Origin of the sequence: Nostoc sp. MG11 (assembly GCF_014904695.1) — a bacterium.
GTDB lineage: Bacteria > Cyanobacteriota > Cyanobacteriia > Cyanobacteriales > Nostocaceae > Komarekiella.
Genome location: NZ_JACXXN010000016.1, coordinates 1 through 115343, shown reverse-complemented (window position 1 = coordinate 115343; position 115343 = coordinate 1). Strand labels below are relative to the sequence as shown.

Annotated in this window: 103 protein-coding genes (1 of these 103 running past the window's edge); 51 read left to right on the top strand and 52 right to left on the bottom strand. The window is 41.6% G+C overall.

Annotated features, from left to right (window positions below; translation table 11 throughout):
- Window positions 1–599, top strand: partial view of an ATP-dependent DNA helicase RecG gene (gene recG / locus HCR01_RS21670; RefSeq protein WP_193198135.1) — the end only. It extends 1933 nt beyond the left edge of the window; the window shows 599 of its 2532 coding nt (coding positions 1934–2532); its start codon lies off the left edge, out of view; it ends in the stop codon at window positions 597–599.
- Window positions 600–805: 206 nt separating this feature from the next.
- Here the strand turns inward: recG and HCR01_RS21665 are convergent, their stop codons facing one another.
- Both HCR01_RS21665 and HCR01_RS21660 read right to left on the bottom strand, forming a co-directional pair.
- Window positions 806–1858 carry a tellurite resistance TerB family protein gene (locus HCR01_RS21665; RefSeq protein WP_193198134.1) on the bottom strand — a complete coding sequence of 351 codons (1053 nt, stop codon included), beginning with the start codon at window positions 1856–1858 and terminating at the stop codon, window positions 806–808.
- Between the two features lie 164 nt (window positions 1859–2022).
- Entirely contained in the window at window positions 2023–3297 is a 1275-nt protein-coding gene (locus HCR01_RS21660) for a hypothetical protein (protein WP_193198133.1), read from the bottom strand.
- Window positions 3298–3924: 627 nt separating this feature from the next.
- Here HCR01_RS21660 and HCR01_RS21655 point away from each other — a divergent pair.
- Window positions 3925–5853, top strand: a complete 1929-nt coding sequence (locus tag HCR01_RS21655) for an alpha-amylase family glycosyl hydrolase (protein ID WP_193198132.1) — start codon at window positions 3925–3927, stop codon at window positions 5851–5853.
- Between the two features lie 85 nt (window positions 5854–5938).
- On the opposite strand, the gene murJ is transcribed toward HCR01_RS21655, so the two are convergent.
- The 3 genes from murJ to HCR01_RS21640 all read right to left on the bottom strand — a co-directional run bounded on the left by murJ (window position 5939) and on the right by HCR01_RS21640 (window position 9676).
- Window positions 5939–7543: a murein biosynthesis integral membrane protein MurJ gene (gene murJ, locus HCR01_RS21650; RefSeq protein WP_193198131.1), complete on the bottom strand. Its 1605-nt coding sequence runs from the start codon at window positions 7541–7543 to the stop codon at window positions 5939–5941.
- Between the two features lie 50 nt (window positions 7544–7593).
- A complete protein-coding gene (locus HCR01_RS21645) occupies window positions 7594–8100 on the bottom strand; it encodes a pentapeptide repeat-containing protein (protein ID WP_193198130.1) in 507 nt (168 codons plus the stop codon).
- A gap of 64 nt (window positions 8101–8164) precedes the next feature.
- A complete protein-coding gene (locus tag HCR01_RS21640; protein ID WP_193198129.1) occupies window positions 8165–9676 on the bottom strand; it encodes an LCP family protein in 1512 nt (503 codons plus the stop codon).
- 115 nt (window positions 9677–9791) lie between these two features.
- On the opposite strand from HCR01_RS21640, the gene HCR01_RS21635 reads away from it, so the two are divergent.
- The 10 genes from HCR01_RS21635 (at window position 9792) to HCR01_RS21590 (ending at window position 19201) form a co-directional block, all read left to right on the top strand.
- Window positions 9792–10913: a mannose-1-phosphate guanylyltransferase gene (locus HCR01_RS21635; RefSeq protein WP_193198128.1), complete on the top strand. Its 1122-nt coding sequence runs from the start codon at window positions 9792–9794 to the stop codon at window positions 10911–10913.
- An 84-nt stretch (window positions 10914–10997) separates the two neighbouring features.
- Complete coding sequence (gene yidD / locus HCR01_RS21630) at window positions 10998–11294, top strand: membrane protein insertion efficiency factor YidD (RefSeq protein ID WP_193198127.1); 297 nt, start codon at window positions 10998–11000, stop codon at window positions 11292–11294.
- A 31-nt stretch (window positions 11295–11325) separates the two neighbouring features.
- Window positions 11326–12972, top strand: coding sequence for an ABC1 kinase family protein (locus HCR01_RS21625; RefSeq protein WP_193198126.1), 1647 nt, complete (start codon window positions 11326–11328; stop codon window positions 12970–12972).
- A gap of 236 nt (window positions 12973–13208) precedes the next feature.
- The gene (locus tag HCR01_RS21620; RefSeq protein WP_193198125.1) at window positions 13209–14192 is read left to right on the top strand and encodes an ATP-binding cassette domain-containing protein; all 984 of its coding nucleotides are present in this window, start codon (window positions 13209–13211) and stop codon (window positions 14190–14192) included.
- A gap of 639 nt (window positions 14193–14831) precedes the next feature.
- Window positions 14832–15992: a phosphotransferase gene (locus tag HCR01_RS21615; RefSeq protein ID WP_193198124.1), complete on the top strand. Its 1161-nt coding sequence runs from the start codon at window positions 14832–14834 to the stop codon at window positions 15990–15992.
- 26 nt (window positions 15993–16018) lie between these two features.
- Entirely contained in the window at window positions 16019–17140 is a 1122-nt protein-coding gene (locus HCR01_RS21610) for a T3SS effector HopA1 family protein (protein ID WP_193198123.1), read from the top strand.
- 507 nt (window positions 17141–17647) lie between these two features.
- On the top strand, window positions 17648–17815 hold the full coding sequence (locus tag HCR01_RS21605) for a hypothetical protein (RefSeq protein WP_193198122.1): 168 nt from the start codon (window positions 17648–17650) through the stop codon (window positions 17813–17815).
- Window positions 17816–17927: 112 nt separating this feature from the next.
- Window positions 17928–18074 carry a hypothetical protein gene (locus HCR01_RS21600; protein ID WP_193198121.1) on the top strand — a complete coding sequence of 49 codons (147 nt, stop codon included), beginning with the start codon at window positions 17928–17930 and terminating at the stop codon, window positions 18072–18074.
- Window positions 18075–18156: 82 nt separating this feature from the next.
- Window positions 18157–18492 (top strand): lanthionine synthetase LanC family protein, encoded by a 336-nt coding sequence (locus tag HCR01_RS21595; RefSeq protein WP_226889520.1) that lies wholly within the window; start codon window positions 18157–18159, stop codon window positions 18490–18492.
- 76 nt (window positions 18493–18568) lie between these two features.
- On the top strand, window positions 18569–19201 hold the full coding sequence (locus HCR01_RS21590) for a PEP-CTERM sorting domain-containing protein (RefSeq protein WP_193198120.1): 633 nt from the start codon (window positions 18569–18571) through the stop codon (window positions 19199–19201).
- Between the two features lie 132 nt (window positions 19202–19333).
- On the opposite strand, the gene HCR01_RS21585 is transcribed toward HCR01_RS21590, so the two are convergent.
- Window positions 19334–19507, bottom strand: a complete 174-nt coding sequence (locus HCR01_RS21585; RefSeq protein WP_193198166.1) for a hypothetical protein — start codon at window positions 19505–19507, stop codon at window positions 19334–19336.
- 376 nt (window positions 19508–19883) lie between these two features.
- Here HCR01_RS21585 and HCR01_RS21580 point away from each other — a divergent pair, with 376 nt between their 5' ends.
- Window positions 19884–20051: a hypothetical protein gene (locus HCR01_RS21580; protein ID WP_193198119.1), complete on the top strand. Its 168-nt coding sequence runs from the start codon at window positions 19884–19886 to the stop codon at window positions 20049–20051.
- 133 nt (window positions 20052–20184) lie between these two features.
- Here HCR01_RS21580 and HCR01_RS21575 read toward each other — a convergent pair whose 3' ends face one another.
- From HCR01_RS21575 to ppsA, 7 genes are all read right to left on the bottom strand, one after another.
- Entirely contained in the window at window positions 20185–20940 is a 756-nt protein-coding gene (locus HCR01_RS21575) for a peptidylprolyl isomerase (protein ID WP_193198118.1), read from the bottom strand.
- Window positions 20941–21055: 115 nt separating this feature from the next.
- The gene (locus HCR01_RS21570; RefSeq protein ID WP_193198117.1) at window positions 21056–22579 is read right to left on the bottom strand and encodes an HlyD family efflux transporter periplasmic adaptor subunit; all 1524 of its coding nucleotides are present in this window, start codon (window positions 22577–22579) and stop codon (window positions 21056–21058) included.
- A gap of 79 nt (window positions 22580–22658) precedes the next feature.
- The gene (locus tag HCR01_RS21565) at window positions 22659–25376 is read right to left on the bottom strand and encodes a peptidase domain-containing ABC transporter (protein ID WP_193198116.1); all 2718 of its coding nucleotides are present in this window, start codon (window positions 25374–25376) and stop codon (window positions 22659–22661) included.
- Entirely contained in the window at window positions 25270–25995 is a 726-nt protein-coding gene (locus tag HCR01_RS21560) for a helix-turn-helix domain-containing protein (protein ID WP_193198115.1), read from the bottom strand. The genes HCR01_RS21565 and HCR01_RS21560 overlap by 107 nt, the downstream gene beginning before the upstream one ends.
- Window positions 25996–26678: 683 nt before the next feature.
- The gene (locus tag HCR01_RS21555; protein WP_193198114.1) at window positions 26679–28214 is read right to left on the bottom strand and encodes a dolichyl-phosphate-mannose--protein mannosyltransferase; all 1536 of its coding nucleotides are present in this window, start codon (window positions 28212–28214) and stop codon (window positions 26679–26681) included.
- Window positions 28215–28280: 66 nt separating this feature from the next.
- Window positions 28281–28883: a GNAT family N-acetyltransferase gene (locus HCR01_RS21550; RefSeq protein WP_193198113.1), complete on the bottom strand. Its 603-nt coding sequence runs from the start codon at window positions 28881–28883 to the stop codon at window positions 28281–28283.
- 102 nt (window positions 28884–28985) lie between these two features.
- Window positions 28986–31478 (bottom strand): phosphoenolpyruvate synthase, encoded by a 2493-nt coding sequence (gene ppsA / locus HCR01_RS21545; protein WP_193198112.1) that lies wholly within the window; start codon window positions 31476–31478, stop codon window positions 28986–28988.
- Window positions 31479–31667: 189 nt separating this feature from the next.
- On the opposite strand from ppsA, the gene HCR01_RS21540 reads away from it, so the two are divergent.
- The 9 genes from HCR01_RS21540 (at window position 31668) to ychF (ending at window position 37607) form a co-directional block, all read left to right on the top strand.
- Window positions 31668–32072: a hypothetical protein gene (locus HCR01_RS21540; RefSeq protein ID WP_193198111.1), complete on the top strand. Its 405-nt coding sequence runs from the start codon at window positions 31668–31670 to the stop codon at window positions 32070–32072.
- 514 nt (window positions 32073–32586) lie between these two features.
- A complete protein-coding gene (gene ureA / locus HCR01_RS21535; protein WP_193198110.1) occupies window positions 32587–32916 on the top strand; it encodes an urease subunit gamma in 330 nt (109 codons plus the stop codon).
- 26 nt (window positions 32917–32942) lie between these two features.
- On the top strand, window positions 32943–33314 hold the full coding sequence (locus HCR01_RS21530; RefSeq protein ID WP_413773960.1) for an urease subunit beta: 372 nt from the start codon (window positions 32943–32945) through the stop codon (window positions 33312–33314).
- 11 nt (window positions 33315–33325) lie between these two features.
- Window positions 33326–33958, top strand: a complete 633-nt coding sequence (gene ureG / locus HCR01_RS21525) for an urease accessory protein UreG (protein ID WP_193198109.1) — start codon at window positions 33326–33328, stop codon at window positions 33956–33958.
- A 33-nt stretch (window positions 33959–33991) separates the two neighbouring features.
- Window positions 33992–34843 carry an urease accessory protein UreD gene (locus HCR01_RS21520; RefSeq protein ID WP_226889519.1) on the top strand — a complete coding sequence of 284 codons (852 nt, stop codon included), beginning with the start codon at window positions 33992–33994 and terminating at the stop codon, window positions 34841–34843.
- Complete coding sequence (locus HCR01_RS21515) at window positions 34840–35385, top strand: urease accessory protein UreE (RefSeq protein WP_193198108.1); 546 nt, start codon at window positions 34840–34842, stop codon at window positions 35383–35385. The genes HCR01_RS21520 and HCR01_RS21515 overlap by 4 nt, the downstream gene beginning before the upstream one ends.
- A gap of 20 nt (window positions 35386–35405) precedes the next feature.
- Complete coding sequence (locus tag HCR01_RS21510; RefSeq protein WP_193198107.1) at window positions 35406–36152, top strand: urease accessory protein UreF; 747 nt, start codon at window positions 35406–35408, stop codon at window positions 36150–36152.
- 135 nt (window positions 36153–36287) lie between these two features.
- Window positions 36288–36485: a hypothetical protein gene (locus HCR01_RS21505; protein WP_162398384.1), complete on the top strand. Its 198-nt coding sequence runs from the start codon at window positions 36288–36290 to the stop codon at window positions 36483–36485.
- Between the two features lie 30 nt (window positions 36486–36515).
- Window positions 36516–37607: a redox-regulated ATPase YchF gene (gene ychF, locus HCR01_RS21500; RefSeq protein ID WP_162398383.1), complete on the top strand. Its 1092-nt coding sequence runs from the start codon at window positions 36516–36518 to the stop codon at window positions 37605–37607.
- Window positions 37608–37729: 122 nt separating this feature from the next.
- On the opposite strand, the gene HCR01_RS21495 is transcribed toward ychF, so the two are convergent.
- From HCR01_RS21495 to HCR01_RS21480, 4 genes are all read right to left on the bottom strand, one after another.
- The gene (locus HCR01_RS21495) at window positions 37730–38575 is read right to left on the bottom strand and encodes a DUF4351 domain-containing protein (protein WP_193198106.1); all 846 of its coding nucleotides are present in this window, start codon (window positions 38573–38575) and stop codon (window positions 37730–37732) included.
- Between the two features lie 112 nt (window positions 38576–38687).
- Window positions 38688–40946 carry a response regulator gene (locus tag HCR01_RS21490; RefSeq protein ID WP_193198105.1) on the bottom strand — a complete coding sequence of 753 codons (2259 nt, stop codon included), beginning with the start codon at window positions 40944–40946 and terminating at the stop codon, window positions 38688–38690.
- Window positions 40947–40951: 5 nt separating this feature from the next.
- Window positions 40952–41377, bottom strand: coding sequence for a response regulator (locus tag HCR01_RS21485; protein WP_226889525.1), 426 nt, complete (start codon window positions 41375–41377; stop codon window positions 40952–40954).
- Between the two features lie 17 nt (window positions 41378–41394).
- Window positions 41395–43584, bottom strand: coding sequence for a GAF domain-containing protein (locus HCR01_RS21480; RefSeq protein WP_193198103.1), 2190 nt, complete (start codon window positions 43582–43584; stop codon window positions 41395–41397).
- Between the two features lie 428 nt (window positions 43585–44012).
- Between HCR01_RS21480 and HCR01_RS21475 the strand changes: the two genes are divergently transcribed.
- The gene (locus HCR01_RS21475) at window positions 44013–45248 is read left to right on the top strand and encodes a calcium-binding protein (RefSeq protein WP_193198102.1); all 1236 of its coding nucleotides are present in this window, start codon (window positions 44013–44015) and stop codon (window positions 45246–45248) included.
- Between the two features lie 100 nt (window positions 45249–45348).
- Here HCR01_RS21475 and hisG read toward each other — a convergent pair whose 3' ends face one another.
- Window positions 45349–45993, bottom strand: a complete 645-nt coding sequence (hisG, locus tag HCR01_RS21470) for an ATP phosphoribosyltransferase (RefSeq protein ID WP_193198101.1) — start codon at window positions 45991–45993, stop codon at window positions 45349–45351.
- Window positions 45994–46069: 76 nt separating this feature from the next.
- Between hisG and rppA the strand changes: the two genes are divergently transcribed.
- Window positions 46070–46768 (top strand): two-component system response regulator RppA, encoded by a 699-nt coding sequence (rppA, locus tag HCR01_RS21465; protein WP_193198161.1) that lies wholly within the window; start codon window positions 46070–46072, stop codon window positions 46766–46768.
- An 89-nt stretch (window positions 46769–46857) separates the two neighbouring features.
- On the top strand, window positions 46858–47418 hold the full coding sequence (locus HCR01_RS21460; protein ID WP_193198100.1) for a Uma2 family endonuclease: 561 nt from the start codon (window positions 46858–46860) through the stop codon (window positions 47416–47418).
- Here HCR01_RS21460 and HCR01_RS21455 read toward each other — a convergent pair.
- Window positions 47388–48425: a 1-acyl-sn-glycerol-3-phosphate acyltransferase gene (locus HCR01_RS21455; protein ID WP_193198099.1), complete on the bottom strand. Its 1038-nt coding sequence runs from the start codon at window positions 48423–48425 to the stop codon at window positions 47388–47390. The genes HCR01_RS21460 and HCR01_RS21455 overlap by 31 nt on opposite strands.
- A 295-nt stretch (window positions 48426–48720) precedes the next feature.
- Between HCR01_RS21455 and HCR01_RS21450 the strand changes: the two genes are divergently transcribed.
- Both HCR01_RS21450 and HCR01_RS21445 read left to right on the top strand, forming a co-directional pair.
- Entirely contained in the window at window positions 48721–48975 is a 255-nt protein-coding gene (locus HCR01_RS21450) for a helix-turn-helix domain-containing protein (protein ID WP_193198098.1), read from the top strand.
- Window position 48976: 1 nt separating this feature from the next.
- The gene (locus HCR01_RS21445) at window positions 48977–53110 is read left to right on the top strand and encodes a PAS domain S-box protein (protein WP_193198097.1); all 4134 of its coding nucleotides are present in this window, start codon (window positions 48977–48979) and stop codon (window positions 53108–53110) included.
- 137 nt (window positions 53111–53247) lie between these two features.
- Here HCR01_RS21445 and arsC read toward each other — a convergent pair whose 3' ends face one another.
- From arsC to HCR01_RS21385, 12 genes are all read right to left on the bottom strand, one after another.
- On the bottom strand, window positions 53248–53643 hold the full coding sequence (arsC, locus tag HCR01_RS21440; protein WP_193198096.1) for an arsenate reductase, glutathione/glutaredoxin type: 396 nt from the start codon (window positions 53641–53643) through the stop codon (window positions 53248–53250).
- A 93-nt stretch (window positions 53644–53736) separates the two neighbouring features.
- Window positions 53737–54351, bottom strand: a complete 615-nt coding sequence (arsH, locus tag HCR01_RS21435; RefSeq protein WP_193198095.1) for an arsenical resistance protein ArsH — start codon at window positions 54349–54351, stop codon at window positions 53737–53739.
- A 225-nt stretch (window positions 54352–54576) separates the two neighbouring features.
- Entirely contained in the window at window positions 54577–55272 is a 696-nt protein-coding gene (locus tag HCR01_RS21430) for an MIP/aquaporin family protein (RefSeq protein ID WP_193198094.1), read from the bottom strand.
- 3 nt (window positions 55273–55275) lie between these two features.
- Complete coding sequence (locus tag HCR01_RS21425; RefSeq protein WP_193198093.1) at window positions 55276–56334, bottom strand: PstS family phosphate ABC transporter substrate-binding protein; 1059 nt, start codon at window positions 56332–56334, stop codon at window positions 55276–55278.
- A 200-nt stretch (window positions 56335–56534) separates the two neighbouring features.
- Window positions 56535–56858, bottom strand: coding sequence for an ArsR/SmtB family transcription factor (locus tag HCR01_RS21420; protein WP_193198092.1), 324 nt, complete (start codon window positions 56856–56858; stop codon window positions 56535–56537).
- Between the two features lie 160 nt (window positions 56859–57018).
- The gene (locus HCR01_RS38945) at window positions 57019–57213 is read right to left on the bottom strand and encodes a hypothetical protein (RefSeq protein ID WP_226889518.1); all 195 of its coding nucleotides are present in this window, start codon (window positions 57211–57213) and stop codon (window positions 57019–57021) included.
- 197 nt (window positions 57214–57410) lie between these two features.
- Window positions 57411–57695: a hypothetical protein gene (locus HCR01_RS21410; RefSeq protein ID WP_193198091.1), complete on the bottom strand. Its 285-nt coding sequence runs from the start codon at window positions 57693–57695 to the stop codon at window positions 57411–57413.
- A gap of 84 nt (window positions 57696–57779) precedes the next feature.
- The gene (locus tag HCR01_RS21405) at window positions 57780–59012 is read right to left on the bottom strand and encodes an aspartate aminotransferase (RefSeq protein WP_193198090.1); all 1233 of its coding nucleotides are present in this window, start codon (window positions 59010–59012) and stop codon (window positions 57780–57782) included.
- On the bottom strand, window positions 59009–60226 hold the full coding sequence (locus HCR01_RS21400; protein ID WP_193198089.1) for an iron-containing alcohol dehydrogenase family protein: 1218 nt from the start codon (window positions 60224–60226) through the stop codon (window positions 59009–59011). Before HCR01_RS21400 ends, HCR01_RS21405 begins: the two co-directional genes overlap by 4 nt.
- A 730-nt stretch (window positions 60227–60956) precedes the next feature.
- Window positions 60957–61478, bottom strand: a complete 522-nt coding sequence (locus tag HCR01_RS21395) for a Ycf51 family protein (RefSeq protein ID WP_193198088.1) — start codon at window positions 61476–61478, stop codon at window positions 60957–60959.
- 656 nt (window positions 61479–62134) lie between these two features.
- Window positions 62135–63592, bottom strand: coding sequence for an O-antigen ligase family protein (locus HCR01_RS21390; RefSeq protein ID WP_193198087.1), 1458 nt, complete (start codon window positions 63590–63592; stop codon window positions 62135–62137).
- Window positions 63574–64416, bottom strand: coding sequence for a YaaW family protein (locus HCR01_RS21385; protein WP_193198086.1), 843 nt, complete (start codon window positions 64414–64416; stop codon window positions 63574–63576). Before HCR01_RS21385 ends, HCR01_RS21390 begins: the two co-directional genes overlap by 19 nt.
- A gap of 282 nt (window positions 64417–64698) precedes the next feature.
- On the opposite strand from HCR01_RS21385, the gene HCR01_RS21380 reads away from it, so the two are divergent.
- The 3 genes from HCR01_RS21380 to HCR01_RS21370 all read left to right on the top strand — a co-directional run bounded on the left by HCR01_RS21380 (window position 64699) and on the right by HCR01_RS21370 (window position 68494).
- Window positions 64699–65763: an NAD(P)/FAD-dependent oxidoreductase gene (locus tag HCR01_RS21380; protein WP_193198085.1), complete on the top strand. Its 1065-nt coding sequence runs from the start codon at window positions 64699–64701 to the stop codon at window positions 65761–65763.
- Between the two features lie 558 nt (window positions 65764–66321).
- Window positions 66322–66699: a hypothetical protein gene (locus tag HCR01_RS21375; RefSeq protein ID WP_193198084.1), complete on the top strand. Its 378-nt coding sequence runs from the start codon at window positions 66322–66324 to the stop codon at window positions 66697–66699.
- 904 nt (window positions 66700–67603) lie between these two features.
- Complete coding sequence (locus tag HCR01_RS21370) at window positions 67604–68494, top strand: bestrophin family protein (RefSeq protein ID WP_193198083.1); 891 nt, start codon at window positions 67604–67606, stop codon at window positions 68492–68494.
- A gap of 56 nt (window positions 68495–68550) precedes the next feature.
- Here HCR01_RS21370 and HCR01_RS21365 read toward each other — a convergent pair whose 3' ends face one another.
- The gene (locus HCR01_RS21365) at window positions 68551–69399 is read right to left on the bottom strand and encodes a M28 family peptidase (protein ID WP_193198082.1); all 849 of its coding nucleotides are present in this window, start codon (window positions 69397–69399) and stop codon (window positions 68551–68553) included.
- Window positions 69400–69719: 320 nt separating this feature from the next.
- Between HCR01_RS21365 and dnaK the strand changes: the two genes are divergently transcribed.
- Window positions 69720–71831, top strand: coding sequence for a molecular chaperone DnaK (dnaK, locus tag HCR01_RS21360; RefSeq protein WP_193198081.1), 2112 nt, complete (start codon window positions 69720–69722; stop codon window positions 71829–71831).
- Between the two features lie 2 nt (window positions 71832–71833).
- On the opposite strand, the gene HCR01_RS21355 is transcribed toward dnaK, so the two are convergent.
- Window positions 71834–72007 carry a hypothetical protein gene (locus HCR01_RS21355; protein WP_193198080.1) on the bottom strand — a complete coding sequence of 58 codons (174 nt, stop codon included), beginning with the start codon at window positions 72005–72007 and terminating at the stop codon, window positions 71834–71836.
- Window positions 72008–72131: 124 nt separating this feature from the next.
- On the opposite strand from HCR01_RS21355, the gene HCR01_RS21350 reads away from it, so the two are divergent.
- From HCR01_RS21350 to HCR01_RS21335, 4 genes are read left to right on the top strand one after another with little or no spacing between them, the layout of a single operon-like run.
- Window positions 72132–73139: a DnaJ C-terminal domain-containing protein gene (locus HCR01_RS21350; RefSeq protein WP_193198079.1), complete on the top strand. Its 1008-nt coding sequence runs from the start codon at window positions 72132–72134 to the stop codon at window positions 73137–73139.
- Between the two features lie 47 nt (window positions 73140–73186).
- Window positions 73187–73369 (top strand): hypothetical protein, encoded by a 183-nt coding sequence (locus tag HCR01_RS21345; RefSeq protein WP_193198078.1) that lies wholly within the window; start codon window positions 73187–73189, stop codon window positions 73367–73369.
- The gene (locus HCR01_RS21340; protein ID WP_193198077.1) at window positions 73353–73874 is read left to right on the top strand and encodes a J domain-containing protein; all 522 of its coding nucleotides are present in this window, start codon (window positions 73353–73355) and stop codon (window positions 73872–73874) included. Before HCR01_RS21345 ends, HCR01_RS21340 begins: the two co-directional genes overlap by 17 nt.
- Before the next feature lie 51 nt (window positions 73875–73925).
- Window positions 73926–74198 carry a DUF3143 domain-containing protein gene (locus HCR01_RS21335; protein ID WP_193198076.1) on the top strand — a complete coding sequence of 91 codons (273 nt, stop codon included), beginning with the start codon at window positions 73926–73928 and terminating at the stop codon, window positions 74196–74198.
- A 304-nt stretch (window positions 74199–74502) separates the two neighbouring features.
- Here HCR01_RS21335 and HCR01_RS21330 read toward each other — a convergent pair whose 3' ends face one another.
- The 3 genes from HCR01_RS21330 to lysA all read right to left on the bottom strand — a co-directional run bounded on the left by HCR01_RS21330 (window position 74503) and on the right by lysA (window position 77850).
- Window positions 74503–75252, bottom strand: coding sequence for an isoprenyl transferase (locus HCR01_RS21330; protein ID WP_193198075.1), 750 nt, complete (start codon window positions 75250–75252; stop codon window positions 74503–74505).
- Entirely contained in the window at window positions 75249–76172 is a 924-nt protein-coding gene (gene cdaA / locus HCR01_RS21325; RefSeq protein WP_193198074.1) for a diadenylate cyclase CdaA, read from the bottom strand. Before cdaA ends, HCR01_RS21330 begins: the two co-directional genes overlap by 4 nt.
- A 262-nt stretch (window positions 76173–76434) precedes the next feature.
- Window positions 76435–77850 (bottom strand): diaminopimelate decarboxylase, encoded by a 1416-nt coding sequence (gene lysA, locus HCR01_RS21320; RefSeq protein WP_193198073.1) that lies wholly within the window; start codon window positions 77848–77850, stop codon window positions 76435–76437.
- 92 nt (window positions 77851–77942) lie between these two features.
- Between lysA and rimI the strand changes: the two genes are divergently transcribed.
- From rimI to HCR01_RS21300, 5 genes are all read left to right on the top strand, one after another.
- Window positions 77943–78494 carry a ribosomal protein S18-alanine N-acetyltransferase gene (gene rimI, locus HCR01_RS21315; protein ID WP_193198072.1) on the top strand — a complete coding sequence of 184 codons (552 nt, stop codon included), beginning with the start codon at window positions 77943–77945 and terminating at the stop codon, window positions 78492–78494.
- A 561-nt stretch (window positions 78495–79055) separates the two neighbouring features.
- Window positions 79056–81524 (top strand): ATP-dependent Clp protease ATP-binding subunit, encoded by a 2469-nt coding sequence (locus tag HCR01_RS21310; RefSeq protein ID WP_193198160.1) that lies wholly within the window; start codon window positions 79056–79058, stop codon window positions 81522–81524.
- Window positions 81525–82208: 684 nt separating this feature from the next.
- The gene (locus HCR01_RS40830; protein ID WP_413773959.1) at window positions 82209–82400 is read left to right on the top strand and encodes a DUF6972 family protein; all 192 of its coding nucleotides are present in this window, start codon (window positions 82209–82211) and stop codon (window positions 82398–82400) included.
- Window positions 82366–82545 carry a DUF6972 family protein gene (locus tag HCR01_RS38940; RefSeq protein ID WP_226889517.1) on the top strand — a complete coding sequence of 60 codons (180 nt, stop codon included), beginning with the start codon at window positions 82366–82368 and terminating at the stop codon, window positions 82543–82545. The genes HCR01_RS40830 and HCR01_RS38940 overlap by 35 nt, the downstream gene beginning before the upstream one ends.
- Window positions 82493–82762, top strand: a complete 270-nt coding sequence (locus HCR01_RS21300; RefSeq protein WP_193198071.1) for a hypothetical protein — start codon at window positions 82493–82495, stop codon at window positions 82760–82762. Before HCR01_RS38940 ends, HCR01_RS21300 begins: the two co-directional genes overlap by 53 nt.
- A 112-nt stretch (window positions 82763–82874) precedes the next feature.
- Here HCR01_RS21300 and HCR01_RS21295 read toward each other — a convergent pair whose 3' ends face one another.
- Window positions 82875–83018 (bottom strand): hypothetical protein, encoded by a 144-nt coding sequence (locus HCR01_RS21295; RefSeq protein ID WP_193198070.1) that lies wholly within the window; start codon window positions 83016–83018, stop codon window positions 82875–82877.
- A 30-nt stretch (window positions 83019–83048) separates the two neighbouring features.
- Between HCR01_RS21295 and HCR01_RS21290 the strand changes: the two genes are divergently transcribed.
- From HCR01_RS21290 to HCR01_RS21280, 3 genes are all read left to right on the top strand, one after another.
- Entirely contained in the window at window positions 83049–83318 is a 270-nt protein-coding gene (locus HCR01_RS21290; protein WP_193198069.1) for a type II toxin-antitoxin system PemK/MazF family toxin, read from the top strand.
- 329 nt (window positions 83319–83647) lie between these two features.
- Window positions 83648–84220: a signal peptidase I gene (lepB, locus tag HCR01_RS21285; protein ID WP_193198068.1), complete on the top strand. Its 573-nt coding sequence runs from the start codon at window positions 83648–83650 to the stop codon at window positions 84218–84220.
- Window positions 84221–84995: 775 nt separating this feature from the next.
- A complete protein-coding gene (locus HCR01_RS21280) occupies window positions 84996–85823 on the top strand; it encodes a hypothetical protein (protein ID WP_193198067.1) in 828 nt (275 codons plus the stop codon).
- A gap of 534 nt (window positions 85824–86357) precedes the next feature.
- Here the strand turns inward: HCR01_RS21280 and HCR01_RS21275 are convergent.
- From HCR01_RS21275 to HCR01_RS21225, 11 genes are all read right to left on the bottom strand, one after another.
- The gene (locus tag HCR01_RS21275) at window positions 86358–86684 is read right to left on the bottom strand and encodes a hypothetical protein (protein ID WP_193198066.1); all 327 of its coding nucleotides are present in this window, start codon (window positions 86682–86684) and stop codon (window positions 86358–86360) included.
- Window positions 86685–86713: 29 nt separating this feature from the next.
- A complete protein-coding gene (locus tag HCR01_RS21270; RefSeq protein WP_193198065.1) occupies window positions 86714–87031 on the bottom strand; it encodes a TonB-dependent receptor in 318 nt (105 codons plus the stop codon).
- A 373-nt stretch (window positions 87032–87404) separates the two neighbouring features.
- The gene (locus HCR01_RS21265) at window positions 87405–87728 is read right to left on the bottom strand and encodes a hypothetical protein (RefSeq protein WP_193198064.1); all 324 of its coding nucleotides are present in this window, start codon (window positions 87726–87728) and stop codon (window positions 87405–87407) included.
- 402 nt (window positions 87729–88130) lie between these two features.
- Window positions 88131–88898: a peptidylprolyl isomerase gene (locus HCR01_RS21260; RefSeq protein ID WP_193198063.1), complete on the bottom strand. Its 768-nt coding sequence runs from the start codon at window positions 88896–88898 to the stop codon at window positions 88131–88133.
- A 36-nt stretch (window positions 88899–88934) separates the two neighbouring features.
- Complete coding sequence (locus HCR01_RS21255) at window positions 88935–90479, bottom strand: HlyD family efflux transporter periplasmic adaptor subunit (protein ID WP_193198062.1); 1545 nt, start codon at window positions 90477–90479, stop codon at window positions 88935–88937.
- A gap of 103 nt (window positions 90480–90582) precedes the next feature.
- Window positions 90583–93645 carry a peptidase domain-containing ABC transporter gene (locus HCR01_RS21250; protein ID WP_193198061.1) on the bottom strand — a complete coding sequence of 1021 codons (3063 nt, stop codon included), beginning with the start codon at window positions 93643–93645 and terminating at the stop codon, window positions 90583–90585.
- Between the two features lie 1703 nt (window positions 93646–95348).
- The gene (locus HCR01_RS21245; protein WP_193198060.1) at window positions 95349–95651 is read right to left on the bottom strand and encodes a hypothetical protein; all 303 of its coding nucleotides are present in this window, start codon (window positions 95649–95651) and stop codon (window positions 95349–95351) included.
- A gap of 421 nt (window positions 95652–96072) precedes the next feature.
- Window positions 96073–96393: a DUF6464 family protein gene (locus HCR01_RS21240; protein ID WP_193198059.1), complete on the bottom strand. Its 321-nt coding sequence runs from the start codon at window positions 96391–96393 to the stop codon at window positions 96073–96075.
- 236 nt (window positions 96394–96629) lie between these two features.
- Window positions 96630–97112 carry a hypothetical protein gene (locus HCR01_RS21235; RefSeq protein ID WP_193198058.1) on the bottom strand — a complete coding sequence of 161 codons (483 nt, stop codon included), beginning with the start codon at window positions 97110–97112 and terminating at the stop codon, window positions 96630–96632.
- Between the two features lie 315 nt (window positions 97113–97427).
- On the bottom strand, window positions 97428–98009 hold the full coding sequence (locus tag HCR01_RS21230; protein ID WP_193198057.1) for a hypothetical protein: 582 nt from the start codon (window positions 98007–98009) through the stop codon (window positions 97428–97430).
- Window positions 98010–98209: 200 nt separating this feature from the next.
- Window positions 98210–99559, bottom strand: coding sequence for an OB-fold nucleic acid binding domain-containing protein (locus tag HCR01_RS21225; protein WP_193198056.1), 1350 nt, complete (start codon window positions 99557–99559; stop codon window positions 98210–98212).
- Between the two features lie 349 nt (window positions 99560–99908).
- Between HCR01_RS21225 and gatA the strand changes: the two genes are divergently transcribed.
- From gatA to HCR01_RS21210, 3 genes are all read left to right on the top strand, one after another.
- Window positions 99909–101369: an Asp-tRNA(Asn)/Glu-tRNA(Gln) amidotransferase subunit GatA gene (gene gatA, locus HCR01_RS21220; protein WP_193198055.1), complete on the top strand. Its 1461-nt coding sequence runs from the start codon at window positions 99909–99911 to the stop codon at window positions 101367–101369.
- Window positions 101370–102137: 768 nt separating this feature from the next.
- Window positions 102138–104249, top strand: a complete 2112-nt coding sequence (locus HCR01_RS21215; protein WP_226889516.1) for a caspase family protein — start codon at window positions 102138–102140, stop codon at window positions 104247–104249.
- Between the two features lie 156 nt (window positions 104250–104405).
- A complete protein-coding gene (locus HCR01_RS21210; protein WP_193198054.1) occupies window positions 104406–108176 on the top strand; it encodes a tetratricopeptide repeat protein in 3771 nt (1256 codons plus the stop codon).
- A gap of 617 nt (window positions 108177–108793) precedes the next feature.
- On the opposite strand, the gene HCR01_RS21205 is transcribed toward HCR01_RS21210, so the two are convergent.
- A complete protein-coding gene (locus HCR01_RS21205; RefSeq protein ID WP_193198053.1) occupies window positions 108794–109276 on the bottom strand; it encodes a helix-turn-helix domain-containing protein in 483 nt (160 codons plus the stop codon).
- A gap of 197 nt (window positions 109277–109473) precedes the next feature.
- Here HCR01_RS21205 and HCR01_RS21200 point away from each other — a divergent pair, with 197 nt between their 5' ends.
- Window positions 109474–110403, top strand: coding sequence for an alpha/beta hydrolase (locus HCR01_RS21200; protein ID WP_193198052.1), 930 nt, complete (start codon window positions 109474–109476; stop codon window positions 110401–110403).
- A gap of 122 nt (window positions 110404–110525) precedes the next feature.
- Entirely contained in the window at window positions 110526–111149 is a 624-nt protein-coding gene (locus tag HCR01_RS21195; RefSeq protein ID WP_193198051.1) for a PadR family transcriptional regulator, read from the top strand.
- A gap of 8 nt (window positions 111150–111157) precedes the next feature.
- Here the strand turns inward: HCR01_RS21195 and HCR01_RS21190 are convergent, their stop codons facing one another.
- The 3 genes from HCR01_RS21190 to HCR01_RS21180 all read right to left on the bottom strand — a co-directional run bounded on the left by HCR01_RS21190 (window position 111158) and on the right by HCR01_RS21180 (window position 114015).
- A complete protein-coding gene (locus tag HCR01_RS21190) occupies window positions 111158–111844 on the bottom strand; it encodes an HAD family hydrolase (RefSeq protein ID WP_193198050.1) in 687 nt (228 codons plus the stop codon).
- A 223-nt stretch (window positions 111845–112067) separates the two neighbouring features.
- On the bottom strand, window positions 112068–112859 hold the full coding sequence (locus HCR01_RS21185; RefSeq protein ID WP_193198049.1) for a MinD/ParA family protein: 792 nt from the start codon (window positions 112857–112859) through the stop codon (window positions 112068–112070).
- A gap of 91 nt (window positions 112860–112950) precedes the next feature.
- Window positions 112951–114015 (bottom strand): DUF3365 domain-containing protein, encoded by a 1065-nt coding sequence (locus HCR01_RS21180; protein ID WP_193198048.1) that lies wholly within the window; start codon window positions 114013–114015, stop codon window positions 112951–112953.
- A gap of 434 nt (window positions 114016–114449) precedes the next feature.
- Here HCR01_RS21180 and HCR01_RS21175 point away from each other — a divergent pair, with 434 nt between their 5' ends.
- The 3 genes from HCR01_RS21175 (at window position 114450) to HCR01_RS21165 (ending at window position 115246) form a co-directional block, all read left to right on the top strand.
- Entirely contained in the window at window positions 114450–114674 is a 225-nt protein-coding gene (locus HCR01_RS21175; protein ID WP_193198047.1) for a CTB family bacteriocin, read from the top strand.
- Between the two features lie 61 nt (window positions 114675–114735).
- Entirely contained in the window at window positions 114736–114960 is a 225-nt protein-coding gene (locus tag HCR01_RS21170) for a hypothetical protein (RefSeq protein WP_193198046.1), read from the top strand.
- A gap of 61 nt (window positions 114961–115021) precedes the next feature.
- On the top strand, window positions 115022–115246 hold the full coding sequence (locus HCR01_RS21165; protein WP_193198045.1) for a hypothetical protein: 225 nt from the start codon (window positions 115022–115024) through the stop codon (window positions 115244–115246).
- The last annotated feature ends 97 nt before the right edge of the window (window positions 115247–115343 follow it).

Genomic DNA, 115343 nt, shown 5'->3' with positions numbered 1-115343 from the left:
TGCGATCAGCAGTGGATGAGCATCAAAAGTTACAAGAAAGCGTTTTTCCCGACTTTCAAGTGGGGCTGTTGCATGGTCGCATGAGTTCATCTGAGAAGGATGATGCAATTACCAAATTCCGCGACAATCAGACGCAAGTTCTGGTTTCGACTACTGTTGTTGAAGTGGGTGTAGACGTACCTAATGCAACAGTTATGCTCATTGAAAATGCGGAGCGATTTGGCTTATCACAATTGCACCAACTGCGGGGGCGTGTCGGTCGTGGTGCGGCTCAGTCTTACTGTTTGTTGATGAGCAGTTCTAGAAGTCCCGACGCTCAACAAAGGCTGAAGGTATTGGAACAATCTCAAGATGGCTTTTTCATTTCTGAGATGGATATGCGTTTTCGCGGCCCTGGACAAGTGTTGGGAACTCGTCAATCGGGAGTGCCAGATTTTACCTTGGCAAGTTTAGTTGAAGATGAGGAAGTGTTACTTTTAGCGCGACAAGCAGCGGAGAAGGTAATAGAGATAGATGCAACCTTAGAGCGTTGGTATTTGATGAAAGAAGAGTTGAAGTATCGGTATGAGAGATTGATGGGTGGGGCAATTTTGACGTGATTGATGTAAGCGATCGCTTTAATGAAACATTAGCCCTTTCAGAGTGGGTAAAAATCCTAAAAAATTTCCTGAATTTTGGACTTCTCACCTTAATGTCTTAGTGGTTCAACAATTGACTTTTTAACCAGTAAGAAGAAATATTATACCTTTCAAGGGCTAAATGAAACATTTAATATCTGATTATTGTCCAAGCCAGAATTTTGAGATTAAGTGAACTCTATAGTCTCAACAAACTCTAAAATATTCTCCTTGATGTTCTCAGCTTCTTCTTCTAAAGAGCCGGGGGTTTCGCCGTTAAAAAAGCTACGCTGGCTGCTAACTATATACAAAAATTCACCACTGATAAAGGTGATAAGCCCTCGATATGCATCTAACCTGATAGCAGTTCCGTTATTTTCTTGCTTGGAAATTGTCGAACCTTTTGGCATATTAACCAATACATAGTAAGCTCCCTCTAAAGTGTCTTCTAGATATTCAGTAAATTCCACCTGAGCATCTGGTATATTGGCAAAAATTGCCTGAGGTACATATTTGTCTACTAGAATTGATTGGAAATATTCTTCCTGTCCAACAGACTCTAGTTCCTCTATTTGATCTGGCGGTAGAGGATAATAATCGATTCTCAGCAATGTGCCAAAGTCATCGGAAAAGCCAACTACCCCTTCTTGACTCTGAATCTTGCCCCCCTGCTGAGAGTCAACTGGAATAGGGACTGTAAAGTTACCTAATGGCGACTTATAAGCTTGTTGGTTATAGCTTTCTACTGCTATTGTTTCATCTTCGTCATCTGCATATTCTTCATCTTCTGCTTCTTGAAAGGCTGCAATGACTTCCTTAATGATTTCCTCGGCTTCTTCATCTTCAAGTTCCAAAGCCTCTTGGAGTTTTTTAAGATAAGGTTCTTTCTGTTTGGAGATAGTAAGTTCTTCTTCGTCCAAAAGTACTATTACCCCAGCAGCAAAACCATCCAGTACTAGTTCATCTGAGAGAGATCCTTTTGCGGCATTAAACAAGGGGCCGAGTCCTTCGTCTTCTACAATGCCTATGAGCCTATCGACTATTTCTGTAGTTTCATCTTCTGAGTATTCCTCAAAGACCTCGAACTCCCAGAGGATACCTGCTAAGCTTTCTGCATCTACATCTTCAATGGATGAATCTGCAACTGCGGTGACAACTGCGATCGCTGCTACGGCTTCTTCTGGACTCAGTGACTCTTCTGATGTCTTTTGTGATTTAAAAATCTTGTCATATTTGGTCATAATTGCTACCTTAGCCAATGGCTTTCTAGTAATAATAAATTGAAAGTGTCAACGAGCAGTTTAGTTTAGTAATGCATTGAAGTTCCTACATCAGAGTTAGCAAGGCTGACTTAATGTCGCACAGGTGTGAATAAACCGTGTTGAAAGTGTATCTCCAGCGTTAATTAAGCCTTGCTGTAATCCGCTTGCTGTAAAAACTTCTGATTTCCTCCTCCATCTTTATTTGAGGCATACAAGAAGCGATCGGCGATGTTTTCGTAGAAATTTGGATCGATCCAGTAACAAAGGTGTCCTTGGACACCCCAGGATGCCTGATATTTCATTTCAACGTTATCTAGGTTCTCATAGTAATCCAGATGACCGCTGATTGGGTCTTGCAAATGGTAGTAATTGACCCAACGGACTTGCTCAAGTTTGCATTCTACTGGATTGTTGGTCAAGTACGAACTTTGTAGTGCAAATTCTGGTTTCACGCGAAAGGAGTTGAGGTGTTCTAACATCCGCTGTCGAATATATTGTCCTTCTTGTGCTACTTCTCGGAAGAAAAAGGCGATTTTGTCTAGTGGTGAACCAAAAGTAATCAGTCCTTGAATTTTATTCAGCAAGAGACTTTTTGTCTTATCTTGAGAAAGACTGGTTTCAATACAGAGAAGGTTCAATGTGTCGTAGGCAATACAACTACCGAGAGAATGTCCAGTCAGTATTACTTGGTCGTAATTTGCTTGCTTATCCTTGAGAATTGCTTTTAATAATGTTAAGGATTCTGTAACTATTTGTTGGCGAATCTTTTGGTAGGGTGATTTCCGGTCAGTAATGCTGTAAATGGCTATATCACCAACCAAATTAACTAAGGGTGGGGTAACAATTTGTTTACTTAGCTTCCAAGCTGATTGCAGAAAACGACCTCTGAGAAATGGGCCTACAAATGAAAGAATTAACCAAAGTCCCAGTCGCAATCCTGGATAAACAAAGTTAAATAGCCGTAGGAATATCGTGAGCCAGCGTAGGCGATATGTAAATAAGCTTTTCCTATTTTTATTAGCGAGAAGCGCATTTAATAAAGCTTGGTTTTCCTTCCGACTATAAAATTCAATTGTTCCATCAAGCGTCCGTTCTGCCCATTGCAACATCTCAGGTACACTAATTTTATTTTCTGTATTATGTGCCCAGTAGTATTCATGAACATCAATTAGCCAGTCTTGAGTGGTATCTGTTGAACTCAATCTCACAAAGCTTTCTGTCCAAATAGAGCCATTGGATAGTCTGCGCTTAGCAATTAAGTGTTCTAGCTTGAAGGGTAAATTCTGCTTATCAAAGTATTTGAGCAAGTTCTGAGCGAAATAGTCCACAGTTTCAAAAGGATTTTGTTCGCCGACACCGTGAATGAGCAAAAATGCTGTGCGACCCTTGGGAAATCTCATAATAGTTTGATTGGTCATATATGATTACCTTTTTTAGAGAAAATACCTTGGTCTTAATAGTTGACTCTGAGGTTCGAGTTGCCACTACTCTTTTTTCATCACAGCCTTTTCCAAAAGAACAAATGTTACTTGTAGTTACACTAGTCTGAAGATAAATTACTGAATATCATAAAAAATCTGATTATAAATTGTTTTAACACTTTTATAATTTCTCGCCTGCTCCAATGCCAAGAATATATATAGTTAGGATTGCTATTTGACAATATTTGCATCAATTAAATATTGACAATTGACCAGATTTATAGTTTGAAATGGCTAAATAGTAAAAATTGCGATCGCCACACATGATTGATCTACTTGAACTAAGACACAAGATAGCCTTAGTATTTCCCTCATATTACTTTGGCAAGATACTATAAATTTTTATTAAAAATCAAATTCCTCTAAATATCTGCTATATTTATTAATTTTTTTCCTCTAGCCTGTGAATTACGTCTATGGACAGAAATATAAACTAGCTAACGATAGATAGCTACACCGTGGGAAGGATGGCATAATACCGATGTTTGTAGTTACACATATACTCGAAAACCCTGTACTGTATAGTTCTACAGACGTGAATTATAGGAAATCCTGAGTTGTTTTATGGTCAAAACCCCTCCATCCCAGTTTTCACCAGATCAATACAAAGTTGATTCTGCAACAGAAAAAGTAGAAGCTCTTATACAGACCCCACCATCAGACACAGAAATCGCTCTAGAGTTTCTTTACACTAGGGATATTGAGTTTCGTCAGGAAACAATTTACTTTCTTGTAGTAGATCGCTTTCATGACGGCGATCCGAATAATAGCGAAGGTGAAAACTCAGAACTGTACGATCCCACTGGACAAGATTGGGGTAAGTACTGGGGTGGTGACTTGCAAGGTGTCATTGATAAATTGGATTATCTGCAAAACATGGGAGTAACTGCTGTTTGGTTAACTCCTCTGTTTGAGCAGGTTGAAGAGTTATTTGTTGGCAATGCGGCGCTACATGGCTATTGGACAAAAGACTTTAAGCGGCTCAATCCTCGCTACATTGGTGAAGGAGAAAACCCTTCTTTAAACGCGACTCAGGAAGAAAAAAATACAACCTTTGATCGGTTAGTTGCAGAACTCCACAAACGCAATATGAAGTTGGTGCTAGATATAGTCTGCAACCATAGCAGCCCTGATACTAGCGGCAGTAAAGGTGAATTGTATGATGATGGCGTCAAAATTGCTGACTTTAACGATGATGTCAATCACTGGTATCACCACTATGGTGAAGTGCAAAACTGGGAAGACGATTGGCAAGTACAGAATTGTGAACTAGCTGGTCTAGCAACCTTCAACGAAAATAATACTGAATATCGTGAGTATATTAAGTCAGCAATTAAACAATGGCTAGACCGGGGTGTGGATGCACTACGGGTGGATACTGTTAAGCACATGCCCATCTGGTTTTGGCAAGAATTTACTGGTGATATGAGTAATCACAAGCCAGATGTATTTATTTTTGGTGAGTGGATTTACAGTAATCCTAGTGACGATCGCTCTGTTGAATTTGCTAATCACTCTGGCATGACCATGCTAGACTTTGGGCTGTGCGTAGCAATTCGAGCAGCATTAGCACAAGGTTCAGAAAACGGCTTTCAAACAATTCAATACATCTTTGACCAAGACTTTCGCTACAGTGGGGCTACAGAGTTAGTCACCTTTATCGACAACCACGATATGCCTCGCTTCCAATCGCTGAACCCCGATCCAGCGATGCTTAAGGTGGCGATCGCCCTCATTATGACATCTCGCGGCATTCCCTGTATCTATTACGGTACAGAACAGTATCTACACAATGATACTGATGGCGGGAATGATCCTTACAACCGCCCGATGATGGAAAATTGGGACAAGGATAGTGAGGTTTATCGCTGTATCAGGCTACTGTCTGGATTACGGCGACTAAATCCCGCTGTGTCGATGGGTAGCCACTGGCAAAAATACCTGACACCCGATACTTATTGTTACGTGCGTCGCTATCGTGACTCTGTGTGTTTTGTCGCCCTCAATCGGGGAGGAGAAGTCACCCTAGCAGAAGTAGAAACAGAATTACCCGATGGAGAACACACCTGTGTTGTGACTCGCAACAAGTACGAGGTCAAAAACGGTAAGATTTATAACTTGCCACTTGAAGAACGGGGAGTAATTGTTTTCAGCCACGTTGGGGAGCGAATCAAAGGGCAAACTATAGTGCGCGTGCAACTAAATGGAGTGAATACCCAACCTGGCGAAACCATTGTTGTGACTGGAGACTGTCCAGAGCTAGGCAACTGGGATATCAGCAAAGCATATCCTCTAGAGTATATCAACTCAAATACTTGGTCTGCCGAAATTCCCTTTGATGAGAGTGCTGGTAAGCTGATTGCTTACAAATATGCCATGTGGCGGCAAGGGCAATCGCCTCTGCGCGAAAATCTCGTTAACCGCCGCTGGGTGATTGCGAAAGAAGGCACTGTTAAATGGCGTGATACTTGGGCGTCGGGACGAGAATCGTAGAATTTATAGAATAATACGGTTTGGTTAAAGGGGAAAAGTAAAAGGAGAATTTGAATTTCCCCTTACCCTTTTCCCATTCCCTTTGTTATTTCTTCAAAAAACGCTGACGTAGACGAGATATAAAACTATTCACCTCTGGTATTTTCATCCATGAAGCGATCGCTGCAAACACAGCGATCCCCACGAAGCCAGATATACATAACTGCAATAGCAGAATTAGTAAACCTTCTTTATCTAGTAACTGCTGACAAATAACAAGGGTGAGAAAGCTTGCTAACCCAGCGACGACGCTACCCGCAGTTAAACCCAAAATTGGCACACTCCACTCACGCCAGGGTAAACCGTTGAGTTTGCGATCAAGCAAAAATAACAGCATCAACATTGAACTACAATTTACGCCTACTGTTGCTAACACCAAACCGGGAGCACCAAAAGGCCCAACTAGAGCCCAATCTAGTGCGGCGTTGAGGAAAATATTAAAAGTACTAATGCGAAAAGGTGTCTGTCCATCACCCAAAGCATAAAACACCCGCACCAAGACATCACGCCCCAAATAGGCAAACATCCCAATTCCGTAAGCGATTAGCAGCGATGAAACTAATTTTGTGGCATCTTGTGTGAAAGCACCCCGCTCATATACTATTTTCACAATGGGTACAGCTAGCACCACCATCAACGCCCCTAAAGGCAACATAGTAAAAGCAGTCAGTAGTAATCCTTGACGAATACGTAGTTTGAGAGCAGGCCAATGTTCTGGAGCGGCAAGTTTGGCAAATATCGGTAATAAAGGCAGCAAAATGATGTTAGAAATAATGCCTAGGGGAGTCTGCACAAGCAAATTGGCATAGTTAAAGCCCGCAGCAGCACCAGGAATAGGACTAGCAAAATAAAGGACAGTAGCAAAGTTAATCGGCATCATGCCTGAAGAAATAGTCGCCGGAGTCATAATTTTTATGGCTTCTTGGACACCGGGAGATTTAAAATCAAACCGCAGACGTAATGTCCCAAGTCCCAACCGCCACTGCACAACTAGCTGCACCAACCACTGAAGAATTGCCCCAGCTAAGGTTCCCCAAGCCAATACCATGCCACCAATAAAAGCGTATTCTGGCTTGATAATATCTTTGCCATGTTGGATTGACAAGATAGCAATGCCGATAACAACAGTAATACTTGATAATAGAGGACTAATGGAGAGCAGCCAGTACTGATTAGCTGCATTGAGAGTACCGAAGCCAATGCCAATTAAGCCGGAAAATAGCGCCATTGGGGCCATAATCTGGATTTGTTGAACTGCGATCGCTCTGGTTGTCGCATCCAACCCATGACCGACAATATCAATGATCGCATCTGCCAAAAAAATCTGAGCAACTGTCACCAGCAACAGCAATCCAGCCACCAGCGTTGTTACTGTCTCTACCAGGGAAGCGGCTTCTTCTCGCTTGCGCTTGGCTAATACGCTAACAATCGCACTGTGTATTGGCCCATTGACGCCACCTAAGATTGTAAATAGAAAGCCAGGGATAACGTAGGCATAACTATAAGCAGTAGCAGCAGCACCAACACCAAAAGCGGCAGCGATCGCTTGCTGCCGCACTAAACCAAAGATTTTACTAATTAATGTGGCTGCGGCAACAATACCAGCAATTCCAGCAAAAGAACGAGAAGGTTTTTGTTCTTGTTGTGTCACGAATATTAAGTTATCAGTTATCAGTTATTCAGTTATCAATTATCCGTTGACTAGCGACATCCTAAACTTTCTCGCGTGGAAACACCTGTCACTGGATTGATCCCATCAGCTTGTTTGCACATGAGCGATACTTGATAGCGGTCAATCAAAGCATCTGTAAAATCAGCGCCAGTGATATCAGCATCGAAAAAGCGGCTGCGGGTTAAAGTTGCTTCTGTAAAAATGGCATTTTTCAGGTTTGCACCATCCATAGTGACGCGATCGACTAAAGCACCCGTTAGGTTCGCGCCTTCTAAATTTGCTTTTAATAAAACTCCTTTAGTGAGAATTGCGTTTGTTAAATTGGCCCCTTGGAAATTTGTACCCCGCATTTCTGCCGCTACAAAGGTTACGCCTGCCAAATCAGCGTTAGAAAAGTCACGATTCTCTAAATTGATATTGTTATAGTTAATTGTGTTGATTTGAGCAAAAGCTGGTTTTGAACTAAGTAATATCCACAGCCAAGCCAGCATCAAAATCACAATCAAACTGAAGCATCGAACCAAAATCTTTTTCATAACTTTATTTTTTGAGTCAAAAGTCCAGAGTAATTAATTTTGACCCTTGACCCTTGACTCTTAATTATTTCCAATCTTTCCCAATACGGATTGTCAGGTCAGATTCTAAATCCCCGATCGCTGACACCTCTATTTGACCCAAGCCTAAGACTTTTTGCAAGTCAACTCCTACTCGTCGGTTCCCTTTTTGAACAACAATTTGAGTTTGACGTTGGGTATCAGGCCAATCAGGTGCTTTGTAAATATTAGTAAAGCCTTTCTGTTTGAGATAAGCAATAACTTTTTCAGTTAGCTGAGGTTGATTAGAAGCATTTTGAATAGCAATTTTGAGGTTAGGAACCCGGCGCATATCTGGCTTTAGACCAGGTACATTCACCCCAACATAATCATTCAATAGGCTCTGTTGTCCAGTCATGTTTAGCCAATAGCTATTAGGGTCTTTGCTAAAACGGCTAAATGCACCAGGCAACACGGTCATTTGAAAATTATCCCGCTCTAGGTTGAGGCCAAAGTTCACCAACGCCATCATTTCTTCCATCTTCAGGTTGGTGTCAAAGTATTTTCGCATTAAGCGAGTTAATTGAGGCAACCTGGGTAAGACGGTAGGACTGTTGAGACGTTGCAGCAATGCTGCTATTAGTGCTTGTTGTCGCTGCACTCTTGGTAAATCTCCTAACCCTGTTTCGCGGAACCGGGCAAACTGTTCTGCCTGTTCACCGTTTAGAGTTTGCCAGCCACTAACTAAATCAATCGACAGCCGACTGGCGGTGTCTTTATATTCCATTGATTTGGGAACAAACACCTCTACCCCGCCTAACTGATCGACTAACTGCCGTAAGCCACTGGTGGATATACGGATATAGCGATCAATTGGTGCATTATTTAAGGTACGGCTGACTACTCGTGCTGCCAAGACTGGGCCGCCTTGGGCATTGGCATCCGATACTTTAGTTAATCCTTGCTCTCCCTTTTCGGGGATCGCGATCATCGTGTCTTTGGGAATCGAAAGCACACGTACAGATTTATCGCCGGGGTTTAGCCGGACAAGCAGCATAGTATCACTTTTACCAGCAAAGCTTTCTGGTGAACCATCAACAGTACCCCTAACTGGTTCAATCCCCATAATTAAAATATTCATCGGTCGTGATAGCTGGTACTGAGAGAGTTTGCTCCATAACTCCCCAGGTAGTGGCATTTTTTGCTCATCTTTACCAGCAGTCGCTAAATCTTCATCTGTTCGATCTAAGTTGCTCCATAACGGAGTCCATAGCGCTAAAGTCGAAACTAGTAGCCCAGATAAGATGATTCCTAAGACAACCGTCAATATCCACAACAGCCATCGAGGCATGGTCAAGCCCAGTCTCTCAGAAAGCTGGTTGGGAATCGCGCCCACAGATTCGATAACGCTACGGGAACTATTTTCTGGTGGTATTACCTCGGCCTCTGAGTCTGGCGCTGGTGCAGGCGTTACCTGATTTTCCGTCTTTTGAACTTGTTGCGATCGCACCTCATTTTCAAATTCTGCTATTTGCTGAGATGTGACCGGATTTTCCGACCATTTGACTTGTTTGATCACGATTATCTCCCCACTCAACCACTCCCTAAAAGTATGTTAATGCAAGCTACAAATATTGCCAGTGCAAAAGCTCACTGTAAACTTGTAATGTTCTTCGGTACGTGTGTATGACAACATGAATACTTTATTGTTCCCTGTAATACTTGCTGGTGGTAAAGGTGAGCGTTTTTGGCCCCTAAGCCGCAAAGACCGACCCAAGCAATTTTTAAGTCTCGATGGTAGCTCTAGAAGCCTATTACAAGCAACCGCCGATCGATTGATAGATCTCGGTGGCGATGAGTCCAGCGCTGCGAGAGGGTTTCCCTCCGCAGGCGACTGGCGAACCCGAACGGGTTGGGATTCCTTGTGGGTGATAACTTCTAGTCAGATAGCTGAAGGGGTAAGACAACAACTACCCAAACTACCATCTCAAAACTTGCTGATTGAGTCAGAGGGAAGGGACACTGCCGCAGCTGTTGCTTGGACAAGTTTAGAAATCAAACAACGCTATGGAGAAGACGCTGTTATTGGCTTTTTCCCTGCTGACCACTGGATTGCCGACCAAAAGGCGTTTGCACACACATTAAGTGCAGCTACGCAACTGGCGGCAAGCACAGAAGCGATTGTCACATTGGGGATCAAGCCTACTTTTCCATCAACCGGCTACGGTTACATTGAACAAGGTGAAAAAATAGGTAGCTTTAATGAGTTGCCAGCTTATCACGTCAACCGCTTTACTGAAAAGCCCAACCGGGAAACGGCAGAAACTTTTCTATCTTCGGGACGTTTTAGCTGGAATAGTGGCATGTTCGTTTTTCGGGCTGGGGTTGTTCTCAAGGAATTACATGCCCATGCTCCAGAAATTATCGAACCTTTGGAACAACACGGTGCTGATATCTATCCCCAGTTGCCTAAGAAGAGTATAGACTATGCGCTAATGGAAAAGACCACTCTAGCATACGTTTTACCAGTGGAGTTTGGTTGGGATGATTTAGGAGATTGGAATGCGATCGAACGCTTACTTAAGAAAGAAGAGACTCCCAATGTGGAACTCGCTACCCATGTGGGATTAGATACGCAGGGGGCTATTATTTATGCTTCAAATCCAGAAGATGTAGTTGTTACTATTGGTTTAGAGGATGTGGTGATTGTGCGCGATCGCAATGTTACCCTTGTGGTTAAAAAAGACCGGACGCAAGAAATTAAGCAGATCCTCAAAACTCTCCAAAGCGATCCCCGATTTACCGACCTGCTGTAGATGTAAAAGTTAAAACCCTTGGCAGAGGCGAAAAAGTCTGTTTTTCTATTATAACTTGACTGTCTATTGTTTTATCTGACAGTTATGGAAATCATTAGCTTTGAGCCTCTGGCTAAAACAATGGCCATTAATTCTATTGCTACTTATCAAAAGTATATTTCTCCGGTCAAAGGATTCTCTTGTCCTCATCGCCTCTTACATGGCGGTGATTCTTGCTCAAATTATGTCAAACGAATGCTGAGTGAACAGAAGCTTCACGACGCCGTACAATCATCCATACAAAGATTCCAAGACTGTGCCGCATCCAGTAAAACCTTAACAACCGCCGAAACTAGATCCAACTTCCGCTGTATTGTCATCCCCTGCTGTTTACCCCTCTAACTCCTCTGCATCTTTGCAGTTCATTATCACAATGTTCCTCACACAAACTGTTCCCCGTCAACGAGAAATCATTGAAGTATTCCTTCGCAATGGCTGGGACTATATGCGAAGGCTACTGACTGGTGGCAAAGCTGATGAACCCCAGCTACCCACACCTGCTGTTTTAAAAAACATCTTGGTGGATTTGGGGCCAGTTTATGTCAAACTTGGTCAGCTACTCTCTACCCGCCCAGATTTACTTAGCGCTGCCTATATTGAGGAACTATCAACCTTACAAGATGAAGTGCCGGCAGTTCCCTGGCCAGAAGTAGAAGTAGTTATTCGCAAACAGTTAAAGCGATCGCTAGAAGAAACTTTTAGTACGATTAATCCCATCCCAGTAGCGGCGGGATCAATTGCCCAGACACATCGAGCCACACTTGCAGATGGTCGAGAAGTCGCGCTGAAGGTACAACGTCCGGGAATTGATATTACTGTTGCTCAAGATATCGCCTTAATTCAAGGTATTGCTGATTTAGTAGCGCGTACCGATTTTGGACAAACCTACGAAATCAAATCCATTGCTGAAGAATTTACCAAAGCTTTAGAAGCCGAGCTAGATTTCACGCGGGAAGCTGGTTTTACAGACCAATTGCGCCGCAACTTATCCCGTAGTCGCTGGTTTGATCCCACGCAAATAGTAGTTGCGGAAATCTACTGGGATTTGACTACAGAAAAATTACTGGTAATGGAGTGGCTGGACGGAGTACCTTTTCTGTTGGCAGATTTGAACAGTAATAATAACGGTAAAGATCCCGCCATAGAACGTAAAGAAATAACCACTCTGCTATTTCGCGCTTTTTTTCAGCAACTATATATAGATGGCTTTTTTCACGCTGATCCCCATCCAGGAAATTTATTTTATCTTAAAGATGGTCGCGTGGCGCTTTTAGACTGTGGCATGGTGGGACGACTTGATCCCCGTACACAGCAGATATTGACAGAAATGTTGTTAGCAATCGTTGATTTAGATGCTCAAAGGTGCGCTCAGTTAACTTTACAGCTATCAGATTCCGGTCAGCCAGTAATTTTGTCGCGCTTAGAAAATGATTACGATCGCATGTTGCGAAAGTATCACAATGTCAGCCTCACGGAAATAAACTTCAGTCAGATAATTTATGAAGTTTTGCAGGTTGCTCGCAACAATAAAATTCGCTTACCCAGCAACATGGGTTTGTATGCCAAAACCCTAGCTAACTTAGAGGGGGTGGCGCGTACCTTTAACCCGGAGCTTAATTTTTTTGATGAAGTTAAGCCATTAATCACAGACTTGTTTCGCCGTCAGTTACTCGGCGATAATCCAGTGCGATCGCTTCTTAGAGCAGCCTTGGATATTAAAAGTCTCTCTCTACAATCTCCCCGCCAGGTTGAATTGCTACTAGACCGAGTTACCTCGGAAACCTTACAGTGGAATTTATCGCTACGAGGGTTAGATGGCGTACGTCGCACTATGGACGATGCAGCCAATAGACTCTCATTTAGTATTTTGGTGGGTTCGCTGATTATGGGTGCGGCAATTATTTCCACGAAAGCACAGACAACTCAGCTATCTTTTTTAAGCACCATCCTATTTACAGTCGCTAGTCTGTTGGGGTTGTGGTTAATTATTAGTACTTTGCGATCGGGACGTTTACGGTAAACCGATGTTTTAGACTTCTTGCAAAAGTCGTTCTTTTTGCGTTCTTCTTTGCGTCTATGCGTGAGACAAAAAATATTTATGCAAGAGGTCTTCTGTAACTGAGCAATATTCACCATAGGAAATCATGATAGCTGTTGCTTGCAAAAATATGTGTTTGGGTATTTGGAATCACAGATGAACGCTGATAAATACAGATAAATTTATCGGTGTTTATTTGTGGTTTTAATCTAAAATATATGTCAATTATCGTTGCAGAGAAGCTAAGTAAATTTTATCCGGTGGCGGTTAAAGAGCCGGGAATTAAAGGTACAATTAGCCACTTTTTCCGCCGTACCTACCGTTCAATTAAAGCAGTTGAGGATGTTTCCTTTGAAATTGCTCCGGGTGAAGTTGTAGGGTTTTTAGGGCCCAATGGTGCTGGTAAAACTACTACACTCAAAATGCTGACGGGTCTAATTCATCCTTCTGGCGGTACAGTCAGAGTAGCTGGACACGTTCCCTTTCGTCGTGACGAAGCATTTTTGCAAAAAATCACCTTAGTGATGGGACAAAAGCAGCAGTTAATTTGGGATTTACCAGCGTTGGATTCTTTAAAAATTAACGCCGCTGTATACAACATCCCTGATAAAGAGTTTCAGCGGCGGGTGGGAGAATTAACAGAGATGCTTTCCTTAGAAGGGAAGCTTATCCAACCAGTGCGGAAGCTGTCTTTAGGTGAGCGGATGAAGGCCGAACTATTGGCTGCACTTTTGCATCGTCCCCATGTATTATTTCTGGATGAACCGACCCTAGGACTAGATGTCAATGCTCAGGTAGGAGTGCGCGATTTCTTGCGTGAGTACAATCAGCAATATCAGGCGACAGTGCTGTTGACAAGTCATTATATGGCTGACATTACAGCATTGTGTCAACGGGTGTTGTTAATTCACCAAGGAAAACTAATGTATGACGGTAATTTAGATGGACTGTTAGAACGTTTTGCCCCTTACCGGGAAGTTTATGTCGAGTTAGCCCAACCACTATCAGTGGAAAAACTCATGTCTTACGGTGATATCCAATTCTTAGAAGGGCGATCGGTACGCTATATGGTGCCGCGAGAGGCGCTCACCCGTACTGTATCTCAGATTTTGGCGGATTTAGAGGTAGTTGATTTAACCGTCACTGAACCACCTGTAGAAGAAGTAATTGGCCGAGTTTTTCAGGCGGGTGTTGTGTATTAAGAGGGAATAGAGAAATCCCCATAATTCAAATTAGGTAGCCAGTGCTAAATCAGCGCCTTGCATAAGAAGCGCTTGCGTTAGAGCGGCGATTAGCAACTGGCTCGACTTTTCGCTTTTTCTTCCACTGTGCGTCTCAAAAAAAATATTTTCATCAAGAAATTTAGTTGCTCTGTAACCAATATTCAGGACTAAATTTCCCTGCTGTTAACAGTTATACCAATTTAAAAAAAGAATGTGACAGATAGACCATGTAGAGACGTTGCAATGCAACGTCTCTACCAAAGGATTTGTTGCAATCATTAATTGAATCGGTATTATCTATCTCTACAGTGGAAGTCGCCACTTCTAGTAGCGAGTGTTGAGAGGAGCAGAGTTGCTCAAGGGAGAATCAGCGATGAATAAAATAGGTAATTTTTAGCGATAAAAAAATAATTGAGGCTTCCGAATCATCAAAAATTCAGGAGTGACTTGGCATTAAAAATTGCGTATCAATTAGTAATGTTTTAGGGACATAAATGTTTTAGTTAATGCACGAATTTGCCATAATTTTTTATTTTAGTTAGAGCCAAAAGCTTGCAAATATGGTTAAATAATTTTACTATTGCCTAGAATTACAGCTAATTAATACATTCAAGTTTTATGACATTAATCCTGAATTACCATAATGTTTTTGATTATTTAGTTGAACAGGGGTTATGCAATCAGTCTGAGCAATCTCCTAGCAAGATAGAACCAGTTGCAGCTAAAAACTTTAATTTATTATTGACTTTTACAGATGGTTGTAAGCTTCTTGTTAAGCAAGAACGACACAATCAAGATGGAAAAACTGCTGGTGAGTTTTTGAGGGAGTGGCGAATTCAAGATTTCTTACAGCAATTTAACAAATTTAATCACTATCGCTCATTTTTACCAAATGTGGTGCATTTTGATGCAGAAAATTCAATTATTGTCTTAAAATACCTGGATGATTATCAAGATTTAAAAGATTTCTACACAAAGAAAAATAGCTTTTTTATAGAAATTGCAATGGCAATTGGCACTGCCATTGCAACTATCCATAGTGATACTTTTAATCGCAAAGAATATCAGGATTTCTTCTCTGTTAATCAGGATAATCTAATGGCTGATCAAGTATCGGATTTAATTCAGGGATTGGAACGGATTGGGCCAGAGATTTTTGGTTTAGTGCCTGACGATGGGTTAAGATTTTTTGCTCTTTATCAGCGGTATGATAGTTTAGGGCAAGCGATCGCAGAACTGGGTGATGCTGTAATTCCCTCTTGTCTCACCCACAATGATTTAAAACTAAATAATATTCTCCTGTATAAAGATTGGCAGGATTCTAGTAACAATATTGTCCGACTAATTGATTGGGAACGCTCGGCTTGGGGAGATCCAGCCTTTGATTTGGGAACACTCATCGGCAGTTATGTACAAATCTGGCTTGCTAGCTTAGTTATCAGTAATTCTTTGAGTATTGAAGAGTCTCTACGCTTGGCAATAACACCTTTAGAACTACTTCAGCCTTCAATTAGTAGATTAACCCAAGCTTATTTAAACACTTTTCCAGAAATTCTAGAACACCGCCCTGATTTCTTGCAACGAGTGGTGCAATTTACTGGTTTTGCTTTAATTCAACAGATTCAGGCAATGATTCAATATCAAAAATCTTTTGGCAATACGGGGATTGCTATGCTTCAGGTTGCTAAGACGTTATTAAGCCGTCCTGTACAATCGATGCCAACAATTTTTGGTGCTGCTGCTGTTGAATTAACTCACCTAAGTAGTTCTGCTGTTTAAATCATTTTGTTATTACTAAAGTAGTTATGCAATTATTAAATTCTCCTCAAACTCAGCTAGAGACTGGTTTAACAGGGCAATTACTGGATGTTCTGCAAGATATTGTTCAAAAAATTGAGATAAAATCTGATTTTTCCATCCACCATCCAGATTACAAACCTTTGGAATTGCCATCTGAGGCAGTTGAACGTTTTCAGAAGATGCCAACCCAGATGCAACAGAAATACGTGAGTCTGCAATTGCGGAGTTTTCTTTATGGTATTTATTATAATGGCTCGATGCGAAGTCTATTGGCACTCGATGGAGAAGAAAATAATTTACCTTTAGATTTGGAGAATAATACTTTACTGGGGATAGATGTGGGATTTTATGAACGATTGAATAAAAGTAATTGTGGAGAGGGTTATTTTGATTCTGGTTGGTCTGTTATTAAAGAAGAATCTGATGATAGTTTAGTAGTTACTAAGGGTGGTTTAAGGCTGCATATTCAGCGAAATAAACATCTTCAATTTGTTGAAAAAGTCACTCTGATAGGTGATTCAGTAGCTATCCGTTTGCCTAAAAACAGAGTCCAAAATGGCTTTTATATGGCAGTTGGCAATCAGGGATTTGGTCGTATTGAGGATACTAAATATCAGCCAATCACTGTGCGAATATATTTAAATTTAACTCCTGAAGGTGCTGTTGTGGTTATGGAGAGTTTGACACAGCACTTGAATTATTTAGCAATACCTTTTAGTTTTAAGGTTTTGTACAACCCCAAGGAATACGGTCGGCATGATTCAGGGGTATTGTATTTTGATAAAAGGGACTATGAGATAGTTAGGGAAGTTTTCAAAATTGTCTATACAGAACATCAATTGCATTTTAACTCAGAAATTCCTTTATTTACCAAGCAGCTAGCGCCAGGATTAGGGTTAGCTGAAGAACCAGACCATAAGTTTGCTGAACAGGAGAGTTTTGGCATGAATCGCTGTCAGATTGTGGCGAATGGGTTACTGGAAGGTTGGCAGCAAGGGGATGATTCAACTGAGGGGCGGATGCATGCTATTTGTGAGCAATTTTACACTTTGGGGATTGATTTGCAGCGTGTTTATTTGAATGCTAATTCTGAGGATATTTACAGGCAAGTAGAATTGGGCAACTGATACGAATACATTTGTTGATAATGTTTATATTTCAGTCCAAGATTTATCTTGGGCTGATTTTGTTATGTTTTTTGCTCAATTTTAAAGTTTATGGTGACATAAATGTTTCAGTTTTAAATCTTTTTAACAGACTCTAATTCTGTTGTAATTGCCTTTCGTTCTATTCTTGATTGGCGTAGGCGTAGCCCACCGTTCGCGTAGCGTCTCGCAGAGAAGGTATCGCACTACTTTATTGTAGGTTTTCAATATTTGAAAATAATAATCAAATTATTATACTAGTCCGAAAATAAAATTTGCATAAACTAAGTAAATAAAATGCTATCTCTGTTGAGTCAAATGAAATCTCCAAAAGGCTATTAGTGACATAAATGTTTTTATTTGAACACCACTAAACTAAAAAAAAGATAGACATACTCAATTAATTAAAATTATGATTACAATAAGAATCAAAAATTACTAATTGATTCTTAGTCAATAGCACAAATTCATTATTGGAGAAAAACTCAAATGGCTAACATCGTAGTTAATGACATCAAACTAGCTGGGGCAGAATTGTTTGTCGATTATGAAACTTTCATCAACGACCTCGAAGACAACGAACTTGAAATAAGAGGGGGTTTAGTGGTGGCTCTATGTAGTAGTTGTCATGGATGTGGAGCTGTAGCTTACGCTTAATAACTTACTAACCACTATTTGAGGCGCAATGATTCCCCTAGTATATACTTTGTAAATTCGTAGGGGAATCGTTGTAAACAAAATGTAAATGGCAGTAGTATAATTATCACAAATGGCTACTATAGCAACCAACATAATCTTTATTTTAGAATCCTTCAATCGTTCTTTCGATCCAGATTTTAATCCACAAAAGCTTGACCAAAATCTCATTGAAGAACGTCTCAAAAGCAGAATCTATGCTGAATTTATTCAACACTGAACTATCGGGACTTAAACATTTTTGAGGCAGAAACAAGCCTCAAACCCATACAGGGCAGGGAAAATACACCAAAGACTCAAAAATGCTTGAAACCCATATATATCAAGAAACTAAGCAAACCGATGTCGAAGTCTCTCTGTATATACATTTGAGTGTTTTTTCTGGCTATTTTTTGTCTAAGTCCCACTATATTGTTGTCGCTTTCCAAAAACTTGGTAAGCAGGAATGGCTAAAAACTGCTAGGAAGAAGGCAGCATGGGTAGTGGAAAGAGCAAAAGAAAACGGAGGATATACTTTTGATGTATTACCTAACTGGCTTTTTAACCCTAGTTTTTTGCGAGGTACAGCAGGAGTAGGGTATCAGTTGTTACGCTTAGTATCTCCAGAATTGTTGCCTTCAGTGCTTATTTGGGAATAAGGAAATACTTAATTTTGACAGTTATCAAAATTAAGTATTGTTAACAATGTTGCTTTATACGTCTCTCTTTAAGGTCATGAATACTAAAAATATAGGAACGCTCGTTATTAGTGCGGCAGTCAGCAGTCTTCTTTCTTTAGCTCCAGCTGCTGCTGCTATATTAGTCGAACCCGTTTTGACAACCCCTGATCGCAATCTCCCTTCCCGCAATTTCGGAATTGGCGTGAATCCCCCTCGTACGGTTCTTGTATGGAATGCACCTGATATCAGCGGTCAACAAAACTTTCTAAATGAGGGTACAGAACTAGATATCACTACAATAGAGCTGTTTTTATTTCCTGAACTCGATGAAGTTGATGACGAGGTAATCTGGGGAGATGTTAATGGAGATGGGCAAATTGGCATATCTAACCTTTTTGCCAATATTGAAGTTGATAATAACTTTATCTTGGAGGACTCTGGAGAGCTTTTCCGAGCTCCACGCGTTACTTTTACAGGAGGAGTTATTCTCTTGGGGACGCGTTTTGTCGCTCAAACTCTTACTGAACCAGATTTAACGGCTCCGCTAGAGGTGGGAGATGCTGGGCCCCTGCTAGTCGGGGGGCGTTATGATGGTGTCACCGTTCCAGAACCCTCCACCATCCTCAGTTTAGTTTCTGTACTAGGATTTGGAGTCCTGTTCAAAAAGAAATCCTCTCAGAAGACGTGAGAAAGAAGGAAAGGTAATAGACCATTTGACATCGTGACAGCACTCCGTAACAAATTAACTAAAGGTTTTGCCTGGGAGTCTTCATCAATGAGTAGTTTTAGGCTCAAGGGAGGCTCGTTGTTGTTCGAGGCGTTAACGCTCCTCATCTGCTTCCAGTTTCAGAAGTTCTTGGTGACTTTCGCAATAGTAAATAGCTTCCTCGATCGCAGCAAGGAGGAGGTTCCAATTATCTGCTGCCTCTTCTATTGACATCTGGTTAATCATCGTACGTCCCACCTGAGTGAAACAGATTGTAGCGAATAGCATGGGGTTTGCTGCTATTGCCAGAATGAAATAGCCTTAAATTTTTATCTTTAAGTCTAAGAGAATTCTTGGACTAATTTTTTATTGGTTTTTCTAATTTATGTTAATGAAGTAAGCAGTGAAAAAAAAGGTCAGAAATATTTTATATATGCCATCAAATATAATGTTATTTATCTAAATAAATATAAAACTTTTCTTTTCCCAAAAATGGCACACTTGATTTGATAATTAATCAATATATAACTGCATTAATTGTGGCACATTATTTAGTGAGATAAACCTTGAAATAATAGATTGAATAACAGATTATGGTAACGGGATAAGGCAATTCAAAGTCTAATCCCAACCAACACAAATTAACTAAGGAGTACATTTAAAAATGGCTAGTATTACAGTCTGTGACCTAAATCCTTCCGAAAGCTTTCTCTGTGAACTCACAGAGGATGAGCTAGCCTATGTGTTAGGTGGTAGTTTTTTTAGTAAGATTCTTGACTTTATTGAGGCTCACCCTGTTCTAGTAAGTATTGTTATAGCAGTACTCCTGTAGCAACTGAAAATTTTGAATGGAAAGTCCATAATTTTAGACTTGCGGTCTAAGGCAGTAAACAATGCCCTCTAATAATTAGAGGGCATTATCTGTTAACGGTTTTGAATACTTGACTTTTGAGTTAAATTAAAATTTAAGTTGTCAGACTGCTAAAGTCGAGTTTTTTAGTAATTTCAACTGGCTTAATTTGCTGCTTTATCCAGGCTGTAAATAAATCCTCAAGAATTTGATAGCGCAGCATAGGCTCCAATTGTGGTTTAATAATTTCCTCAACCAAAATTAGGTATACTCCTTTAGAGGCTACGATGGGTTTAAGAACCTGGGGAGGCGTGGCAGCAAAGACATTTGTTGAAATCTCTGGTTTCAAATCTTTGCGGCGCATTATCCCCCGATAACCTCCTTTGCGGCGTAATTCCTTATCCTGGATATATTTGTGAGCAATATCATAAAAACTCATCTCACCTTCTTTAATGGCATAGAAGAGTTCTATCGCCAAGTCTTCATTATCCAGAACAACCTCATACATGACCACACCAGCATAATCTAGTTGATTTTCAAAGAAATAGGGTTCAACTTTATCTGCAAACAGATGAGCAGCTAACTTTCCAGAAATGACGGTGCTGTAGACAATTTTTTCATAATCATCTATACAAAGACTATGTTTTTCCAACCACGCCCAGGTATCATCAGCACTATTAAGTTTGTTCATTAACCGGATTTGGTCAGCTGCTTTTTGAAGTTCCTCAGTCTCTACTTTGATACCCGCCTCAGCTGCGGCATTTGCAATAACTTTACGAGTAATAATCCCCTCAATGAACTCAGGGATTTTACAGGATAGCTTGACTTGATTAAGAATATCTTCGTTGGTAATAGTGATAGATTGTGACATGATGTTTCTCCTTAAATTAGGTAAACGAAATTAAAAGTAAAATAATCACTTTTTTCCCTAAAAAGTAATGGGGGTAGGTGATGAAGTTGAGAAATGTAAAAGTACCGTGAAATCCTTACAATCTCATCCCACCCTGTTGCAACTGCTTAAACGGGTCAAGCAGAAAATCAATAATCCGACGTTGGCGCACAATTACCTCAGCTGTCGCCGTATCCCCAGCACGCAAAGCAATACATTTATTAGCTGAGAGAATACAATTTTGTTTTAGGGCAATTTCCAAGTCATAAGCTGCCACCTTCCCATTAGGGGTTTCTACCTCGATGGTAGTAGGTGAAATCTCTAACAATTCTCCTTCCACAATTCCATAATCCTGAAACGGATAAGCATCAAACTTTAACTTTACTGGCAACCCTCTTCGCAAAGAACCACTCTCATTTGTTGCCATTTGCGCCCTAATTATTAAAGGCGAACCTTGGGGTGCAATCTCCGCAATCATTGCTCCAGGCTGCACTACAGACCCAGCCCGTTGTATTGGTAACTGAAACACTCTACCATTCACGGTGGCTCTTAACTCTCGTTGTCCTAACTGAAATTTTAACGAGACAATCTGACTCTTACTCTGAGCAATTTCTGCCTGAAGCATAGTAATTTCTGTCTCCAAATTCTTTTGTTGTTCGTCGATTTTTAGCAGAGCTAGTTTGCTGGAACGAGTTAAGGTCTGATAACTTCTTTCCTGTTCTTTCAGTCGCAAGTGTGCCTGCTCAATATCTGCATTTGCTTGCCGAATAGTCCGCTCATAACTACTCTGTTGTTCTATCAAACGTAGTTTAGCCTGCTGAATATCTGACTGATTTTGTTCGTATAACTGTTGCTTGTTTTTAGCTATATCTTGCTTCTCGACAACATTAATTTCTGGAACAACCCCTGACTGCCAAAGACTGCGATAGCGTTCAACTTCCCGCTCGGTACTTGCTAAACTACTGTTTACTAACTTATTAGCAGTTTGATTATGCTCAACAGTTTGCCGTGCCTGATTGACTTGAGCTAATTTTTCGTCTTTTTGTAAGTCATAAGAATTCTTCAGAGCATTCATATTCTGCCGTGCTTGATCAATTTGAGCCTGCTTTTCTAACTGTTGAGATTGATTTTGTTGCTGTTGCGTTGTCAAAGATACAACTAACTGACTTTTAGATGAATTTAACTGAGAAAGTCGATTTAATTGCCCCTCTAACTTATCCTGTGCCTGGCGCATTTCTGCCTTAACTAATTCCGATTCCAACACCAATAAAGTCTGTCCAACTTTAACTGCATCACCCTCTTTTACACGAATTTCGGCAACAGTACCCGCCACAGCAGTATCCAGCCTAACTGTTTTTCCCTTTGGCTCAAGTCGCCCTCTTGCTGTACCCGTTTCATCCACCTTAGATAGCATCGCCCAAGGTAAAATGATCGACACAGACATCACCAAAAAATATAGCAATCCCCTTGTCCAAACCTGGGGTAAGCTATCAAGTAAATCTTTGGTTGCGTCAGCCCAATCATCAGTTGATTTAGCTGGTGTTTGCTCCTTTAAAATTTCCTCGCCCTGTTCTACCTCATGGATTTGGGTTTGAATCCTTCCATTCAATGTGTTTGGCATGATGTTTCCTGATATCAATTTGGGATTTGGGATTTTGGAAGTGCAGAGACAAGAAAAGCTTCTTTCTTGTCGTCTTGTTTCACCCCGCAACGTCCATCTGCTGATGATTGAGATAAAAATAATGTCCCCGTTTCGCCATCAACTCTTGGTGAGTCCCACTCTCAATCAACACGCCGCGATCCAGCACCAAAATCAAATCTGCATTCCGCACAGTTGAAAGGCGATGGGCGATTACCAAGGTGGTTCTGTCCTTAAGAATTGTGTTTAAATTCGTCTGAATAATCCTTTCTGACTCTGCATCCAGATGAGAAGTCGCCTCATCCAAAATCAACAGCTTGGGATTGCCTAACAACGCCTTTGCGATCGCAATTCTTTGTCGCTGTCCTCCAGACAACATCCCCCCTCCTTCACCGATCTGGGTTTCATAACCCATAGGTAACTTTTTAATAAACTCATCAGCGCCCGCCAATCGCGCCGCCTCAATAATCTCTGCCAAAGTTGCTCCAGGATGTGCCAAGCTAATATTTTCCCGAATCGTTCCGCCAAACAAAAAGGTATCTTGGTCAACTACCCCAACCTGCTCGCGTAGAGAACGCAACGAAAGACTGGTAATATCCTGCTCATCAATCAACACTTTGCCATCTGTGGGGGAGTATAACCCCAAAACCAGCTTAGAAATTGTGGTTTTTCCCGAACCACTCCGTCCCACCAAGGCGACCATTTGCCCGCTGTGTACTTCAAAACTGAGATTTTCCAAAACATTGATATCGCTTTCAGGGTGATAGCGGAACGTTACGTTGTCAAAGCGAATGTTACCTTGAATGGGTGGCAAAGATTGCCGCGCCTGATGCTGCAAATCTTCTTCTGGTTCCGCATCCAACACATCATTAATGCGTTCCACTGCAATCACCACTTCTTGCAATTGATTCCACAAAACTGTTAATCGTTGGAAGGGTCTAATAATATTTCCCAACAACATATTAAATGCTACCAATTGCCCAATGGTTAGCTGGTTATGGATCACTTGGTACGCCCCAAACCACAGCAAGATAGTAGTTACCACTGCTTCAATTGTGTTGCTGAATATTTGTAGGCGATTGCTAATAATTTGCCCGGAAAAGTTAGTTTTTATTTCCTTACTTAATAACTCTTCCCAATGCCAACGTACTGTCTGTTCTACTGCTGTAGATTTAACTGTTCGTACGCCAGAAAGTGCTTCAATCAGATAGCTACTTTCATTAGCAACAGCATTAAAGATTTCCCTAGAAATCTTTTGTAAAAAAGGTGTGGCAATCAATGCTAGTAGGAAAAAAGGCGGTACAATCACTAATACTAGTAACGCCATTTTCCAACTGTACCAAAACATTAATCCTAAATAGATAAAGACAGTAACTAAATCCAGTAGGATGGATAACGCCTCACCGGAGAGGAAGCGTTGAATTTTGCGGTTTTCCTGTACACGAGAGATAATATCCCCTACATAACGCGATTCAAAGTAACTCAAGGGTAGCCGCAGGGTATGGCGAATAAATCCCACAATCAATGCTAAATCGAGCTTATTTGCCGTGTGGTCTAACAAATATTGCCGCAACCCCGTCATTGCCACACGAAATAAACTAAAAATCAGCAATCCTAACCCTACCGCCGTTAAGGTTAGTTCAGAACGCTGCACAACTACACGGTCTAAAATTAACTGAGTAAATAGAGGTGTAACAAGTCCAAATATCTGGATAAATAAAGAAGCGACAAACACTTCTAGCATTACTAAAGAGTGAGGCTTGATCAACTCAAAGAATTGCCAAAAGGGAGTTGTAGCCTCTTTGGTATCCTTCAACCAAGCGGTGGGTTGCAGCAGCAGTGTATAGCCAGTCCAGTTGGCTTTAAATTGCTGGTGGCTGAGGGTGCGTTGACCAACAGCAGGGTCAGCTACAATCACACTCTTGGGAGTAATTTCGTAGACTACAATGTAATGCTTGCCTTCCCAGTGGACAATGGCAGGCAATTTTTGCTTCGCCAATTGGTCAAGACTCGCTTTCACAGGTCGCGTGGTAAAGCCAATACTTTCCGCCGCCGCCGATAATCCCCGCAGTGAGGAGCCATTGCGGTCAACATTGGCGATATCCCGCAGGCGATTTACACTAAAGTTTTTCCCCCAATAGCGAGACACCATCACTAAACAAGCTGCACCGCAATCCGATCCACTCTGTTGGGCAAAAAATGGATAGCGCCGAATCACACGCTGTAATAAATGCCCCGCTCGCTGCGTGGAGTTGGGAAAATAAGCTTTGCTAATCTTTTTCTGGCGTGGCTCTACTGCTGGCGTTGACAAAATCTCCGTTTTATGCAGCAGTTTTGAGTCAGATGGAGGTTGATCTGAGTCCAGCTGTTGGGGGTTACGAGACAGCGCCTTAGCCTGCAAATGCTCCCGAATTTCGGGATATTTAGCCATCAGTGGCCACAACGTCTCACCCGGAACAAAGCATAGTTGCAAGTTGACTGAAGCCCTGGCAGCGTAAGGTTTAAACTCACCCTCCTTAAACAAGGTAAACTCCCCAAATGAGTCACCTGCCTCCAAAGTGGCGATTAACTCATCGGCGCTATCTAGCAACCTGACCTTACCAGCGATCGCAATATGTATGCCTGGTTGGGCATCACCTTGCCAGAACTTGCCGACTTTTGGGTTGATAAATTTAACTTGTTGAAGACACTGTTGAAATTCTTCTGTCGAAAGAGAATAACCCAGAGTATTGTTGAACTGTTGCAGAGAAAGCACCTGAGCGGATGTATTTTGCACCATGAATGTCTAAATGTTTTCCTAATTTCGCAAAGTCAATAGGTAAAAATTCGGAATCATCTGTAATAGCTGCCGATTTGAGATCACCAATCAAAATTTTGGAACCCTTAGCCTGCTCATTACTGTTTGCTTCAGAATTGCTGGGTTTGGGTAAGGTGGATAATCCCATCTGTTTGAGCAGTCGCTTGATATGGCGATCGCTCACCTCAATCTCAAATTCTTTTGCTAGATGTTTCCCAAGCCAGTTAGCTGTCCACCGCCGAAAAGCATAGCCATGCTCGCGGGGACTACTGTTAATTAATTCCTTCAAACGCTCTAAATACTGATCATTCACAGCTTTAGGGCGACCAATGGGACAATCTTGCCATTGGTGTGCCATCCCCGCCCGCGCTATATGCATCCAATGTCGTGCTGTTGCTGCACAACACCCCAAGGTTTGACAAATCTCCGTTTGCGTTTTTCCCTCATCTACCAACAACATGATTTCAATTCGTTGGCGGTAAGATTCAGGTAAACTTTTGTGCAAACTCTCTAGCAGCAGTTTCCGCTGAAACGCTGTTAAACACTTACCATTAGATCCACTTAAGTAGCTGGTTTCAGATTTTGCTTGGCAGTCGGACATAAACTTAGAATTGTTAGTTTTGTAGACGCATAAATGCCTTGTGCTTGACGTATAATTTATCAAACACTCACAAACAAATCTTTTTAAGGGCTAGTCATTACCCTAATAGCGCACATTGATTGTTTTATGTATTACATGTATTATAAATCAAGCATATATCAAGCTACAAATCGTATATGTAAATTCCGTAAATTAACCGTTAAATTTTCATAAAATGTTAGGCTAAATAAATACACTTACTCAGTATTATCACTGAGTACTTTTTTACAAGTAAAAATATTTTTGTAATTTAAAAGGGTATATATAGCTAATACCAATCTCGAACAAGAATGCTTGACTATTGACTACATTTCGTCTTTGTGAGCTTCGACAGACTTTTTGGCGATAGCTAGCCCCAAGCCGATACCAGGAATGTTTCCCACATTATCCGCACGTCGTAAAGGCTGAAACAGCCGCTTTTGGTGAAGTTAAGAGTTAGGGGTTATTATTCTTTCCATGCCCCATGCCCTATTTACCCAACCCGCATTTCTCACACGCTTTGCGATCGCTTATCTCGGAATCTTTAGCTACAGGCTTCGAGCTTTTTTTGGGTAGACAATTTTAGCACAGTGCGAAACGCACAAATTTAGGTTTTATAAACCTTTAAAAGATGTGGTGAGAAATCTGGGTCAATAGCCCTTAAATTAAATCCAAGAGTTAAACAACATCCGTAGTTTATAACCTTCAGGGGAGAGGGGTAAACCCAAGTAAATAGGCATCCAGAAAATAAAAGCAGCTAGAATAATAAAGCTAATAGTGACACCGATTACCCGGAGTGTTCGATAATAACTGCGGAGGCATTGGTCTACAAACCAGGCGATCGCTAAAAAGACAAACACTACAGCGCAGATGTAATGGTAAATAAAAACGCACCTTGTTACCTTTACCCAAGGTAATAAATTTGCAGCATAATTTATCACTAAATACAGGGCAATCCAAGTATCAACACTGAGAGTCGCAGGCACAGAAAAACGCTTTTGCTTCACCCAATAACTCACAATTTGCGACACCAGCATCCCTACTAAAAACAAAATGGCAGCAACACCAAACCACCATAAAAAGGGATTGCCCATTGCGTGGACATCATAAACTATTTTTCCTGTACCAGAAGGTAACGGAGGCCCCATAACAGGTAACGGCTCTTGAATACTCTTAGCCGTTTGATAATAATATGCCATTGGTCGAGTCATCAAAGGCCATTGATACCAAGCAGCACAATAAGGATGGACTTTAGGACTATTGCCACCCATCTGGAGGTGAAACTTCAAAATTTGCTGATGTACTGCTATAAATCCATAATTCTTATCTAACTGAAGGTGGGGAATCCAGATGATGCTATAGACTAAAACTGGAATAATTCCCAGATAAAATAACATCTGAAAAAGATTTAGTTGAGTAAGATTTTGAAGTGGCGTCTGAACTGCAACTTGTTGGGGTTCTTCATCCAACTTGCGAAACCATTCGCTGTAAAAGAATCTTCCTTGTCTGACTAGCGCTAGTGGTGATGAAGGAAATGAAGAAAGGATTTTAAGAGAGGGAAAAGAATACATTCCTCGAATTAACCAAGCTACTAACCAAATGAGATAAGCACCTAATAAAAACCATAAGCCATTCCATTTAGTGGCGATTGATGCACCGAAACTAATGCCAGAAATAACTAACCAAAAAGAACGGCGTTGATTTTGATTATCCAATGCCAATAATAAAAACCACTGCCCTAGCAAACCGAAAATGACAATATAAACATTACTTAGGGCATAGCGAGACTCAACTAGAAATAAACCATCACAAGCAGTGAACAAACCTGCAAGTATTGCAAAGCTACGGCGATGACTTAACTGATAGGCAATAGCAGCAATAATTACAGGAATAAATGAGCCAGTGAGGGCATTGAACCAACGATAAGCCCAAGGCGATCGCAATGAACCTGTTAGCCCATTGAGCGTATCGTTCCAAAAGGGAATATGGCTACCAATCCAAATCCCGATGCCAATGAGATATTGACTCAGCGGCGGATGAGCATTAAAAAATGGTGTGTGGGTGAGATAATTATTACCAAATTTGGCAAAGTAAACTTCATCAAATACCAGGGTGTTGAATCGCCCCAATCCCCAAAACCGTAAGGCAAGTGAGAGGAGAAATATACCTACTATCCCAATTTGAAACCACTTTTTTGTCATTTGTCAAGAGTCAAAAGTCAAGAGTCAAAAGTCAAGAGTCAAGAGTCAAGAGACAGGAGATAATATTTATTCTCCTCCTTGTCCTCCTTGTCTCCTTCTGCTCCCCTCCTCCCCATGCTCCCCCTCTATTCTTTCAGGTGCATGTAGTTGAAATAAGAGCAGTTCAATACCGTAATAATTCTTGGTTCGTCCCATTGGTTTCATGTTCAGTCTTTGGGTGACACGGATTGAGGCATGATTTTCTGGCTTTACGACTGCATAAATCACTGGCAAGTTCAGGATACTAAATCCGTATTTGAGCATACCTTGCCCTGCTTCTGTTGCATATCCTTTACCCCAAGAAGTTCGCCGTAAGTGCCAGCCTACCTCATAATCATGAGTGAGTAAGCTATCTTTTTCTGGTAATTCTTTAAGCAGAATAGTTCCGACAATTGTTGTAGTTTGTTTATCTACAATTGCCCAAGATCCAGTACCATTGTTGCGTCGGCGCGATCGCTCAATGTTTTCAATTAAGCGCTGACGCTGCAACTCAAGAGTGGGAACACGAGCGCCATTACCAAGAAAGTAGGTCACTTCCGGGTCATTATAAATTTCAAACGCTTGTTCAGCATCGCTTTCGGGTATCCAAGTGCGAATAATCAAGCGTTCGGTTTCAAAAAGCGGTGTCATCTTCACCTTTAACTAAATTAAGAGCGATCGCTACTACAAAGTTGCAACCCATCACTCCTGCTGATTTTACAAGTTTTCACTCAACACGGGCCAGGAGAAAGGCTATGGGGCGGGTAACTCTTTCTCGACTTTTGCCACTTCCAGCATCGTCTTTAAAACCGAATCTGGATTGAGGCTAATTGAGTCAATTCCTTGTTCAACCAAAAACTGGGCAAATTCTGGGTAATCGCTGGGTGCTTGTCCACAAATGCCAATTTTACGGTTGCGCTTTTTGGCAGTTTCTATAGCCATTTTTACCATTCGCTTCACACCTTGACTGCGCTCATCAAACAATCGCGCCACCAATGCTGAATCTCTGTCTATGCCCAGTGTTAACTGAGTTAGGTCATTGGAACCAATGGAGAAGCCATCAAATACATCAGCAAACTCTTCAGCCATAATTACATTATTGGGCAATTCACACATTACATAAACCTGCAAATCGTTAACGCCTTGCTTGAGATCATTTTTTGCCATTTCTGCTAACACCAAACGTCCCTCATCGGGAGTGCGACAGAAGGGAATCATTGGGATGACATTCGTTAAACCCATCTCTTCTCGTACCCGCTTGATGGCATGACACTCTAGAGCAAAAGCTTCTCTATAGCCTTGATCATAGTAACGCGCTGCGCCTCGCCAGCCTAGCATGGGGTTTTCTTCATGGGGTTCAAACTGTTGACCACCTAATAGGTTCGCATATTCATTACTCTTGAAATCTGACATTCTTACAATTACTGGTTTGGGATAAAATGCCGCTGCAATTCTACCTATGCCTTGGGCTAATTTATCTACAAAATACTGCGGTTTATCGTTGTAAAGTGCGGTGATGTCAGCAATTTTGGCTTTGACAAATTCATCTTTTAATAAGTCATAGTGAATCAACGCCATTGGATGAATTTGGATTTGATTGGCGATGATAAATTCTGTTCGTGCTAAACCCACGCCATCGTTGGGAATCGCAGATAAACTTAATGCTTCTTGAGGATTACCCACATTCATTAAAATTTGGGTGCGGGTGCGAGGTAAATCTTCTAAAGGAACTTCTTGAACTTCAAAAGGTAATAAGCCTGGATAAACTTTACCTTCTTCCCCTTCAGCACAAGAAATTGTTACCTCTTGACCAGTTTTCAAAATATCTGTAGCATTGCCGCATCCCACGATCGCAGGTACACCTAATTCTCGCGCAATGATCGCCGCGTGACAGGTGCGCCCCCCAGAGTTGGTAACAATTGCACTAGCACGTTTCATAATCGGTTCCCAGTCGGGATCAGTTCTCTCTGTCACCAACACTTCCCCAGCTTGGAATTGGTCGATTCTATGCACGTCTAAAATCAGATGCGCTTTCCCTTGACTAATTGCTTCCCCAATTGCACGTCCAGTTACCAGAGGCAGAGGTGCAGTATTTTCTGTTTGCTCCTCTGCTCCGCTGCTCCCTTGCTCCCCTGCTTTCCCTACAAGGCGATAAGTCCGCAACACATTCCCCGTCTTCTGCGACTGAACGGTTTCGGGACGCGCTTGGACAACAAAAAGTTGATTGGTAATGCCATCTTTTGCCCACTCAATATCCATTGGGGTGTAAATGCTGTGGACTTGAGAATAATGATCTTCAATTAAAGATGCCCAGCGTGCTAGTTGTAAAATCTCTTCGTCAGTAATAGCAAATTTGCCTTTATCTGCGGTTGATACAGATACATTCTTTGTAAATTTGGAACCGTCATCATAGATCATTTTGAGTTCTTTGCTGCCCAATTTTTTATTAATAATTGGGCGAAAACCTGCCTTTAAAGTTGGTTTAAAAACATAGTATTCATCTGGGTTAACGGCTCCTTGGACAACATTTTCTCCTAAACCGTAGGCTGCTGTAATCAGTGCAGCATCCTTAAATCCGGTTTCTGTATCAATGGAAAACATTACCCCAGAGGTTGCTAAATCAGAGCGCACCATTTTTTGTACACCAACGGCAAGGGCAATGCTAAAGTGATCAAATCCCTTGGTGTGGCGATAAGAAATAGCGCGATCGGTAAATAGGGAAGCAAAGCATTTATGGCAAGCTGCTAAAACTCCTTCAGTACCGACAACATTCAGGTAACTTTCTTGCTGTCCGGCAAAACTAGCATCAGGAAGGTCTTCGGCAGTGGCGCTAGAACGAACCGCGACATCTGTCTCTGCATTGTATCGCTCACTTAAGACTTGGTATGCCGTAGCGATCGCCTCTCGCAATTCTATAGGAAATGGTGTGTGTATCAATAGCGATCGCGCTTTTTTCCCTCGTTCTCGGAGATTTTTGACATCCTCAACATCCAAGTCAGCAAAGAGTTTGCGTAGCTTTGGTTCTAACCCTGCTGATTTGATGAAATAACGATAAGCATAAGCTGTGGTAGCAAATCCCGTAGGAACGTCAATACCTTTGGGTGACAGTTGTTGAATCATTTCACCCAGTGATGCGTTCTTACCACCAACTAAGGGTATATCACCAATGCCAACTTCATCAAACCACAGAATGAGCGATCGCTCTTTGGCAGACGAAGATAAAGTGCTTTTAGATACTGTTTCCATAATTACCTTTTAAGTTTATATTTAACCTGTTAGTACCTAATTCCTAATTATTTTTACCCTATTCAATTTTAGAATTTTGAGCCAGTCGCATAATTTTTAGATTGCCAGATGAAATACAAAACTCTAGTCAAGAAACATTAACAATTATTCGGGATAATGGCTGTATCAGAATACCGGATGTAATACACAATGGAGCAACTCAAACGACTGCTGAAAATGGCAGAAGATGAACTAACTGAGTACAGCACTGATGCCCGTAAAATTGAAAAACTGCGTCGTAAAATAGGTATAACAGTATCGGCAACAGAACAACGGCAAGTCAAAGAGGCATTATTAGCTACTATAAAATCTAATATAATTACCCAAATTGTTGAAGAACAAAGACAAGCCGTAGCTTTACCATTTTGGGGAATTGCCGGATTAGGTTTGTTATTGGGAGTTTCTTTAAATCAACCCATAGGCTTGTTAGCAGCTGTAGTGGGGACTGTATTAGCTTACAGAATTCAGAAATGGGGTTGGCAATTACAAGCAACTCGTCTATTGTTACAAACATTGGAAGATATTGAAGCGCGTATCACCCAACCCAACAAGTAATAAAACAGATGCACATAGATAAATTATCGGTGTGCATCTGTAGTTTAATATACAAAATGATCGACTAGTCATTTGATTGACATCTTGCTAAGTTTTTAACAATTCCATTGGGATCACCATAACAAAAAAACTTAGATCTTGGATTTGAGATCAAGTATTTATGATGCAATACAGTTCAGTTAAGCATTTCTTTCTTCTCTCTGCGTCCTCTGTCTTGAAAAGTTTCCTAGGTTGGGAAACTCCGAAGTTCTGATCGCCGGACGCCGGCGCTCAGACTTCTCTCCGCCTACAGAACTTTTCGCTGCGCCTCTGCGAGACGCTAGGCGAAGGCGGTTCGTTAAAAAATAACATTAACCAAGCATTTAACTAAAACCCTTTGTTAGTCTTCTAAACAAGACTTTAGCTATTAGCCAGAGAATTCATTCCTAGCCAGTTGTTGGAACTAGTGCAAAATCTCAGTTAAACGAACTTATAGTTTGATAATGTAAACCTTAAGTACAAAAAGAAAACCATTATGCAACTATCACCGCAAGAAAAAGACAAACTACTGATTTTTACCGCTGCTTTAGTAGCAGAGAGACGCAGAGAAAAAGGGCTAAAGCTAAATTATCCAGAGGCGGTAGCCTATATATCTGCGGCGATATTAGAAGGCGCAAGGGAAGGAAAAACCGTAGAAGAATTGATGAGTTATGGAACAACTTTACTAGGTAAAGAGGATGTTATGGAAGGGATTCCAGAAATGATTCATGAAGTGCAAGTAGAAGCTACCTTTCCCGATGGAACAAAATTAGTCACCGTTCACGAGCCAATTCGCAAGTCTGTTGTTCCTCTGACACGCTTATAATTTTCAAGTTTCAAATTGGGAGTATCATGATGATTCCTGGAGAAATTATTACTCAACTCGGAGAAATCGAAATCAACGCAGGGCGAGATATTATCATATTGTCGGTAGTAAATAAAGGCGATCGCCCGATTCAAGTGGGTTCTCATTTTCACTTTTATGAAGTTAACTCTGCACTACAATTTGCTGAAGTTACTTATCAGGGTAAAGAAAGAATAATTGTTCCATTTGAGCGATTTAGTCCCAATGATAAAACTAAAGGAATGCGTTTAAATATTCCAGCCGGGACAGCTGTCAGATTTGAACCAATAGATGAAGATGCTAAGGAAGTTGAGTTAGTCCCGTTTGTTGGTAAACGCGAGATTTATGGTTTTGATGGACGAATTAATGGAGCATTATAAGGAGATTAACCATGTCGAAATCGGCAGCAAGATTAGGAATTGGAGGCCCTGTCGGTAGTGGGAAAACAGCTTTACTAGAGTGTATCGTCCCCATTTTGATGGACAGAGGTATTGAAGTAGCAGTAATCACTAATGATTTGCTGACCACTGAAGATGCAGACCGTCTCAAAGGTCGAGGTTTTCTACCTCCTGAACGCATCATCGGCGTGGAAACGGGTAGCTGTCCTCATACTGCGATTCGAGAAGACCCATCGATGAATCTCTTGGCGGTGAAAGATTTGGAGTTGCTTTACCCGCAACTAGATATTATCTTCATTGAAAGTGGAGGTGACAATCTAGCTTCCACCTTTAGCTACGATTTGGTAGATTCATATATTTTTGTAATTGATGTGGGGGCGGGGGATGATATTCCTCGTAAAAAAGGCCCTGGCTTTACACAAGCTAATTTAGTAGTAATCAATAAAATTGATATTGCTCCTTATGTAGGTGCTGACTTAGATTTAATCCATCAACAAGCTCCTTTATATCGACAAGGTAAACCCATTGCTTATACTAATTGCAAAACAGGAAAAGGATTAGATGATGTAGTGAATTTTATTATGGAAACTGTTCTATTTCGCAGCCCTTCTGCAATAAAAAGCTGAGTGTTAATAGTTCATAGGAATTACTTGCCGACGTTGGAAATCCCAAAACAAACGAAAAACTTAGAGTTAAGGCTGGAGTGCGATCGCAATGGTCATACGATTGTCAGCCATCAGTATACTGCTTATCCTTTGGGTATTTCTCGAACCTTCCGTTCTGACCTTACCAATCCTGATCACACTTATCTCTATATCACCAGTTCCTCTCCAGGCTTACTGGCAAATGATCAGCTAAATATCTCCTTGCAACTCGCCGCTAATACTCATCTTTGCCTTAGCGATCAGTCTGCGACAAAAGTTCATCCTATGCCGATCGCAGCTTCAAAAGCAACTGCCCATTATGAAATTGAAATTGGCGAAGCAGCAACTTTAGAGTTTGTCCCCGAACCGCTCATTCTTTTCAAAGATGCAACTTTTGAGCAAATAACCCACATTAAATGTCATCCACAAGGAAAACTTTTTTTGAGTGAAATCATTGTACCTGGGAGAATTGCTAGAGGAGAGTTTTACGATTTTGACTACTACTCTAGCCGCTTACAAGTAACTTCTTCTGAAGGAGAGTTATGGTTTACCGATGCTATGCGCTTAGAAGGAAAACACAATGCTTTCAAAAACTGCAAACTCTTTGCTTCTGCTCCTGTCTTAAGTAATTTAATCGTTATTTTACCCCAGGGAAACCTTCAGTTATTGAGTAAAAATTTAGAAGATTTAGAAGCTGCTAATTGCCCCGGTGTTATGGTCGCAAGCTCGATTCTACCTCAAAATAAAGGTATTTTAATTAGAGCGATCGCAACTGGTACTCACGGACTGAAAAACTATCTGCAATACGCTTTAAATTGCGTTCGCAATTTAAGCCATCAACCTGTTTTACCTCGGATTTTGCAATGATTGAACTGGCAGAAACTTACCTCGGCAATATCACAGAAAATCCTAGCTTATCTGAACAACTAAAAAAAGTTGGCTTTAAAGAGCATTGCTTAGAAGTCTATCTAAATCAAGCAGATAGCCGCAAAGGACGAATTTACTCTCGCGCTGCTTCTGGTGTGGATGTTGGGATTGTTAAAAATCGCGATTGGTCACTACGAGAAGGAGATATCTTTAAAACTCAAAACGGTAAGTTACTGCTAATTCACCTGCAAGAGCAAAAGGTGATGGTACTGAGTTTTAGCGAGTCAGTAAACGATTCTTCCTTAAAAAAACTACGCGATCGCGCTATTGATTTGGTTCATTTAGGTCATGTTTTAGGCAATCACCACTGGCCGATTATTATCGAAGATGGCAAAATCTACGTCGAGTTAGTAATAGATACAGAAGTGATAGAAGCAACCATCCGCAATTTTTCTATTCCTGGCTTACAGATTGACTACGAATGGCGATCGCCTCAAGAACACTTTGCCTCGGAACACACACACCAGCATAATAATTCGTAATTACAGCAGATTTCAGGTAAATGAAATACATAAATAAAACCCGAAACCCTGTAGAGACGTTACATGTAACGTCTCTACATGTAACGTCTCAAAAACTTGCCCTAATGCAGTTATCTGATTCTTTCTTCCCCTCTGGTTCTTTTACCCTATCTCACGGACTAGAAGCTTTGGTGCAAGAAGGACAACTGCACTCAGCACAAGACTTGCAAACTTTTCTGCGGTTACTATTGCGTAATAAGATCGGGCCGACGGATATTGTAGCCTTAATTCATGCTTATCGAGGAAGTGCGATCGCTGATTTAGCAGCTGTGCGACACGCAGATGCTCAACTGTTCGCGCAAACCCTGATTGAAAAAACCCGCGAAACAGCACGCAAAAGCGGACGCGCCTTGTTAATGGTTGCTAGTGCGACTTGGCAAGACTCTCAACTAACAACCCTCAATCTAGATGCGGCTAAAGGGGAAATTCACTGCTTACACCCGGTTGTGTTTGCCGTAGTTGGTAGAGTCGCTCTTTTGAGTGAACAGGATACAGTATTAGCTTTTTTGCATAGCTTCATTACAGGTTTATTGGGGGCTGCTATTCGCTTGAGCGTTCTGGGACACCTACAAGCACAACAAGTCTTGCTTCAGCTAGCACCCGATATTGAAGCAGCCTATCAAATAGCTGCATCTTTAAGCCTAGATCAAATGTGGTCTTGTACTCCTGCGATCGATATTGCTCAAATGCGACATCAAAAATTGGCTCACAGGTTATTTGCTAGTTAGAGAATTATAAACAAAAAATAAGCATTAACGAATTAGAAACAGATAGTATGGCTGGGTATAGCTATTTGGGGGGATGTCAGAATTTGAGGTTGTCATCTAGCTTGAGAAAGTCGAATAATTTAATTTAGACCGATCATGATTAATCCCACTGCTATTTCCATACCTGAACCCCAGATACCCACTCCTGAGCCGAATCCCCTACCAACTCCTGAACCTACACCAGGGCCAACGATTCCCCAACCCTTACCAGATCCCGTACCAGAACCAGTACCCGCTCCCATTCCCCAGCCGGTTCCAGGGCCAATTCCCCAAACCATACCTGAACCTGTTTAATTATCTTTGTACTTTCATCCAAAATCCAAAATGCTAAGAGCCGGAATTGTCGGACTTCCCAACGTCGGAAAATCTACTTTATTTAATGCTGTAGTTGCTAACGCCAAAGCTGAAGCAGCTAACTTTCCTTTTTGCACGATTGAACCGAATGTCGGCGTTGTCGCAGTACCGGATGAGCGGTTAAACGTTCTCGCTAAAATTTCCAGTTCGGCACAAATTATCCCAGCGCGTGTTGAGTTTGTGGATATTGCTGGTTTGGTTAAAGGTGCAAGCCAGGGTGAGGGACTAGGTAATCAATTCCTGTCCCACATCCGGGAAGTAGATGCTATTGTCCATGTAGTCCGTTGTTTTGAGAATGATGATATTATCCATGTTGCTGGTTCTGTTGACCCAGCGCGAGATATTGAAATCATTAATATAGAATTGGGTTTATCAGATTTAGCCCAAATTGAGCGACGAATTGATCGCACCCGCAAATTAGCTCGTACCAGCAAAGATGCACAGTTTGAAGTAACAGTATTGGAAAAGTTAGCTGCTGCTTTAAATGAAGGTAAATCTGTACGACAGGTAAGTTTAAGTGAAGAAGAAACAGAGATTATTAAAGGATTAGACTTACTCACTTATAAACCAATTATTTACGCCGCCAATGTGTCTGAAGATGAGTTGGCAACAGGTAATGATTTTGTCGAAAAAGTCCGGGAAATTGCAGCAACAGAAAATGCCCAAGTTGTGATAGTCTCAGCTCAAGTTGAAGCTGAATTAGTAGAATTACCAGAAGAAGATAAAGCCGATTTCCTCGAATCTTTGGGTGTGCAAGAAGGTGGCTTGAAATCTTTAATTCGTGCTACTTACGCTCTTTTAGGTTTACGAACATATTTTACTTGTGGCCCCAAAGAAACCCGTGCTTGGACAATTCATGCAGGGATGTCTGCACCCCAAGCCGCTGGTGTAATTCATACTGATTTTGAGCGAGGATTTATTCGCGCTGAAACAGTTGCTTATAAAGATTTAGTAGCAACTGGTTCTATGAATGCTGCGAAGGAAAAAGGGTTAGTTCGTAGTGAAGGAAAAGAGTACGTTGTGCAGGAAGGGGATGTGTTGTTATTCCGATTTAATGTGTAGATATAACTACTAGCTCACACTGAGTTGCGATCGCCCGATGTTAACTTTGATTTATCCAAAAATTTTAAGTCCAGATATCGGTTTTAGCTAATTCCTAGTTCTTTTTGCAATCACGCAACTAACTACGATGCTTCCTCTTGCTTAAGCCAAGCTGTGAGATCTGCCATTGATGAGAAATCCAGTAGCGCTAATGCCAAAGCTTCTAGTCGTTCTAAGCTTAAGGTAGAAATACGCGATCGCTCAATTTGCGATAACTGCCCAACTCGTTGTTCTAAGAGGAGGAGGACGAGTGATCGTTCTCCCTCTTGCCGCCCTAGCCGTTCTCCCTCTTGCCGCCCTTCTTCTAAAATTTCCTGGTAAATTACCGACTCGCGCATCATACCCTCCCGAAATATTCGACGAATCAAGTCTTTCTTAAATTTTAACCCTGCTAAAATCTGCGTGTAGGTCGAAACCTCCTGTAATTGATTGCCTTCTAATAGATTGACTTGCCCTGCTACTTCCCGCAGTAATTGTTCTGGAAACGCTGCACTTGCTAAAGGCGCAAGGGGCAATAATGCCGGGTCGCTTAGGAAAATTGCTGGATCTTCTTCCCATAGCCGGATAACGCGATATTCATGACGGGTTGTTGCTGCCACAAAGGCGGTTTCAATTACTGTATTTTCAGATGGAGGCAGTAGTAGAACAACGACCTGGGTAATTGGTAAGCGATAAAGGCGATGTAACCGCACCCAGTAATCGAGCATTCGTAGCGGTAGTGGCGGATTAGATTCTAGCTTAGTTTGAAACTCCAGGTGCAAGATTTGCCCTTGCAGTTGTAAGAAGGTAACGTAATCTGCTCGAATCGGTTCAATGCTGAGTTCGGTTTTGAGAACTGTGACTGAGCTTTGGGGTGTTCCCAGCACCCATGAGGCGAAGCGATCAGGATATTTTTCAGATAGCAGTTTGCACAGGTTATCAAAGGACATATCGTTCAGCTATTTCCACCGATCATGTATACATAGGAACCCTAAAAAAAGTATGTTAATCGATGCTCAATCATAGCAATTTCTGGCGATCGCTCCATTACAGCACAGCTTGTCACGACATTACTTTCTGTAAAGCAAGCAATAATTCATTGACAGTATAGGGTTTTGGCAAAAACGTAGTGACACCAATATCAGCTATTGTGCCTATCTTATTGTTAGACATGAGTCCGCTGGTGGCAATAATTTTGACTTGTGGGTTGATTTTTTGCAGAGTACGGATGGCGGTTAAACCATCTAGCGTCGGTAGCATGATATCCATCAGTACGGCGCTAATTTCGTCCATGTGTTTGGCATATAGTGCGATCGCCTCAATGCCATCATTAGCAATTATGGCTTGATAGTTGTGAGTTTCCAGCGATGTCTTAGTAATCTCTTGAATGGCAGGTTCATCATCTACAACCAGAATCAATTCTCCATTACCTTTGGGTAGTGTCCAGCTATCAAGGCTGAGTTTTTCTATTCCCTCTGCGGCTGGTAAATATACCTGAAAACGAGTGCCATTTCCCACTTCGCTATATACTTTTACAAAACCTCCGTGGCTTTTGATGATCCCAATCACGGTAGAAAGTCCCAAACCCGTGCCTTTTCCCACTTCTTTTGTGGTAAAGAATGGCTCGAAAATTCTATCTAAGATTTCCGCAGGAATACCAACTCCGGCATCGGAAACAGTAATCACTACGTATGGTCCAATTTTGGCTTCCAGGTTCATCCGGGCATAATTTTCGTCAAAAAACACATTTTCAGCAGAGATTTTTAAAGTACCGCCATTGGGCATAGCATCACGGGCATTGACGCAGAGATTCATCAGCACTTGATGGATTTGGGTGCTATCTCCAGAAACCGTCCACAAATCTTGTGGTACATCAGTGCAGATTTCGATGGATTTTGGCAATGTCTCTTTGAGAATTTTGGCAAGTTCCATAATCAGATGTCTGAGTTGCAAAGTGATGCGCTTCCCTTCCACACCCCGCGCAAAAGATAGAACTTGCTTGACTAAATCGGCTCCGCGTTTAGCGTTCATTTCCAGAATTTCTAAAAGGTGATGAGTCCGCTCATCAGCATCGGGAAATTTCAGCGGTAGCAGTTGTGCGCCTGCCAGAATCGGCGTCAAGATATTATTGAGATCGTGAGCAATGCCGCTAGCCAGAGTACCAATACTTTCCAGACGTTGGGCACGAAACAATTGAGCTTCGAGTTGTTTTTTCTCGGTAATATCCGTGTCAACAGTGAGAATTGATTTGGGACTTCCTTGTTGATCGCATACTAAACTCCAGCGACTAGCTACAAGAACTTCTTTGTTAGTTTTGGTAAGTTTACTTAACTCCCCTTGCCACTTACCTTTGCTGATGACTTGCAATAGAGCCGTTTCCATTTCTGGCGAATATTCGTCATACAAAAGCTCACTGGCATTTTTGCCCCAGACTTCTTGAGCTCGCCAACCGTAAAGTGTTTCTGCGCCTTTGTTCCAAAAGAGAATTTGATTGTTTAAATCTCGCACGCAAATTGCATCAGTGGTGACATCAAGTAATGCTGCTTGTTCGCGAATTTTTTCTTCAGCCAGTTTGCGTTCGCTAATGTCGATACTAGCGCAAGTCACTCCTACAATTTCTTGCGATTCATTCCGCAATGGCTCTACTGTCAAATCGTAATATCCAGTTCCAGTTGCAGTGGTAATAGATACTTCTTCTCGCGTACCTATGCCAGTAGTCAGCACCCTATTTTTAATCGAGATTTGATGTTGGGCATCTTCAGCAGGCATGATATCCGAGTCTTGTTTGCCCAACATGTTCTCAACAGTTAACCCAGAGGAAGGGTTATAAACCCAGGTATAACGTAACTCCCTATCCTGGTGGTAGACAAAGATTGGGGAATTTTTTAGAGCGACCCGAAATCGCTCCTCACTATGTCGCAGTGCGTCATCTGCTCGTTGACGCTCAATTGCATAACGCATGGAGCGTACCAGCAAGTCGCCAGTTACTTGCCCTTTTACCAAATAATCCTGCGCTCCCTCCTGCATGGCCCTAATTGCTAGGGTTTCATCGTTTATACCTGTCAATACGATGATCGGAGTTGCTTTTGCCTGATGATGAGTTATGACAAAGGTTTCCAGCCCTTGGCTATCTGGTAATGATAGGTCTAACAGAATTACATCAAAACTTGCTTTTGCTAAATAATTGAGCGCTTGAGAAAGCGACTCAACCGGCATCAATTCAACCCTAGTTGTGGTAACTTCTTTTAAAAATTCTTGTAACAATAAGACATCACCAGGGTTGTCTTCTACTAACAAAACTTTAATGATTTTAGCTGCCATTACCATCACTCCGGTGGCAGTTTTACGATCGCAAACCAAAAATTTTCTATTGATTGTACGATTTTAACAAATTGATCGAAGTCAACTGGTTTAGTTATATAGCAGTTGGCAGCGAGGTTATAGGCTTTCAGGATATCTTCTTCGGCTTGGGAAGTCGTCAGAATTACTACAGGAATACGCCTAAGGTTTACATCCGTTTTGATTTCTGCCAGCACCTCCCGCCCGTCCTTTTTGGGCAGGTTCAAATCAAGTAGTACAATATCTGGATGTGCTGCTGTTGCATATTTTTCCTGTTTTCGTAAAAATGCCATTGCCTCTACTCCATCTTCGACCACATTTAGATGAATTGAGATTTTGCTATCTTCCAGGGCGATCCGCGTGAGTTGGGCATCGCCAGGATTGTCTTCTACTAACAAAACCTCTATGGGCATAATCGCTAATTCTAGACTCACGATTGTTTACCTGCTTTATCTGGAATTGTGAAGTAGAAAATCGAGCCTTGACCCGGTTCCGACTCAACCCAGATATTGCCGCCATGACGTTCGATAATTTTTTTACAAATTGCTAGACCTATTCCAGTACCAGGATACTTGGCTCTACCGTGCAAGCGCTGAAAAATTACAAAAATGCGTTCGGCATACTGGGATTCTATACCAATTCCATTGTCGCGCACCCAAAACAACCATTCATCTTTTGCTGGGATAACATTTAAACTCTCTCTATCCGCGTCTGTACCCCCCCCCTTGACTACCCCGATGTGAATTTGTGGAGTTAGATTTTGACGGAATTTGATGGCGTTGCTGATGAGGTTTTGGAAAACCTGTGTCAGTTGAGTAGCATCAGCTATTACTTCGGGTAGAGGGTCGTGGGTGACAATTGCACCACTTTCTTTGATCGCCACTTGGAGATTAGCGATCGCTTGCTTTAAAACAGTACTGCAATCAACTGGTACAAAAGGCTGTCCACGGGTACTAACGCGTGAATAGTTCAACAGCTCGTTGATTAGAGTCTGCATTCGGTGTGCCCCGTCTACAGCGTAGGCGATGAACTGATCAGCATTGGCATCTAGTTTGCTTTTGTATCTTTGCTCTAGCAGTTGCAAATAACTAGTCACCATCCGCAACGGCTCTTGCAAGTCATGGGAAGCGACATAAGCAAATTGTTCCAATTCAGCATTAGAACGGGCGAGTTCCTGACTGTAGCAAGTTTCTTTTTCTAACGATTGCGCTTGGGATATAGCAATGCCAATTTGGTTAGCTAGTTGCTGTAATAACTCTGTCTCAGAGCTATTCCATCGTCGGGGAGTGGCACATTGATGAGCTAGCAACAAGCCCCAAATGCCTTCTCTAAGAAGAATCGGTACTACAAGGTTAGCTCTAACGGCAAACTGCTGGAGAAATTCTCGATGGCAAGGTCGAATATGAGCACTTTCAATGTCTTCGATCGCACTGACTCTTCCTTGACGATATCTCTTTAAGTATTCTTTTTTAAAGCAGGGGTCAACAATATTTTGTCCCAAAATTGCCAGCCAACCAGGCAATACTGCCTCTTGTACCACTGTTCCTGAACCATCAGCCCACAGTTGAAAAATCAACACTCGGTCAGCTTGTAGTAGTTTTTGTACCTCTGTAACCGTAGTGTGGAGAATTTCCTCTATTTGTAAAGTTTCTCGAATTTTTACAGTAATTTCTGCAAATAGTTGCGATCGCCGATTTTGCCGCTTGAATTCCTCTTCTACCTGCTTGCGCTCACTAATATCAAGTGTGACACCGATCATTCGAGCCGGCTCATTAACCTCGTCAACTCCTCGACCCCGTGCTAACAACCAGTGAACACTACCATCAGGCCAGATATTGCGGTACTCTGCCTCATAATCTGTCTTGTTTTCCAAAGCTTGTTTCACAGATTCCTGCACGTAGGCGCGATCTTCGGGGTGGATACATTCAAACAGCATATTGTAGGAAAACTCAGCTTCAGGGGGCAAACCAAAGTTAAGCTTGCACTGATTAGATGCAGACAATTCCTGCGTTTTCAGATCAAGTTGCCAGGAACCGAGTCTCGCAGTTTTCAACGCTAGTTTTAATCGTTCTTCGCTCTGGCGTAAAGATGTCTCAGCTTGCTCTAGTTCCTCAGCATAACGGGATACTTCAGCTAAGTTTCGCCTCAGTTCTAGCTGGCTAATCACTTGACGACTTAGAGCCAGAAGTGCCTCTATTTGTTTTTGGCTCAGTTCCCGTGGAACTCGGTCAAGCACACACAGAGTTCCTAACATATCTCCCTTTGGAGTAATCAGGGGCACACCTGCATAAAACCGCACATAAGGTTCGGCAGTCACTACCGGATTCTTTGCCAACTTTTCGTCAGCTAATGTATCCGTAACTACCACAATATCGCGCCGTTCTTGGCAAAGGTAAGATAACCCGACATTCCGGGGCATTTCTGGTACATCCAAACCTACTTTTGCTTTAAACCACTGACGATGTTCATCAATGAAATTTACCAAGGCCATGGGAGCGCCACAAATATATGCGGCTAATTGGGCAAGGCTGTCATAAGCTGCTTCAGGTTCGGTGTCAAGAATTTCATACTGGCGGAGAGCCTCTAGTCTCGCCGCTTCATCAGTGCGTTCAGCTTTCATTAACTTTTTTTATTAAACTTAAAGTATGCTGTTATTCAAAGTACTGAGTCCTGAGTGCTAAATTTACTCACTAGGAAGTCATACTGGCTCAAGCCGTCGCTTTGAACTTCTGTGACTAAGCACTGTTTCGGTAAAAGAATAAGCAATACTTAAGAACAAGCCACGTTCAAAGTTTTGAGGATCGCCTTGTGATTTTCAGGCTTTTTTTGTGTTTATATTCTAAAACTTTAACGTAAATTGACACTGCGATGCCGTTTTACTGTTGGGACTGAGAACTTCAACAGTTTTATGATTTACCGATATCTATGCGATCGCTATAAGCTGTAGTTCTATTTAATACTCAATTCGCCACTCATAAATTTATCTTTTAGGAGAGTAATTTAGTACACAATATAATCTCAGTAATTCAGTACACCCAAATCAAATTTATGGCATATACCGTAGATGGCGAGGGCAATTTGATTGACCTATCTAATGGTTATCCCTATCCTGGCTCCTACAGCTATCCTCTTTCTACTTATGATGACCAGGGCAGATTAATATTTGAACAGATCGATCCCCATAGTTCATCTGAATATAGATACGATGACACAGGCAACTTAATATATGAAAGACAACAAGTTAATGCTAGTCAGTTTATCATCACTTATACATACGACAACGACGGGAATCTGACAACCAAAACCACTGACCGTGGGTATGAACGCGTTATTGAGACATACAATGGCAACTATACACTGTCTATTGGCAGTGGCTATGACACCATCATTGGTTTTGGTGGCTTTGGCACAGGGGCAAATCCTTCAGCGGCGGTGCTTGCCAATTTAGACACACTGCAATTTAACGGCACTGGCTTGATTGCCAAAAATCTGCAACTGACTCAAAATGGCACCAATTTAGAAATCACCTTTGAAGGCGTAGCAAATACTTTAGTCACCCTGCAAAACTTTGACTTACAAAACCTGGAGAATCAAGCAGCTTATGGCTCAACAGCAGCACGGGGAAATATTCTGTTTGACGGACAGACTACCATCACCAACGGTTTTGATGTCATTAATGCCAACTCCACCCAAACTACCCTGTTCGCCCGAAACGTTGTCACCTTCCTCAATGACCTCGATAACGATATCATCGGTTTTGATAACTCCGCTGATGTGATTAATGGTCAGGGGGGTAATGACACTATCCACGGCAGAAGTGGTAACGACCTGCTGCGGGGAGGTACAGGCAATGATGTGCTCATCGGTGGCGCTGGCAATGATACTCTTACGGGTAATGCAGGCAATGATGTCCTGATTGGTGGTAAGGGTGCAGATAGCTTCTTTTACAATACATTTACGCCCTTTACGACTACGGCTATTGGTGAAGATATCATCACTGACTTCAATCATTCTGAAGGTGACAAGATTGTATTGAGTAAGAGCACCTTTGGTATGATTACTTCGGATGTAGGCACAGGTTTGAGTAATGCCACTGATTTTAGTATTGTGACTACCAATGTTGAGGGTACTAGCAGCGCTGCTATTGTCTACAATTCGGTGACTGGAAAGTTGTTTTACAACTCAAATGGGACGGCATCCGGTTTTGGCGACGGCGGTTTACTTACTCAGTTGACTAGTAATTATATTCTTACCGCTACGGATTTTGTCATTCAGGGTTACTAGTACTTGTCAAGTTAGCTTTGAGGGTTTGTAGTAAGCATTTTAGTGCTCAGAACAATCAGGACTAAAGTCCTTACTACGACCAACTTGTTTATCCATCAATTTAAATTTCCACTAAAACCGTCTCTCGCAGCTTGCTAATCACATCGCTGAGATTACCTGTATTCAGGCGATAACTCAGAGGATGAGCAATTAATCGGGCTGTGCTTTCATACAAAGTGGCAATCTCAACCAAACCATTTTCTCGCAAAGTTCTCCCCGTAGAAACTAAATCTACGATCGCCTCGGACATACCTGTAATTGGGCCTAATTCTACTGAACCATACAGTGGTACTATTTCTACAGGTAAATCTAAACTGTGGAAATATTCACGAGCGCAATTCACATATTTAGAAGCAACTCGGCCATTCGGTAGTAAATCTAAAGGCGATCGGTAAGAACTGGATGCCTTTACCGCTACTGACATCCGACAATGCCCAAACTGTAAATCTACCAAATGTGCAACTTGCGGCTGCTTTTCTCGCAGCACATCGTAACCGACAACACCCAGTTGTGCCTGACCATATTCTACATACACTGGCACATCCTGCGCCCGTACTAATAGCCCTTTGGCTTGTCCGCTAGCATCAGGAATTTGCAGTTGACGAGTTCCTGAATCTAAAAAGGCGCTAAAATCTAATCCTACAGATTGTAGTAGGCGGATGCTATTTTTAAGTAGTTCCCCTTTTGGCAATGCAACTGTCAGCATTCTTTTTCTTAGTATCCTTGTTAGCGTTTCTGCGGTTCATTAATGAGAATATCTCTATATGCTTACCACAAGCAGCATGAGAATTTTATTAGTTGACGATGAAGTTGAACTAACTGACCCTTTAAGTCGCTTGTTAAGTCGTGAGGGTTATAGTGTGGATGCCGCTTATGATGGAGCAAGCGGTAGCGAGCATGCACAAGCAGGCAATTATGATCTCCTAATTTTAGATTGGATGCTGCCAGGAAAAACGGGGTTAGAAATTTGTCAAGAATTGCGACGCCAAGGCAAAACAACTCCGGTTCTGTTTCTCACAGCCAAAGATACTCTAGATGATCGTGTAGAAGGTTTAGATGCTGGTGCAGACGACTACTTGGTAAAACCGTTTGAACTACGGGAGTTACTAGCACGAGTTCGTGCTTTGTTGCGTCGTTCTGGTTCCCAAACCTATGACACCATCAGCGGAAGGCTGACTGTAGCGGATTTAGAACTTGATTATGAAAATCAAGTGGCCTATCGTCAAGGACGAATCATTGAACTGTCGCAAAAAGAAAGCCAGCTACTACAATATTTTATGGAACACACTGGACAACTGCTGACTCACGCCCAGATTTTGCAAAATCTGTGGCAAGATGACGAACAACCCAGTAGCAACGTCATAGCGGCATTAATTCGCCTGCTGCGCCGTAAAATTGAGGTAGGTAGAGAAACTCAATTAATTCACACAGTTTACGGCAAAGGCTATCGCTTCGGCGCTTCCTCAGTGGAGTCAGTTTAGCATAATCACAAGTTAAGTGAATTTGCCCCATAGAATAAAATCAAACTAATCCTCTTGTCTTGCGGTAGAGCAAAGCTAAACAAAGCGTTATGACTGTAACTACCTATAAATGGACAATTGAACGTTATCACCGAGCAATAGAAGCAGGCATTTTTGAGGATCAGCCTATCGAACTATGGCGCGGAGAACTGATCGTTATGCCCCCAGAACGAGAACCTCACGCCTACTACAGCACAGAAGCAGCAGATTATCTGCGAACAGTACTTGGTGAGCGGGCAAAAATTCGTGATGCTAAACCCATCACCCTCCCCAATAACTCAGAACCCGTTCCTGATATTGCCATTGTCAAACCTTTAGGTGAGGTCTACCTAGAACACCACCCTTACCCCGAAGACATCTTCTGGATTATCGAATTCTCCAAGGCTACCTTGAGCAAAGACTTAAGTGAGAAAAAAGATATTTACGCCCAAGCAGGTATTGCTGAATATTGGGTTGTCAACCTTAAGACTACTCAGTTGCATGTATTTCGAGACTTAAAAAATGGCCAATATGCAACTGAACTAATACTAACCACAGGCACTATTGCTCCCCTAGCCTTTCCTGATATATTTGTTCAAGTTCAACGCTTCATCGGTTTGCCAAGTAAATGATTAAGTTGAAGTTGCAGTTTTTCTCGTAGTTGTTGTGCCTGTCGATAAGCTGCTGTACGCCCTTTGCTTGAATTAATATCCTTTTGCAAAGGTTGAATAAAGTAACGTAGACGTGTTCTCATTGCCCAAACTCCCATTGAGGGAAACAAAATCAAGACAAGCATTAAGGGCGAGAATGGTAAGAATGGTAATTGAAATAATCTCTGCAACTTTTTGAGATTAACTGCCCAAGGATGTAAAGATTCACTACCGATGCAAAGAACTGGGAGAATGGGAACGTGATAGCGATCGCTCAGTTGAATAAAGCTGACATCAAACTTTTGCAGTTGATAACGTCTTCCCCAACCTTTAAGAGGGCCGCGTAAACCTTCGGGTGCGTATAAAAGAATTTTACCTTGGGTGTTCGTTGCGATCGCCTCTTCAAAATCACCTAACTCTGCTCGCACAGCACCTAAAACCTGTGCCCATTTGGGTGGTAGCCACCAAATCACCCAAGGATGCTCAAACAATGATACACCTGCTAAAGGTTGCACTACCCAGCCTCGTGTACCTAACAGATAACCCAAGGTCAAAAAGTCCCAAGGAAAACACATCCCTGCATGATTCATCGCCACAATCATCGAACCTGTTTGTGGCAAGTTGTCAATTTGTTGCAATTCTCCACGAAAATAATATTTAACTATAAAACCAAGAACTTCTTCACTAAAGGCTTGTTGATATTTTGGATTAAATTCTCCTACTTCCTGTCGTGGTGAACGACAACCAAGACGCAACCAACGCATCAGCAATGCTAGATAAAATCCACCAGGAATTAAAAATAATCCATATTCTAACCAATTCCAACCATCTGGATCGGCGTGATAGTGTTGCCAGTGGCGGTTGAATAAAATCAACCAGCCTGGAGGATACCAGATACAGAACCAATCAAACCAACTAAATTTATAGCCTTCACCTGAAGCTTTTTCTAGTTGAGTGTTTAGGAATTTTTCAGGGTGTTGATTAATCACAACATTTGTGCATAGGCAATAGTTAAAAACATATCCTAGCTTTATCACTTTGCCATTGCCATCCTGCCCTAGAAGTAAAATTAACTACATATCTGCAAAACTAGATAAATTGGAAAAATTAAAAAATCAGGTATTTTTTGCTAAAAGCGATAATATTTTGGTAAAAAATAGAAAAGCAAAGTGTCGGATAAAACTTAGATACACAGTAATGTCCTCAACAAGTCTTCGCAACACTACACAAATTCTTCCTCAAGCTGGAGACAAATGACGCGACACTTGTCCTATTATTCCTACTATGGAATTAAGAAAGCCGTTCAAAACCTCAGATTTAATCCGTGAACTTCGGCAGCAACTCGATCTGTCTCAAGAAAAGTTTGCAGCCAAGTTAGGCGTTTCGCTGCGAACAGTCAATCGCTGGGAAAACGGATATGCAATGCCATCACAGATGGCACTCAAGCTAATCGAAGAAATGTTACAGAAGATGGGTGAACCAGGCAATACACTACTGAGGCAGTATCTACCACAAGCGGAGCAGAGGGAGAACTTCTGAGATGACGCTAACAGCACCCGAAAAAATGTTGATGATCCGCTCTCAGTTACTAACCTATAGTGTAATGATTTTGGCAGTCACAGCGGCGCTACTACTGACACCACTGCTACAGCCAGCCTTTGAGCCGAGTGTATTTACATTATTTTATGCTGCTGTGGCAGTTAGTGCCTGGTATGGCGGCATACTTCCGGGAGTGTTAGCGATCGCCCTATCTGCTATAGTTGTCTTCTACTTTTTAATCGAGCCAGTCTACGCATTCAATATTGTTAGCCTGAGCGTCTTAGTACGATTAACTACGTTTTCATTAGTATCCTTCTTAATTACCGTACTTTTCTCAGAGTTGCGAACTGCCAGATGCAAGGCAGAGATCAGCTTGAAGTTGCTGCAAAACAGCAAAATGCGATTTAGCCGACTGCAAGAATCCAATATCATTGGGGTTATCGTCACCGATATCAACGGCTCGATCATTGAAGCAAATGATGCTTTTTTGAAGATGGTCGGTTACACGCAAGAAGATTTGTTCACTCACCGCATGAACTGGCGTGAGATGACCCCACCTGAACATCTTCATTTGAGTGAGAGTTCAGTACAAGAACTCAAAACCATCGGTATATGTCAGCCTTTTGAAAAGGAATATATTCGCAAAGATGGCTCTCGCGTTCCCGTTTTGCTCGGTTCAGCTTTTGTGGGAGACACTCAAGAAACGTTTATTGGCTTTGTGATTGATTTGAGCGAACGGCAAGCCGCGTTACACGATCGCAAATTAGCAGAACGAACCTTGCAAGAAAAAGAGGAGCGCTTGCGGTTAGCTAACGAGCGTTTTGAGTTAGCCGCAGCCGCAGTCAACTGTCTAATCTATGACTGGAATCTAGAGCAGGATAAGGTTGAAAGAACCGAGGGTTTAACCCGAATTTTGGGCTATTCCCTCGCCGAAGCCGAACCAACTGGCAGATGGTGGCGCGAGCTTATCCATCCAGAGGATTTACAGCAGATACAGGCCGATGCAGCTGTCGTCTTGCTAAATAGCGATCGCTATGTCAGTGAGTATCGAGTTCGCAACAAGGAGAATCAGTACATCTATGTGCTAGATCAAGGGATAGTGGTGCAGCGGGATGCTGATGGACAACCGATACGCACAGTTGGTAGCACTACAGATATCAGCGAACGCAAACACGTAGAGGCGGCGCTACAAGAACAGGAGAAAAAATACCGTTATATCTTTGAAGCTACAGGCGTGTCGATTTTTGAAGAAGATTTTTCTCTTGTTAAAGCAGCGCTTAATGATTTGAAAGCGCAAGGCGTCCAGAACTTTCGCACCTTTTTTGCTGAACATCCTGAGTTCATTCAACAAGCGGTTGGCATGGTAAAAATTGTCAACGCAAATAATGCAGCGATGCGAATGTTTGGCGCTCAAGCCAAAAACGACCTTCTGGCTTCGCTTCACCAAATATTTGTACCAGAAACCCTAGAAGTATTTGCTAAAGAACTCTTGGCAATTACTGATGGAGAAACATACTTTGAATCGGAAACAATTCTGCAAACTCTTCAGGGAGAGCGCCTCAACATCCTGTTTACAATTACGTTTGGGCCGCCAACTGCCAAATTTGACAGTGTATTGGTGAGCATGATGAATATCACCGCTCGCAAGCAAGCAGAAGCAGCGGTGCAAGCTAGTGAGGAGCAACTCAGGAGTTTTGTGGAAGCGAATGTAGTAGGAATTCTCTTTGGTGATGTAGATGGTGGCATCAGTCAAGCCAATGATGAGTTCTTGCGAATTGTCGGTTATACCCGTGAGGATCTCCAAGCAGGCAGACTACGCTGGATTGATATGACGCCCTCTGAGTACCTTTATTTAGATGAACTAGCGATCGCCGAAGCCAAAGCGAAGGGAGCTTGTACTCCTTATGAGAAGGAATATATTCGCCCGGATGGTTCTCATGTGCCGGTTGTAGTTGGTTACTCCCTATTAGGAGAAGCTCGTCACAAATCAGTCGCATTCATTCTTGATATTAGCGATCGCAAGCATATTGAAAAAGCGCTGCGCCAGAGTGAGGAGCGATTTCAAGCTTTTATGGACAATAGTCCAGCCGCCGCCTGGATTACAGATGTAGACGGGCGTGTACTCTACCTGAATCAAACTTATTTTCGGACATTAAATTTATCAACAAACAAGGCGATCGGCAAAAATATCTTTGAGCTATACCCTGCCCAAATCGCTCAGCCATTCCTCGATAATATTAAAACGGTTGTGGAGACAAATCAAGTTGTTGAGGCAATGGAGTCAGCTCCACGCACAGATGGCACGATTGGTGAATTTTTGGTATATCAGTTTCCAGTTGCCGAGACGTCTGGGCATCACTTGGTGGGAGGAGTTGCAGTTGACATCACCGAACGTGAACGCGCCCTTCGTGAACGTCAGCTTGCCGAGCAAGCCTTGCAAGAGCGTAGTGAACGACTCAAACTTCTTTCTGAAACAGCCAGTGATTTGCTATCAACAGAGCGTCCGTTAGATCTAATGAACAGCTTGTTTAGCAAACTCTCGGCGCAGATGGATTTGGATTTTTACTTTCATTATCTCATCGATACGCATGAAAATAGCCAAAAACTGCGGTTAGTAGCTTGCAGTGGCATTGATGATAAAGTATTTCAAGAAATTGAATACCTGGAATTTAATGAAGGAATGTGCGGAGTAGTGGCAGAGGAACAACGTCAAATTGTTGTCAACGATGTGCTACACTCCACCCATCCCAGAGCACACATCCTCTGCTCTTTAAACATCACAGCATACGCAGGTCAACCATTAATCGCTCAAGGAAAGTTGCTTGGCGTACTCTCCTTTGCCAGTCGCACCCGTACCTACTTCACCCCAGATGAAATTGCTCTGCTGCAAGCAACCTCAGATCAGGTTGCTGTTGCTCTGGAACGCGCTGAGCTAATGGCTTCGTTACAGCGAGAAAAAGAGCAGTCAGTCCAAGCTAATCGGATCAAAGATGAATTTTTGGCAGTTCTCTCCCACGAACTCCGCACGCCGCTAAACCCCATCTTGGGCTGGTCGAAGTTACTGCGAACTAAAAAGTATGATCAAGCAACCACTGATCGCGCTCTCGAAACAATTGAGCGTAACGCCCAGCTACAAACCCAACTAATCGAAGATTTGCTAGATGTCTCTCGCATTCTGCAAGGCAAACTTAGCCTGAATGTTAGTCCAGTGAATCTGACATCTGCGATCGCCGCAGCCATAGAAACCATGCGTCTAGCCGCTGAAGCCAAATCAATTAATCTGCAAACTGTGTTTGAACCGCACATAGGACACGTTGCGGGTGATTCAAATCGCTTACAGCAAGTCATCTGGAATCTGCTTTCCAACGCCATTAAGTTTACACCCCAAGGCGGACAGGTAGAAATCAGTTTAGCGGCTTCTGGTTCTCACGCTCAGCTACAAGTGCGTGATACAGGTAAGGGAATTAGTCCTGACTTTTTACCTTATGTATTTGACTACTTCCGCCAAGCTGACGGTGCAACTACTAGAAAATTCGGTGGACTAGGGTTAGGATTAGCGATTGTTCGTCACATTGTAGAGCTGCATGGCGGCACAGTTAAAGCAGAAAGTTTAGGTGATGAACAGGGTGCAACTTTCACAGTCATGCTACCGCTAATGAAGATTAATTCCAAAAGCCTTGAGATTGATATACAACCCGATGATTCTGTGCATCTAAATGGGGTGAAAGTTCTGCTTGTGGATGATGAGGATGATACACGAGATTTGATTGCTTTCATTTTAGAGCAGTCTGGTGCAGAGGTAATCCAGGTAGCATCGGCTATGGAAGCACTACAAGCCATACCTCAGTTCCAGCCAAATCTGCTGTTAAGCGATATTGGAATGCCTGACGTAGACGGCTATATGCTGATGCGTCAAATTAGAGCCATGCTACCAGAACTGGGAGGGATGCCGGCGATCGCCCTAACTGCTTACGCTGGTGAAGTTGATTACCAACAGGCGATCGCTGCGGGATTTCAGCAGCATATCACTAAGCCAGTGGAGCCAGCTAAATTAATTCGAGCGATCGCTAACCTAATTGATAGTCATAGCCACCCGCAAACTAGCTTACAACGAGTAAATGAAGTACATAAATAAAACCCGAAACCCTGTAGAGACGTTGCATTGCAACGTCTCTACGAAATAATCGGTTTTTATCGCCCCTATCTTGAATACTGAATCGATGTTCTAGGAACAAGATAATGTTAGGTACAAATTAAGTTAATACGTATGAGCTAACTAAGAGATTCAATTAACTTGACAACTCGTTCCTTTACTTCATCTCGAACCCGGCGAAAGGTTTCAATTGATTGCCCTTCTGGATCATCGAGTTGCCAATCTTCAAATACATCTCTTAACACCCACGCTTCGGGTAAATTTACCCCACAACCGCATAAAGAAATCACTGCATCGTAATCTTCGGGATTGAAATCACTTAAAGGTTTCGAGGCTTGATTGCTAATATCAATGCCAATTTCAGACATGATATCAACAGATTTGGGGTCTACATGACTTGATTCCAACCCGGAACTACTAACAGCAATTTTGCCTGCTCCTAAAGTACGAGCAAAACCCTCTGCCATTTGGGAACGTCTGGAATTTTTCTTGCAAACAAACATTACTTTTTTCATGATATTTTTGGTTGTTGATAATTTGGCAAAAGAAAACTTTTATGAACTTTTATTTGCATTAACTTCCAGCGCATTATTCGCTACCTTGATGGTTTATGATGCTGTTTTTTCCTTACGTTCGCTGTGGCGATCAGTTAGGTAATCAACCTTGTCACGCAACAGCAGCGTAAATTTGTAAAGTTCTTCCATCACATCGATAACGCGATCGCGGTAAGCTGAATCTTTCATAGTTCCATCTTCGTTAAACTCCTGATAAGCTTTCGCCACCGAAGATTGATTGGGAATCGTAAACATTCGCATCCAACGCCCCAAAATTCGCAGCGTATTCACAGCATTAAAAGACTGAGAACCACCACTTACTTGCATGATTGCTAAAGTTTTTCCTTGAGTTGGTCTAACTGCTCCTAAACTTAAAGGAATCCAATCAATTTGGTTTTTGAGGATGCCAGTAATATTGCCGTGCATTTCAGGAGAAGACCAGACTTGACCCTCAGACCATATACTCAATTCTCGTAATTCCTGTACCTTATGATGAGTCTCTGGCACACTGTTGTGAATCGGCAAATCACGAGGATCAAAAAATCGAACTTCTGCACCAAATTCCTCAATAATCCTAGCTGCTTCTTCTGCTAACAAGCGGCTATAGGAACGCTCTCGCAAAGAGCCATATAAAAACAATATTCTCGGTGGATGATCAAAAGAGGTCATGGAAATCATTAATAAGCTCTAAATCACGTAATTTCTTCTTTGCTGAAATCAGACTTATGTATTTATTCGTGCATAGTTACAGCAGCTATTCAAGTTTGCGTAAGCGTACCCCTACGAGACGCTGCGCGTTGGCGGAGCCTCTGTCTACGACACGCTCCGCGAACGCAGAGAAGGCGGTTCAATAGTTTTCATAATTCAAATAGTATTGACAAATAACAGCTTTCTTTATTCATTGAAATCTCGAAAACCATTAGAAAGTTGCCGATAAACTATCATTGCTAATTGCGCTCCTAAAATTGGTGCAACCCAATAAACCCAGTGATGCTGCCAAATTCCTCCCACAAAAGCAGGGCCCAAAGAACGCACCGGATTCATACTTGCACCAGTAATCGGCCCCATAAACGCCGCCTCCATTCCCACAGTTAAACCGATCGCCAACCCCGCAAAGCCGATGTGTGCGCGGCGATCAAGTCCAGAACCAAAAATTATAAACATCAAAATGAAGGTAAGTACAAACTCCAACAACAAAGATTGCAACCAATTACCATTGAGTGGTAAGGTAGCTCCCAAATTGGCAACTCGTCCTAAACTAATTAGCAGCAAAGTTGAAGCTGCGATCGCACCCACTGACTGCGCCAAAATATACGGCAAAACTCGCTTTTTTGGGAAAAAACCACTCGTCCAAAACGCTAGTGTCACCGCTGGATTGAAGTGTGCGCCGCTAATATGTCCGATTCCGTAAATCAACGCCGCAACTACCGCACCAAAAACAAAGCTAATACCAATATGGGTAACAGCACCTTGGCTTATGTCATTTACCATGACTGCGCCAGTACCCGCAAATACTAAAATAAAAGTGCCAATTCCTTCTGCTAAAACCTCCCGTTTACACTGGGAAACTTCCTTTAAAAATGATTTCATTATCTAAAACTTCGCTTGTTTTCGTAATAACTCCCCAAGCGTCAAGTTTAGCTGAGCCTCCCCTTCAAACACTGTTCCCACCTTGCCATTATAAAAGTGAACATTATCCAGGTAGTAGCCTTCACTTGGTAAAGGCACATAGCCTACAGAACTGACTATTTTTGGTGCTTTTTCAATGTAGAAATTTACGAATTCTTTGACTTGTCGTTTCTTTTGTGCAGAGTCAAAATTAGCGTAGATAAACAAAGGTCGAGATAGTGGCTGATACTGAGATTTTTCTACCGTTTGACGTGACGGTAGCACTGCACCTTTACCGCTATTAACTCCAATAGCTTTTAATTTACCTTGATTTTCTTCGTAATAGGCATAGCCAAAGTAACCTAAAGCATTCGGGTCTTGACTAATTCCTTTGACTAGGACATTATCGTCTTCCCTGGCTGTGTAGTCGTTGCGACTGGCTCTAACTTTGCCCACTACTGCCTCTGTGAAGTAATCAAAAGTACCAGATTTCTTACCTGCACCGTATAAAGAAATTGGACGATCTGGCCAAGACGCACGCACTTGGTTCCAACGGGTAATTTTCCCTTCAGCAGCAGGTTCCCAAATCTTTTTCAATTCTGCGATGGTGATGTCTTTCGCCCAGTCGTTTTGCGGATTAACCGCGACGGTAAGGGCATCAAAAGCAATGGGGAACTCGTAATACCTCACGCCATTTTTGTTACAAGCTTCCATCTCTGCCTTTAAAATTGGTCGAGAGGCGTTGCTAATATCTGTTTCTCCAGCACAGAATTTTTCAAATCCTGCAACGGTTCCAGAAAAGTTAACTTGAACTTGGGCGTTATTCTTGGAGTCGGCTTGAAACTCTTTAGCGATCGCCTGCGTTATCGGATAGACTGTGCTCGAACCATCTATCTTGATTGTCGTGACTTTCGCTGAATCAGTGACCTGTGTCACCTTTGACGATGGCTGAGTTTGAGTTGATGAATCGGATGTGGCTGTGCAACTGGTCGCAAAAGCCAAAATTCCAACTGCTAGAGCCAGTTTTTTTGGTATTGCCTTCATTGACCTCACCTGTATATCTGATATCAAAGGTATATTTATATCATTTCAAAAAAACTTGATATGTCAATAACTAAGGCACCAATATATACAAAAATTCATCAATAAAACTTGATGTTTCACTTTTACTGAGGTGATTAACCATGACTACGCCAGTATTTGCAAACACCGCAGAGGTTGCCCTGAATGAGAGTATCAACTCTCTAATCGCAGCGGGAAAGCGCAGGCGAAACTACGCGATTATGGTGAAAATTCGCCAAATATTCCTCTAAAACACTAAATTGGGAAAGATTCAAGCTGTAATAAATCCAGCGTCCTTCCTGACGGGTGTGAACTAAGCCAGCTTCCTTGAGGGTTTTTAGGTGAAAAGACAGTTTTGACTGACTTACCCCTAAAGCATCACACAAGTCACACACACATAGTTCTTGCTTTCGTAGCAGTTCTAGCACACTAATTCTAAGTGGATCGGAAAGAGCATGAAATCCCACAGCAATTAAATGAGGGATTGTAGCAACGGTAGTTTGCATGAATTAAATTTCGTCGATAAAAGGATGCTTTCTCTATTTTGAAGTAGAAAATATAACTTCAGAGATTGTAGCGTGGGCATTGCTATTTATGCTTCTATGGATTTACCAATTTTTGAGGGCAACGCTTACACTATAAAATTAGCGATTCACGCACTTAACATCAGGGGAAAATTCTTTTTACATCAGAATAAGCAAGTATTTTTTCATCTACACTCACCAAAGGAACATCATACATTCTTGCTGTTGAAACGATAATTTTATCGGCTGGATCTTTATGAAAATTACCTGGAAGTGAGTAAGAATCAATGGCAATTTGGGGAGTAATTGATAGAATAATTACTCCTTCTTGTGCCAAAGCAATATTAAACCATTCTTGAATCGAACAGGGAAAAATTAACTTATTTTAGGTAACAAGTCTGCTAATCTCTAACAAACTTATGAAGCAAACACCTAAACCATGAGGTCTTTCCCTATTTATTGCCTCACAGTGGGGAGGGGTCAACCTTGAATAATTGTGATTCCACCAAACCCAAATATGAGTATCAAGAATGATCACAAAACATTGACTTCAGAGTTCTGATTCATTTCCCAATCATCAGGAGAAATAGCGGGTTCATTAGGATCTGCTAAATAAGCATAGGGTTGCATTTTTAGAAGAGGATTAATGGCAAATTTGCCTTGATTCTCATAAGAATATCTAATTTGCCCAACCTTTTCTTGAATACTTTCCCTCACAATAGAAGAAGCTAGTTCTTCAACAGACATTTTTTTTAAAGCAGCAGCTTTAATTAGAGAGTCTTGAGTTTCTTGACTGATGTAAATATTCGTACCAATCATTTTTAACTCTTTCTACTTTTTTACATGATATCAAACATCATCAGCAAAAATTTTAGTCATGTATGTTGGGTTCTCTTCCTCTATTCAACTAACGAGATCAGCGATCGCTTCAGAATTAGAAAGTGGGGCTTCAGGCTGATAGCGGATACCAGCTTGCTGGAAGCGATGTAAAGCTTCACCTAAGCGATCGCAGTCTGCAATCAAACTGATCCGCACATACCCCTCACCTGCAACTCCAAAAGCATTTCCTGGGGTGACGACAACACCAGTTTGCTGCAATACATCGAGGGCAAAATCTGTGGAACCTATACCAACAGGACACTTCACCCAAAGATACATTGTCGCCTTGGTTTTAGGAATATCCCAACCCAATTGTCCTAATCCTTGAATCAGAAAATCGCGGCGAGTGCGGTAGCGTTGTTGTACTTCATGCAAATAAACATCTGGCAGTTGTAAGGCGGTTTCTGCTGCTGTTTGCAAAGCAGCAAAAATGCCATAATCCAAGTTGGTTTTTAAAGTTCGCAAACCTTGAATTACATGACGGTTCCCCACTACAAATCCCACACGCCAACCAGCCATATTATAGGTTTTAGATAAGGTGTGAAATTCCACACCAATTTCTTTCGCGCCGGGAATTTCTAGCAAGCTAGTTGGTTGATAACCATCAAAAGCTAACTCGGCATAACACAAATCATGCACCAGCAGAATTTCATACTTGCGGGCAAAGGCGACGATTTCTTCAAAAAATTCGCGGGGGGCGGTGGCAGCTGTCGGATTGCTGGGATAGTTGAAATAGAGAATTTTGGCTTGTTCAGCAACAGCATCAGGAATAGCAGCTAAATCAATTAACCAGTCGTTCTCTGGTTTGAGAATCAAGCTGTGGACTTTCCCACCAGCAATCACTGGCCCCCGGAAATGGGCAGGATAAGCGGGAGAAGGAACTAGAACCACATCACCAGGGTTAATGTAGGCGATCGCTAAATGAGTCAATCCTTCTTTAGAACCCAGTAGTGGCAAAGCTTCGCTATCGGGATCGAGAACCACACCATAGCGGCGATGATACCAATTAGTGATGGCACGACGAAAACTCGCAGTGCCTTCAAAAGGAGGATAACCGTGATTAGCCGGATCTTTCAAAGCCGCGATCGCGGCTTCTACCACTGGTTGTGGTGTTGCGCCATCGGGGTTTCCCATGCCCAAATCAATTAAATCTAGCCCTTGTTCTCGTGCCTTAGCCTTAAGTTCATCTAGACGGGCAAACACATAAGGTGGCAGTGTTTGTATACGTTCTGCTGGGACTATCCAATTCAAACTCATTCCTCAACCTCATCACTGATTCCTCTTATTGAGACTCGATTAATCGTCGTGTCTCTACTATCTATTGGTGCGGTGGTAGAAACCATCGCAGCCATCAACTGTTCCGGTGCGACTTTAAACGGTAGTCGATGGATGTCAGAATTAGGAGATAAGGCAATTTCAGCTGACCGTTGCAACTCGCCTAATGTGATATTGCCTAACCCCAAATCGCTTAATTTTTGTGGCAGTCCAATTTCTGCATAAAACTTTAACAACTGTTGCCGTGCCGCAGCAGCTAATTGATTGCCTTGTAGCATTTCTTCTAACCGCAGTTGTACCAAAATCCCAAAAGCAACTTTTTCACCGTGAATACTGCCATGTCCTGAAATATGAGTTAAACCATTATGCACGGCATGGGCAGCAACGGTGCGACACTGCGCCCCTCCTAGTCCCCCAACTACCCCAGCCAGTAAGACTGTAGCGTCTACGACTTCTCGCCATTCGTTACCAGGTTCTTTCAGGGCGGCGGCTGACTTTTGCAACAAGATATCTCGCAAAACTCGTGCTTGTTGGACTGCGGCAATAATTAAGGTATCTTGTGAGTGTCCGCTGCTGACTGAAGCTTCGTACCACTTAGCGATCGCATCACCAATTCCAGCTACCAGAGTACGTTGTGGTGCAGTTTGAATCAAGTCGTAGTCGAGTATTAATAAATCTGGACAGCGAGACAATGCGACATCGTAAAGAAACGCCCCTGCTTCCGAATAAACATTTGACAAGGCACTCCACGCTGCACAGGTAGCAGCCGAGGTCGGGATTGTCACTACTGGTAACTGCAACTGCTGTGCGACTAATTTAGCTGTATCCAGTGCTTTACCGCCACCAACACCAATAATCACATCAGCTTGATGTGCCTTTGCAGCTTTCTGTAAAGATTTCAAGCTAGCTTCGCAACAATCCACGCCATAGGAGGCTTGAGCAGTATCTAACTGTTGTTCTGCCAGAATTTTTGGCAAACTCTTTTGACTATTGTCAAAAGTGCGTAAATGTGCGATCGCTTGTTGTGATGTATCACCTGTCACAATTAAAGGACGACTTCCCAAACAGGCAATCTCTTTTGCGGCTGTTTGTAACACATTAGAACCACGGATTACCTTGGCTGGGGCAACCGTGAGTGTAAATAACGAACTAGAAGTTTGAGTAGACACAGTTTGAGTAGAAGATTGATTAGGCATATAACTAGTTTGCCAAAAACTTGATATTTCTTAATCAAATTAGACTTGCGGCTAGAAATTCGGTGTTGCCACGCTGATTTCAGGATGACTATGAGTTTACACCTGACTCACTTAGGTTTCAGTCATCATGAAATACAACTCGGCTGTTGCTGACTGGTTGAGTCGTTTGACGAACGTGGTTGGATAAGATTGCCATTAGCCTTAAATTCCGAACTATCAAAGTTTTGAATAACCGTATAATTAGTTAACATTATCACTCTCAGATTTATAAAAAAAGTTATTGATAACTGCTAACTAGGCTTTAAGCATAAGCTCATTCATTACACCTGATTGCCTTTAGGAATCGGTGAGTATTCCCAATAACAATTGCCCATTATCAGCACACTGATTAACTTTTTACCAGAATCGTTAGATTCATATTTTAATATAAAAATAATAATTATTGTATTATATAGTACAAAAAAAATTAGATTAACCTGATATTAAATCAATTATTCAGGCTTTAGAGACTTCCAAGTAAAAAAATAACTAACCAATTATCTTAGGGTGTGTTAAGGCGACAGCTAATTCTTTCAAGGTGTAATGTATTTTTCTTGGTATCTTGGTGTCTTGGTGGTTAAAAAATTGACTTTGAACCACAAAGGAACCAAGACACGAAGGTGAAAAGCCCGTCAAAATCTGAAATATGGAGATGGGGAAAATATAGAAAAAACCCCACCCCAGCACGAAATTAAGCAGTAGGTTTTGGTAATTGGGCGAATTTGTCCGGGTAAATTTCGACTGTCATTTCCGAATTTTCACGAGAAACCAGCGATCGCTTTACCTCACCCAAGTAAACTGGTACAGAAATGCCTGGTTCTGGGTGAATAATGGTACGGGCGCGAACTGTCAGCTGATTATCTTCCCTTGTACCTAAGCGACCATAAGAATAGAGATTACTAGCTGCTTGACGTAAAGTTGCATCTAATTGTGTAGGAGAAATTTCGGGTGATATGGCAATCACTGCTTGTGTTGCCCCATTGTCATAAACTAAACTGAATCGAACCGCTCCCGGAATGACAGTACGACTCAAAGGGACTATTGAGAGGGCAAATAAACCACCCGTCAGCACCAGCATAAAGCCAGTCGTACCCACAAGCCGAAAGCGGATGCCCCATTTGAGAATAAAAGCCAAAACTGCTAAAGCAGCAAATACCAAGGTGGCGATACCCGACCACTGAGTGTACTGAAGAAAGTTAGCTGTTGTGAGCATAAGGTTGGTTAGTGAGGCGTCTTTTTTTCATTACCGACACACTCATTTTACCGATTGCTTACACCATAAGGGTTGCCGCAGTCACTACTTGATGCGAATGTGGTCGGCAACAAGTTTCAAAACTTTATTATTGGTCTGTCGTAAAAGTTCTAAGAAGTTCGTAGTAAGCACTTTAGTGCTTAAAAAAATCAAGGACTAAAATCCTTACTACAAACATGCATAACTATCAAAGTTAATGAGCTAAACTATTAGTCTGTATCATTATTTTTGAGGACTAGTAAATCTCTGACTATGAACTTATCAACATTAGTAGAGCTAATGAATAAGAGAAAAATGCAAAAGACTATAAGGATAATTTTTTACGATTTTTATTAATAAAAATTTTTGTAAAAATATGCTTAACTGAGAAAAAACAACAAATAAAAAAAGGGCATCTACGAGAGATGCCCTGGATGCAGGAAAACCCCAGAAGGGTTGTCCCTACACCTTCCCAACAATCAGCAACAGCGACTAATTCGGCATTAGCCACACTCACAGACGTGAATATAGTAATAGTATTAACTTAAAACTACGAATGTCCCCAGTGCATACACTGAAAAACAGCTGATGGCTATTCTAAATGGCATTGTTGTTCGCTATTATTTAACTGGCTAATTTTAATGATCTACAAGCCTGTTATTTTTATCATAGTGATAGACTACTCCACAAATAGCAGCTAAAAGCAACCACGAGAGCATATTTAAACGGAAATCAAATAGAGTTATGTCTACTGTGTTGAATAATAGCCACCCAACAAAGACCAAAAGATAACTGAAAAATATCAATCTATCTTGTTTATCTATATATTTTGACTTTCGCAGCAGTTGGAAACCTGCAATTAAAATCCAACCTAGTAAGCCGCAGAACAAAAAAGTACTTGGAAAACCAGTTTCAGCAGATAGCATCAAAAACAAATTGTGGGGATGACCCAAGCGAATCTGCATCTGCGTTTTGTAGAGTGTTGTAAAGCTGCGTAAGCCCCAGCCAGTCCAAGGATGTTGCTGAGTCAAAGACCAGGCAAATTCCCACTGAGTTTTTCGCATTAAAGCAACTGGTCTATCTGGATACATATCGTCGTTTAATCGCGCCCAAAAGAAAGTAGGAACGATCTGGCGAAAAAATTGAGCGACTGGTGAGGGGGCAAAAGCTGCCAAAAGAACGCTACTCACTATACCGACGACACTACCCACAAGAATGCGCCACCCTTGATAGAATGCATAAGCTAAACAGGCAAAAATAGCGATCGCCCACCCATTCCGCGAGTTAGTAAAAATCAAAGCGATGAAATTTACAATCTCCGCCACAGTTAGGAAAAGGAAGGGAAGAGGGAGAAAATTTTGACGCTTGAACGCCACTTGCTTCTCCTCGCGGAGACGCTGCGCGAACAAGTCGGCAGAGCCGCCCAACGCAGTGGCTACCCTTGACTCTTGAACGCCACTTGCTTTAAGCCGGGAAACCCGTCCAACGCAGTGGCTCCCCTTGACTCTTAATTGCTGATAGTTTTCCAGCCACAACCCTAATCCCAGAGTAAAAACTATTACCAGATAAGCCGCGAAGCTGTTAGCGTGCATGAAGATTGAGGCCATGCGACCTGGTGGTTCTCCTCCTAGTGCGATCGCCCACTCTAAGACGATCCATAAAAACTGTAACTTCAAAGTCCAGCCTAAAAACAACTGCCCCAAACCCATAATTGCTACCGGCAAGGAACCAATCACCAAAATCCAAGCCATTTGTCGCAATTGGGCAGGTGTTTGAATCAGCGCACTCAGACCAACGAAAACTAAAAAAAACGGTAAGAAATTAAATAAGCCGAGGAAAGCCTCTGTTTTGTTATGGGCAAATCCAGCGGTAATGATCAGCAATACACTGAGGAGAGCAAATCCCCAGTTGAGGGGGCGGCGGTTAATTATGCTAGATTGTTGCAGCCAAGTTAGTAATACTGCAAAACCTAAACCCACAGCCCCCAAAAATGGACTCAATGGAAAAACCAAAAGTCCCAATTGAGTTAAGTTCCAAGAGGTTTGTAAACTAGGGTCAGGATGGTAAAAAGCCTTGTTCAAGCTGGCTCCCAACATTCAGCACGAGTAAGACGAATTTGTGCAAGGGCGAAAATGGTAGGAATGATCCGACCGTAGTTAGTAGCGATCGCTCTCCATCCCAAATCTGCAAAAAACCAAGCCCACATCATCGGCCCGATCACGGCAAACATACTACGGACTGCACCGTAACGAGCTGCACTCAAAGTCATACCCCGCCGGGCCATTTGCATAGCTACGTAGTTTTGAAACTGCGTTTTAGCCGCTTGAGAGCCTGCGATTGCCGTTTGTTTGGCTACTTCATGGGTAGCAAAGTGTATGGCAAATTGCTGGGCGATTTGTTTGAGTACTAGTGGTTGAAGGAGGGAAGTCACAGCCAGCGCACTACCTCCTTTGAAAAGTAATCCCAAAGGGTCACGTTGTAATAAAAGTGGTAGCGGTTGTTTTAGTTCTGAATTGACAAGCTGACGCTGCACCCGTACAGTCAATTTTTGCTTTTCCTGTTCAGGCAATTTTTTCCACACCTGTCCAAGCAGATGCAAAAATACCTCTGCTTCTAAATCAACAGTTGCCAGCTGATTAGAATAAGAAATTTTCAAATATTTACATACTTGAATTAGCGCTTGTCGGTAAGTTACCTGCTCTGTGCGTCCCCGCAATACCGTCATCCCATCTGCCGCTAAAAAGCGGAAGCGATCTTCTAGTGCGTCCAGCCAAGCTTTGCGGTCTTGGCTTTGCACTTCAATGGGTTCGGGCGTGTGAACATAATCTAGGGGATTGAATTTACGACTAAATAGAATTGCCGTTAAATCTTGTAATTCTTCTTCGGTTGCTAACTCTAGCGCCATCCTCATCTCATCCAATTTCCCTTCCTCCCTTCCGTGCAGCCTTTCTGTACCCTATTCTACTATTAGGTATTTTGTCCTCTCTTGAAAAGTTTTGATCCGATAGCGCAGCGCTAGCGAGTCTTCTCCCTTCGCGTTTCCCAAAGTGGAGCAAGTGGCGTGAGACGCCAAAGTCGAACGAGCGTCGGAAGCCTCTCTAAGAGACGCTCCGCGTAGCTTGCTTCCCCGTAGGAGTACGGCTCAAACTTTTCGCTTTATCATTTGTCCTTTAACAAAAAATAACCAAGAACTATTTGACTTATGACTGATATTGCAGTGATTGGTGCCGGAATAGCTGGCTTAGCTTGTGCCCAGCAGTTGAGTCAAGCTGGATATTCAGTGCTGGTTGTAGAAAAGTCCCGTGGTTTAGGGGGAAGAGTTGCGACACGCCGTTTGCATGGAACTTGGGCAGATCATGGGGCTTGTTACTTGAAGCCAAAGGGTGAATTGTTGAGGCGCTTTGTGGAGTTGTTGGGCGATCGCGACATTCTCAAAGTCTGGACAGATAAAGTTTACGAACTCAAATCCAATGCTCCTATATATCAATCTACAAGCTCCTGTCCTTGCTATGTTGCGCCTGGGGGAATGAGTGCGATCGCTAAATTTTTTGGCCAAGGTTTAGAAATTTTGTTGAATCAGCGTGTCATCGCCATTACCCTAACTCCCGAAAATACTTGGCGTCTCACTCTCGAATCTGGCAACGAAGAATTCACTGCAACAGCCATAGTAGTCGCCGTTCCTGCACCCCAAGCTTTGATGCTGTTGACACCCTTGGGGGAAAGTCTATTAGATGCAATCTTTCTTGATAACCTCCGGTCTGTGAAGTTTGACCCATGCATAAGTACTATCGCTGGATATTTTCCCACATCCCAACCGCTCCCAGCGTGGAAAGCTCTAAGTTTTATGGATGACGCTGATTTGGCATGGATTGGTTTGGATAGTAGCAAACGTCCCAGTCCTCAGCAACCACATTTTGTGGTGCATAGTAGCGCTGATTTTGCCCAACGTCATCTGGAAACACAGGATTTACAACCTGCTGCACAGTATCTCTTGCAACGTGCAGCTGAATCTCTATCTCTTCCCTGGTTAAATACTCCCGACTGGATGCAAGTACATCGTTGGCGTTATGCCTTTCCTAGTCATCCTTGGCACGAAGCTGTTTTGTCTGCCGAAACCCCTCTACCTTTAGTCTGCTGTGGTGATTGGTGTGGCGGCAATCTTGTAGAAGGTGCGATGCTTTCTGGATTGGCTGCTGCTGAGCAAATTAACAATCAAATGCGCCATTTACCTTTAGATAATACAAATTTTTTAAATATTTTTAACTAATCTTATCATCTATCATGAGACTGATTTATCTACATAGTAAGTCATTGTTTTTGTAACCTATAAAATTAATGCTTGAAAAATCAATTCTCTAAACTCAATAAATAAATTTTAGTTCATGCTGCAACAGCAGATTGAGCAGCTAAAGTTATAAGTAATGTAAATTACCTAAGAAGTTAAACTTGATTAAAAATTTCATCCTAATTAAAGTTGCTTTGTCAGTATTAGACTTGATCCCCTAAATCATATACTGCGTTTTGTATAGTTTTCTGCCAAAAAGACATAACTTTGAAATAATTAGAGTTATAGATATAAAATATCGGTGGTTTACCAGTTTATTGAATGCTGTTTTAATAAGTAATACTGTAAAACAGTATAAACTTTAACTAAAATCAGCAGAGCCAAATGTCTCATATTCTACCAAGATAAAAAGTTAAGTCCGGGGTCTGTTGCATCTATCAGTTAAATCACTTCTAACTGATTGTTATGACGGCGTTGCTATCTAGAAACATTGTTTCCCTGACAAAGCATCGACTGGATTAAAAAAGAGGTTTAAAAATTATGAAAACCGTAGTCAATTTAACACAGCAATCAGTAATAGGAGAGATTGAAAGTGTTTTGGATACATATCCATACCATCCTTATCAACAAGCCTTTGCAATTCCTGACTTGCGCCAAGAGCTAATTGCCTTTGTCCTCAGCCGCATTCCCTGCTTTTATAGTGCAATGTCTGAAAGACAGATACCGCTAGTCGAGGCTGAAACAGAGAACTTGTTAAACTACAAGTTCTCCCGTAAACCCCTAGAACAACAACTACACCTCCAAAATTTGATTCACCAAGGCATTTGTTCAATCGTTCAAGAAAAGTCAGATTGGATTAGCCATCATCTTTGTGAAACAGTTCAACCAGGTTATGAACCCTCTCACTGGTTTGGTTAATACTTCTGACGAGAGTTGAGAATAAATGCGAAATTTGCCTCTTTGCTGAGATTTGATGGTATTTGCAAAGAAGTAATTTTTTGAGTTTGTAAGCTTATCCCGCGACTCAAGTTAGTCTAAACAGACGTGGGATAAGCTTTACTAGTTTTTTATGCTCATCGAAATTTTTGGGTAGCAGCAGTCAGGCAAAGAACAGTTGAGTAGACATTTTCATGCAAAGCACAACCGCCCCAGTGATTAGCTGGGGCGGTTTTGCGAGAGTTGTTATGCATCGGGAGTACATCAACAAGTGATGCTCCGTTTTCGATATAAAGAATTCAGTATGTATTCCTATTCAGCCACGTTATGGCGTATCAGGATATTTTACAAAATTGCGAACTGACAAGTCAGCGCTTGCGCTATCGCAAAATCTGCCCGATGGGGAATTATCCTCGATGCCATCGGTTTCTCAAGAACTAGCCAAGTTCGCATAATCAGCTAAAAAGAAACTCCAGATACGATAAAGGCGTTCTGGAGCAGTCACAGGTTTCAAACATAAATCAATTTTTACCTATGCCATTGTCGAATGTCGTTAGGGTATATACTCAAATATCGGGGTGATGTATAATGACGTGCTGCGCGTATACGCTTATGTCACCTTAGCAAAAACAAACTCGACAATTACCTGACTGTTTTCTAAAATAAAGATTTTTAATTAGCGTAATATCATATCCCCAAACTAAATCTAATTACACGTAATCAAGAACCGCTATATTTTTAGTAAAGACATATCCATAACAGTTGTGGGGATAAATCAAGAGTTTCTGGTGTGCGATCGCAACTAAATTAAGTTTATAAAAATAACGTTCTTAGAGTTATTATTTTTAAATTACTCAGATACTAAATATTTTATTAAGGTAAGTGCATGAAAGCCGAAAAACTGCAATGGTTACAAACAACCTTACAGCTTAAAGGTTCAGTTACAAGAGCCATTTACAAACATATTATCTGGTGTGGAACTTTTGGTTTTTTAATTTCTATATTACACCATTTTCGATTACCTGTATCTCAACCTATTTTAGGAAGTGTTATTCCCAGTATTGTTTTAGGTTTGTTGCTAGTATTTCGCACAAATACTGCTTATGAGCGGTTTTGGGAAGGTAGAAAATGTTGGGGTTCTATAGTAAATAACGTCCGAAATCTAGCACGGCAAATTTGGGTATCAGTTGATGAAATATCTCCAGATGATAGAAAAAATAAAATTACAGCATTAAATTTGTTGGTAGCTTTTGCTGTCACAACTAAATTACATTTGCGGGGAGAAACTGTAACTAGCGAGTTAGAAGAATTAATGCCATCTTCTATGTACGTCAAACTGAAGATTATGAATAATCCTCCCATAGAGGTTGCTTTTTGGATAGGAGATTTTTTACAGCAGCAGTATAAGCGCAATTGCCTCAATAGCTACCAATTAACATCTATGCAAGAATTATTAAATAATCTTGTGGATAACTTAGGTGCTTGTGAGCGGATTTTAAAAACACCCATGCCGCTCGCTTATGCCATTCATCTTAAGCAATTGTTAATACTATACTGCTTTCTCTTACCATTTCAAATAGTGAATAGTCTCGGTTGGTGGACAGCTATAATTTCTGCTTTAGTTGGTTTTACAGTGTTTGGCATTGAAGCGATCGGCTTAGAAATAGAAAATCCCTTCGGTTATGATGCCAACGACTTACCCCTAGATGCAATTTGCAACACAATGAAACGCAATATAGATGATTTAACTAGTTTGACTCCTAGTGTTAAATCATAACAAAGAAACTCTATAAGTTAGGTCATGAGTAATTATATATAGCTATTAACCCTAGCTCATAATCGCCGAATACTAAGTTCTAAACCTTCGCATATACCTGTGAGAAAATCTAAATCTAAAGTGGCAATGGTATCACTAGGTTTGTGATAGTTTGGATTCCGCAAGAATGCTGTATCTGTCACCATAATTGCCGGATAACCTGCATCCCAAAATGGTGCATGATCGCTTAGTCTTGTCTGACGAACTACTAAACCTCTGTTGGATACTGGTAGCCACTGACTAAGTATGCCAACTTTGCGAATACTGCGGCTAATCCCAATTAAGTCACGAATTGTCCGCAAATTGCCAATTAAACTAATAAAGTCGCCGCGATTTGGGTAAAAGCGTTCTAGAGGGGGCGGGTAATTTTGGGAGCCAGGATTAGAATCACGATAGCCCAGCATTTCTAGGGAGATCATTAAGCGTAGCGGTTGTTTTTGTTGGCGTAACAAGGCTGCATAGTCAGCGCTACCCAGTAAGCCGTATTCTTCCATATCGAAAGCAACCAGTCTCAAAGGATATTTTGCTGGTTCGACGGCAAACTTCCTTGCCAATTCCAGCAATACTGCTACACCTGTAGCATTATCATCAGCGCCAGGTGTTCCGGGTACAGCATCATAGTGAGCACCAATTAAAATTGGTGGCAAGTCTTGTTTTTGCTGTTCAGCCTGGGAAGGCAAATTTAAAATGAGATTTTTACAGGTTTTGCTCCCTACTAAAAAGGTGTGGATTTCCACACTTTCCCATCGTGCAAATTGTTGACGGATATATTCTTGAACAAAAAAATGTCCAGCTGTCGCCATGTAAGGATCGCGTTCTCGCGCAATCTCAATCAGATGAGTTCGTAATCGCTCTTTTAAATTCAAATGTTTAAAATAGTCCCAATATAATCTTTTTCAGACAGGAGGGAAAAACAGGGCATAGTGTTATTGGGCCGTATTTCCCAACTGTTTAGATATAGTGAATTAAATTCATTGGACTACAAGAGTTAATGCTGCTGAGGCACACTAACCATCGTCAATGTTATCCTAGTCTTGCAACTAGCTCCTCAAACTTAAATTCTTCTATTCTGGCCTTAATCATGTTTATCATACCATTGAGGCGTTTTCATTCTGTAGCACAAAGCTAAAGATAGTCCCGCCCAATCATAATAAATTTATAAGACACGCTAGGAGAAGAGTAACGCATGGGCAAGGTAGTCGGCATCGACTTGGGTACAACCAACTCAGTAGTCGCCGTAATGGAGGGTGGCAAGCCGGTGGTAATTGCCAATGCAGAAGGAATGCGAACAACCCCCTCCGTAGTTGGTTTCAGCAAAGAAGGTGAAAGAGTAGTTGGGCAAATGGCACGGCGACAAACCGTCCTCAACCCACAAAATACATTTTTCGCAGTTAAACGCTTCATTGGGCGGAAGTATGGCGAACTTAGTCCAGATTCAAAGCGTATACCTTACACCATTCGTAAGGACGAAGTAGGTAATATTAAAATTGCCTGTCCCCGTCTCAATAGAGAATTCGCGCCAGAAGAAATTTCGGCAATGGTGCTGAAGAAATTGGCAGACGATGCTAGTCGTTACTTGGGTGAACCAGTAACAGGGGTAGTGATTACAGTTCCAGCTTATTTTAATGATTCTCAGCGGCAGGCAACCCGCGATGCTGGTAGAATTGCCGGGTTAGAGGTGTTGCGGATTCTCAATGAGCCGACTGCTGCATCTTTAGCTTACGGATTGGATCGTGGTGATACGGAAACCATTTTAGTATTTGACTTAGGTGGTGGTACTTTTGACGTGTCGATTCTAGAAGTTGGCGATGGCATATTTGAAGTCAAAGCTACTAGTGGAGATACGCAACTTGGTGGTAATGACTTTGACAAAAAAATCGTAGATTGGTTGGCAGAGCAATTTCTGGAAACGGAAGGAATAGACTTAAGACGCGAAAGACAATCGTTACAACGCCTGATGGAAGCTGCTGAAAAGGCAAAAATCGAGCTTTCCTCTGTCAGCGTCACTGATATTAACTTACCTTTTATTGCTGCTGACCAGGAAGGCCCTAAACATTTAGAAACTCGTCTGACTCGTTCCCAGTTTGAAGGTTTGTGCGTTGACTTAGTGGGGAGATTGCGGACACCAGTTAAAAGGGCGTTGAAAGATGCTGGTATGTCACCCGCAGACATTGAAGAAGTCGTGCTAGTTGGCGGTTCCACACGGATGCCAATGGTAAAGCAGCTAGTGCGGGACTTGATTGGCACAGAACCCAATGAAAACGTCAACCCCGATGAAGTGGTGGGGGTGGGTGCAGCCATTCAAGCAGGCATTCTGGCGGGTGAACTCAAAGATGTGCTGCTTTTGGACGTCACGCCTCTGTCTTTGGGCTTAGAAACCATTGGCGGCGTGATGAAAAAACTTCTTCCTCGTAACACCACCATACCAGTACGCCGCTCTGACATTTTTTCCACGTCTGAAAATAACCAAAATACTGTGGAAATCCACGTAGTTCAGGGTGAGCGGGAAATGGCAGCAAATAATAAGTCTTTGGGACGTTTCAAGCTGTATGGCGTTCCGCCTGCTCCTAGAGGAGTCCCACAGATTCAGGTATCCTTTGATATCGATGCTAATGGCATTTTACAGGTAACAGCTCTGGATAGAACCACTGGTAGAGAACAGAGTATAACCATTCAAGGCGCTTCTACTTTGAACGAGTCGGAAGTGAATCGGATGATTCAAGATGCCCAAAAATATGCTGAAGTTGACCGAGAACGCAAAGAAAGAATAGAAAAGCGTACTCGTTCCGAGGGGTTAATTTTTCAAGCAGAACGGCAACTTAGAGAAGTGGCGCTGGAATTTGGGATGCAGTTTGCCCGCAACCGCCGCCAACGGATTGATAATATTTGCCAGGAACTACGAGAAAGTCTCAAGCAAAATGACGATCGCGGTATTGACCAAGCTTACGCCGACCTGCAAGATGCTCTGTATGAGCTAAATCGGGAAGTTCGTCAGTATTATGCTGAGGACGAAGAGGATGACCTGCTTGGTACTATCCGTGACATCTTTACTGGTGGAGATAAAGAACGGGAACGCGAATCTCCCAGAGATACGTACCGGGAACGCGATTCTTATGGGAGGGACTACAACAGCCGGGATTATAATAGCCGGGATTATAACAGCCGGGATTACAATAACCGGGACTATAACAACCGGGACTATGACAAAGATAGTCGTTCCTCCTCCTATGACAACCGTTCTTCTCGCAAATCTCGTCCAAGCTACCAGGACAACTGGGATGATGACGATGATTGGTAGCATTAGTCATGAATAGGCAGTAAATAAATCCCGCCCAGACCCCAACCCACAGGTTTGGTAATCCGAAAATAATCAAATTGATTCGGAATTAGGACTCGATAATTGGTAAAAGAGTTAATAATTAAGTCTTTTAAGTTATAGCTCATCATCAAAATCCCTGAATTTCTGTTCGTCATAAAGCCCTTTAGACACAGATTCGCCTAACACGTAGCGTCAACTACAGGAGAAGACAAGTCATTACCAAAAGTCAAATAAAAGACTTTCTTAAAATCTAAATTCTTAAAGTTAAATAACTGAACTATGCAAAATTTGCAGAATTTCCGCGATTATTACGAGATTTTGGGAGTATCTAAAGACGCCTCCAATGAGGAAATTAAAAAGGTTTATCGGCGGTTAGCACGACAGTATCATCCTGACCTAAATCCAGGAAACAAAGCAGCAGAGGAAAAATTTAAGGTTGTCGGTCAGGCTTATGAAGTTCTTTCTGACCCAGGACGGCGAGCACAATACGACCAGTTTAGCCGCTACTGGAAGCAACAAGGCTTTGCTGGCAAACAAACGACGCCACGAGGCAAAGGAGGCTGGGGGGTAGATAATCGCGCTAACGGTCGTACCAGCACTCAAGAGGTAGACCCTGGACAGTTTTCCAACTTTGAGGATTTTATTAATCAAGTCATTGGTGTGGGTGGTCGCAAAGCAAGTAAAAACGGGACAAATTCGGCTAGCAGCACCAAAGAAGATCCGTTTCGTTCCACCAATACAAAAGTTCAATATACAGTCAGCCCCCGCCCCAACCGTCGCGATATCGAAGCCAGATTGACCTTACCATTGGAAAAAGCTTATCTCGGTGGTAGCGAACGTATTCGCTTGGAAGATGGGCGATCGCTAGAAGTTAATATGCCTCCAGGTATGGTAACAGGTCAAAATATCCGTCTGCGAAACCAAGGTATTGGCGGCGGAGACCTGTACTTAAAAATTACCGTTGAGCCGCATCCATTGTTTAAGCTAGAAGGCTCTAATATATTTTGCCAAGTACCTGTTACTCCCACTGAGGCAGTCTTGGGAGGACAGGTAGAAGCACCAACTCTGGATGGCCCAGTGAAAATGACAATTCCCCCAGGAGTGAGGTCTGGTCAAAGACTCCGCTTGGCGAATAAGGGCTATCCCGCCGAAAACGGTAAACGTGGCGATCAATTGGTGGAGATTCAAGTACTAACGCCGAAGAATATTAGTACCCAAGAACGGGAATTGTACGAAAAATTGCGGCAAATTGAAACCTTTAAACCCCGCGCTGATTTATTGGCTTAAGGATTATATCAACTAAACACAAAAAATTACTATCCACTGCTGAAGAATTGGAATCAATTCGTGCCTATGACGCTGCTAAGGTTTCTGAAGATGAAGCTATTCCATTTCGAGTTAGACATAAGAGACTCGCCTTCTGTGGAGCTAGCAGGTTTACAATGATAGAAAAAGCGCGATCGCAAGGTGACTCAAACAGCCGTGAATCACAATGGGGCAATGCCAAAACGCAGTGAACCCACTTATTACTCCTTGCTAGGACTGCATCCCTCAGCATCGGTAATCGATATTCGTCGTGCTTATCGAGAACTGAGCAAACGCTATCATCCTGACACTACAGAGTTGTCTACTGTTGTTGCTACTGCTAAATTTCAGCAAATCAATGAAGCTTACGCCACCCTTAGCAGCCCAGAACGACGGTTAAGTTACGATTTAAAAATTGGCTATTCCCGCTTTGGGGTTATTCAACCACCTCCCGACTTGAACCATCCGGTTTCCCGTTCCCACGACTGGTCTAAATCAGCTTACCTCGATGCCAGCGATCGCCCCCTCTCATCTGGCGAAATTTTTGTTTTGTTTATTCTATTGTTGACTTTTTTGGGTTGTCTGCTGCTAGCGATCGCCATTGGTTTAACTCGCGGTGATGCTGCCTTTCAAACGCAACTGCTGCAACCACCTCCATTACAACAGCAGATTACTAACTTTTCGCCACCTACTACCCCAAGCCAAATTAAAGATTAAGATTAAAAAATATTTTTGTTAATTATTTCTAAGTAAAATTCTGTATTGCTTATGTCTTTTCTTCCCTCTGACACCCCCTTATATAATCATCCTCTGCCGCAAATTGAGCAATGGCTCAAAAATCAAGGCTGTCAACAAGATGAAACACAGCGGCATTGCTGGCATGTGCAGCGTCCCAGTTGGCAAGCCGAACTCTGGCTCGACATTGAGCAAATTATTGTGCGATACATTCAATCTGGAGAAAATGGACAAGATATCCAACGCTCCTTCAAATATTCCCTTAGTCGAGAAGACATAGAACAAGCCGTATTTTCTGGCCCGTAAATTATGAATTGGGCATTGGGTATTGGGAGTTGGGCATTGGAGAAAGGGAAAGGGGGAAAAGAAAAAACCATCCCTTTCCCCTCTCTTACAAAGTTCTGATGCCTTCTCTACGAGAGGCTGCGCCAACGGATAGATAGCGTAGCGTAAAGCCTGCGGCATGGCTACGCTTAGAGCGACGTAGGAGCGTCGGAAGCCTCTCTACGAGACGCTCCGCGTAGCTTGCTTCCCCGTAGGAGTACGGCTCAGACTTTGCGCTTTACCCTTTAACCTTTTCCCCTTTTTAAGAGTCCCCAGTCCCCAGTCCCTAAACTTTCCCAAACCGTCGCTCTCGTTGCTGGTAGGCACACAAAGCGCGGTGAAACTCAGCACGGTCGAAATCTGGCCAGAGAGTCTCTGTTATGTACATTTCTCCATAAGCCATTTGCCAGAGAAGGAAATTCGAGAGGCGCATTTCTCCACTAGTACGGATTAGCAAATCTGGGTCAGCTATTCCTGCTGTGTACAGATGACTCTCAAACACTTGTTCATTAATTTCATGAGGTTGTAACAAACCTTGTTGAACTTTTTCGGCGATCGCTCGACAAGCTTGGATAATCTCCTGGCGTCCGCCATAATTAGTTGCGACTGTAAAGCGGATACCAGGATTATTCCTAGTTTCTTCCATTGAACGAGAAATTTCACGTTGGAGCGATCGCGGTAGGGCCTGCAAATTTCCAACAAACTGAATTTGAACGTTTTCCTCTACCATTTCCCGCAGTTCTTGGCGCAAAACTCTTTGGAACAGAGTCATCAAAAAATCTACCTCTTCTTGAGGTCTTTTCCAGTTCTCTGTCGAAAAAGCATAAGCTGTCAGCGCTTGAATTCCCCAATCTTTACAACAACGGAGCAAATCCTTAAGAGCATCTACACCAGCTTTATGCCCCATAATTCGAGGTAGACCTTGACGTTTAGCCCATCGACCATTGCCATCCATAATTACCGCAACGTGCTTTGGTAAAAGCTCTCGTTTCAAGTCAATGGGCAAATCTTGCAATTTAGTTTCTTGTACTGTCATTTTTTATCTCGAGAAGCGGTCGATGGTAATCCGAGTAAACGTGAAACCAGTGCTAGTGCCTTGCCACCTATCTGACGAGCCAAACTTAACAGACCCGGAGCGACAGCTTCCCGATCCACCGTTGGAGACAATTGAGCATCTAATGACTCTTTGAGCTTCCTAATCGTCAGCGGTCTATTTAGGGTTCCTCGTTCCGCTAAGGAAATAGAACCCGTTTCTTCTGATACAACGACACAAATACAATTTTCGACCCGCTCAGTAATTCCCATCGCCGCCCGGTGGCGTGTTCCCAACTGGCGCGAGGCTGTGCGTCCCGAAAGTGGTAAAATTATACCCGATGACACAATCCGTGAACCACGGATCAATGTTGCTCCATCGTGTAACAAAGTTTTCGGTTGAAAGATTGTCTGTATCAGTTCCTTAGAAACTTCTGCATTTAGCTTTACTCCAGGCACAGAAAAATCTCGCTCATCAATTGGGCCTGTGGTTTCTAAAATTAGTAAAGCTCCAATGCGGTTTTTTGACAATTCTTTCACAGCCTCGACTATTTCATCAATTACACTATCAGACTTGGGGATTGCCAGACTTGAAGGTTGAAATAACTGGCGGAATTCACCACGTCCTAATTGTTCCAAAAATCTACGAAACTCTGACTGTAAAGCAACTGCCATCGCTACAGCACAACCAATTACCAACTTTTCCAATACAAAACTCAGCAGAGGTAGACCCAATCTGCCACTTAGTGCTGAGGCTAGCATCAAAACAATGAACCCCCGCACCATCCACAGTGTTCGACGCTCACTAATAATAACTAGTATCATGTACGTCAGCGCCAGAACTAACGTAATATCCAGAGTCCCAAGCAGCAAGGACTGTGACCATCCTAGGTTTGTCAGCCATTGCTTCCACCAATCTCTCATGACATCTGGATTACACTTTTGCCTCTAATTACAGTTAGTCATTGGTCATCAGTCATTAGTCATTTGTAATTAAACTGCGTCTACTGTGAAAACCGTAGTTTTTTGTAATGAGGCTAAAGCTCAAAACTCAAGCCATGACAGAATAATATACTCTCTTCAAAAACTCTAAATTTCAAAATAGACAGGGTTTAGCTCCTAGCTAATGACCAATGACCAAGAGAGAAGTCTGAGCGGAGGCTTCCTCCGATCAGAACTTCGGGGACTAATGACTATTTTTTAGTCTTTCTGGTAGGCAATCTTGTCGAATTAAGTCTTGATAAGTTTCGCGTTGCAAAATTAAATTTGCTTCGCCATTCGCCACTAAAACTGCTGCCGGTCGGGGTAAGCGGTTGTAGTTAGATGCCATACTGTAATTGTACGCACCAGTTCCCATAACTACGAGAATATCCTGTGGTTCTGTTTTTGGCAGTAGAGCATTGTGAATCAGAATATCTCCTGATTCACAATGTTTACCAGCAATTGTGACGGTTTCTGTCAGAGGAGAAGACATTTTATTGGCAACTACTGCTCGATAAACTGCTTGGTAAGTAATCGAGCGGGGATTGTCAGACATTCCTCCGTCAACTGCTACATAGGTACGAATTTTGGGAATAACTTTGGATGAACCAATAGTATAGGCAGTGACGCAAGCTGTGGCAATTAGCGATCGCCCCGGTTCACACAGCAACTTCGGTAAAGGCAGATTTTCGACTGCACAAGCTTGTTGAATTACTTCACAAATCGGTTTTACCCACTCTTCTATACTAGGGGGGTCGTCTGATTCTATATATTTAATCCCTAGACCACCACCAACGTTTAACTCTGTCAGTTTTAAACCATACTTTGCTGCTTGCCGCAACCACTGCACCATGAGAGCAGCTAAATCCCGATGCGGTTGACGCTCAAAAATTTGAGAACCGATATGAGCATGTAACCCTACGCAGTTCAGGGCAGATTGCTTGCTGATAAAACTAAACAATTCTTCTAGCTGGTTAGGATCAAAGCCAAATTTACTATCTAGTTGTCCCGTGCGGATATACTCATGTGTGTGACATTCAATACCTGGAGTCAACCGCAGCAATAAACGAGGAAATTGTAGAGACGTTGTATACAACGTCTCTACAATTTCTACCAAAGTGCGTAACTCGTGCCAGTTATCTACGACAATGGTGCAACCGGATTCTATGGCAAAAATTAATTCTTCACGAGACTTGTTATTGTTATGGAGATAGATTTTATCAGGACTGACACCCGCTTGCAGAGCGGTATAGAGTTCTCCCCCAGATGCTACATCTATTCCTAATTCTTCAGATGCCGCGATCGCACAAACTGCTAGACAATTCCAAGCTTTTGAGGCATACAGTACTTGAGATTCACCCTTGTAGTATTGCTTAAAAGCATCTCGATATTGCTGACAAGCCGAACGCAGGGTTTCTTCATCTAAAATATATAAAGGTGAACCAAATCTTTTAACTAGAGTTGTAACATCACACCCACCAATTTCCAGGAAGTCATGATTATGAACTCTGGCACTCAAGGGTAGAAGTTCTTGATTAGGTGAAAGATTTGCATTGACGCTGGTTTGAGGTAAATACTGACTTCCAGAATGTTTAACCCCAGTGGGGTGAGTCGATACCATAACTATAAGAGTTGTCCTTGTTCAAATTACGGGCGTAAGTTAAATCTCCCGATTCCCAGTTTACAAAGGGTTTGTAATCTTATTCAATAAATGTGATCTCATTAGACTTAGAACTTAAATTTTTAACCCCAGAGCATCTGAGTGCATTGCTAGAACTCGATCAAGCCTGTTTTGGTGGCTTGTGGACAATGGATGCCTACCAACGAGAGTTGGACAGTCCCAACAGCGATCTGCTGGGTTTATTTTCCCCGATCTCGAATTCAAGGCTGCTAGGAATGGGTTGCTTTTGGTCAATTTTGGAGGAAGCCCATATTACAATTTTGGCAGTTCATCCTCAATATCACCATCAAGGTTTAGGGCAGGTTTTACTATATTCAATCATAAATACAGCTTGCGATCGCGGCTTGGAGAGAGCGACCCTCGAAGTCCGAGCTTCAAACTTAGCAGCCATATCTTTATACCAAAAATTTGGCTTCAAAACAGCTGGGCGGCGTCGGCGTTACTACCAAGATAATGGTGAAGATGCGCTAATTCTTTGGATTTCCGACCTGCAAGAGCCGCAATTTCAAGCAACTTTGGCAAATTGGCATGCTTTAGTTAGCGATCGCCTCAGCAAATCCTCTTGGCAGTTAATTTTTAACTAAGTTGGGATAAATCCAATACTATAAATGTTTTTTCCTACAGTTGCAAAGTTAGCCAAAAATTCATTCGTGGTCATTACTCTTGTTTTGTGTCTAGTCAAATTTGCCACCTTAGTTGTTCTTTCCCTTGAATAACATCAGCGAAATAACAGCAACGCCTGGTAGCTTTTACTTAACATTTGGCCACCTTCAGCAAAAAACAGCCATCTTGACACATCTATTTTAATTTAAATAATTTATCTATTTTTTTTATTCCTATAAACAAATTTTATTTAGCTGAGCCTAAGATTGACATTAGGAAATATATTTGGTAACTGTTAACGTTTGGGATGGGCTGAACAAACACTCAATACAGCAGTCAGTTGTTTGCAATCAATGCTAAAACGCTGGTAAAATCAAGCTCCTCAGTACACTAGCTATATAAGAGTAATTAATAGTTAGCAATTACCGCATTAACCTGAGTGAGAAGCTTTTGGATGTCTATAATCTTTATACAGGCGTCCAAAAGCTTAGCCTGTGCTAAAATCAGCGTACCGGCACGACGCAGGTGATGGGAAAAATGCCATGTTTGAACGCTTCACAGAAAAAGCCATTAAGGTAATCATGCTGGCCCAAGAAGAGGCCCGCCGTTTAGGTCACAATTTTGTCGGCACCGAGCAGATCCTCCTGGGTCTGATTGGTGAAGGCACAGGTGTGGCCGCCAAGGTGCTGAAATCAATGGGTGTCAATCTAAAAGATGCTCGAATTGAAGTTGAAAAAATTATAGGACGAGGCTCAGGCTTTGTTGCCGTGGAAATTCCGTTTACGCCACGGGCAAAGAGAGTTTTAGAACTATCCTTGGAAGAAGCACGCCAATTGGGGCATAACTACATTGGCACCGAGCATCTGCTGTTGGGCCTAATCCGAGAAGGGGAAGGTGTAGCAGCCAGGGTGCTAGAAAACCTCGGTGTGGATCTATCTAAGGTAAGAACCCAAGTAATCCGCATGTTGGGAGAAACTGCTGAAGTTTCACCAGGCGGTTCATCCGGTCGCACAAAAACCCCGACTTTGGATGAATTTGGCTCGAACCTCACCCAAATGGCAACAGACAATAAGCTCGATCCAGTGGTGGGACGCGCCAAAGAAATTGAGCGCGTGATTCAGATATTGGGTCGCCGGACGAAAAATAACCCAGTGCTAATTGGGGAACCAGGGGTTGGTAAAACCGCGATCGCTGAAGGTTTAGCATCACGTATTGCCAACAAAGATGTCCCTGACATCCTGGAAGATAAGCGTGTGGTGACGCTAGATATCGGCTTGCTTGTAGCAGGAACCAAATATCGAGGTGAATTTGAAGAACGTCTGAAAAAAATCATGGATGAAATCCGCTCTGCGGGTAATGTCATTCTTGTAATTGACGAGGTTCACACCTTGATTGGTGCAGGCGCGGCAGAAGGTGCTATTGATGCGGCGAATATCCTCAAGCCAGCTTTGGCAAGAGGTGAGTTGCAGTGCATCGGCGCGACAACGCTAGATGAATATCGCAAACACATCGAGCGAGATGCAGCTCTTGAGCGTCGTTTCCAACCAGTAATGGTCGGTGAACCCACTGTAGACGAAACAATTGAAATTTTGTATGGTCTGCGCGAGCGCTATGAGCAACACCACAAACTGAAAATCTCCGATGAAGCATTGGTGGCGGCGGCTAAGTTGTCTGACCGTTACATCAGCGATCGCTACCTCCCGGATAAAGCAATCGACTTGATTGATGAAGCTGGTTCTAGGGTGCGCTTGATTAACTCCCAGCTGCCACCCGCAGCCAAAGAGTTAGACAAAGAACTGCGTCAGATCTTAAAAGAAAAAGACGATGCAGTCCGCTCTCAAGACTTTGACCGAGCTGGGGAACTGCGCGATCGCGAAATGGAAATCAAAGCCGAAATTCGGGCGATCGCTCAAAGCAAAACCAATGCAGCCGGCACAGAGAGCGAAGAACCCGTAGTTACAGAAGAAGACATTGCCCACATTGTCGCTTCTTGGACTGGGGTTCCGGTGAACAAGCTCACCGAATCTGAATCTGAAAAGCTGCTGCACATGGAAGACACCCTGCATCAGCGTCTCATTGGTCAAGACGAAGCTGTGAGGGCAGTTTCACGGGCAATTCGTCGCGCTCGTGTCGGCTTAAAAAATCCCAACCGACCCATTGCTAGCTTTGTCTTCTCTGGGCCTACTGGTGTAGGTAAAACCGAGTTGGCGAAATCATTGGCGTCTTACTTCTTCGGTTCCGAAGAAGCGATGATCCGCTTGGATATGTCGGAATACATGGAGCGTCACACCGTCAGCAAGCTGATCGGTTCACCTCCTGGTTATGTTGGTTATAACGAAGGCGGTCAGCTAACCGAAGCCGTGCGGCGGCGTCCTTACACTGTGGTGCTATTCGACGAAATCGAGAAAGCGCACCCCGATGTGTTTAACATGTTGCTGCAAATTTTGGAAGACGGTCGGTTAACCGATGCCAAGGGACGCACGGTGGACTTCAAGAACACCTTGCTGATTTTAACTTCCAATATTGGTTCTAAGGTAATTGAAAAAGGCGGTAGCGGTATCGGCTTTGAATTCTCCGAAGATGCCAGCGAGTCAACTTACAACCGGATTCGCTCTTTGGTGAACGAAGAACTCAAGCAGTACTTCCGTCCAGAATTCCTCAACCGACTTGATGAAATTATCGTCTTCCGTCAGTTGAGCAAGCCTGAAGTGACCCAAATCGCCGAGATTATGCTCAAAGAAGTGTTTGGTCGTCTGACCGAAAAGGGTATCACCCTAGAAGTCACCGATCGCTTCAAAGACCGTTTAATCGATGAAGGTTACAGCCCCAGTTACGGTGCAAGGCCTTTGCGTCGAGCGATTATGCGCTTGTTAGAAGATAGCCTGGCAGAAGAAATTCTGTCTGGTCGGATCAAGGATGGCGATACAGCGCTCGTTGATGTTGATGACACTGGCAAGGTTCAGGTAAGTTCTCAACAGCGCCGGGAATTGTTACCCCAAGTGGTTGAGTAAGATTTAGGGTTTGGGATTTAAGTCTCAAATAGAAAATTAGAAACGGTAGAGTATTTATTGCCCTACCGTTTTTTTGACTCTCTAAGGCGAAAAATTATTTAAATTAATTGTTAGATATTTTACAAACTCTTTTGGATATCTCTTCTACAAACCAAGATATTACTTTTTGGATAGTCTCAAAATTTTCGTTTGAATCGTATAATTTCTTTGCATAATGTCCCAATTGATTTAGTTGTGAATCTAAATCAGATTTACTGCCATGAGTCTTTAAAGCTCTTAATTTAGTATTCTAGCCTATTCGGATAAGGAGCAAGCAGCAATTTAGAAGGCTAAAAAGCTCGTAAAGCTGACCGTGAAATACACCGTCGCAGGATCAACAACGGAAATCAATACCTATTCCCGCAAGTGATTGAAGTGGCTTGTCTAAGGAATCATTGCTTACAACTGATTCAGACTCACCTTTAGGTAATTTTACAGGCAAATGGTCTCAAAGTATTGGGTGAAAATAACTAAATAAGTGGTATGTTGGGCTGAACAATAAAGAAATCCAACAAATTACATTCGTAGCGTTGAGTTTAGTACTTAGACTAACTTATATAAATTTTTGTTTTTATCGTAATTATGGAATTTAGCTGTTTTCAGTGTAAATCCTGGAAATACAAAACACTTAACCCTTAATCATGAGTGGAATTAGTCGTCAAATTACCCTTGACGTTAGACAAATTGCCAAGCACACAAGCAGGTACACCTCAAAGTCAAAGACTTCTCAAACGAGGACTTGCCGCTCATGTATTTAACGATGAACCTACAATGAATAGAGTTATTCAAGCCATAATAGAAAATGGGGCAGTTCACAGGAATGATTCGAGGATATGACCGTTACGGGATGTTTTTTAATGAACCAATAGGTTATAGAATCAGTCCAAATGGTAGCCGTATTCTACTTTACTATGGGGAAATAAAAATTAATGCAGATGACCAATACCACATCATCCCCCGCACAAGACCCAGTGAAGAATAACTGGGAATTTACAGAAGTATGGATAGATGCAATGTTATCCCCTCCGTACATTCTTTTATTGCTTTGTGACAGTGAGCAAAACTGTAAAATTTATGACCCAGCGCTGGGTTATAAAATTGTATTTTCTAGTAATGACTATAATGCAGCCAAGTTATGGTTACTAGAAGATGAGTATGAACCAATTGAAGGTAGGCTTTTAGCTGCGGGATTCGTCTAAGTTCCTAGAGAGGTGTGAGAGAAATGAAATTAAGTAAAACTCAACAAATACTTATCTTACTTTGTATTGGTTCGCTCTATAAAACCAACTTATAATTAGTACACACCATGAACTAAGGAGCAAGAGCGTGCAAAGCATAAAGCATACTTTTAAGCCGCACTGAATCCTTACCATTTCGTTCCAAATATTGAAATCCCTTAGAAGATTCCCTAACAGCAATCCACTGGGTGCTAAAGATGACTCTATCCGTATCCATTGGCTATATTCCGGTACTTGATTTATTCAGATGTCAACCTCACTATCTGATGGTGTTGGTAAATTACCCATTAAATTAGTTGCACCAATTACAGACTGGAAAGAATATTACGCTGGCAATATCTGGCATATCAAAATTGAACCAGATACTAAGAATAGTTTAACAAAGGCTTCTGTTGTAGATGTTTTACAATTGCGCGGTATGAATGTGCAAAGATTCATCCGTAAAATTGGAGAATGTTCAACTGAAATTATGGAAGAAATAGCTACAGCTATTGCTGCGGTAGTCGAGTATTTTTAATAAACCGTTTTTGTTTTTATTTAGCCATTCAATAGCCCATTTTCACTACCAGAAAAACCTGACTGGCTATATAGCTTTACTAGTCGGTGAGTAGCTTTTTCAAGAAGAGGAGGCAAAACTAAGAATCAGCTAGAACCTTGCTTTATAATTGCAGCAATAAAGATTAGGAAGTTTATTCACAATAGTTTTGCTTAATTTTAGTAGATGCGATAAGTGTATTACTAATATTTATATGGGTTGATGCAAAACCCAACTTGGTTATAATTATACCTTTAACGTCAAAATAATCAAGGTATTTGTCCCACTTTTTGAATTGGCTAAAAACCTCTATGACTCCTCACGAAAGTGATGTAAAAGAAAATACTGCGTCATCGAAAGCATGGCGTAGTTGGCAGGAAAATCTGACTCTGGTTGCGATCGCCTTATGTTTGGCACTCCTGATCCGAACTTTTATCGCCGAACCTCGTTATATACCCTCTGACTCAATGTTACCTACCTTACACACAGGCGATCGCCTAGTGGTAGAAAAAATTTCCTACCGTTTTCACCCTCCTATAACTGGCGATATTATTGTTTTTCAGCCACCCGCAGAACTACAACGTCGAGGATATCCCAAAGACCAAGCCTTCATCAAGCGGGTTATTGGTAAGCCTGGAGAGGTGATTGGTGTTGCTTCTGGCAAAGTTTATCTCAACGCTCAACCCTTATCAGAAGACTACATTGCTGAACCACCAAATCGACCTTTCTCAGCCGTGAAAGTCCCTGAAGACGAATTTTTTGTCATGGGTGATAACCGCAATGATAGTAATGACTCTCGCTACTGGGGCTTTTTACCTAGTAAAAATATCATTGGTCGAGCAACATTTCGCTTTTGGCCCCTTGACCGCATTGGGTTCATTTAATTAGTCATCGGTCAGTTGTTTGTTTTTAAGCTAATCGTCATTCATTTTTCCAGGATGATTCGTTTGTAGTAAGGGCTTTAGCCCTGGTTCTATGCAACTTGAATGCGCTCATTAACTTACAACTGACATACACAACAGGTAGAGACATTCTTCACCTCTGACATGGACTGAGCAAAGGTTAAGAGGAAAAGGGAAGGAGTGAATTTAAATAGAATTCCCTTTCCCTTTTGACCGATTTATCCAAAATTAAGAACCCTAACTTTTTGGCAAAAACTTTTTCCATGTCACTGATTCTCGGTGAAATCGAAAAAGTAAAACGACAGTCCTACAAACGTTTCAGCGTTAGTCATAGACGCATTTTAGCGGCTTGCCGCAGGCATCGCGTTCAGAGAAAATGGATAAAGTCGAGTTAAGAAGTCAGGAGCCAAATTGTATAGTTTTACTAACTCCTACCATGCAACTTGAATGCTAATTAGCTGTTAATAGTAATCAATTTTTCTATTTTTGTTGTAAAAGTTGTAAATAGGTAGGCATTAATAAACGAAATTTAATATTTGGTTTTAAGCCTATAAACACTAATTAAAAGCTACAAAACATCTTTTGTTTAATTATGCCCACTGACTGATTAATATATCCTTCCCGGTCAATGATTTGCAACTTTTTGCATCCCTTTCATTTGTTATAAATTAGGTGATTACGTATATTATAATAATTTGGCTTGTCCTTATTAACATCATACTCAGCTTACATATTATTTATAAAATAAGAGAGTTATATGAAGCAATATCTGCAATTTGTCAAGCGATTTTTATTAGTTGTTACTCCATTGCTAACTAGCTCTGTGGTTGCAGCTTCACCCACTCAGGCTGCTACTTTGGCATTATCTAAAGCAGAATTATCATTTACGAACTTTAGTCAAAGCCCTTTGAGTACTTTGACATTAACTGATACCAATGCCGAAGCCATTTTTCAAGGTGGAGATGTTGCAACTATTGCTGATGCTCAAGCAAGCTTTAAAGTTTCTCCACCAGAAGCGTTTAATTCATCTTTCAGTTTAGCTGAGGGGGTGAACACTGATTATTCAGGATTTGCAGAAAGTCAGGCTAGCCTGGTCGGCAGCTTCTCTGTAAAAGCAGATAAATCTTTCTTTTTTGACTTTACAGCTTTTTTAACTTTACAAACATCTATCGATACTGCACCAGAAGAAAATGCAAGAGCGATTGGAGATATGTCTTGGGTATTGTTCGACATTGATAATAATAAAGTTTTAGACTCTTTTAACATTACAGGAAAGTTATTTACAGAAGGTGATAACGATTTATTAGAAATTAATAATAGCGAAAAGATTACCATAGGTAATCAAAAAGTTGAGTCTAGTTTTGGAGACAAGGAAGAATTTGCAACAGTTCTTGTTCAGGGTTCCTTGCAACGTACTTTTGCAAACACAACCAATGTAGCTTTAGTAGAAGTTAAGAGGAATCAAGTTGCAGTTAAAGCACCTGAACCATCAGATAACGTAGCTTTACTTATTTCTAGTGGTGTAATTGGCATTGCGTTAAAACGTCGGCGCAAAGTAAATAATGCTTGTTCTTTAAAAGAATAGAATATCTGCGATCGCTATATACCAATCCTCAATCATTCATGAATAATCAGGTTCCCGACTTCTCTTAATTCTCTGCTAATTAGCAGAAGAATAACTAGACTTTGTGTAACTGCTAGAACTGTTATTAGATGAAATACTGACTGAAATACTTTGGCTAATCTCACTTTGATCATCACCAGAATCTATAGCTATGCTTTTTGCTTCTGCAATCATCTTGCCATCGGGTGATCTTATTTGTTTGATGATGACTTGACGGCGAATCACTTTCAAAAGGCTGTGATAATTCAGCAATAATTGGGTATAGCTTTAAGAAAAATTGTTAGAGAGTCAGTCTAGTATAATGATTTTCAACTAATACTTATCATTTCGGCACTTGTAAACCAAGAATTTATTGCCTTAAATGAAGAAATCTGGTTGTACGAGACTGACAATCTAGCCTGTATTTAACTTTTTTAAGCAAAGGTAATTTGTGATAAATTAAGGAATGGAGAATGCAGAGCTACAAAGGAAACTCTACGAATAAATTCAAGCTTTTTAAGCATAGTAGACAGACGATGCGAAAGCTTTTCTAGAGTTTCGACCAACTACTACACCAGCTTGAGATGTGCCGTCTCTGCTTGACACTACGTATCCCGATTTACCAGTGGTTTCAGTCTCTAATTTTTCAACAGTATATTCTGAACTAGAATAAAATTCTTCAGTGGTATATTGAACAGACACAGGATTAAAAAAGCCCGTTAATAACCAGCGTGAATACGCGTATGCCAAATTTTCAGCAGCAGTCAATCCACCTTTAACTTCAGCAACTTTATCTGCTGCTAACTCACAAAAACTCAGATTTGATATCTCTAATTTATTCATAACACGCCTCATGTCCCTAGCGATATTATCTAATTATTGGAACTCGTGAAAGTAAGCGAAGTAGAAGTACTAAAACTCGAAGATCGAGCAATTTTGCTTCCAGTGATTGCACTAGCCCTAGCTCTTGCATCAGCCGTACTTACGGTAAAGTTACCGTAATATCTAACTCTCGTCAGAGTTCGAGCATCAGTGGTAGTAAACTGACCTTCAGCAAGTGCTAGTGCATCAGCTACGGCATATCCAAATCCGGTTTTTGTTATAGTGTCAGTGCGAGCATAGATATTACCACCTACTACAGCACTGCTTTGAGTAACGTATTTTAGATAACTTAAGTTTCTAATCTCCAAATTCTTTACCTGACACTAATTTAAGGGGTTATTAAATACAGTTCTGTTTTTTCAACTCCAAACAAAAAACCTAGTACTGGTGCTTCAGAAACTAGGAAACCACTGGTAGCTCTTAGCTATTGAGCATTCAGCGGTTCCTGTACTAGTGGTCTTTTCATCAATCTTGATGGTTTAAAATATTTCTTGGTAAGCGCTTCAGCGCTAAAGCGCTCACCTTAATCAAAATTAATGAGATAGACCACTAAATTTAGTCAGTTAATTCAAATTCAAGCTTTACACTGCTTACCAAAATTCAATAGGAAACAACATTAGTAATCTTCAACAATTTCCCTTTAAATTTTGATATTGCAATAATGTCAAGAGCTTGAAGCTACTAAAATGCTCGGTTGATTACAGCAGCAGAAGTACTAGCAGAGAAGGACTCACCTAGATAATCGGTTACAGCTACCGTATCAGCTTTAGTAAAGGAGTAGGTAGGGATGAAGCCGAATCTGGTGTTTTGAGCATCACCCTTAGCGCCAGCAGCAGCACTGTTGTTGTTGGTACGGGGATCTAGGGTACGGGTTTGAAAGCTATTGAAGGAATTGAAATTAACAGAAATATTATCGTTTTGGAAGTAGTTGCGAGGAACTATACCACCTTGGATATTAGCAGTTTCTTCAGCAACTTCTAAGATGTTCAGATCAGAAATAATCATTAGGTTTCTCCTGAAAAACTTTGGATTTTTTTGTAATCAACTTCTTACTGATTACATCTTTAATATAGTCTATTTATCAAAAAAGTCAATGTTTTTTCGAGATTTTTTAATAAAAATAACTAATGTCATTCCTTCAGCTTTTGCAGTTTTTTATAACTTTAAAAACAGGGGAATGTTTACGTAAAAATCCTAAGCAACAACTAAATTTTTGTTGCTTGGCAAAGCTTTTGAACGCCAATTTTTGTTAGCTGAAAATCTTGATGGCTTTCAACAAAATTAAAATTAACAAGATAAATATTTGTTTTTTTTCATATATTAATCAGGCTTAAAGCATGTTTTAATAAAAATCATATCCTCTAGCAATAGCGTAGAAGCCTTATCAGCTAAAAAGATATTTAAAATTCAATTAGCTACTGTTTGCAAATTGGCATCTGAGTCTAGCGGAGTATCTACTTCCATAAACTCAATTTGTTGCTGTAACCAAGCAGCAAATAATTCTGCAATGATTTTTTGGCGTAATATATCATCTAATTGGGGTTGAATAATTTCATCAACTCCAATCAGATGAACTCCTTTGATAGTCTGAATAGGCTTGAGAATTTCTGGAGCAGAAGCAGCAAATACAGCCGCCGCAATCTCCGGGCGAAAATCTTTACGGCGTCGGAGTCCTTGGTATCCATAAGCACGACGTAGCTCTGGTTCTTGGATATATAAACGAGCGATTTCTGGAAAGCTGATTTCACCTTCCTCTAATGCGTAAAACAGTTCTAAAGCCAAGTCTCTATCATCAAAAATGACTTCATAGGTGACAGCCGCAATGTAATCTAGTTGATGTTCATAAAAGAACTTTTCGATTTGCGTCGAAAATAGATGATTCGCTAACTTTCTCGAAAGAACTTTGTTGGAGATTAATTCTTCAAACTCTTTGAAAGATAGATGATGTTTTTTCAGCCAAATCCAGGTGTCTTTAGCTTTTACAAGTTTCTGGGCTAATCGCAGTTGGTCACATTCCTGCTGTAGTTCTTCTTCATCAACTTGAATACCTGCATGTTGGGCTGCTTCGGTAATAATTTTTTGAGTAGCGATCGCCTCTATAACACCAGGAAATTGACAGGAGAGTTTGAGACTGTGAATGATATCGGAATCAGAAATTTTCAGAAGTTTGCCCATAATGCAATCCCTCCCACAATTTTGTTATTTGCTCGACTAAATCTCTATGCCGCCTTTTTGCAGTTTCTTAAATGGATCTAAAACAAAGTCAATCATCCGTCTTTGGCGAATAATGACTTCTGCGGTTGCTGTCTGACCGGCAGTTAATGGAATACGTTTATCGCCATTTTGAACATGTTGCTGCTCTAAGGCGATTTCTAACTCAAAGGTTTCGATGTTTCCTGGGGATGTTTGGCTAACTTTAGAGTCTGGAGAGATCCAAGTAAGTTTCCCTTGGACAATGCCATACTCTTGAAAAGGATAAGCATCAAACTTGATTTTGACTGGCATTCCTACCTTCAAAAAACCGCTATCCTGATTAGGCATATTAGCTCTGAGGACAATGCCAACATTTTTAGGCGCTATTTGGGCAATCCTCTGGCCAGGTTGTACTACCTCTCCCGCCTTTTTGGTGGGTAACTCAAAAATCACCCCATCAATAGGCGATCGCACTATTCGTTGTTGCATTTGAAGTTTTATGGACATGACCTGGCTTCTGGCCTGAGCCATTTCTGATTGCAATGCAGCAATTTTGGTTTGCAAGTCTTTTAATTGTTCCTGACTTTTGAGCACAGCCAGTTTTCCTGCTTGTACTACGCTTTGATAGCTGCTTTGTTCTTCTTGCAGTCGGAGTTTTGCTTGCTCAATATCAGACTCCAACTGCTTGATCGTTGCTTGATAACGATTTATCTCTTCAGTGAAGCGCAATTCTGCCTGCTTGATGTCAGATTGCGTTTTTTGATAGAGTCGTTTGCTTTCTTGTTCTTGTTTTTTGAGTTGATCAACTTGAGTTGCAGAAACCGCACCATTTTTTACGAGTTGGCTAAAGCGTTCAACTTGTCTTGAATCTATACTCAAAAGACTTTGAGCCGACTTCTGATCATCATGAGTAGTGTTAATTTGCTGCTGCGCCTGACTAACTAACGCCTGTTTCTCTAACTTTTGGAGGTTATAGCTACTCTGTTTTGCATCCAGGTTTTGTTTTGCCTGGTTCACTTGGGACATTTTTTCCAATGTTTGAGATTGGTTTTGTTGCTCCTGGACGCTAAGCGTTAACTGTAGTTGGTTTTGGAGTACATCCATTTGCGCCCATTGATTTTGCAGTCCAGAGAACTTTGTCTGCGCCTGTTGTAGTTCGGTTTGCAGGATATCAGACTCCAGTTCGAGCAGAACTTGTCCTGCTGTTACTGTCTCTCCTTCTTTTACCTTGACAGCTTTAACACTTCCGCCGACTTGAGCGTCTAATTTTTGTGTTGCGCCTTGAGGTTCTATACGTCCTCTAGCGCTTCCAGTTTCATCCACCTTTGAAAGCGTAGCCCAAGGTAAGACGATCACAGCAAAGCCGATCAGCACATACAAAACACCACGTGTCCAAGCTCTAGGTAGAGCATCTAGTAGTTCTTCAGTACCGTAATACCAATTAGGATTAGCTTCTGTGGTTTGCTGTTTAATCTCAGGATCGTCTATTTGTGTGGAACTTTGATACTCATCTGTTTCCTCGTTGGAAAGTTCAGATGAGAAATTGCCAGATGTGTATGGCATAGTTTTATTTCCCAAAAGGATAGATGGAGGATTTGAGGCTCCTATATAGAAAGAGCAAGGGATATAGTGGGGATGAGAAATTCCTCCTTTCTCTGCACCAGATTCAACTGACTTGAGTTAGTTGTTGTTGGTTTAAATAGTAGTAATGACCTTTTTTAGTAATTAATTCGTCGTGAGTACCGCTTTCCACTAATACGCCGTGGTCTAAAACTAAAATCAGATCAGCATTGCGGACAGTGGAAAGACGATGAGCAATAATCACACTGCTGCGCCCTTTAAGAATTGTTTTGAGATTGTTTTGAATGATCCGTTCTGATTCGGAATCTAAGTGACTGGTGGCTTCATCAAAAAGTAACAAACGGGGATCTCCGAGCAAAGCACGGGCAATAGCTAGGCGCTGACGTTGCCCACCAGAGAGCATTCCGCCGCCTTCACCAATTTGGGATTCGTAACCCATTGGCAATTGCTGAATAAATTCATCTGCTCCTGCTAATTGTGCTGCTTGGATAATTTCTTCTAAAGACACTTCAGGGTGAGCGATCGCAATATTTTCTCGAATGGTGCCACCAAACAAAAAAGTGTCTTGATCAACAACACCTATTTGAGAGCGGAGCGATCGCAGCGAAATACTTGTGACATCTTGCTCATCAATTAATACTTTGCCGTCTGTTGGCGGATATAAACCCAAAATTAACTTGCTGAGGGTTGTTTTCCCAGAACCACTACGTCCTACTACCGCCACCATTTGCTCAGGCTGGATTTCAAAGCTGATATTTTCCAGCACATTAGTCTCACTTTCTGGGTGATAGCGGAAGGTGACATTTTGAAAGCGAATGTTACCGCGTAATCTACCTAGGGACTTGCGAGGTTTATTTTGCAAGTCTTCTTCTGGTTCGGCCTCTAGGACATCATTAATTCGTTCGGTGGAAATAATGATTTCCTGCAATTCATTCCACAGCAGTGAAAACCGTTGAAAAGGACTCAAGACGTTCCCCACCAACATGTTGAAAGCAACTAATTGTCCAACAGTGAGTTCTCCTTGAATTACTTGCGTTGCTCCAAACCACAGTAATGCTGTGTTCACAAAGACTTCTATAACGCCACTGAGAATTTGCAGGCGGTTGCCAATCACTTGAGCATTAAAACCTGTTTTGACCAAATTATTCAGCAATTCTTCCCAACGCCAGCGTACTGTCTGTTCAATAGCCAATGAGCGCACAGTACGAATTCCGGTCAGAGATTCGATGAGATAGCTATTTTCTTTAGCTCCGGCATTAAAAATCTCTCTGGAGATCCGGCGCAAAATACTTGTGCTAGCCAGCGCCAAGATGAAAAATGGCGGCACAGTAAACAGCACAAATAATGCCATGCGCCAGCTATACCAGAACATCATGCCCAGATAAATTACCAATGTCAGCATATCCAGCATGATGGACAGTGTTTGTCCGGTTAGGAAGCGCTGAATCTTCTGATTTTCCTGGATGCGCGAGACGATATCTCCGACATAACGCGACTCAAAATAGGAAAGGGGCAAGCGGAAGGTGTGTTTGATAAAACCCACCAGTAGGGAAACGCTAATTCGGTTGGCTGTGTGATCCAGCAGATATTGCCGCACTCCGTTCATGGCGATGCGGAACAAACCAAAAATGATCATCCCTAAAGCAACAGCATTTAAGGTTGCAATGCTGCGTTGCACAAGTACTCGGTCTAGCAGCAGTTGGGTAAATACTGGCGTTACTAGTCCAAATATTTGAATCAGCACTGAAGCTATCAAGACTTCTAAAAGTACTGCATAGTGAGGTTTGACTAACTCAAAAAACTTCCAGAAGCTTGGACTCTCGTCTTTGGTATCCTTAAGTTGCATTGTTGGTTGCAGTAACAGTGCATAATCACTCCAACCTGCTTTAAATTCCTTGATAGTTAGGGTACGTTGTCCAATGCCGGGATCGCCTACAATTACTTGCTTTTTCGTGATTTCATAGACAACGATGAAGTGCTTACCTTCCCAGTGAGCGATCGCAGGTAGAGGTTGTTCTGCTAATTTATCAAGACTGGCTTTAACTGGACGGGTAGCAAAACCGAGGCTCTCGGCTGCCATTGCTAAGGCATGTAAAGATGCACCACTGCGGTTGACGTTGGTCATTTCCCGCAGGTGATTGATACTAAAGTGTTTACCCCAATAACTCCCAATCATTACTAGGCAAGCAGCGCCGCAGTCTGATGCACTTTGTTGGGCATAGAAAGGATAGCGCCGGGTGAGGCGTTTCCACCAATGCCCCATTTGCACTTTTGGGCTGGGAAAGTAAGGGCGTGGTTTTTTTGGCTGTTGTTGTGGTGTAATCTGCGTGGGAAAGGGAATAATTTTCCTCTGCTGACTCAGTTTTGATGGTTGCAACCGACTCTGACGGATTTCTTGGCGAGTAGTAGGAGTTGCATCCGAGTTGGTAAATAATGCTAATTCTGACCAATTTTGCAGTGCTGTTTGCCAATGCGAACTTTTCAATATGTACACAACTGAGGGTTGTGTGACTTGCCAACCTTTTTGTTGAGATATTTGCATCTGGGCGGTTATGAGCTTGCACCCATCTGCATTTGAGAGTTCGCCTCGATATAACAGCCACAACTGAGAATCTTGGTAAAATTCTGGCGGTAGTGAGCCAATTTCCAGATCACGCCGCTCAAATAAAGATAATGCTTGCAAAATACCTGGTACAGATGTCGGACGTTGGGGTGAACTGCAACAGTAAGTTAGCAATAAATCCCATAGTTCAGCGCGGTCAAAAAGGCGATCGCGAAGGCTAGGATACTTATTCATTAAAGCTTGCAGCATTTCCCTTGGAAGATAGCAAAGCTTCAACCCATTAGAAGCCCTAGCTGTGTAAGCTTGCCACTCCTGCTCTGCAAACAGCGTTCCTTCACCAAAAGAAGCCCCTATCGTCAGAGTGGTGATCAGATTATCAGCACAATCCAAGAGCCTGACTTTACCTGCCAAAACTACGTAAATTCCCGGACTGGCTTGTTGTAATTGCCAAAACTGTTTTGCTAATGGTGGTTCAACGATTTCTACCATCGTCAAACAATTTTCTAGGTCTTTGTCTGAAAGCTGTTCACCGAAAAACGAGGCAACTTCTTTACTTAGCTGATGTTTGGAAAATACAGATAGCACTCACTCACCTCCAAGGACGCGCTATAAAAAATCCTGATCTCGGCTTTCTCTGCACCCAACTAGCTTAGGAATGCAAACATCTCACCTTTGCTCCAGAGAAATCATCAATGCAGAACAAACACTACTCGCATCTGTCTATTTCGGAGGTGCATAGGTTATTGAGAATTTGCAGAATTCAGATTAGCTAGCTTGCATTAGCTATCAGGAGTCACAAGGTTTACCACGCCAATGCAAGCGGCTAATTCAGAAATTCCTCGTTATTAAGGAATCAGGTAGATTTTTGAGCCGAAATTTTGTACGTAGCGGCTGGAGTATAGTCAAGTCCTTCAAACAAGCTTTGTAGCTTACTAAAGCTTGCTTTCTTGCAGCTTGATTATCAGCAAGAGTAAGTGTCATAATTGTAACCAGTTTTGTTAATGGAAAAACGCAGAAGTATGAAGCTGTCGCATCTAAATCGTGAAGTCCTCATAGTCCGAGATTTCAGATATAGATGCACAGTAAGTTAGCCTACAAAGGTTAACTCTGTAGTCATCTAATACAAAACTAAAGCTGGGATTCTCCCTTTGGCATTTTGGGAGTCAAGGGGAGCGACTCCCGGTTTAATTCATAACTTAGTTTCTACTCTCTAGTATTTTGGGAATCTAGAGAATAGACATAAGTTTATTGAGATGGCATTAAGTTAATTTTTGAAACAAATCCTCTATTTTAAATAAACATCACAGTCATATCATCTAAAAGCAATACCATGTCACTCTTGAAAGAACGCAGACTTTGGGGGACTGAGGTCAGGGGCAAGTGTGACACCAGATAAATGAACCGACTAGCCGTAAAAGGGAGTCTTTGAAAAAGAAAACTGCAAAGTCAGTATTGTTTAAACACTGTTTTATGACCTGCTACAAGTATATTGTAAAATTAGAGACAGTTTGTCAAGGCTTTATTCTTTTATTATCAATAAATTATATTAACTTCACTAAAGCTTTAATTTTTGTCTTGTATTAAACACTTCTTCTATGCTTAAGATAGCGATCTATTCTTCCCTGACCCTTCACCGGGATATGCAAAAATAAACATTTGTCGAATAGAGGCGATCGCTAGCGAATTCTTACTACCGTTTCATCTTCAGTGTTGCTGATAATTAAGATAAAGTAACAGATCCAGCCAAGTATTTTGCTTCCTCTGAGTATTAAGACTTAAGAGTGATCAAAACTATCCGAAAGCCTATACCTATAGATAGATATATCATCTGTTTTCAATACCTCCTTGACAAGGTGCAATTTTCTTAAAATTGGCGTGAATGCATTCAGACAGAAGGTTTAGCTGGGTTGACTTTTCTGCTGTTGTTTAAGAAATAAGGTTTTTCAGTACCTAGTTAGTTTACTAAAATCTTAGCTTCAACTTCCTATTTTTCAAGACTCAAAATCTCATATAAATTTATGCGAATTGGAGATTGCTATAAAATAGCAAATATGCATCAGAAATTTTTAAGCCTTAAAATTTGATTTTTTTAGATAGAATACCAATTCGATACAGTTGCTTTGAATAGCCTTGTCTAGGATAGCGAGTTTAGCAAAGGTGAGAGTGGATTCCGTCAAGGGATTATTCCCTAGACTTACTACTAAGAAAAAGCTTTTGAACTTTTGCAAAAGTTCCAATGTTGATCTGCTTCAGTTTTGTGCATGTTTCCTAAATTTAGTCAACAGCGTTCATCTATTTATGGGAGTTTTTGTATTCCATACTTGCTCAAATTCTATTTTGGTAATTTCAAACTCTTGTATATCGTCTTCACCTATGCGTTGGTCACACAACATGCCGTAGTTATCAGAGAAATGGTTGCCATCATAAGATAATACGTTTCCGTTTTCGTAAACCTCTATTTGTCTGATTGCATGTAAATTCTGACCAATTTCCATAAAATAGGTGCTAGTACCCCAAGTATCAAACTCGCCTTCAAAAGATTCATCCCAGACCCATTTGCAATATTTCTTTGCCTTGAGTGATAAAGACATAATTTGTTTACTCCTTTAAGGAATTGTTGTTTTCAAGCCAATACTTATAGGATAAGCACTCTTAACCTTCCTTTGATTTAGAGAAAGGGTAAGGGGAAAAGGGTAAAAGGTAAATTCAAACATGTACTCCTTTGCCCTTTAACCGAGAAGTATGGGTTTTCAAGCTAGTTTGCAGGAATACGGATTTTGTAAGTCTAGACGAGTGTACTTTAAAAACCAAATATATAAAAATGCTTTTGCTAGGCAGCACACTACCAGAAGTTGAAGCCTACAAATATAATTTTAACGCGTTTAGATTTGCTTCCCAATACTATTCTGGGAAAGGGTAAGGATTAAAGGAGGAAAAGCAAACATTTTAGCTTTGACCAAACGGTATTGATTTGCCTCCCCTTTTTTAACGTTGAGTAAGCAAGGTTTAAGATTAAGCCTTCTTTTCGCTACCAGCTAATTCTCTGGGTTCATAGTGACGGCAGCCATTACACGGCCCATCGGGGTTGACAGCACAACGGATATAGCCAGACCGAGCATTAAATTTACAGCTGATGTCACCAATAAGATAACCCACCCCTTCCAGATAGTAGCGATCGCTTTCAACAGGTCTGTGCCGTACCTGTACCACTGGGAAATTCATGGCTGCTTGCCTCATGCGTGCGCGTGTCCGCAAACGGGTTTTACGAATTACCCATAAGGAGAACAGGGAAGGTAGAAAACCAACGGCAATTACCAAAAGTGTCCTAAACACCTTCTTTTTACCTCTTTTGTGCGCTGATTGATTGTCCTTGATGTTGCATAGTACTTTACAGGAGTGCAAATCTTAGGGCAATTCCACCTTTTTGCTACCACAGTAGTTGCAAATGGCAGCAGTGTAGCATATGGGAATTCTAAAGAAGAAATACCTTCTGCCACTTCAATCAGCATAACTGTTACAACCCAAGGGATGAGCTATTATCGAATATTGATAATTTTAAGATTTGTTGATTAGCGCCCTTTTGAGTCAGCGCTTTGTGTCAGCCTTAGCCCCACCTTGTTTTTTCTGTGTTGCTGTGATGCTAATCTTTTTTTTGTTTGCTGACGCAGTTGGTGTGCTAGCAGCCCTGCTTCCCTTTCTGCTCGGAATAAATCAACTTTTCGCATTGTGAGGATAAATGATTCGTCAGGCTTTTGTTTTACACAAGGGACACCAACCACGAAATACTGACAGATATTGTTGCATAGCTCCTCTTTCACTAATGGGTGTTGAGTCTTGAGTGTGCTAGCTATTGTCTTCAATTCCAATATTGCCCCTCCTAACTCCTTCGCCATTTGGTTGATACGTTCAGTTTGTGCTACTAAACGCTCCCAGTCACTAATAACCTTTTCTTGTTGAGGTTGTAGTGGCACTATAGCATTAGTCACAGTTGCAGGCTGTAACAGGGATTTAAGCGAAATGAGATTTTTGTAGTTATCTTGGATTTTTTTCATAGTTCCTCTTGCAAGGCTACTTAACTTGTAAGGCATTTTAGCAACAAAATAGTATTTTTGTACTACAAAAGAGGTTCTTGTCTGAAAAACCTGGCCTTGCTTGAGGTTCAAGATGATAATTATAGACACTGAGTGATTTAGCGATCGCCTGTTTACCTACGAAAACAGATAGTGGATAAATAAGTTTTCCTTATATTCAATATCTACTAGTGTAAAATAAAACTTTTATTTTTAATAACCTAAGTATTATTTTGGAGCTAAACAACAAGATTCCCGACTTCTTTGAAAAGTCAGGAATCTGATTATTAATTACAATTAGCGATTAGTTGGATTAATAAGTTTACTCATTTCATAAACTGGATCGCTTTTGTTGTAATTTTTGCGCCATTGTTCAAGATGATTTATCGATATTGATTTAGTTACGACATTGACACCATTTCCACGCCAAGCTATTTCTGAATCTGTTGTAAAAACCCCACATTCTAGTTGCTCAAGCCTCATATCCCAATATTGGCTAAATCGGCTTTTTAAAGTAATAACTTGTTCAAATACCTTGTTTCTGTGCTTATTTCTTCTTTTTCGTTCTGTTGCTCCTGTTGCTTCTGTATCAATAAATTTAGTTTCAATTAAAAACAGACTACCTTTAAATGTGAGGTACACAAAATCACATTTACCTAAATCTGTATAATCAGCAATTGGAGATTTTTCAAATAACAACAGTTCAGCGCATGAAGGAAACAAATCTTTCATGTTTAAAAATAAATAAGCTTGTAATAGAAGTTCCTTATCATAAGGAAACACGATCACCCCTTCAAAGAATTTTTTAATGTCTTCCTGAGTTTGGGGTTGAATTTTTCTACAATACGAAACAAATTTATTTAGCTCATTTGCGATCATCAAGTTTTAGCTCCTTCCCCAGTCGCCGCCCATACGGTCATTCTTAGCATAAAAATATACTGTAATCTAACGGAAACTATCATCCGCAGAAGTAACTAAAAAAACTTTTATCTTTCTAAGTACTAAGGTTATCTACTGTTGACAGTTAAGTAAAACTAATATCAAGCTAATTGTATTACTAGTACTTTTATTCCTTAGTCTCAACCACCAGTTAGCAGTTTTACATGAGCAGAAAATCTAGCATTTTGCAAAGCTTGGACGGTTATTCTGGAATCTTGTACACAAAATTGCCAACCCAAGCGGACAAGTTTACGGGAATTTTCAGTTTGTATAATCCCTATAATTGGCATTTTGGCCTTTTCTTTATCGCCTGACTGTTCTTGCAGAATAGTTTTCAAACGATGTAGTTCTTCGATATTACCTGCTTGTTGAGGATTGAGTTCTACCATCACCATTTGTACTGTTTCTACTGGTTCTGCATCTTCAACAATAAATTGAGTTTGATCATCTCGTCGGTCTACTTTACCCCAAATAATTAATCTAGTATCTACTTGGAGCAGTAAACTAATACGTTCATAAGTTTTAGGAAAGACTACAGCTTCCGATTGTGTAGTTAGATCTTCTATTTGCAAAATTGCCATTGAGTCACCTTTTTTGGTAACTACTTTTTTCACCCCATTCAACATCACAACTGCACAAAGCTTTGTTTCTTCTCTTTGTTCGCCAAGTTGTGAAAGGTTAATTGGAGTTAACAAAGGTGCTATTTGACTCAAGGCTTTTAATGGATGGTCTGATACATAAAATCCTAATAATTCTTTTTCTTTTCGCAACTTTTCCTGCGGGGGAAAATCTATTATAGGTTTCGCTTTAGGAGCAGTTTCAAAAGCATTATTGGCTTTCTTATTATGATTAGAAGAAAATCCGCCTAATAAATCAAAGAGATTTCCCTGACCGCTAGCTCTATCTTTAGCACGTGATTGTGCCCAGTCGTATACTAGTTCTAGGTCTTGGATTAACTGTTGGCGGTTCGATTCAATTTTGTCAAAGGCTCCACAGTAAATCAAAGACTCTAATGTACGGCGATTAACAGCACGTAAATCTACACGATCGCAAAAATCAGCCAGAGATTTAAACTCCCCTGTCTCATTCCTCGCTTCCAAAATACAGGCGATCGCATTTTGACCAACATTACGCACCGCTGAAAATCCAAATAAAATCTTTTTTGCCGTTGGCGTAAAATCTACGCCAGAGCGATTAATATCTGGCGGTTCTATCTGAATACCCATATTGGTACAATTAGTGATATATCTCTGCACCTTATCGGTATCACCACTGTTAGCTGTCAACAGTGCCGCCATATATTCCAACGGGTAATTAGCTTTTAAATAAGCTGTTTGATAAGTGACATATCCATAAGCAGTCGAATGGGATTTATTGAAACAATTAGCAGCTATTAAACCATTTTTGATGACAAAGTTATGATCATGTTCAACTCCAATATCATAGACATTTTGTTTACCAATATAGCTACGTGTGACTATTTTAACCATTTTTTCTACCTCCAAAACAAATTATATAAAGTTTATTAATTGATAAAATTATCAGGCTTGTAGACAGGGCAACGTCCATAATACAAAACTTTATGACAATCAAATATTGCTATACTCTTACACAAAAAGAGCCACATTTTCTCAAATTTTGGTAAATTAATGAATATGCAGTTAACAGACAGCTATTTGCTGACTTCAAAGCTTATTTAATATATATAAATTAGCTGACTTATCAACTTAATCAACATGTATAGCATAGCAACATAGACCATTTGGGCGACTAACCTCACTGAGCAGAAATCGTCAATATATATTAAAATCAAGGACTTGAGTCATAAAGAGAGCAATCATGGCATCCATCCGCGAGTTGCACGAACAGCTAGTAAAAAAAGAACGTTCTGCCGTCGAAATTACCCAAGAAGCTTTAGAGCGCATTCAAGCATTAGAGCCAAAATTGCACAGTTTCTTACATGTGACGGCGCAACAGGCGTTAGAGCAGGCTAGTGCTGTGGATGCCAAAATCGCCGCAGGAGAAGAAATTGGCATACTTGCAGGGATTCCGATTGGCATTAAGGACAACATGTGTACCAAGGGGATTCCCACCACCTGCGCTTCTCAGATTTTGAAAAACTTTGTGCCGCCTTATGAATCAACCGTGACCCAAAAACTGCTTGACTCTGGGGCTGTGATGGTGGGTAAAACCAATTTAGATGAGTTTGCAATGGGTGGTTCCACAGAAAACTCTGCTTACTACGCCACAGCTAATCCTTGGGATTTGTCGCGGGTTCCAGGTGGTTCTTCTGGTGGTTCAGCAGCAGCCGTAGCAGCAGATGAGTGCGTTGTTGCCATCGGTTCTGACACTGGCGGTTCGATTCGTCAACCTGCATCTTTCTGCGGTGTAGTTGGAATGAAACCAACCTACGGACTAGTTTCTCGCTACGGCTTGGTAGCGTTTGCTTCATCTTTGGATCAAATTGGCCCATTTGGACGCTCAGTAGAAGATACCGCAATATTATTGAGTGCGATCGCAGGTCACGATCCCAAAGACTCCACCAGCCTCAAAGTTCCAATTCCCGATTACGCTGCTGGCTTAAAACCAGACCTCAGAGCCAGAGGACGCCTCAGAATCGGTGTAATCAAAGAAACTTTTGGAGAAGGGCTAGACTCTGTTGTCGAACAAACTGTTACTAAAGCAATTGATCAATTACAAAGTTTAGGCGCGGAAATTCATATAATTTCCTGTCCCCGGTTTCGCTATGGCGTACCTAGCTACTACATCATTGCCCCATCTGAAGCGTCAGCAAACCTAGCTCGTTACGACGGTGTTAAATATGGTTATCGCGCTCCTGACGTGGACAATCTACTGTCAATGTACACTCGTACCCGTTCCACTGGTTTTGGTACAGAAGTCAAACGCCGAATTATGATTGGCACTTATGCCCTTTCTACTGGCTATTATGATGCCTACTACCTGAAAGCGCAAAAAGTCCGCACCTTGATTAAACAAGACTTTGAAAAAGCTTTTGAACAAGTTGATGTGCTAGCCTGTCCTACTGTTCCGACGACAGCTTTTAAAGCAGGGGAAAAAAATACCGATCCCTTGAGTATGTACTTGCTGGACTTGATGACCATTCCCGCGAATCTTGCTGGTTTACCTGGTTTAAGTGTGCCATGTGGTTTTGATAATAACGGATTACCAATTGGATTACAGCTAATTGGTAAAGTGCTGCGAGAAGACCAACTGTTTCAAGTGGCTTATGCTTATGAGCAATCCACTACTTGGCATCTACATCAGCCGCAGATATCTTAAGCTCGACTTGATCCATTTTTTAGCAGCGCTCAAGCTTAATGCTGAAAGCTTTGTGTAATGCTAGTTTGACTTTTTTGATTTTACCGATAATCAGTGAAATGGAAAAAGTTTTTGCCAAAAAGCCAGGGTTTTTGCCATATAAAGAGAACCAAGTTCTTAATTTTGGATCAAGTCGAGCTAAGAATGCTGAGTTAACTAATCATTATTTGCATTATTAAAATCAGCATTATAATACCTACAATTGCCACATTTACGGTGCTACTCAGTTCTCAAACCAATGTACAAGAATTTGTTTGAGGTTTGACTTACATATTATGGTGACATTAAACAAGTAAGAAAGAGGGAAGAAGGACGAATTTGGTGGGTAATTCAAACCCCCAACTTTCGAGATTCCGGTGAAATAAAAGATTTCACCGAGGGACTTAGACCCTTGCTCCCTTTGTTCACCAGAAGGATCGGCAAGAGTAAAGAAGGTAAACCTTCTTCCTCCTTCCTTCTGACTTCTGATTTTTGTTAAAATCACTTTTACCTCTACAAATTGTAAAAATATACATGGTTACATAAGTTTATGCATCTAGTTGTCAACCCTTCGAGAACAACTTAGTTAAACACTTTTATATAGTTTGCAACTGGGCGTGACTGGCACTCAAAAGCCCAAACTTAAAAAAAAACTTAATCTTTGACTCTTGATTTTTGAGATGATTAAGTCACAAGCTAGTAGAAACATAGATTTAGAATTTACTATATTAATAGTAACAGGAAGTTGAAATGATAACTAAGACAAACTATCAAGTTACAAACTTCTATGCACTACTAATTGGGATTGACTACTATCGAGAAAATCCCTCATACGAAAGCCTTAAAGGATGTGTGCGAGATATTAATCTCGTAGCAGACTATCTTAAAAAAACGCTCAAAGTCTCAGAAGAACGGATTTTTAAACTCACATCTTCTAATCCTGAAATCTCTAATGTTGTTGAATCTGAAGAGGCTTTGCCTATTTACGAGAATATTATCAGGAAGTTTGATGCCATAACACAAGCTGCTATTTCGGGTACTCAAGTCTATATTCATTACTCTGGACATGGTGGACGGGCAACAACTATTTACCCAGAACTGAAGCGCAATGGTCAACCAGATGAAGGAATTGTGCCAATGGATATTGGCGATCAACAAGGCCGCTACTTGCGAGATGTCGAACTGGCAACGCTCCTTAAACGAATGACAGACAAAGGTTTGATCGTCACAGTTATTCTGGATAGTTGCCACTCTGGAGGAGCAACTCGAGGGGATGATGTAGCAATTCGAGGAGGAAAAGGAGGAATAGACACTGCATCACGAAATGCTAAGAGTCTGGTGGCTCCGCGTGAAGATCTCATCAAAAACTGGCTGGCTCTAACAGAAGGAACTGCTTCAACTAGCTCAGCAGGGCGCTGGCTTCCTCAGACCAGAGACTATGTTTTGCTAGCTGCTTGCCGCCCCAGCGAGTTTGCTCATGAATTTGCGGTCAGCAGCAAGCAGCGGCATGGAGCACTCACGTATTGGATGATCGACACCTTGACCAGTAGCCCTTCAGGATTGACTTACAAGGTATTACACGATCGCATTAGTGCCAAAATTCAGAGCAAGATTCCGCAGCAGATGCCAATGCTGCTGGGAGAATATGATCGTCTTGTTTTCGGAGTAGAAAAAGGCTCTTTACAGTATGCGATAAATGTCCTAGAGGTAATTGAGGAAGACTTAGAGCCGAAGCGAGTCCTGTTGAGTGCAGGGATAGCAAATGGTCTGGGCGTGGGTGCTCGTTTCGCGATTTATCCGTTTGGACTCACAGACTTTACTCAAAAAAAAGAGCAGATCGCGATCGTTGAAATTATAGAAGTTAATGCTATTGATAGTTGGGCAGATGTCATTGAGATTCTGCGTCACAGCACAATTGATCAGGGTGCTCAAGCAGTGATGCTATCAGCCTCAGTAGATTTAGTTCGGAATGTTCGCTTTCTCAAGAAAAGCATCGGTAAGGCAGAGCAACTATCTCAAGCGGTTGCAGATCAGCAAGAAGCTACTTTAGAAGTTGTAGAGAAATTAATAGCTAGCAATGGCTGGTTACGGCTGGCTGATGGGAAACAGAAAGAAGATTATCAAGTGGCTGTTAACAACCAAGGAGAATACGAAATCTGTGTAGGAACGCCGCTCAAAAACTTGCTCCCAGCGCTAAAGATTGAAGATCCAGAGGCACCTCAGAAAATAGTACAACGCTTGGTACACTTAGTAAAATATCAGGTCATTCAAGAGTTGAGCAATCAGTTTTCTGATTTGACTAATCAAATTGAGGTTAACTTGCTGACTCAGCCGAACTGGAGAACAGGAATGCCCAAGAAGCCGCAACCATTCCCCGATCCCACAAACTTGATTGTGAAAACTGGTGAGGTTACATTCCTGCGAATTAAAAATACTTCTTCTCAAGTTCTGAACATTACCATACTGGATCTTGAACCAACCTGGGCAATCTCGCGCATCCAAATAGAGAGACAGGAGAGAGTCTTTTATCCGTTTAATCCTGGTCAGGAAATGTTGATTCCTATTAAATTTAATTTACCAAATACCACAAGATACGATCAAGCAAGAGAAACCCTTAAAGTATTTGTCACCATTGGGCAGAATGATTTTCGCTGGTTAGAGTTACCTGCTCTTGATCAAGAAATTGTGAAAAAGGCAGCAGGACTGACTCGCGCAAATAATCCGCTTGGCAAATTGCTGGCTGCTATTGGTACCGATGCAAACGAACAACCTCCGGTAGAGTTGACTCGTGCAGCGGTTACTGTCTTTGATCCAAGTCAAGAATGGACAACAAAGGAAATTCAGATCACGTTGATAAAATAAGTCTTTTGCGAACTGAACTATTTTGAGATTGGAGCAATTATTGCTTTTTTTGTTTGACTTGAATGCGGAATTTTTGAATGGCTTTTGTAATCATTAACGTCAGTGCCAATCGTACTCAAGAATTCTTGAAGTTTAGTAACTAACTTCTTTTTTAAAATGAGCGAGCATCAGCCTACTAGTCGACGTGCAGAAGTATTAGTTTCAGAAACGGAGTTGTACTCAAATTATCAGGAGTGCAATCGCTGGGCAATTATTGTTGGTATCTCTAAATACAAAGATCAGAGTTTAAATTTGCAATATGCTGATCGAGATGCAGAGCAGCTTTACGAATTGCTACTCACGCCTTATGGAGGGAGCTTTAATCCGAACCATGTTTGCAAGTTGATTAATGAAGAAGCGACAAGTAAAAATATCACGCAAGCACTTCGAGGTTTCCTAAAAAAACCAGCTCGCGAAGACCTTGTTCTTATATTCTTTGCCTGTCATGGCTCGCGTGATATTGAGCGCCCTGATGATGTTTACCTACTTACTCACGATACAAACCCGAATGATGTATCAAGTACTGCCTTGCCAATGGATGACATAGATCGATCGCTACGAAAAATTTTGCACTCAGAAAAAGTTATTATCTTAGCAGATACCTGCCACAGTGGGGCAATTGGTAGAGGAATTGGTCGTAGAAGTAGTGCTGGTGATGACTCTGCCTTAGTGAATTACTTTCTACAAGAAATAAGTAAAGCGAAAAGAGGAATTGCTCTTTTGACCTCTGCCGAGTCAAATGAAGTTTCGTTTGAGGATGCAAAGTGGGGAGGAGGCCATGGAGTATTTACTCACTATTTGCTAGAAGGAATGAAAGGTGCGGCTGATCGGGATGGAAATGGCATCGTTACGATTGGTGAGCTATTCGATTATATACAAGATAATGTGAAACTCGCGACTGAGCACAGACAACACCCTTCAACTGGAATGGATTCCTTTGATCGCAACTTGCCGATTGCGCTCACCCCAAAATTTCAACCGCAAGCTGCATTACCAAAAGAAAAAGTTTTTGTTAATCAAGACAAGCTAGAAGAAGAGATTGCCAAATATCGTCAGGCAATTGAGCGTGACTCTAAGGATGCATATGCTCACAATAACTTAGGGCGAGCTTTGTATGAGCAAGGCAAGTTAGAGGAGGCCATGGCAGAATATCGCCAGGCAATTCAAATTAGCCCTAAATATGCATGGGCTTACAACAATTTAGGGTTAGCTTTGTACGATCAAGGCAAGCTAGAGTCAGCCATTATAGAATTTCGCCAGGCGATTGAGCTTAACCCCAACTATGCAGTAGCTTGCAACAACTTAGGGCGAGCTTTATATGAGCAAGGCAAGCTAGAAGAGGCAATTACAGAATATCGCCAGGCTATTTGGCTTGACCCTAAAAGTGCATGGGCTCACAACAACTTAGGACTAGCTTTGTACGATCAAGGCAAGCTAGAGGAGGCGACCGCAGAATATCGCCAAGCAGTTGAGCTTGACCCGAATAATGTGACAGCTTACAATAACTTGAAGATCGCTTTGTACGATCAAGGCAAGCTAGAGGAGATGATCGCAGAATATCGCCAAGTAGTTGAGCTTGATCCTAATAATGCAATGGCTTATTACAACTTGGGGAGCGCTTTGTATGATCAAGGCAAACTAGAGGAGGCGATCGCAGAATATCGCCAAGCAGTTGAGCTTGATCCTAACAATGCAATGGCTTATTACAACTTGGGGATCGCCTTGAAAGCTCAAGGCAAGCTAGAGGATGCGATTGCAGAATTTCACCAGGCAATTGAGCAGAATCCTAAATATGCAATAGCTCACAACGAATTAGGGCAAGCTTTGTATGATCAAGGCAAGCTAGAATCAGCAATTGCAGAATTTCGCCAAGCAGTTCAGCTTAACCCTAAATATGCATGGGCTTACAACAACTTAGGGGTTGCTTTGTATGCTCAGGGCAAACTAGAATCAGCGATCGCAGAATACCGCCAAGCAGTTGAGCTTAATCCTAAATATGCAGTAGCTCATAACAATTTAGGGTTAGCTTTGTCTGATCAAGGCAAGCTAGAATCAGCCATTACGGAATATCGCCTAGCAATTGAGCTTAACCCTAATTATGTAGATGCTCACAACAATTTGGGGAACGTTTTGAAAGCTCAAGGCAAGCAAGAGTCAGCCATTACGGAATATCGCCTGGCAATTGAGCTTGACCCTAACTATGGATATGCTTATAACAACTTGAAGAACACTTTAAAAGCTCAAGGCAAGTTAGAGTTAGCATTTGCAGAAATTCGCCAGGCTATTGAGCAGAATCCTAACAATGCAGTAGCTTACTACAACTTGGGGCTAACTTTCTATGATGAAGGCAAGCTAGAATCAGCAATTGCAGAATTTCACAAAGCAATTAAGCTTGACCCTAATTATGAATATGCTCACAACGACTTGGGTAACGCTTTGAAAGCTCAAGGCAAGCTAGAATCAGCAATTGCGGAATATCGCCAAGCTATTACACTTAACCCTAAGTTTGCATATGCTCACAACAACTTAGGACTAGCTTTGTATGATCAAGGCAAACTAGAGGAGGCCATTGCAGAATTTCATCAGGCAATTAAGCTTAATCCTAACTATGCATATGCCCACAATAACTTAGGGCGAGCTTTGTATGATCAAGGCAAACTAGAGGAGGCCATTGCAGAATTTCACCAGGCAATTGAGCAGAATCCTAATTATGAATATGCTCACAACGAATTAGGGCGAGCTTTGTATGATCAAGGCAAGCTAGAGCAGGCCATTGCAGAATATCGCCTGGCAATTGAGCTTAACCCTAAATATGCATGGGCTTACAACAACTTAGGGGTTGCTTTGTATGCTCAAGGTAAGCTAAAAGAAGCGATCGCGGAATATCGCCAAGCAGTTGAGCTTGACTCTAAAAATGCAGTAGCTCACAACAACCTGGGTATAGCTTCGTATGATCAAGGCAAGCTAGAGGAGGCCATTGCAGAATATCGCCTGGCAATTGAGCTTAACCCTAATTATATAGATGCTCACAACAATTTGGGCAATGTTTTGAAAGCTCAAGGCAAGCTAGAATCAGCCATTACGGAATATCGCCGGGCAATTGAGCTTGACCCTAACTATGGATATGCTTATAACAACTTGAAGAACACTTTAAAAGCTCAAGGCAAGCTAGAGGAGGCCATTGTGGAATTTCGCCAGGTAATTCAGCTTGACCCTAACAATGCAATAGCTTACTACAACTTGGGAAGCGCTTTGTATGATCAAGGCAAGATAAAATCAGCTATTGTGGAATATCGTCAGGCTCTTGAGCTTGACCCTAAAAATGCAGTAGCTCACAACGAATTAGGGCGAGCTTTGTATGATCAAGGCAAGATAGAATCAGCCATTGTGGAATTTCGCCAGGCTCTTGAGCTTGACCCTAAAAATGCATGGGCTCACAACAACTTGGGTATAGCTTTGTATGATCAAGGCAAGATAGAATCAGCCATTGTAGAATATCGCCAGGCTCTTGAGCTTGACCCTAGCTATGCATGGGCTTACTACAATTTAGCAAATGCTTTGAACAATCAAGGTAAACTAGAAGAAGCGATCGCAGAATATCGCCAAGCAACTCTGCTTGATCCCAACAATACACAGTTTCACGACAACTTTGGCAACGCTTTGTATGCTCAGGGCAAACTAGAAGAAGCCATTGCCGAATATCGTCAAATAATTCAACTTATCCCTAAAAGTGCATATGCTTACAACAACTTAGGACGAGCTTTGAAAGCCCAAGGCAAGCTAGAGGAGGCCATTACCGAATTTAGTCAAGCAGTTCAGCTTGACCCAGATAATGCCCTCTTTCGGAGAAACTTGGATGCTGCTACTCAGCAAAAACAGGGACTTTAGAATAAACAAGCTCTTAAGTAAAAATATTGATTGTTATCTCAATTTAGCAACTCGTTTAGAAGTTGATTTTTGTTCACAAAGTAGTGTCAATACTTGTTCTATGACACTAATTCAGGACTTACGCACTCAGATCCCCCAACCCCCTTAAAAAGGGGCTTTAGAAGTTCCCCCCTTTTTAAGGGGAGCCAGCGCGGTCTTCTCCCTTCGCATAGCGTCTCCAAGAGTTGGGGAGACGCAATCATGCGATGGGGTCTCCCCAAGTGGAGCGACTGGCGTGGGCTAGGGGGGATCTAGGTTTCAGGCTTCAGTGCGTAAGTCCTATAATTTTGTTACTTGTAATATCATGTCCGCTTAATTAGTTATAATTCTCGCATCTGTGCAAAAACCGGAAAATCCTCTTTCCCCCTGCTCCGGTTGCTGAGCGCAGTCGAAGCAATGTTCTCCTGTAGTCTTAATGATAAGTCTTTCGCCGGACACGATATAAGATATCTGGACAGTGATTAAAATCGCTTGCCTCTTCATCTCTATGTTTAAATAGTGGCTTTTGACACGAGGTGGTTCGGTGAAGTACGTCTTCTTTACGAGAGGCTCCGCCAACGCCAAGGCGGTTTCTGTCATTAGCGCAGTGTTAGCGACGCAGGAGCGTTTGAGGGACTGCCAAACTCAGAGGGGGACTTTTGCTTCTGAGCTAGGGATTCACTTATAAAGCGGGGATTAATTGTATAAAATAGTCCAGTAGTTGCAGCTAATAATAATAGGATATAGATAACAAAAAGAGGTATATAGATAACTGGTTTTTTGTCTATTTTTTTACTTGGATAATGAGACTCTTGACGGAAAACTTTGGTTACAAGAGTGTGTGTTAAAGCATTCCCATCTAGTCCTAAAGCATCACCGTAGCGGCGAATAAATCCTTGAACAAAAACAAGCTCAGGCAATTCTTCAAATCGTTCTTCTTCTAAAGCTAGCAAAAGCGCAGGGCGAATAAGTATTTGAGCCGCTATTTCTTCTATCTTTAGAGCTTTTTCTTGTCTTACTTGTCGTAATTGTCTACTTATTTCCTTTAGCTGCTCTAATTGAGTCTCATTTAAGAGCGTCACAATCTTCTCCTGGTATTGGCTAATCTTTACTATTAAAGAGTGAATTTACTTAAATATGCATACGTAAATTTACTAATTAATTGAATTTTGGCAAATTTTTTTTTAATAATCAGTTTAATACTGACTTGAAAATCTCAAAGCCACCCATGCAAGTGTAATTATTGTGTTTATACATACTTTTAAATGTAAAAAATTTAATGCATGAGAACCAACAAGCTGCTAATTCCAATACAAGCATTATTCCGGCTGCTACTTTGGTAGGGATAGTTGCAGCGTTCCTGCTTCAGGTTGCCGTAGGCATCGCCTACTGTGCTATCTGTCTATTTCTGTTTGTTCAGCAACCTCGCCTCATCTTCTTTCCCTATGCTGTCATTGAAAAGACACCAGAGTTGTTTAATCTCCCTTACACAGAGGTTTGGTTGCCTGTACCAGTTACAACTGGCAAGGTGGAACATATCCACGGTTGGTGGATTACAGCTAAACAACCCAATGCCAAGGTGCTATTATACTTGCACGGGAATGGTGTAAATATTGGCGCAAACATAGCTCATGCCAACCGATTTCATCAATTGGGGTTTTCGGTGTTGCTGATTGATTATCGGGGTTATGGCCGCAGTGAAGGAAGCTTTCCCAATGAAATGCAGGTTTATCAAGATGCAGTTACCGCTTGGAATTATTTAGTACAGCAGCAAAAGATTCCACCCAATCAAATTTTTATTTATGGACACTCGCTGGGTGGTGCAGTAGCTATTGATTTGGCAGTTAAACACCCAGAGGCCGCTGGGTTGATTGTGGAAAGCTCTTTTACCTCCATCCGCGACTTAGTAGCTTATCAAAACCTGTTTTGGATGTTTCCTGTCGATTTAATCCTGACACAGCGGTTTGAATCCATTAAAAAATTGCCAAAATTGAAAATGCCTGTTTTATTCATTCATGGCGCTGAAGATTTAACTGTACCTTCTTTCATGAGCCAAAAACTTTATGCTGCTGCTCCTGAACCGAAAAAATTATTTTTAGTTCCAGGCGCAGATCATAACGACACAGCAGTAGTCGCCGGCTGGCAATATTTGCAATGGATAGAGTCTTTCGTTGCCCAAGTGCAAGCTCACAGCTATTTCAAGCCTTGAGCGAACAATTCACAATTGCGAATTGAGTTGACACCATTCTCAAGTCACAAATCTTCATCAACTGCTATTCCGATATATCGCGATATATCGTATATTAGAGAAAGTTGATTTGAGATTCACTTATGTTTAGACACTTTCGCTCTCGCTTTCCTGCACCTGCATGGGCAGGAGTAAGTGAAGAGGATTCATTGCTCAGTTATTGGTTCCAGCATGGCAAGCATCATGACAGACATCATGGGAAACACTTTGGTGAGGAACTATTTGGTCGTGGTTGGAAAGATGAATCCCGGACTCGTCGAGGTGACATCAAGTTCATCCTGCTGGAATTATTATCTGAACACCCTAGCCATGGTTACGACCTAATTAAAGAGATGGAAACTCGTTATGGTGGTTTCCGTCGCCTCAGTCCTGGCTCAGTGTATCCAACGCTCCAGATGTTGGAGGAAGGCGGCTATTTGAGAAGCACACAGGAAGGCGGCAAGCGGATTTACGTAATTACAGATGAGGGCAGACAACTCTTGGCAGAGCGTACCCAAAGGGAAACTACAGACTCTTCTTGGGAAACCTTCAAAACTTTTATGACAGGTAAGCCCCAAGAGTTGATTGAGTTGCGAAAAGTGGCAACAGAATTAGCTGGTATTATGGTGCAGGTTGCTCGCAGTGGCAATGTAGACCGAATAAATCGGGTGCGTGGGCTTTTAGAGCAAGTTAAACGGGAAATTTACGCGATTCTTGCTGAGAAATAAGTGTGACCTTAAGAATTAGAAGCGATCGCATTCAAATCTTCCTCAATTAGAGAGTTCAACAATGTCCACAACTGCAAATCGGTAAAATCTGGAATTGCCATAAATGCGCCGACTTTTTGCAGAACTTGTGGATCGTGAGTAGAGGCGATGCCAATAGTGCGGATACCTGCACCAACCGCAGCACGGATTCCAGAGGGAGAGTCTTCTAAGGCGATCGCCTCCTCTGCTTCAATTCCCAACTTGCTTAAAGCAGCTTTATAAGGTGCAGGATCAGGTTTACCTGCTATGCAATCATCCGCTAAAACAACTGTATCGAAAGCTTCTTGTATTCCCAATACCTCGAGCATAAATTTTGCATTTAATCTAGGTGCATTCGTCACTAATGCACGTTTTAGCTGATGTGCATCTGTCCATGCTAGTAATTCAGAAAATCCACTCAATGGTTTTAGGTGTGGGGCGAGTTTGCGGAAAAGCGCCTCTTTTTCGTCTGCAAATATTTGTCCTTCTGCTGGTGACAATTGTGGCAAGATGTCCTTGACAATTTCTGGATTTAGCCGACCACTAATCCGGGATTTGTAGAATGTTTCATCAATTTCTAGGCTGTAACTCAACAGCATTTCCCGCCAAGCTTGATAATGTATAGGATCAGTATTGACAATAGTCCCGTCTAGGTCAAACAGAATTGCAGCCAGCATAGATTTTTCGGTTAAATATGAAAAAATGTAAACTTATCTTTATTTAGTTTCCTAACATTCCGCAAGTTTGTAAAGAAATTAGATAATATTTTTGACAAACGGCACTATTACAAGTCAATACGCTTGAGATCAGACAAATTGCGCGATCAATAACCTCTGTAGAGACGTTGCATTGCAACGTCTCTGCATTGCTGTGTTTAAAAGGGTTAGAGCCATTTCATTTTTACACAACCAATTTTGCTCCAGAACCCGTAATTTGTTTGACAATATCATTAATTTTTTGAGTCCACGGATGATCTGGATACCGTAAACAAAAAACGCCACTGCTCCCTAAATTAAACATCTCTTCACAAACAGGTAAGATTCCAGCTACAGGGGTTTGGTAGGTATTCTCCACTCTTTGCCGTAACTCCTTGAAATCTAAAGATGGCAGCGCTTTGTTGATAACTAGCAACATCTTAGGCACTTCTAACTTACGAGCAACATCCACCGCCACTGCTGTCCCTTGGTAATCTTGTTTATCTGGACGCAGAATCAGCACAAGCACATCAGAGAGAATAATGGATAGCAAAGTTTCTTCGTTAATACCAGGGTGAGTGTCGATCAACAGATAGTCTAGTTTTAAACGACGAACTAGATTACGCAAACCATCGTTAAGCAGGCGTGCATCATAGCCCTCGCGCAAGATTCGAGAAATATCACTCATCCTAATGCTGGAAGGAATTAGATGAATACTCCCCTGTCTACCAAAAAATGTTTGTTTTTGTTTCAAAATAGCGCTAACGTCATAAACTGCTTCTTCTATGGGACAACGACCCCATAGATAATCATTTAGGGTATAGCGGATTCGATCTTCTTCAAGACCAAACAAGACATGAATTCCTGGCGATTGGATATCTGTATCAACAACCCCAACTCGTCGTCCAGAGCGGGCAATGAGAGTAGCGAGATTACTTGTAACGTTTGATTTACCAGTTCCACCACGGAATGAGTGAATAGAAATAATTTCAGACATAATAATCCTCAATTGTGAATAGGAGATAGGAGACAGGAGTTATAAATTAATTACTCAGCACTTTATTGAAAGCTCATTTCGGACAAAAACATTATTCATTTGCAGCGTTTCGTTTGTTTCTCATTGCTTTCGCCTCCTCTTGCAATTTTTGGAACGTTGTTGATTCGGCAATTTCCGCAACTTGACGCGCACGTTTGGCATCGTCAACTTCGATACGCAATGTATGCAATTGTTGTCTGAGTTTTTGTTCACGGGCATAAATTTCATGCACCATGCCTTGAAAAACTCGTCCCAACTGTCCTAATTCATCATTGCGTTTCACAATCGAAGTTAGCTTTTGGCGATCAAATTCTTCTGCTTCTTCAGCGCTAATCTCATCCATACTGATTTTCTGAGCTAATTGCGCCATTGGTTTGAGCGGTTGTAGCACATTTCGTTTCAGTAAATAATTAATTAGCAAAATGACTAAAGCAAAGATGCTAATGAATAAGCCAATAAATGAAACAGATGCACGATTGGCATCATCAAACACTTTGCTAGCAGGAACGTAAATAATTTGAGTACCTATAATCTCATTGAGTTTCCATCCAAAACCATTTTCTGAGCCATAACTTACGATGTGGCTTTTTGGAGCAGCTTCAGGGGTACTATGGCAACGTAGACATGTCTGATTTTTAATAGAAAATGGACGAGCGCTGTAAAACAACTTCTCATCAAAAGAATCACGAAAACCGGATACATTTTTCAGATCTGGTTGATTGCGAAACTGTTCGATGAGCTGTGTTTCAAAGATATCTGCTTTATCTCGCAAATTAGTTGGATTGAGGTTGGCATCTTTATAGAAGAAGTCTTTGTATTCTTCATTTTTACGAAGATTCTCAAATACTTCTCTCACCGCATAGCTGGGAATACTTTCAGGGACAAACGTGGATTGAGTCTCCACCATAGGTATCAGGAGTGGGCTGATATGCGTGTTTGTGAAGTTTCTCACTGAGTTCATCATTTCTGCAAGAATTTGGCTGCGATAGCCAATTTCGGCTTCCGCTTTTTGCTCCAGTGCATGAGATAAAGCAAAACCACTAACTGCGATCGCACCGATGAACACTAGCGATAGAAGTAAGGTAAATTTGGTTGCTAATTTAAATCTATTTAACATTGCTGTTTCCGTTTGTGTTTACAACATTGCTAGGAATATATGGGTAATGATTCATTAAATTTAATTTTTTAATGATGAGCGTAGAATGCTGTTATTTATGACGACTAAATCTAATCTGCATTCACGCTTACAAATCTAGTCATACAGCGATATGCAATTGAATTCCAGATTTCAAGGCAAATTCATGACTTTTGTTGGAGCAAGATCCGTCAGCCTATAACGAAAGTCTTAGGCATTGCTCAATACAATGGAGCGAAAGTGATACGGCATCTACTTACTTAGCTTAGGCAAAATCTTAGACGTTTTTCAGATGCGAAGAACTGAGTTGAATTCGTATTCTTAAGACATGAAGCGAGGAAAGCGCTGAGCAACCAACTAGCAAATCGCGCTCTCTGCTTAATACATCACACATTACTAACTAAAGAGAAAACATCATGTCTGAAATCAACAAGTCCGAACAAGCTCAAGAACTATCTACTGAAGAACTCGACACTGTTGCTGGTGGTTTAATCGACGTTAGCCAAATTGCTGCTGTCAGAACTAATTTTGAGGTAGTTGGTTCCGATGCCGTTGCTGGTAAAGGTTTAGCTGGTACGAGTGGTCTCGCTATTAATGATGAGACCGATTCAATTGCTGCTAGACGCGACTTCGTTAATTAGTAGTTAATTTAACTCTAATCTATCATCACTTAACCACATTACTAACTAAAGAGAAAACATCATGTCTGAAATCAACAAGTCTGAACAAGCTCAAGAACTATCTACTGAAGAACTCGACACCGTTGCTGGTGGTTTAATCGACATTACTCAAATTGCTGCTGTCAGAACCAATTTTGAGGTAGTTGATTCCAATGCCGTTGCTGGTAAAGGTTTCGCTGCTACAGGCGGTTTCGCTATTAATGATGAAAGCGATTCACTTGCTGCTAGACGCGACTTCGTTAATTAATAGTTAATTCAACTCAAATCCATCATCACTTAACCACATTACAAATTAAGGAGAAAATATCATGTCTGAAATCAACAAATCTGAACAAGCTCAAGAACTATCTACTGAAGAACTCGACACCGTTGCTGGTGGTTTAATCGACATTACTCAAATTGCTGCTGTCAGAACCAATTTTGAGGTAGTTGATTCCAATGCCGTTGCTGGTAAAGGTTTCGCTGCTACAGGCGGTTTCGCTATTAATGATGAAAGCGATTCACTTGCTGCCAGACGCGACTTCGTTAAGTAGTAGTTAATTCAACTCAAATCCATCATCACTTAACCACATTACAAATTAAGGAGAAAATATCATGTCTGAAATCAACAAATCTGAACAAGCTCAAGAA

Coding starts and splice junctions, on each gene's coding strand:
- HCR01_RS21450 (WP_193198098.1), top strand. CDS start 48,721: ATGGAATTAAGAAAGCCGTTCAAAACCTCAGATTTAATCCGTGAACTT.
- HCR01_RS21580 (WP_193198119.1), top strand. CDS start 19,884: ATGGCTAGTATTACAGTCTGTGACCTAAATCCTTCCGAAAGCTTTCTC.
- HCR01_RS21485 (WP_226889525.1), bottom strand. CDS start 41,377: ATGCCCATAGAGGTTTTGTTAGTAGAAGACAATCCTGGCGATGCCCAA.
- HCR01_RS21395 (WP_193198088.1), bottom strand. CDS start 61,478: ATGCTCACAACAGCTAACTTTCTTCAGTACACTCAGTGGTCGGGTATC.
- HCR01_RS21405 (WP_193198090.1), bottom strand. CDS start 59,012: ATGAGTTTGAATTGGATAGTCCCAGCAGAACGTATACAAACACTGCCA.
- HCR01_RS21230 (WP_193198057.1), bottom strand. CDS start 98,009: ATGATCGCAAATGAGCTAAATAAATTTGTTTCGTATTGTAGAAAAATT.
- HCR01_RS21605 (WP_193198122.1), top strand. CDS start 17,648: ATGGCTAACATCGTAGTTAATGACATCAAACTAGCTGGGGCAGAATTG.
- HCR01_RS21300 (WP_193198071.1), top strand. CDS start 82,493: ATGCAGATGACCAATACCACATCATCCCCCGCACAAGACCCAGTGAAG.
- HCR01_RS21660 (WP_193198133.1), bottom strand. CDS start 3,297: ATGACCAATCAAACTATTATGAGATTTCCCAAGGGTCGCACAGCATTT.
- rppA (WP_193198161.1), top strand. CDS start 46,070: ATGAGAATTTTATTAGTTGACGATGAAGTTGAACTAACTGACCCTTTA.
- HCR01_RS21215 (WP_226889516.1), top strand. CDS start 102,138: ATGATAACTAAGACAAACTATCAAGTTACAAACTTCTATGCACTACTA.
- HCR01_RS21495 (WP_193198106.1), bottom strand. CDS start 38,575: ATGTCCTTTGATAACCTGTGCAAACTGCTATCTGAAAAATATCCTGAT.
- HCR01_RS21330 (WP_193198075.1), bottom strand. CDS start 75,252: ATGACAGTACAAGAAACTAAATTGCAAGATTTGCCCATTGACTTGAAA.
- HCR01_RS21575 (WP_193198118.1), bottom strand. CDS start 20,940: ATGTCACAATCTATCACTATTACCAACGAAGATATTCTTAATCAAGTC.
- HCR01_RS21295 (WP_193198070.1), bottom strand. CDS start 83,018: ATGGATACGGATAGAGTCATCTTTAGCACCCAGTGGATTGCTGTTAGG.
- HCR01_RS21310 (WP_193198160.1), top strand. CDS start 79,056: ATGTTTGAACGCTTCACAGAAAAAGCCATTAAGGTAATCATGCTGGCC.
- HCR01_RS21595 (WP_226889520.1), top strand. CDS start 18,157: ATGCTTGAAACCCATATATATCAAGAAACTAAGCAAACCGATGTCGAA.
- lepB (WP_193198068.1), top strand. CDS start 83,648: ATGACTCCTCACGAAAGTGATGTAAAAGAAAATACTGCGTCATCGAAA.
- HCR01_RS21200 (WP_193198052.1), top strand. CDS start 109,474: ATGCATGAGAACCAACAAGCTGCTAATTCCAATACAAGCATTATTCCG.
- HCR01_RS21400 (WP_193198089.1), bottom strand. CDS start 60,226: ATGCCTAATCAATCTTCTACTCAAACTGTGTCTACTCAAACTTCTAGT.
- HCR01_RS21600 (WP_193198121.1), top strand. CDS start 17,928: ATGGCTACTATAGCAACCAACATAATCTTTATTTTAGAATCCTTCAAT.
- HCR01_RS21375 (WP_193198084.1), top strand. CDS start 66,322: ATGAAAACCGTAGTCAATTTAACACAGCAATCAGTAATAGGAGAGATT.
- HCR01_RS21235 (WP_193198058.1), bottom strand. CDS start 97,112: ATGAAAAAAATCCAAGATAACTACAAAAATCTCATTTCGCTTAAATCC.
- HCR01_RS21560 (WP_193198115.1), bottom strand. CDS start 25,995: ATGTCCGACTGCCAAGCAAAATCTGAAACCAGCTACTTAAGTGGATCT.
- HCR01_RS21550 (WP_193198113.1), bottom strand. CDS start 28,883: ATGACACCGCTTTTTGAAACCGAACGCTTGATTATTCGCACTTGGATA.
- HCR01_RS21255 (WP_193198062.1), bottom strand. CDS start 90,479: ATGCCATACACATCTGGCAATTTCTCATCTGAACTTTCCAACGAGGAA.
- HCR01_RS21380 (WP_193198085.1), top strand. CDS start 64,699: ATGACTGATATTGCAGTGATTGGTGCCGGAATAGCTGGCTTAGCTTGT.
- HCR01_RS21335 (WP_193198076.1), top strand. CDS start 73,926: ATGTCTTTTCTTCCCTCTGACACCCCCTTATATAATCATCCTCTGCCG.
- ppsA (WP_193198112.1), bottom strand. CDS start 31,478: ATGGAAACAGTATCTAAAAGCACTTTATCTTCGTCTGCCAAAGAGCGA.
- HCR01_RS21655 (WP_193198132.1), top strand. CDS start 3,925: ATGGTCAAAACCCCTCCATCCCAGTTTTCACCAGATCAATACAAAGTT.
- HCR01_RS21590 (WP_193198120.1), top strand. CDS start 18,569: ATGAATACTAAAAATATAGGAACGCTCGTTATTAGTGCGGCAGTCAGC.
- HCR01_RS21665 (WP_193198134.1), bottom strand. CDS start 1,858: ATGACCAAATATGACAAGATTTTTAAATCACAAAAGACATCAGAAGAG.
- HCR01_RS21265 (WP_193198064.1), bottom strand. CDS start 87,728: ATGATTATTTCTGATCTGAACATCTTAGAAGTTGCTGAAGAAACTGCT.
- HCR01_RS21480 (WP_193198103.1), bottom strand. CDS start 43,584: ATGAAAGCTGAACGCACTGATGAAGCGGCGAGACTAGAGGCTCTCCGC.
- HCR01_RS21460 (WP_193198100.1), top strand. CDS start 46,858: ATGACTGTAACTACCTATAAATGGACAATTGAACGTTATCACCGAGCA.
- HCR01_RS21185 (WP_193198049.1), bottom strand. CDS start 112,859: ATGTCTGAAATTATTTCTATTCACTCATTCCGTGGTGGAACTGGTAAA.
- cdaA (WP_193198074.1), bottom strand. CDS start 76,172: ATGAGAGATTGGTGGAAGCAATGGCTGACAAACCTAGGATGGTCACAG.
- HCR01_RS21565 (WP_193198116.1), bottom strand. CDS start 25,376: ATGGTGCAAAATACATCCGCTCAGGTGCTTTCTCTGCAACAGTTCAAC.
- HCR01_RS21245 (WP_193198060.1), bottom strand. CDS start 95,651: ATGTCTTTATCACTCAAGGCAAAGAAATATTGCAAATGGGTCTGGGAT.
- HCR01_RS21425 (WP_193198093.1), bottom strand. CDS start 56,334: ATGAAGGCAATACCAAAAAAACTGGCTCTAGCAGTTGGAATTTTGGCT.
- HCR01_RS21180 (WP_193198048.1), bottom strand. CDS start 114,015: ATGTTAAATAGATTTAAATTAGCAACCAAATTTACCTTACTTCTATCG.
- HCR01_RS21355 (WP_193198080.1), bottom strand. CDS start 72,007: ATGACGAACAGAAATTCAGGGATTTTGATGATGAGCTATAACTTAAAA.
- HCR01_RS21260 (WP_193198063.1), bottom strand. CDS start 88,898: ATGGGCAAACTTCTGAAAATTTCTGATTCCGATATCATTCACAGTCTC.
- HCR01_RS21430 (WP_193198094.1), bottom strand. CDS start 55,272: ATGAAATCATTTTTAAAGGAAGTTTCCCAGTGTAAACGGGAGGTTTTA.
- HCR01_RS21275 (WP_193198066.1), bottom strand. CDS start 86,684: ATGAATAAATTAGAGATATCAAATCTGAGTTTTTGTGAGTTAGCAGCA.
- yidD (WP_193198127.1), top strand. CDS start 10,998: ATGGAAATCATTAGCTTTGAGCCTCTGGCTAAAACAATGGCCATTAAT.
- HCR01_RS21170 (WP_193198046.1), top strand. CDS start 114,736: ATGTCTGAAATCAACAAGTCTGAACAAGCTCAAGAACTATCTACTGAA.
- HCR01_RS21410 (WP_193198091.1), bottom strand. CDS start 57,695: ATGATTGGTACGAATATTTACATCAGTCAAGAAACTCAAGACTCTCTA.
- HCR01_RS21540 (WP_193198111.1), top strand. CDS start 31,668: ATGGAGCAACTCAAACGACTGCTGAAAATGGCAGAAGATGAACTAACT.
- HCR01_RS21510 (WP_193198107.1), top strand. CDS start 35,406: ATGAAATACATAAATAAAACCCGAAACCCTGTAGAGACGTTACATGTA.
- HCR01_RS21190 (WP_193198050.1), bottom strand. CDS start 111,844: ATGCTGGCTGCAATTCTGTTTGACCTAGACGGGACTATTGTCAATACT.
- HCR01_RS21620 (WP_193198125.1), top strand. CDS start 13,209: ATGTCAATTATCGTTGCAGAGAAGCTAAGTAAATTTTATCCGGTGGCG.
- HCR01_RS21530 (WP_413773960.1), top strand. CDS start 32,943: ATGATGATTCCTGGAGAAATTATTACTCAACTCGGAGAAATCGAAATC.
- HCR01_RS21635 (WP_193198128.1), top strand. CDS start 9,792: ATGAATACTTTATTGTTCCCTGTAATACTTGCTGGTGGTAAAGGTGAG.
- HCR01_RS21165 (WP_193198045.1), top strand. CDS start 115,022: ATGTCTGAAATCAACAAATCTGAACAAGCTCAAGAACTATCTACTGAA.
- HCR01_RS21225 (WP_193198056.1), bottom strand. CDS start 99,559: ATGGTTAAAATAGTCACACGTAGCTATATTGGTAAACAAAATGTCTAT.
- HCR01_RS21420 (WP_193198092.1), bottom strand. CDS start 56,858: ATGCAAACTACCGTTGCTACAATCCCTCATTTAATTGCTGTGGGATTT.
- HCR01_RS21505 (WP_162398384.1), top strand. CDS start 36,288: ATGATTAATCCCACTGCTATTTCCATACCTGAACCCCAGATACCCACT.
- ureA (WP_193198110.1), top strand. CDS start 32,587: ATGCAACTATCACCGCAAGAAAAAGACAAACTACTGATTTTTACCGCT.
- HCR01_RS21390 (WP_193198087.1), bottom strand. CDS start 63,592: ATGTTGGGAGCCAGCTTGAACAAGGCTTTTTACCATCCTGACCCTAGT.
- ureG (WP_193198109.1), top strand. CDS start 33,326: ATGTCGAAATCGGCAGCAAGATTAGGAATTGGAGGCCCTGTCGGTAGT.
- HCR01_RS21280 (WP_193198067.1), top strand. CDS start 84,996: ATGAAGCAATATCTGCAATTTGTCAAGCGATTTTTATTAGTTGTTACT.
- ychF (WP_162398383.1), top strand. CDS start 36,516: ATGCTAAGAGCCGGAATTGTCGGACTTCCCAACGTCGGAAAATCTACT.
- HCR01_RS21350 (WP_193198079.1), top strand. CDS start 72,132: ATGCAAAATTTGCAGAATTTCCGCGATTATTACGAGATTTTGGGAGTA.
- hisG (WP_193198101.1), bottom strand. CDS start 45,993: ATGCTGACAGTTGCATTGCCAAAAGGGGAACTACTTAAAAATAGCATC.
- HCR01_RS21175 (WP_193198047.1), top strand. CDS start 114,450: ATGTCTGAAATCAACAAGTCCGAACAAGCTCAAGAACTATCTACTGAA.
- arsC (WP_193198096.1), bottom strand. CDS start 53,643: ATGAAAAAAGTAATGTTTGTTTGCAAGAAAAATTCCAGACGTTCCCAA.
- HCR01_RS21555 (WP_193198114.1), bottom strand. CDS start 28,214: ATGACAAAAAAGTGGTTTCAAATTGGGATAGTAGGTATATTTCTCCTC.
- lysA (WP_193198073.1), bottom strand. CDS start 77,850: ATGGTATCGACTCACCCCACTGGGGTTAAACATTCTGGAAGTCAGTAT.
- HCR01_RS21645 (WP_193198130.1), bottom strand. CDS start 8,100: ATGAAAAAGATTTTGGTTCGATGCTTCAGTTTGATTGTGATTTTGATG.
- gatA (WP_193198055.1), top strand. CDS start 99,909: ATGGCATCCATCCGCGAGTTGCACGAACAGCTAGTAAAAAAAGAACGT.
- HCR01_RS21615 (WP_193198124.1), top strand. CDS start 14,832: ATGACATTAATCCTGAATTACCATAATGTTTTTGATTATTTAGTTGAA.
- dnaK (WP_193198081.1), top strand. CDS start 69,720: ATGGGCAAGGTAGTCGGCATCGACTTGGGTACAACCAACTCAGTAGTC.
- HCR01_RS38940 (WP_226889517.1), top strand. CDS start 82,366: ATGGGGCAGTTCACAGGAATGATTCGAGGATATGACCGTTACGGGATG.
- HCR01_RS21210 (WP_193198054.1), top strand. CDS start 104,406: ATGAGCGAGCATCAGCCTACTAGTCGACGTGCAGAAGTATTAGTTTCA.
- HCR01_RS21475 (WP_193198102.1), top strand. CDS start 44,013: ATGGCATATACCGTAGATGGCGAGGGCAATTTGATTGACCTATCTAAT.
- HCR01_RS21570 (WP_193198117.1), bottom strand. CDS start 22,579: ATGCCAAACACATTGAATGGAAGGATTCAAACCCAAATCCATGAGGTA.
- arsH (WP_193198095.1), bottom strand. CDS start 54,351: ATGACCTCTTTTGATCATCCACCGAGAATATTGTTTTTATATGGCTCT.
- HCR01_RS21515 (WP_193198108.1), top strand. CDS start 34,840: ATGATTGAACTGGCAGAAACTTACCTCGGCAATATCACAGAAAATCCT.
- HCR01_RS21370 (WP_193198083.1), top strand. CDS start 67,604: ATGAAAGCCGAAAAACTGCAATGGTTACAAACAACCTTACAGCTTAAA.
- HCR01_RS21610 (WP_193198123.1), top strand. CDS start 16,019: ATGCAATTATTAAATTCTCCTCAAACTCAGCTAGAGACTGGTTTAACA.
- HCR01_RS21625 (WP_193198126.1), top strand. CDS start 11,326: ATGTTCCTCACACAAACTGTTCCCCGTCAACGAGAAATCATTGAAGTA.
- HCR01_RS21585 (WP_193198166.1), bottom strand. CDS start 19,507: ATGCTATTCGCTACAATCTGTTTCACTCAGGTGGGACGTACGATGATT.
- HCR01_RS21290 (WP_193198069.1), top strand. CDS start 83,049: ATGTCAACCTCACTATCTGATGGTGTTGGTAAATTACCCATTAAATTA.
- HCR01_RS21490 (WP_193198105.1), bottom strand. CDS start 40,946: ATGGCAGCTAAAATCATTAAAGTTTTGTTAGTAGAAGACAACCCTGGT.
- HCR01_RS21340 (WP_193198077.1), top strand. CDS start 73,353: ATGCCAAAACGCAGTGAACCCACTTATTACTCCTTGCTAGGACTGCAT.
- HCR01_RS21445 (WP_193198097.1), top strand. CDS start 48,977: ATGACGCTAACAGCACCCGAAAAAATGTTGATGATCCGCTCTCAGTTA.
- HCR01_RS21195 (WP_193198051.1), top strand. CDS start 110,526: ATGTTTAGACACTTTCGCTCTCGCTTTCCTGCACCTGCATGGGCAGGA.